The sequence below is a fragment of the Variovorax frigidus genome (genome assembly GCF_051216515.1).
Taxonomy (GTDB): domain Bacteria; phylum Pseudomonadota; class Gammaproteobacteria; order Burkholderiales; family Burkholderiaceae_C; genus Variovorax.
The window spans coordinates 55091-167143 of sequence record NZ_JBPJZF010000010.1 but is presented as its reverse complement, the minus strand read 5'-3'; the positions used below and the strand labels follow the sequence as shown (position 1 = coordinate 167143).

Here is a 112053-nt window from a genome sequence, read left to right as displayed (position 1 = left end):
GCCTGGGCCGCGGCGACTCCCTCTACTTCGACAGCCGCATCGGCCACGCCTATGTGAGCGTGAGCCGGCAGCTGGCGAAGATCCTGGGCATGACCTGGGGCGACAGCGTCTCGCTGCCGGCAGCGCCCGAGGCGGCGCCATGGAAGCCGGCCGCGAAGAAGCGCGCACCGCGCACGCCGCGCGCCTGAACGCTCAGGCCGCGTCGCGCGCCAGCTCCACCACGTTCACGCCTTCGGGGAACACCTCGCGCACCAGCGGCAGCAAGTGCGCATGGTGCGTGAGGAAGACCACCTGCGTGTGGGCCGACAGCGCGCGCAGCACGCGCAGGCCGGCCTGGGCCCGCGCATCGTCGAAGTTGACGAACAGGTCGTCGGCCACGAAGGGCAGCGGCGGCGCGCTCACCAGATGCAGCTCCAGCGCCGCGATGCGCAGCGCCAGGTAGAGCTGGTCGCGCGTGCCTTCGCTCAGGCCCGCGACCTCGACCACCGGCCCGCCGCGGCGCCTGGCGTAGAGCGCCGGCGTGTCCTTCTCGTAGTCGACGCCCAGCTTGACGAAATCGCCCAGCGTGAGTTCGGCGAACACCGTGCTCGCGCGCTGCAGCATCGGCCCCTGCTGGCGGTCGCGGTAGCGGTCGATGGCCCACTTGAGCAGCTTGCCGGCGGTCGCGACCTCGAGGTATTGCTCGGCCACGTCGCCCATCGCGGCCAGCGCCTCCTGCCGCTTGGCCTCGGCGATCGCGGCATTGGCCTGCCCTGCGATGGCAGCCAGCGCCTGCTCGGCGGTGACACGCTGGCGCACCAGTGCGGCGAGCCGCTCGGCCACGTCGGCGAGTTCGCCCTTGGCCTGCTCGCCGAGCCCGGCGACATCGGCCGGGTCCTGTGCGGCGACCTCGGCTTCGATCGCCGTGCGCTCGAGGCCGTCGCCGTCGCGGATCAAGGCTTCGCGTGCGTCGTCCAGGTCGCGGCGCAGCGCGCGGCGCCGGTCGGACTTTTCGACCAGCGGGATGGCCTCGGCCACCGAGGCCACGCCGGCCAGCGCCAGCAGCGGCTTCAGTTGCGCCCGCACCGTGTCGCGCTGCAGTTCGGCCGCGTCGCGTTCCGATTGCGCCTTGCGCAGCGCGTCCTCCGCCAGCGCGGCCTGCTGGGCGGCCGTGACCGTGTCGCGCAGCCGCTGCGCCAGGCGCCACGCCACCTCGGGCCCGTCGCCGAACGCCAGCGCCGGCCCCTGCGGCTCGACCGCCGCGCCGAGCCGACGCGCCTCGGCCTCGAGCCGGTCCAGATCGGCACGCATGGTGTCGATGCGCTCGCGCCGGATCTGGTCGGCCCGGTCCAGCCGCTCGGTGACCTGCTGGGCCAGCGCGACCGCACCCTCGGCCTCGGCGAAGGTGGCGGACGCGCCTTCGAGCCTGGCGCTGCGCAGCGCCGCGGCCCACTGCGCTTCCCATTGACGGTACTGGTCGGTGGCCGCGTCGGCATGGGCCTGCAGCGCATCGAGTGCGCGCTGGGCCTGCGTGCCTTGCTGCACCAGGCCGCTGCGGCGTGCCTGCGTGCCGTCGGCCTGGCTCACCTGCAGCCCGGCTTGCGCGCACAGCGCCGGCAGCGTGAGCGACGGCGGCACGTCGACACCCGCGTCCTGCAAGGGAGCGGCGAGCGCGGCCTGTGCATCGCGGCAGGCCGCGGCCTCCGCGTCGCGTTCGCGCTGCCGCAGGGCCGCTTCATCGTGGGCAGCCAATGCTTCGTCGCGCTGTGCCAGCCCTTGCGCCGCATCGTCGAGCGGCATGTCGGCCCAGCCCACGCTGCGGGCCAGCGCGGCCCAGTCGGCGTCGAGCGTCGCCAGGGCCGTCATGCGTTCGGCCAGCACCGTGTGCTGGCGCGCCCGCTCGGCCTCGGCCAGCGCCAGGTTCTGCCGCGTGCTCTGCAGGGTCGCGACCTCGGTGGCCGAGCCCAGCTGCGCATCGACCAGCTCGTCGGCGCGGCGGATCGCGGCGTCGAGCGGGGGTGCGCCTTCGTGCAACGCGATCTCGCCGCCCTTGACCGAGGCCCAGGCCGCATCGCGCCCCTCGCGCGCGGCGCGCACCTGCTCGGGCGTGACCACCGCATGGGCCTGTTCGAAATGCCGCAGCGCCAGCGCATGACGCTCGGCCTGCGCCTGCAGGTCGGCGTGCCTGTCGCGTGCATGCGCCACGGCCGACGCGGCATCGTGGCGCTGGCGTTGCAGCGCCGTGAGCCGCGCCAGCGAAGGCAGGGCCATGGCGCGCAGTGCATCGACCGGCACGCGCCAGGCCCCCAGCGCCGCCAGCGCCTGCGCGAGCCGGGCCTGCGCGGTGTCGACGGCCGCGGCCAAGGTCCGCTGCCGCGCCGGGCTGTTGCCGAGCGCGAGCGCATCGGCCAGTGCCTGGCGCAACGCGGGTGAGACTTCCGCCGATGGCAATGCCTGCAGTTCCTGCCGCAGGCCATCGCGTTCCAGCGTCTTCTGGCGCACGGCCTCGTGCGCGCCGCGCAGGGCCTGGTGCAGGCCGCCGCGGTCGCGCAGCAGGTTGCCCACGGCCTGCAGCGCCAATGCGCTCGGCCGGCCCGCGCGGATGTCGGACTCGCCCGCGGGCCAGCCCAGCTGCGCGGCGGCGGCGCGGGCCTCGTCGAGCAGCCGATCGACTTCGGCCTCGCGCAAGGGCAGGTCGCGAGGGTGGTTGGCGCACAGGCTGCGCATCCGGTCGAGCGCCTCGATGTCGGCGCGCAACGCGAGCACCGCCGGGTCGAAGGACACTTCGCCGCGCTCGCCGCGCCGGGCCTCGACGTCGCGTGCACGCGCCTGGCACAGCGCCTCGGCCGCCGACAGCGCCTGGCCGCCCGCCTGCAATTCGGCCAAGGCGGTCGCGGGGAAATCGATCACCTCGCCGGGCTCGGCCCAGGCGGTCTCGAGGCGGCGGATCTCGAGCAGCCTGGGCCCGAGCCGGCGCACGCGTTCGAGACGGGAACGCGAGGCTTCGAGCGCCAGGCGCCGCTGCTCCTCGGTGGCGATGTCGGCCAGCACCGTGTCGAGCGCGGCCTTGGCCTCGGTCCAGACCTTGGTCTTGACCTGCGCGCTCTTGAGCTCGGCCTGCGCCTCGTCGAAGCGCTGCGCCGCCAGCGCGTAGTCGCTGCTGCCCTTGCGCGGCGCCCAGAGATTGCCGGCCTGCTTTTCCAGCGCCTCGCGCACCGGCCCGAGGCTCGCGATGCCCGCGGCCGACTGGAACAGCACGCGGCCCACGTCCTTCGAACTGTCGAGGATGCTGCGGCCGCCCTCGACCAGTTGGTCGTGGTCCATGCAGAACATCTGCTCGAAGAAATCCTTGTCGGCCGTGCCGAGGAAGGGGGCGAGCTGCGTGTCGGGCATCACCGCGTCGGCCGGCGTGCGCAGCGGCGTGCGGCCGCGCGCGCGATGGAAGGCGAGTTCGCCGGGCACGCCCTGCAGCACGCCGCCGAGCCGCATCTCGGCCAGCGCATGCCGGAAGTCCAGCCGCGTGCGCAGCGGCATGCCGAACAGCAGCTCGGTGATGGCATTGCGCACGGTCGACTTGCCGGCTTCGTTGGGGCCGACCACCACATGGAAATCGCCTGCGGTGTTGGAGGGAAAGTCGAGGCTCGTGCCGTCGAACTTGCCGTACTTGAGCAGTTGCAGTTGCCGGATGCGCATGCCTTATTTCTCCCCATCCATCAGGCTGGCCAGCAGCGCCGGCGAGACCTGCTGCAGCAAGTGGCCGAAGTCGCCCTCGCGCGCCATGGCGAGCAGGGGCACGTCCTCCTTCACGTCGGCCGGCACCTTGGCGAAGAAGGGCTGCAGCTCGGTGCGCAGCTTCTGCAGGAACTCGGGGTCGGCGCTGGCCTCTTCCAGGATCTCCTGCAGGTCGGCGATCGCGTCCCTGCGCGCGCCGATGTCGACCCGGTCGACCACGGGCTCGGTCGCGAGCCGGACCTTCTCGAGCCAGAGCCGCTCGTTGCCGATCGCGGCGATCTGCCCCAGCACTTCGGCGCGCAGTTCATGCGCCTTGCCGAACAGCGCGCCATGCGCGGGCGTGCGACCGCGCAGCGTGACACGCACCGCGCGCGGCACCTGGGCATCGACCGCCAGCAGCGCGTGGAGCTGCTGGCCGACCTGGCGCGCCACGTCGCCCATCGACAGGCACGCCGACGCGTCGACCACCACGCTCTCCCAGCGCAGCACGTCGAGGTACAGCCGCTCGACCTGGGTCTGCCCGTCCTCCACCGTGACCAGCACCGCACCGCGGCGGCCGGTCTCGCGGATGTGGCGGCCCTGCAGGTTGCCGGGAAACACGATGTGCGAGGCCTCGGGCCAGTGCTGGAACTCGTGCACATGGCCCAGCGCCCAGTAGTCGTAGCCACGCGCATGCAGCTCGGCGCGCGAGCACGGTGCGTAGTTGGCATGCGCCGCGCTGCCTTCGAGCGCTGTGTGCAGCACGCCGATGTTGTAGTAGCCGGGCACGGGCGCGGGATAGCCCAGCGCGAGGTTGTCGGTGATGGCCTTGTCGCGAAAGCTCTGGCCGTGCAGCGCGACCTTCAGGCCGTCGAGCCGGTGCACCTCGGGCTTGCGCGCCGAGAAGGTCTTCACGTTGTCGGGCAGCGTGAGCTTCTTGGTCATCTCGCTCTCGGCATCGTGGTTGCCGAACAGCAGGAACACCGGAATGCCCGCGCGCTGCAGCCGCCCCATCTCCTTGCTGAAGAAGATGCCGGTGTTGTGGTCGCGCCAGTCGCCGTCGTACAAGTCGCCGGCGATCACCACGAAGGCCACGTTCTCTTCGATGGCCCGCTCGACCAGTTGCGAGAAGGCCTCGCGCGAGGCGTTGCGCAACTGCGCGGCCGGCGCGTCGGGGTACGCGCTCAGGCCGTGCAGGGGGCTGTCGAGATGGATGTCTGCGGCATGAATGAATTTCATGCGTCCTCGCTGATGGGGTCGGCTGATGATGATGTTTCCGGCAGCCTGCCCAAACCATCGCAGGGCCGCCGGTCCAGCCCGCGGGCCGCGATCGAACGGCCTCAGTATGACCGCTGCGAACGCGCGACGCGCCTCAGTCGGCGCGAACACGCAGCCCTTGCTGCGCACCCGCCGATGGACGCCGAGGGGCGAATGGACCGCGAAGCGCGAGCGCGCGGTGCCGGACCGTGCAGGCGGGCGGGCCCCGCGGCCGGCGCGCAGGCCTGCGCCTTCACTTTCGGCTGAGGCCCGGGGTGCGGAACTCGGGCGTCGGCAGGTCGGCCTGGGCCACGATGCGCTCGAGGATGGCTGGCAACTCGAACACCGCGCGGTTGTCCAGGCGCTGGGTGGCGGCGTGGTAGCGCGGCAGTTCGCGCACCAGCTGCGCCACCGCGGTGTCGATCTTGGCGAAGCTGGGCAGCACCAGCCCCACCCCGTGCTCGCGCACCCACTGCGTGTTGTAGCGCTCCTGCGGCAGGGTCCAGCGGTTGCGCACCACGATCACCGGCAGCCGCATCTGCACCGCCTCGCTGAGGCTGCCGGGGCCGGGCTTGCCGATGAAGAAATCGGCCAGGTGCATGGTGCGCGCGACCTCTGGCGTGAAGCCCAGCACCAGCCGCGGCGCACGCGCGGGCAGCGCGGCGAGCGCCTTGGCCAGCGCGGCATTGTGGCCGCAGGCCAGGATCAGCTGCGTGTCCGGCAGCCGCTTGGCAATGGCCAGCATGGCCTTCGCGCCCTGGCCGCCGAACAGCACGATGCCGGTCGGCCGGTCCGGGTCGAGCCCCAGGCGCGCACGCTCGGCCGCGCGGTCGGCCGGCGGCGGCGCGTAGAAATCGTCGCGCAGCAACATGCCCGAGCTGGCATGGATGTGCGTCGCAGGCAGGCCGGCGTCGCGCGCCTGCTGAAGCGCATGGGCCGAGCCGCAGACCACGTGCTGGTCCAGCCCCTTGTCGATCCAGAAGCGCGGCGGATGGTCGGCCAGGTCGGTCAGCACCGTCGCGAAGGGCACGCCGGGCAAGGCCGAGGCCAGCGACTCGCGCAGGCCGCGGTTGAAGTTGGGGATCATCGACACGACCAGGTCGGGCTCGGTGGCCAGCCAGTGCTGCTGCATCAGCCGCACGGTCGGCCCGTGCCACCAGCGGATCATGGCCTGCAGCAGCTTGAGCTCCTGTGCGAGCCCGGCGGTCCAGCCGCGCGCGATGCGCTTGTTGTAGTAGTCCTCGGGCTCCATGCCCGTCATGCGGCGGAACTTCTGCGTCGGGTCGAGCACCTCGCGCAGGTTGAGCAGGCGCACGGTCCAGGGCAGGCCCGCGCGCGCGATCGCGGCCCGCAGCGCCAGCGCCGAGGCGCGGTGGCCGCCGCCGGCATCGAGATAGACCAGGTCGACCGTGCGCGCGCGCAGCATGTCGACCATCAGGCCGACACCGGCTGCCGCTTGGGCGCGGCCCGGCCCGCGCGCGCGACCACCGGCATGTGCTCGCCCCAGCGCAGGATCTCCAGCGTGCCGTCGGCCTGCTCGGCCAGCGCCGTGAGGCTCTCGACCCAGTCGCCGTCGTTGCAGTAGAGGATGCCGTCGATGTCGCGCATCTCGGCATGGTGGATGTGGCCGCAGACCACGCCCTGCACGCCGCGCCGGCGCGCCTCGCGGGCCACCGCGTTCTCGAAGTCGCCCACGTAGCTGACCGCGCGCTTGACCTTGAGCTTGAGGTACTGCGACAGCGACCAGTAGGGCAGGCCCATGCGCGCGCGCAGCGAGTTGAGGTGGCGGTTGAGCCGCAGCGTGAATTCGTAGAGCGAGTCGCCCACGTGCGCGAGCCACTTGGCGCACTGGATCACGCCGTCGAACAGGTCGCCGTGCATCACCCACAGCGTGCGGCCGTCGGCCGTCTCGTGCACCCAGTCCTCGACCACCTCGATGCCGCCGAAGTCGTGGTTGACGTACTTGCGCGCGAACTCGTCGTGGTTGCCCGGCACGAAGATCACGCGCGTGCCCTTGCGTGCCTTGCGCAGCAGTTTCTGGATCACGTCGTTGTGCGCCTGCGGCCAGTACCACTGCCGCCGCAGTTGCCAGCCGTCGATGATGTCGCCGACCAGGTAGAGCGTCTCGCACTCGGTGTGCTTGAGGAAATCGAGCAGCGCATGCGCCTGGCAGCCCGGCGTGCCGAGGTGCAGATCGGAGATCCACAGCGTGCGGTAACGCAGCGGCGGCCGCGTCGGTGGATCATCGGCCGTCTCGGGAGAGGGGGCCGCAGTGTCGCGCCATGCGCGAAGGAAGGCATCGTCGCGTTGCATGGGACTGCAGCCTCGGCCCTGCGCATGTCCGCCGCGCGGCGGTGGCGTGAAACTTCAGTGACAGGGGCTGTGGATGTCGCTGCAGCGCTGCACTTCGACCGTCGAATGCACGATCTCCTCGTGCATGGAGAACTGCGCGCGCACCTCGTCGGCGCTGAGCGTGGGCGAATGCGTGACCACGCTGAGTGCGCACGCATAGGCGTTGCGGCCCACGCGCCAGACATGCAGGTCGGCCACGCGGGTGTGCGAGTCGGCCAGGCCTTGCTCGACGCCCGCGCGGATCTCCTCGACCACCGGGTGGTCCATCTCGCGGTCGAGCAGCACGCGGCCGGTCTGCAGCAGCAGGCCCTTGGCCCAGACCGCCACCAGCACCGCGCCGACAATGCCCATCACCGGGTCGAGCCAGGCCCAACCGTAGAGCCAGCCGCCGACCAGCGCCGCAATCGCGAGCACCGAGGTGGCGGCGTCGGCCAACACGTGCAGGTAGGCGGACTGCAGGTTGAGGTCCTTGCCATGATCGTGCGCGTGGCCGTGCCCATCGCCGTGACCGTGGTGGTCGTCGTGCACGTGATCGGCATGGTGCGCGCCACCCAGCAGCCGTGCGCAGACCAGGTTCACCAGCAGGCCGAGCACCGCCACCACGACGGCCTCGCGGTAGTGGATGGGCTCGGGCGACCACAGCCGCTGCAACGAGCCCAGCACCATCAGGACCGCGATCCCCACCAGCAGCAACGCGCTCGCGAAGCCCGCGAGCACTTCGATCTTCCAGGTGCCGAAGGCGAAGCGCGGATCGGCCGCATAGCGCCGCACCGCCGCATAGGCGAAGGCGCTGAGTCCGAGCGCGAAGGCGTGCGAGCTCATGTGCCAGCCGTCGGCCAGCAGCGCCATCGAGTTGAACCACCAGCCCGCGCCGATCTCTCCCAGCATCGTGGCGACGGTGATCCACATCACGAGGCGGGTACTGCGCTCGGCCTGGCGGCTGTCGGTGTCGAAGCGGTGGCTGTGCTGCCAGGCGCTGAGGTCATGGGCGTGCATGGAATTCCTTTGGCGCGCACTATGCCAGCGACCCCTTGCCCGATACGGCAGAAGGGCCAGGGACACCTTGGCTCCGGCTTTGCCGGGCCAACGGTGTCGCCCCCTTGAGGGGGAAGGCGCAGCCACACGAAGTGGGCAAGCCTTCGGGGGTGGGCCTTGTTCAGCTGCCGAACATGTCGCCGTCCCGCGTCGGCGGTGCCACGCCCAGGTGCCGGTACGCCGCCAGCGTCGCGATGCGCCCGCGCGGCGTGCGCTGCAGGTAACCCTGCTGGATCAGGTAGGGCTCGATCACGTCCTCGATGGTGTCGCGCTCCTCGCCGATGCTGGCCGCGATGTTGTCCAGGCCGACCGGGCCGCCGTCGAAGCGGTGGATCACGGCCTCGAGCAGCTTGCGGTCCATCAGGTCGAAGCCTTGCGGGTCGACGTCGAGCATCGCCAGCGCCTTGTGCGCGATGTCTTCGGTGATCCGGCCCTCGCCCTTGACCTGCGCGTAGTCGCGCACGCGGCGCAGCAGCCGGTTGGCGATGCGCGGCGTGCCGCGCGAACGGCGCGCGATCTCGAAGCCGCCGGTCGGGTCCATCGGCACCTTGAGCAGGCCGGCGCTGCGCGTGACGATGCGCGCCAGCTCCTCGGGCGTGTAGAACTCCAGCCGCGAGACGATGCCGAAGCGGTCGCGCAGCGGGTTCGTCAGCATGCCGGCGCGCGTGGTGGCGCCGACCAGCGTGAAGGGCTGCAGGTCGAGCTTGATGCTGCGCGCGGCCGGGCCCTCGCCGATCATGATGTCGATCTGGTAGTCCTCGAGCGCGGGGTAGAGGATTTCCTCGACCACCGGGCTGAGCCGGTGGATCTCGTCGATGAAGAGCACGTCGTTGCGCTCGAGGTTGGTCAGCAGCGCGGCCAGGTCCTTGGGCTTCTCGAGCACCGGGCCCGAGGTCTGGCGCAGGTTCACGCCCAGTTCGGCCGCGATGATGTGGCTCAGCGTGGTCTTGCCCAGGCCGGGCGGGCCGAACAGCAGCACATGGTCGAGCGCCTCGCCGCGCTGGCGGGCCGCACCGATGAAGATCTCGAGCTGCTCCCGCACCTTGGCCTGGCCCACGTACTCGTCGAGCAGCTTGGGCCGCAGCGCGCGTTCGATCGCCTCCTCGTTGGGCGAGGCGGGGGCGGCCGACACCACGCGGGGCGGTGCGGGGGCGAAATCGTCGGTCTGAATGGTCATGATTCGGGTATTTGTCGGACAGTTTAGTCGGCCGCCCGACGGCAGAATGATGCGTCCAACAAAGAGGGGGAGCCCGTGTCCATCTATGAGCTGAAGCCCCGGTTCCAGGCCTTGTTGAGGCCGCTCGTGGCGCGCCTGCACGCAGCGGGCGTGACGGCCAACCAGGTCACGCTGGCCGCCTGCGCGATTTCCGTCGCGCTGGGCCTCTGGCTCTTCTTCGCGGCGCCGCGCGCCGGTTTCTTCGCCCTGATCCCGCTCTGGATGTTCCTGCGCATGGCCTTCAACGCCATCGACGGCATGCTGGCGCGCGAGCACGGCCAGCAGAGCGCGCTGGGCGCCTTCCTCAACGAACTGACCGACGTGCTGTCCGACGCGGCGCTGTACCTGCCTTTCGCGCTGGTCGCGCCCTTCAGTCCCTTCTGGGTCGGCACGGTGATCGTGCTGGCCGGCCTGAGCGAATTCGCCGGGGCCCTCGGCCCCACGGTCGGTGCCTCGCGCCGCTACGACGGGCCGCTGGGCAAGAGCGACCGCGCCTTCGTGTTCGGCGCGCTCGGCCTCTATGTCGCGCTGGGCTGGCCGCTGCCGGCCGCCGCCGCCTGGCTGATGCCGCTGCTTGCCGCGCTGGTGGCCTGGACCATCGTCAATCGCATCCGCCGCGCGCTGGCCGAGGCGACGACGCAGCCCTGAACAGTCCCAAACCAACAAGACCAACCCGCACAAAAAAATCACAGGGATTCCATGACCGACAAGATCACTTCACGCGTCTTCACAGAACAGCACTTCAACACGCATGACGGCGTCTCGCTGTTCTACCGCCACTGGCCGGCCACCGGGGCCGTGCGCCGCGGCGCGATCGTCCTGTTCCATCGTGGCCACGAGCACGGCGCGCGCATGGCGCACCTGGTCGACGAACTCGACCTGCCCGACTTCGACTTCTTCGCCTGGGACGCCCGCGGCCACGGCCACTCGCCCGGCCCGCGCGGCCACAGCCCCAGCTTCGCGACCTCGGTGCGCGACGTGCAGACCTTCGTCGAGCACATCGGCACGGCGCATGGCGTGCCGGAGCGCGACCTGCACGTGATCGCCCAAAGCGTGGGTGCGGTGCTGATCTCGACCTGGGCCCACGACTACGCGCCCAAGGTGCGCGGCCTCACGCTCGCCTCGCCGGCCTTCAAGGTCAAGCTCTACGTGCCCTTCGCACGCGCCGGCCTGGGGCTGATGCACAAGCTGCGTGGCCTGTTCTTCGTCAACAGCTACGTGAAGGCCAAGTTCCTCACGCACGACCCGCAGCGCATCGCCAGCTACGAGAGCGACCCGCTGATCTCGCGCCCGATCGCGGTCAACATCCTGCTCGACCTGTACGCCGCGGCCGACCGCGTGGTGGCCGACGCCAACGCGATCACGCTGCCGGTGCAATTGCTGATCTCCGGTTCCGACTGGGTGGTGCACCACGCGCCGCAGCACCGCTTCTTCGAGCGGCTGGGCAGCGCGGTCAAGACCAAGCTGGAACTGCCCGGCTTCTTCCACGACACCTTGGGCGAACGCGATCGCGCGCCGGCGGTGGCCGCGGTCCGCGGCTTCATCCTCGAACGATTCGACGCGCCCGTGCCCGCGGTCGATCTGCGCGAGGCGCATCTCCACGGCGCGACCGCCGACGAATCGCGCGCCCTGGCCGAGCCCCTGTCGCCGTGGTCGCCGCGCGGTGCCTACTGGGCGCTCACGCGCGCCGGGCTGCGCTTCGGCGGGATGTTCTCGCGCGGCGTGAAGCTCGGGCACGACACCGGCTTCGACTCTGGCAGCACGCTCGACTACGTCTACCGCAACGCGCCCGACGGCAAGGGCGCACTGGGCCGCTCCATCGACAAGACCTACCTCAGCTCCATCGGCTGGCGCGGCATCCGCCAGCGCAAGGTGCACGTCGAGGAACTGATCCGCGAGGCCATGGAGCGCCTGGCCGGGCAGCACCGCGAAGTGCGCGTGATGGACATCGCCGCGGGCCACGGCCGCTACGTGCTCGACGCGGTGGCCGCCAGCCCGGTCAAGGCCAGCTCGATCCTGCTGCGCGACTACAGCGACATCAACGTGCGCGACGGCACGGCGCTGATCGCCGAGAAGGAGCTGCAGGACATCGCGAAGTTCGTGCAGGCCGATGCCTTCGACCGCATCAGCCTGGCCAGCGTGATGCCACGGCCCACGCTGGCCGTGGTGTCGGGGCTCTACGAACTCTTCCCCGACAACGAGATGGTGCGCCGCTCGCTGGCCGGCGTGGGCGACGCGGTGGAAGACCGCGGCTACCTGGTCTACACCGGCCAGCCCTGGCATCCGCAGCTGGAGATGATCGCGCGCGCGCTCACCAGCCACCGCCAGGGCGAAGCCTGGGTGATGCGCCGTCGCACGCAGGCCGAGATGGACCAGCTGGTCGAGGAGGCGGGCTTCCGCAAGATCGCGCAGCGCGTGGACGAGTGGGGAATCTTTACCGTTTCGCTGGCCATCCGCACCGGCCACTGAGATGGGCTCTCCCCCAGGCTTCGCGCACTGCGTGTCGCTTCTCCCTCCCCCTCTCCGGGGGCGACACCGGCGGCCCGGCAAAGCCGGTTCCGCGGTGTCCCGCGCTGAACACCGAAACAGAGGGTTCCGATGAAGCTGTGGCTCGCCAAGGGCTTGTGGAAACGCGCCGTCGCCTGGCTCGTGCTGCTCGGGCCGCTGTTCTATTCGACCTACGGCCTCGCCAACGGGTGGGCCGCCTCGCGCGCCGTGGTGCCGACGCTGGCCTTCGACTGGGAACATGGCATCCCCTTCTGGCCCTGGACCATCTTTCCCTACTGGACCATCAACGTCTTCTACGCGCTGTCGCTGTTCCTCGCGCGCGACAGGCACACGATGGACCGGCATGCGCTGCGGCTGGTCACGGCCACGGTCATCGCGGTGAGCTGCTTCCTGGTCTGGCCGCTGCGCTTCAGCTTCGGCCAGCCCGCGGTCAGCGGTGCGCCGGCCTTTCTGTTCGATGCGCTGCGCGGCTTCGACCAGCCCTTCAACCAGGCACCCTCGCTGCACATCGCGCTGGCGGTGATCCTCTGGGACTGGTACCGGCAGTTCATCCGTCCGCTGTGGGCACGGCTCGTGCTGCACCTCTGGGCTTTCGCGATCTGCGCCTCGGTGCTCACGACCTGGCAGCACCACTTCATCGACATCCCGACCGGCGCTCTGCTCGGGCTGGTCTGCGTGTGGCTCTGGCCGCTGGAACGCGTGGCCTCGCTGCGCCAGGGTTGGCGGCTGGCGCGCGATCCGCAGCGCTGGAAGCTCGCGGCGCTGTACGGTGTCGGCGCGCTGATCTTTCTCGGTGCCGCGCTGGCGACCGGCGGGCTGGGCCTGTGGCTCGCGTGGCCGGCCGCCTCGCTGGCGCTGGTGGCGCTCAACTACGCAGGGCTGGGCGCGCGCGGCTTCCAGATGGACCGGCGCGGCCGCATGCGCTGGGCCGCGCGCTGGCTTTTCGCGCCCTACCGGCTGGGCGCGGCGGTCAATGCATGGGCCTGGACACGGCGCCTGCCGGCCTCGGTCGAGGTCGCACCGGGCCTGCGGCTCGGGCGCATCCCGAGCCCCGCCGAATGGCAGGCCGCGGGCCGACCGCAGCTCGTGAGCCTGTGCGCCGAGCTGCAGCTGCCACGCGTCGAGGGCACGCACTGCCTGCCGATGCTCGACCTGGTGGTGCCGCCGCCCGACCGGCTGCGCCGCGCGGCCCAGGTCATCGAGGCCCGTCGCCGGGCGGGCCACGCCGTCTGGGTCTGCTGCGCGCTGGGTTTCTCGCGCAGTGCGGCGGCGACGATCGCCTGGCTGCGGCTGCACGACGGCACGCTCGACGCCGAAGCGCAGGTGCGCCGCGCCCGGCCGCAGATCGTGCTGCGCAGTGCCTGGACGCGCGCGCTCGACCTCGCGACACGGCACACTCGCACGCCATGACCGATCACGAACGTTCGCTGTGCGCCGCCACCGCGCGCCTGCTGCAGGCCGCCGGTGCCATTGCCGCCTGGGGCTTCGGCCTGAGCCTGGTCGCGATCTCGGTGCTCGCATTGACCGGACGCTCGCTGTCGCTGCTGTCGTGCATGGGCTTCGGCGCCGTGGCCGTGATCGGTGTGCTCGAACGCTACCTGGCGCTGCGCATCCGCCTCGACGTCGGCCTGTTCCAGGACCTGGCCAGCGGCGCCATCGCCTCGCTGGGCACGCTCGACCTCGCGCTGCAGAAGCTGGGCCTGCGCTTCGCGTCCGACACGCCGCGCGACCTGAACGCGCGGGCATCGGGCGCGCGCCAGCTGATGCAGCGCCACGCCATCACCGTGGCCTGCCAGAGCGTGATGTTCCTTCTCGCGCTGCTGACGCAGGACCTGCGGTGAACACCGCCCTCTTCTTCCCTTGGACACCATGAACCCTTCTCCTCGCAGCGGCCTGCGCAAGGCCGCCGCCGTCGTCTCGTCGTGGCTGATCGTGGGGGCGGCCAAGCTGCTGACCGGCGTGCGCGGCCTCTGGTCGGGCACCGGGCCCAAGGCCGAGCAGACGCTCTACTTCGCCAACCACACGAGCCACGGCGACTTCGTGCTGCTGTGGGCCACGCTGCCGCCCGACCTGCGCGCGCTCACGCGGCCGGTCGCGGGCCAGGACTACTGGGAGGCCTCGGCGCTGCGCCGCTTCATCGGCGAGGACGTGTTCAATGCGCTGATGATCCGGCGCGATGGCGCCGCTTCGATGGGTGCGGCCGGCGCGCCCAACCCGGTCGAGCAGATGACGCAGGCGCTGCAATCGGGCGACTCGCTGATCATGTTCCCCGAAGGCACGCGCAACACCGGCGACGAAACGCTGCTGCCGCTCAAGAGCGGCCTGTTCCACCTGGCGCGCGCCTGCCCCAACGTGCGGCTGGTGCCGGTGTGGATCGAGAACCTCAAGCGCGTACTGCCCAAGGGCATGCTGGTGCCGATCCCGCTGGCCTGCACGGTGCGCTACGGTGCGCCGCTGGTGCTGGCCGAGGGCGAAGACAAGACCGCCTTCATCGCACGCGCGCGCGCCGCGATGCTCGAATTGCGCCCCGAATACGACAAGGCGGAGGACTGAGCCATGAACATCTCCGCTTCGACCCAGACCACGCTGATGCTCTTCGGCGGCGTGTTCGGCGTGCTGGTGCTGGCCTCGGCCATCGGCGCGCTGCTCAAGTGGCGCGTGGCGCACGGCCAGCCGCATTCGGTGATCGACAACCTCAATTCGCGCGTCAATGCCTGGTGGGTGATGGTGGCCGTGATCGGCCTGGCCTTCGCCTTCGGCAAGGGTGGCGTGATCGTGCTGTTCTACCTGATCTCCTTCTACGCGCTGCGCGAGTTCATGAGCCTGGCCTACACCCGGCGTGGCGACCACCATGCGATCGCGGTGGCCTTCTTCATCGCGCTGCCGGTGCAGTACTTCCTGATCTGGATCGACTGGTACGGGCTCTACGCGATCTTCATCCCGGTCTATGCCTTCCTGGTGCTGCCGATCCTGGCGGCCGTGGGCGGCGACACGCAGCGCTTTCTCGAGCGCACGTCAAAGATCCAGTGGGGCCTGATGGTCTGCGTGTTCTGCATCAGCCACGTGCCGGCCCTGCTCACGCTGCAGATCCCCGGCTTCGAGGGCCGCAACCTGCTGCTGATCGCCTTCCTGGTGATCGTGGTGCAGGGCAGCGACGTGCTGCAGTACGTCTGGGGCAAGCTGTTCGGCCGGCACAAGGTCGCGCCCGAACTCTCGCCCTCGAAGACCTGGGAAGGCCTGATCGGCGGCGTGGCGAGCGCCACCGCGCTGGGCGCGGCGCTGTCCTGGGCCACGCCCTTCACGCCCTGGCAGGCCGCGCTCATGGCGCTGACCATTTGCCTCATGGGCTTCTTCGGCGGGCTCGTGATGTCGGCCATCAAGCGCGACCGCGGCGTCAAGGACTGGGGCACGATGATCGAAGGCCATGGCGGCATGCTCGACCGGCTCGATTCGGTGGTGTTCGCGGCGCCGGTGTTCTTCCACGCGCTGCGCTATTGGTGGACGCCCTGAACACCCGCCGGCCGAAGGCGGGCTTCGCGATGGAAGAAGAGATGGGGCTGCAGAGCGAGTGAGGGCACGGGCCACGGCGCCTGCCGCGCGTATTTCATAGTGGCGTGCGCGAACATCGGTTGACGCGGCAGTGGGGCACCGATCAGATCGTCCCCTTGCCATCATGCCCCTGCGGGGCCACCGATCCATGAACACCGGAAGTTTCTCGCTGGCCATCGCCACGCCCACGCACTACGGCGCCATGGCGTCGCCCTATGTCGTCGGGCTGTGCGAACTGCAGGCCCATTGCTTCAAGCATGGCATCGGCTTCGAACTGCTGCTGCAGGAAGGCGTCAGCGCCATCGACCACGCGCGCAACTTCCTGGCGAACCGGTTCCTGAAGGAATCCAGCGCCAGCCACCTGCTGTTCATCGACGACGACATGGGCTTCAACGTCGAGGAGCTGGCGGCGATGTTCGAATGGCGGCACCGCGAGGTCGTGGCGGCGATGTGCCCGAAGCGGCGCATCGACTGGACCCGGATCAAGGCCATCGTCCAGGCCCATCCCGACATCGACCCGTCGGCGCTGGCCAACCTCGCCGGCGACTACACCGGCATGTTCAAGCTCTCGGGCGACGCGCAGACCATGAAGATCGGCGCCCAGCCGCTGCGCGTCGATGCCATCGGCACCGGCATCATGCTGATCGCGCGCGACTGTCTTCTGCACCTGATCGATGCGGCCACGCTGTCGGCGTCATCCGATGACGCTGCCGACTACCCGATCTACTCGTTCTTTCGCTCGACGGCCGTGGGAGGCCGGCTGCAAGGCGAGGACCACCATTTCTGCGATCTGGTCAACCACCATGGCGGCACGGTCTGGGGCTGCCCCTGGCTGACCGTGACCCACAGCGGCACGCACCGCTTCGTCGGCGATCTCAAGGGCATCGCGCGCTACGCCGCCTGAGACTTTGCGACGTCAGTCGTTGTCGTCGAGGACGCCCCCACGCGCGATCAGGAAGGCGATCAGCAGGCCGACGCTGGCGCAGCCGATCGCCACCCACAGGCTGAGGAAGGTGTAGGCGTTGTGCCGCCCCGGGTCGCCCGCGAGCGCGAACACCAGGTCGGCATCGCGCAGCCCGCCGAGCCGGCGCGCCGCCGCGAAGTCGTAGGCGGCCGAACCCAGATGCGCCAGCGCCACGAACAACGGCACGATCAGCGCGAGCGGCAGCCACGCGTGGCGCACCTTGCGCCAGGCCAGGAACTGCGTGAAGAAGAACAGCCCGATGCCGATGACGACCAGCCCGAGCACGAAATCGTCGCGCGCAAAAGGCAGCAGCCACGACCACACCGAGGGCAGCGGCCACAGCAGCCATTCGGCGCGCGGCGCCAGCGCGATCACCGGCCGGGCGAAGGCATCGAGGCCCAGCGCCAGCAGGCCGCGCCCCACCAGCGCCGACGCGCAGGCGATCGCCGCGACGATGAAGCCCGCAGCGCGCAGCCGCCGGGTGGGCGCCGGGGGCGGCGGCACCGGCGGCAGCGCGGTCCTGAGCGCGACCTGTCGCAGGGGACGGCCGGGGGCCAGCCAGATCGTGTGCGTGGTGGTGATGGTGGTGGTGGTGCTGCGCGGCGGCGGTGCCGAGGGCCCGGGCCTGTCGCCGGCCACGAGCACGTCGATCACGGCCACGGCCAGCGCCAGACTCGCCGTGGCCGTGAGCCAGGCGCAGGCGCCCGGCATGTCGATGAAACCACCGGGCGTGAGCAGGGCCAGGTGGCCATAGAGCAGTCCGGCGCTGCCGTAAGCGATCAGGAGCGGCACGCAGCAGATCAGCGCGAGCCGGCCCAGCATCGCATCGCCCTCGGGCGATTCCTGGCGCGGATCGAGCCGCTGCCAGAGCGCCACCCAGCCCGGGGCTTCGCCGCGCGGGTAGACCGTGCGGGCCTTGGCGGCGGTACGTTGCCACCCGCCGCGCCAGCTCATTTCGCCAGCGCCCTCAGGGCCAGCTTGATGCCGTCGCTCACGCCCACGTCATTGGGCAGGGCCTTGAGCGACGCGGCCGCTTCCTTGTCGCTGTAGCCCAGCGCGACCAGCGCCTGCAGGATGTCGGTCTGCGAATCCGACACGTCGTGGTGCGGCAGCGCGATGTCGGCGCCGAGCTTGCCCTTGAGCTCGAGCAGCAGGCGTTCGGCGGTCTTCTTTCCGATGCCCGGGATCTTCACCAGCCGGCCCGCGTCCTGCAGCGTGACGACCTGCGCCAGTTCGGCCACGCTCAGGCCCGAGAGCACGCCCAGCGCCATGCGCGGGCCGACGCCCGAGATCTTGATCAGCTGGCGGAAGGCGGTGCGTTCGGCCGGGGTGCCGAAGCCGTAGAGAATCTGCGCATCCTCGCGCACCACGAAGTGCGTGAGCAGCGACACGCGCTCGCCGGTGTGCGGCAGGTTGTAGAAGGTGCTCATCGGCACGTCGACCTCGTAGCCGACCCCGTTGCAGTCGACCACCACCTGCGGTGGGTTGCGTTCGGCCAGCGTGCCGGTCAATTTGCCTATCATGGGTGCCCTTCTCAAGAGCCGGAATTATCCTTTGATCGTTCGCCACACCTTCAAGCCCCTCAACAACGTGCGCCTCGGCCACTTGTGCGGCCCCCTCGACGAGCACCTGCGCCGCATCGAGGACACGCTGGGCGTGACGATCGCGCACCGCCACGAGCAGTTCAAGATCGAGGGCCCCAAGGCCATCGCCGACCAGGCGCTCGAGGTGCTGCAGGCGCTCTACGAGATCGCCGAGCGGCCGATCGACCCCGCCGTGGTGCAGCTCACGCTGGCCAGCGACTCGGGCATGACCGCCGACGGCGAGGCCGGCCCGATGCTGGTCACGCGCCGTGCCGATCTGCGCGCGCGCACGCCGACGCAGGCGAGCTATCTCGAGAACATCGCGACCCACGACATCACCTTCGGCATCGGTCCGGCCGGCACCGGCAAGACCTACCTGGCCGTGGCCTGCGCGGTCGATGCGCTGGAACGCAGCGCGGTGCAGCGCATCGTGCTCACGCGGCCCGCGGTCGAGGCCGGCGAGCGGCTGGGCTTCCTGCCCGGCGACCTGTCGCAGAAGGTCGACCCCTACCTGCGCCCGCTGTACGACGCGCTGCACGACCTGATGGGCTACGACAAGGTGCAAAAGGCTTTTGAACGCAATGCGCTGGAGATCGCGCCGCTGGCCTTCATGCGCGGGCGCACGCTGAACAACGCCTTCGTGATCCTCGACGAGGCGCAGAACACCACGCCCGAGCAGATGAAGATGTTCCTGACCCGCATCGGCTTCGGCGCCAAGGCGGTGGTCACCGGTGACGTGAGCCAGATCGACCTGCCCAAGACGCAGCTCAGCGGCCTGATCGACGCCGAGCATGTGCTCAAGCGGGTCAAGGGCATCGCGACCACGCGCTTCACCAGCGCCGACGTGGTGCGCCATCCGCTGGTGGCGCGCATCGTCGACGCCTACGACGGCCAGCGCAAGCGCGCGGGAACGAGTTGATGGCCCTGCCCGCGCTCTCCCTCTCGTTGCAGTTCGCGCGCTTCGAGGACGCCGAGCGCCACCGCCTCGCGCTGCCGCGCCACAGCGTCACGCGCTGGCTGCGCCATGCGCTCGCGGTCGATGGCGAATTCACCGTGCGCATCGTCGATGCCGAGGAGGGCCAACAGCTCAACCGCGCGTACCGCGGCAAGGACTACGCGACCAACGTGCTGACCTTCGACTATGCGCAGGAACCGGTGGTGATGGCCGACCTGGTGCTGTGCGCGCCCGTGGTGGCCCGCGAGGCCAGGGAACAGCGCAAGACGCTGGCCGCGCACTACGCGCACCTGCTGGTGCACGGCGCGCTGCATGCGCAGGGCTGGGACCACGAGACCAGCGAGGCCGATGCCGAGGAGATGGAGGCCTACGAGACCGAGATCCTGGCGGAACTCGGAATCGCCAACCCCTACTAGCTCATCTGCAGCGGAATGGTCACCGGCCCGTCGTTGACCAGGTGCACCTGCATGTCGGCCGCGAACACGCCGGTGGCGACCACCGGGTGCGCGGCGCGGGCCTGCACCACGAAGCGGTCGTAGAGGCGCCGGCCCTCGTCGGGCGCCGCGGCGCCGGTGAAGCTCGGGCGGTTGCCTCCGCTCACGTCGGCCGCCAGCGTGAACTGGCTCACCAGCAGCAGGCCGCCGCCGATGTCCTGCAGGCTGCGGTTCATCTTGCCGGCCTCGTCGGAAAAGATGCGCAGCTTGAGGACCTTGGCGAGCAGCCGGTCGCCCACGGCGTCGCTGTCGCCGCGCTCGGCGCACAGCAGCACCAGCAGGCCCGGGCCGATCGCGCCCACGGTCTGGCCGTCGATGTCGACGCGGGCTTCGCGCACGCGCTGCAGCACGGCCTTCATTCGTGGGCCGCCATCTGCACGGCGCGCGCTTCCATGTCCAGCGGCAGCAGCTGGATGGTCACGCGCAGGCCCGGCACCGCGTCCATCAGCGACTGCTCCACCGCATCGCGCAGTGCGGCGGCGCGTTGCAGCGACCAGTCGCCCGGCACGTGCATGTGCAGGTCGGCGAAGCGGCGCTGGCCGGCGCTGCGCGTCGCGAGGTCGTCGAAACGCAGTTGCGGGCCGTCGGGCTGCAGGGCGGCGAAGCGCGCCAATGCCGCCTGCAGCGCGGCCAGCGAATCGGCATCGAGCGCCTGGTCCATCAGGCCCTGCGACGAGCGCCACACCAGCTTGGCGCCCTCGCGAACGATGTTGAGCGCCACGCCGATGGCCAGCAGCGGATCGAGCCACAGCCAGCCGGTGAAGTGCACCGCGACGATGCCGACCACCACCGCGGCCGAGGTCCAGACGTCGGTCACCAGGTGGCGGCCGTCGGCCTCGAGCGCGATGGAGCGGTGCTCGCGCGCGGCGCGGAACAGCATCACGGCCAGACCGGCATTGAAGGCCGAGCTGACGACCGACAGCGCCAGCCCCCAGCCCAGCTGCTCCAGCGGCTGCGGCGACAGCAGCCGCACCACCGAGACCCAGCCGATCGCCAGGGCCGCGCCGATGATCAGAATGCCTTCGAAGCCGGACGAGAAGTACTCGGCCTTGTGGTGGCCGTAGGGGTGGTCCTCGTCGGCCGGGCGGGCGGCGATGGTCACCATCGCGAGGGCGAACATCGCGCTGGCGAGGTTGACGAAGGACTCCATCGCGTCCGAAATCAGGCCCATCGAGTTGGTGATGTAGCCCGCGCCGCCCTTGAGCACGATGGTGAGCAGCGCCACGCCGATCGACAGCCGCAGCAGCGCCGAAGGCCCCCAACGGGGCTTGCGAGAAGAGTCAGCGGGAGTTGGAACCACGGTCGATCGGTACTGCCACACGGTTGAGGCGTGAATTATCGCGGTGCGAGGAATCCCGCCGGCCGGTCGCTTACCATGACGGGCCAACCCTGCCCCCCACCATGAAAAACCGATACCTGCCCTTTCTTTGCGCCTTGACCGTGCTCGGCAGCACAGCGTTCGCGCAGAGCGCCGCGCCCTCCGAACAGCAAGCCGGAACGGTCAAGTCCGTGCGTGGCGACGTGCAGCTGCTCGGTTCCAGCGGCGCGGCGCGGCCGGCCACGCCGGGCGATGCGCTGTCGCCCATCGACCGCATCGTGACCGGACCGGACTCGGCCGCCAGCGTGGTGCTGCGCGACGGAACCACCATGGTGCTCGGTCCCTCGTCGCGGCTGGACGTGAAGGAATTCCATTTCAATGCCACCACCCACGACGGCGGCCTGCTGGTCTCGCTGCTGCGCGGCTCGATGCGCATGATCACCGGCCTGATCGGCAAGTCCCACCCCGACGCCATCCGCGTCGAAACCCAGACCGCGACCATCGGCATTCGCGGCACCGACTTCATCGTGCAGGCAGATTCCCAACCGTGATTTCTTCTCGTCTCCTTGCCGCGCTCGCGCTGAGTCTTCTGCTCGCCGCCTGCACCGCGCCCGCCACCCGCGTCGTGCTGCTCCCACAGGACGACGGCTCGGCGTCAGCGGTCATCGTCAGCGCCAACGGCGGCCAGGAAACGCTCAACAGACCCTATGCACGGGCCACCGCGGCCCGCGGCGCCACCGGCGCGCCGGTCGTCGACCAGGCCGACCCGGCCAAGGTCGCCGCCGAGAACCGCAGCCTGTTCGAGCTCAGGCCGCCGAGCCCGCAGCGCTACACGGTGTTCTTCGACCTGGGCGGGACGGCCCTGGCCGGCGACTCCCAGTCCACACTGACCGAGGCGCTGGCCGCGGCTCTGACCCGCAGCGGCGGCGAGATCGTGGTCACGGGCCACACCGACACCGTCGGCTCGATCGAGCAGAACGACGACCTGTCGCGCCGGCGCGCCCAACAGGTGCGCCAGATGCTGGCAGACCGCGGCTTTCCGATCGCCCGAATCCTGGCCATCGGCCGCGGTGAACGCGAACTGTCGGTGCAGACCTCCGACGAGACCGTGGAACCGCGCAACCGGCGCGTGACGATCGAAGTGCGCTGAGGAAGAAGAAGAAGAAGAAGAAGAAGAAGCGCGCCGCGCTTCCTGCTCAGCCCAGCAGCACGCGCGCGAACTTGCGCTTGCCGACCTGCACCACGTAGCTGCCGGCCTCGAGCTTGAGGCCCTTGTCGGCGATCACCACCGAATCGACGCGCACGCCGCCCCCGTCGATCAGCCGATTGCCCTCGGAGGTCGACGCCGCGAGCCCGGCCTGCTTGAGCAACTGGGCGATGCCCAACGGCGCCCCCGACAGGCTCAGCTCCGGAATCTCGTCCGGCACGCCGCCCTTGCTGCGGTTCACGAAATCCTGCTCGGCCGCATCGGCGGCGGCCGCGTCATGGAAGCGCGCGGTGATTTCCTTGGCCAGCGCGACCTTGGCGTCCTTGGGGTTGCGTCCGCCGGCGATCTCGGCCTTGAGCGCCTCGATCTCGGCCAGCGAGCGGAAACTCAGCAGCGTGTACCAGCGCCACATCAGGTCGTCGGAAATCGACAGCACCTTGGCGAACATGCTGTTGGCCGGCTCGGTCAGTCCGATGTAGTTGTTCTTGCTCTTGGACATCTTCTCGACGCCGTCGAGCCCTTCGAGGAGCGGCATAGTGAGTATGCACTGCGGCTCCTGGCCGTATTCCTGTTGGAGATGACGCCCGACCAGCAAGTTGAACTTCTGGTCGGTTCCGCCCAGCTCGAGGTCGCTCTTGAGCGCCACCGAATCGTAGCCCTGCATCAGCGGGTAGAGGAATTCGTGCACCGAGATGGACTGGCCGGCTTTGAAACGCTTGGTAAAGTCGTCGCGTTCCATCATCCGGGCCACCGTGTACTTGGCGGCCAGCTGGATCATGCCGCGCGCGCCCAGCGGGTCGCTCCACTCGGAGTTGTAGCGGATCTCGGTCTTCGACGGGTCCAGCACCAGGCTGGCCTGGCGGTAGTAGGTCTGGGCGTTGGCCTCGATCTGCTCGCGGGTCAGCGGCGGCCGGGTGCTGTTGCGGCCGGAAGGGTCGCCGATGGTGGTGGTGAAGTCGCCGATCAGGAAGATGACCGTGTGGCCCAGATCCTGCAACTGACGCATCTTGTTCAGGACCACCGTATGACCGATGTGAATGTCCGGCGCCGTCGGATCCAGCCCCAATTTGATGCGCAGCGGCGTTCCGGTCGCTTCGGCACGCTGCAGTTTGCGCACCCATTCGTCCTGGGGCAGAAGCTCATCGACGCCGCGCAGCGACACTTCGAGCGCGCGTCTTACAGCATCGGAAAGGGGTTGGGTTGTAACAAGCTCGGGCTTCATTGGGACTTTTTGGCAGTTTGGCGCATCGCCGAAGCTATACTCAGCCCGACTTTCCACAAGCGTCGGATTCTAAGCGGCGCTTTCTTCGGCACCGTCCTACAGACGTGTACTGCAAGCGGTGCACCGAGGACCTGCCGAACCGACACAGGGCTCTAGACGTTGATCCACGCCATTCTCGCCGCCGAGGAGTTGCTCGCTTCCCGCGTGGCCCATACGTTTCGCACGTACCCCAAACAGATCGCCGGCGCCATCGGTGCGCTGCTGCTGTGCGCGGGTGGCGGTGCTTTCGCCGTGGCCTCGCTCGGTCCCGACGTGGCCGACCTGCCTGTTCAACAGGTCCTCGAAGCCGTCAAGCCGCTGGCTGCCGACGACCAGGTCGAGGCGCTCGACAGCCACGACTTCACCCTCTTCCGCACCGAACTCACGCGTTCGAGCGACACCATCGAGGCGCTGCTCAAGCGCCTGGGCATCGCCGACCCGGCGGCTGCGGCCTTCGTGCGCGGCAATGCGGAGGCGCGCGCCGCGCTGCTCAACCGCACCGGCCGCACCGTCACCGCCGAAGCGGCCCGTGACAACACGCTGCAGCGCCTGAGCGCCCGCTGGATCCCCGACGGCGACGGCGCCTTCAAGCGGCTGGTGGTCGTGCGCGGTGCCAAGGGCTTCAGCGTGCGCACCGAGGTCGACCAACTGACGGCCGCGAGCCGCCTGGCCAGCGGCGTGGTGCGCAGCTCGCTGTTCGCCGCCACCGACGAGGCCCGCATCCCCGATGCCGTGGCCAGCCAGCTGGCCGACATCTTCTCGAACGACATCGACTTCCGCTCGCTGCGCAAGGGCGACCGTTTCGCCGTGGTGTACGAAACCTTCGAGGCCGACGGCCAGTCGCTGCGCAGCGGCCGGGTCCTGTCGGCGGAATTCGAGAACAACGGCAAGACCCACCAGGCGCTCTGGTTCCAGGAACCCGGCAAGAAGGGCGGCTACTACCGCCCCAACGGCGACAGCCTGGTGCGCTCCTACCTGGCCTCGCCGGTCGAGTTCTCGCGCATCTCCAGCGGTTTCGCGATGCGCATGCACCCGATCATGAACAGCTGGCGCCAGCACAACGGCATCGACTTCGCCGCGCCCACGGGCACGGCGGTGCGCGCCGTCGGCGACGGCACGGTGGAATTCGCCGGCCGCCAGAACGGCTACGGCAACATCATCATCCTCAAGCACCGAAACAACCAGCAGACGGTCTACGCCCATCTGAGCCGCATCGACGTCAAGGTCGGCCAAAGCGTGAACCAGAGCCAGTTCATCGGCGCGGTCGGCTCGACCGGCTGGGCCACCGGCCCGCACCTGCACTTCGAATTCCGCGTCAACGGCCAGTACACCAACCCGGCCAACATCGCGCAGCAGGACGGCGGCACGCCGGTCACCGCCTCGGCACGCCCGGCCTTCAACCGGCTGGCGATCGCCACGCGCATGGAGCTGTCCGCGGCCTTCTCGGTTGTGCAGGCCAGCGCCGAATAAGGCCCGCCATACTCGGCATCGGGCATGGCTGAACGCTTCATCGGCCTGATGTCGGGCACCTCGCTCGACGGGGTCGACGGCGTGCTGGCCGCGTTCTCAAAAGCAGGCCAGGTCACGGTCGTCGGCCACGCCACGGCCGATTTCCCGCCCGCGCTGCGCGCGGAGCTGCTGGCCCTCAACACCGCCGGCGACAACGAGCTTCATCGCGCCGCGCTGGCAGCGAACGGCCTGGTCGGCGTCTATGCCGGGGTGGTCCGTCAACTGCTGGCGGACACGGGCCTTGTGGCCGTAGACATCACCGCCATCGGCGCCCACGGCCAGACCGTGCGCCACCGGCCCGGCGAGTTCGACGGCCTCGGCTACACACTGCAACTCGACAATCCCGCGCTGCTGGCCGAGCTGAGCGGCATCGACGTGGTGGCCGACTTCCGCCGCCGCGACGTCGCGGCCGGCGGCCAGGGCGCGCCGCTGGTGCCGGCCTTCCACCGCGCGGTCTTCGGCCGCGACGACCGGGCCGTCGGCGTGCTCAACCTCGGCGGCATCGCCAATCTGAGTGTGCTGCCCGCCGCGGAGGCGCACGGCACGGTGCTGGGCTTCGATTGCGGCCCCGGCAACGCGCTGATGGACCATTGGTGCCTGGCCCACACGGGCCAGCCTTTCGACGCGAGCGGCCGCTGGGCCGCGAGCGGCCAGGTGCTGCCGACGCTGCTGGCCAGGCTGCGCGCCGATCCCTTCTTCGCCACGGTGCCGCCCAAGAGCACGGGCCGCGACCTGTTCCACCCGGCCTGGCTGGCGGCGCGGCTCGGCGACGACGCCGACGCACCGGCCGACGTGCAGGCCACGCTTGCCGAACTCACGGCCAGCGCCTGCGCCGACGACTTACGTCGCTACGGCACCGATGCCCGCGAACTGGTGGTCTGCGGCGGCGGCGCGCTCAACACGCATCTGATGGCACGGTTGGCAGCCTTGCTGCCGGGTGTGGAAGTGGTGTCGTCGGCCGAACGCGGGCTGCCGCCGCAGCAGGTCGAGGCCGCGGCCTTCGCCTGGCTGGCACGGGCCATGGTGCACCGCGCGCCTGGCAACCTGTCCAGCGCGACCGGCGCGCGGGGCGAACGCGTGCTGGGCGCGCTCTACCCGGCCTGATCGATCAGCCCTGGCCCGAGACCTCGGGCTGCGCCGGCTGCACCGCTCGCGCTTCGGGCGGAAGATGCCAGAAGATCATGGCCGAAGCCAGCGTGATGAGCCCCATGGTGGCGAATGTCGCCTGAAAGGCGTGCAATGTCGCCACCGGGGCCTGGGTGCCGAACATGCCGGTGTAGCCGCCGAGCACCGAACTCGCGGCCGCCACGCCCAGGCTCATCGCCAGCATCTGCACCATCGACAGCAGGCTGTTGCCGCTGCTGGCCATGCTGCCGTCGAGGTCGCGCAGCGTCACCGTGTTCATTGCGGTGAACTGCAGCGAATTGACCGCGCCGAAAAACAGCAGCTGCAACACGTGCACCACCAGCGGCTGCCCCGGCGCGGCGAAGCCGAAGGTGGCCATCGCGACGCCGACCAGGGCGGTGTTCACGACCAGCACGCGGCGGTAGCCGAAATGCGTGATCAGCGGCGTGGTGAAGCGCTTCATCGCCATCCCGGCCAGCGCGATGGGCAGCATCATCAGACCCGCCTGCAGCGGCGAGTAGCCCATCGACACCTGCAGCAGAAGCGGCAGCAGGAAGGGCATGCAACTGCTGCCCAGGCGCGAGAACAGGTTGCCCAGCAACCCGATGCTCAGCGTGGGCACCTTGAACAGCGAGGGGGAGAACAGCGGCGCCGGCTCGCGCGCGGCGCGCAGCCAGTAGGCCGTGAGGCTGGCGAAGCCGAACACCAGCAGCACGAAGACGCTGACCTGGCGCAGGCCGAGTTCGGCCACGCCGTCGAGAGCCAGCGAGATGCTCACCATGCCCAGCGCCAGCATCGCGTAGCCCGCCGCATCGAAGCGCTGCAGCACCGCGCCGCGCAGGTCCGGCATGTAACGCAGCGTGGCGATGCAGCCCAGCAGGCCGACCGGCACGTTGATCAGGAAGATCCAGTGCCAGGAGGCGTACTGCACCAGCCATCCGCCCAGCGTCGGACCCAGCAGCGGCCCGATCAGGCCCGGGATCGCGACGAAGCTCATGGCCTGCAGGAACTCGCTGCGCGGCACGGTGCGCAGCAGCGACAGCCGCCCCACGGGCAGCAGCAACGCGCCGCCCAGGCCCTGCACCACGCGCGACGCCACCAGCTGCCCCAGGCTCTGCGACAGCGCGCAGGCCACCGAGCCCAGCACGAACAGCACGATGGCCGAGAAGAAGATCCGGCGTGTGCCGAAACGGTCGGCGATCCAGCCCGAGGCCGGGATCAGCATCGCCATCGTCAGCGAATAAGCCACCACCACCGACTGCATGCGCAACGGGCTCTCGCCCAGGCTCGCGGCCATGGCCGGCAGGGCCGTGTTGATGATGGTCGCGTCCAGCGTCTGCATGAAGAAGCCGACCGCGACCAGCCACAGGAGGCTCTTGCGAGCCGAGATCTCAGAAGCCATGGAAAAGAAGGAGGGGGCAACGACAGGCAACAAAAAACCGCCCTGAGGCGGTTTGTCGGGAGATCGGGGAAGTCAGACGCAAGGCCGGCTCCCTCGTGATCGCAGGTTCAGGCCGAGAAGCTCGAGCCGCAGCCGCAGGTGCTGGTGGCGTTCGGGTTCTTGATCACGAACTGGGCACCCTGGAGGTCTTCCTTGTAGTCGATCTCGGCGCCGACCAGGTACTGGTAGCTCATGGCATCGATCAACAGCGACACGCCGTTCTTGGTCATGGTCGTGTCGTCTTCGTTGGTGATCTCGTCGAAGGTGAAGCCGTACTGGAAGCCGGAGCAGCCGCCGCCTTGCACGAACACCCGCAGCTTGAGTTCGGGATTGCCTTCCTCGGCGATCAGATCGGCCACCTTGGCTGCCGCGCTGTCGGTGAAGACGATCGGCTCGGGCATCTGGGTGGGGGTCTGGATGGTTTCGGCAACAGCGCTCATGTGCGGGACTCCTGTGGGGGGTGGGCCGAACGTGCGGCCAATGAGGGGATGCTACTGCAAGCAGCAAAAAGCCGCCCAGAGGGCGGCTTTCGCAATGTGCCAAGTGCGGATATTCGCGTCGCGAGCCGCTGCAGGGCAAGGCGCAAACCGGAGCCGGACTCGCGTCCGGTGAGGATTTGCAACGCCGCCCTGCAGTGGCGCAGCAGCGAAGATCAGCGCTTGGAGAATTGCTTGCGGCGACGGGCGGAGTGCAGACCGACCTTCTTACGCTCGACTTCACGCGCATCGCGCGTCACGAAGCCAGCCTGGCTCAACACCGGCTTGAGCGTCGCGTCGTAGTCGATCAGGGCACGGGTGATGCCGTGGCGCGCAGCGCCGGCTTGACCCGATTCGCCGCCACCGGCCACGTTGATCATGATGTCGAAAGCTTCGACGTTGTTCGTCAGGAACAGCGGCTGCTTCGCGATCATGATGGACGTTTCGCGGCCGAAGTAGGCCTGGATGTCCTTGCCATTGACCGTGATCTTGCCGGTGCCTTTTTTCATGAACACACGGGCGACGCTGGATTTGCGACGGCCGGTTCCATTGTTCCATTCACCAATCATCTCAAGGCTCCTTAGAGTTCCAGCACTTTAGGCTGTTGGGCGGTATGCGGGTGCTCAGCGCCACCGTACACCTTGAGTTTCTTGATCATCGCGTAGCCAAGCGGACCCTTGGGCAGCATGCCCTTGACGGCCTTTTCCAGGGCACGGCCCGGGAACTTGGATTGCATGTCGCGGAAGTTGGTGGCACTGATGCCGCCCGGGTAGCCCGAGTGACGGTAGTACACCTTGTCGATCGACTTGGCGCCAGTGACGCGCAGTTGCGCGGCATTGATGATGACGATGTAGTCACCGGTATCGACGTGAGGCGTGTAAATGGCCTTGTGTTTGCCGCGCAAACGGAGAGCAACTTCGCTGGCTACTCGTCCGAGGACCTTGTCGGTCGCGTCAATCACAAACCACTCGTGCGTCACGTCAGCGGGCTTGGCGCTGAACGTTTTGGTCATGAGTTTTTCTCTTCAAAAGAGGGTTTGGCGAGCCCTTTTCCACGGTCGGCGTTCCTCTGATGGGAATCTCTTAGGTGGCTTGCACGCCCGCAAATCGGAAGATGCGCGGGGAATATGCCTTCGCCGCGGGGCTACAAAAACGCTGCGAAGCCCTCGATTATACGAAGAATCAAGGACTTGGAGCAACCTTGGCCCCGGGTGCGGGTACGATCGACCCCTATGTTCAGTTACCGCCACGCCTTCCACGCCGGCAACCACGCCGACGTGCTCAAGCACACGGTGCTGATTGCCACGCTCGACCACATGCTGGAAAAAGACGCGGCACTCACCGTTGTCGACACCCACGCCGGCGCCGGCCTGTACCGCCTCGACGGCGACTACGCCGACACCAGCGGCGAAGCCAGCCAGGGCGTGCTGCGCCTGCTGGCGCCACCGCCGCCCGCGGCCCCGCCGAAAAAGGGCGCCCCGCCCAAGGTCGATGCACCGTTGGCCGGCGCGATCGCGCGCTACCTCGAGGTGATCAGCGACTTCAACCCCAAGGGCGGCGCCAAGATCTACCCGGGCTCGCCGTTCATCACGCAGCACCTGATGCGCGACCACGACCGGCTCAAGCTGTTCGAACTGCACCCGACCGACGGCCGCACGCTCGCGGCCAACATCGCCCAGCTCGATGCCGGGCGCCAGATCACCGTGCTGAACGAAGACGGTTTCGGCAGCGCCACCAAGTTCCTGCCGCCGCCTTCACGCCGCGCGCTGGTGCTGTGCGACCCGAGCTACGAGATCAAGAGCGACTACGCCCGCGTGCTCGACTTCGTCGACGGCGCGCTCAAGCGCTTCGCGACCGGCACCTACGCGGTCTGGTACCCGATCATCCCGCGGCCCGAGGCGCACGACCTGCCGCGCCGGCTCAAGACGATGGCGACCAAGGCCGGCAAGTCGTGGCTGCACGCCACGCTGACGGTCAAGTCGAGCAAGATCACGACGACGCCCGCAGGCGAGACGCGCCGCCCGGGCCTGCCGGCGAGCGGCATGTTCCTGATCAACCCGCCCTACACGCTCAAGGCGCAGATGACGGCCGCATTGCCGCAGCTGGTGGAGCGCCTGGGCCAGGACCGCAACGCGGCCTTCACGCTCGACGCCGGCGGCTGATCGCCAACTGAATCGCGCCTAGCGGCGGCGCCGCACCGGCACCTTGCGGGTGGCGCGGGCCACGGGCGCAGCCGCCTGCACCTCCGGCGCCGACTGCCGCAACGCCGTCACGTCGGCGACTTCGCCATTGCAGCGCATGCCCGGCTGGTCGACCACATGCAGCGCCACCTGCTTGATGCCCATGCTCAGCATGTCGAGCGTATCGGCCGCGGCACGGCTCAGGTCGATGATGCGGCCCGGCCCGAAGGGCCCGCGGTCGTTGATGCGCACCAGCACCTCGCGACCGTTGACCAGGCTGCGCACGCACACCACGGTGCCGAAGGGCAGCGTGCGATGCGCGGCGGTCATCGCGCCCATGTCGAAGCGCTCGCCGTTGGCGGTCCTGCGCATGTGGAAGCCGATGCCATACCAGGAAGCGCCACCGCGCTGGAAGATCGTGCGCGGGCCCTCGTCGCCCGGCACGCCGTCGTCGGGCATGAGTTCGTCCTGGCCCGAGACGGCCAGGTCGTAGCGCACCGACGGCACGTCCGAGCGAGGCGCCACGCCGGGCGGCACGGCCAATCCGGTGGGAAGCGGCTGCAGAGCGGCGTCGGGCGCCGTCTCGCCGACCGCAGGCTCGGCAGGTGCATCGGCGGGCGGCGGCACGGCGCAGGCCGTCACCATCAGCCCGGCCGCCAGGCTCAGCAGCGCCGCGCGCCAGGACCCGTGGCGCGCGCCGACACTCATGCGTCGAGCCCCAGCCCCAGTCGCTCCAGCAGGGCGAGCGTGGCCGTGGCCTGGTTCATCGTGTAGAAGTGCAATGCCGGCGCGCCCCCTGCGCAGAGGCGTTCGCACAGCTGCGCCACCGCATCGAGGCCGAAGGCCTTGATCGAGGCCGTGTCGTCGCCGTAGCTCTGCAGCCGCAGCCGGATCCAGCGCGGGATCTCGGCGCCGCAGGCATCCGAGAAGCGCATCAGCTGGGTCGAGCTGGTGATGGGCATCACGCCGGGCACGATCGGCGTGTCGATGCCCATGCGCCGTGCGTCATCGACGAAACGGAAATACGCATCGGCGTTGAAGAAGTACTGCGTGATGGCCGAATCGGCACCGGCCCTGGCCTTGGCGGCGAAAGCCTGCAGATCGGCCTCGGGCGAGCGGGCCTGCGGATGCACCTCGGGGTAGCAGGCCACCTCGATGTGGAAGTCGCGGCCCGTCTCCTCGCGGATGAAACCGACCAGGTCGCTCGCGTAGTGAAACTCGCCGCCTACGCCGTAGCCGCTGGGCAGGTCGCCGCGCAGGGCCACCAGCCGCTTCACGCCCATCGCCTTGAGTTCGGCCAGCTGCGTGCGCACCGTCGCCCGGGTCGCGCCGATGCAGGAGAAATGACTGGCCGCGTCCACGCCCTCGGCCAGGATCTCGCCCACCGCGGCGAAGGTGCCCGCGTGGGTCGAACCGCCTGCGCCGTAGGTCACGGAGCAGAACTCGGGCTGCATCGCATAGAGCTGCTGGCGCACGGCGCGCAGCTTGACCGCGCCCTCGGGCGTCTTGGTCGGGAAGAACTCAAAGCTCAGCGGAAGGCCCACGTGCGGCTCCTGGGTCGCCGTCCGCATGGACGGCATGAATGAAGAATTCGCGGTTGCCGTCGCCGCCGGCGATCGGGCTGTCGATCCAGCGCAGCACGCGCAGGCCGAGCGCGGCGCAGCTCTCGCGCAGCCGCTGCTCGACGATGGGGTACATCGTGTCGTCGCGCACGATGCCGCCCTTGCCCACCTGGCCCGGCTGCAGCTCGAACTGCGGCTTGACCAGCAGCAGCAGCTCGCCTTCGGCCGCTAGGAAAGGCACGACCGCGGGCAGCACCAGCGTGAGCGAGATGAAGGACAGGTCGGCGACGATCAGGTCGAAGTCCGTGCGTGCGACCTCTTCCGCCAGGTCGTCGACGACCAGCGCACGCGCATTGACCTTCTCGATGGCCGTCACGCGCTCGTCCTCTCGGATGCGCGCATGCAGCTGGCCATGGCCGACGTCGATGCCCACGACCTGCGCAGCGCCATGCTGCAGCAGGCAGTCGGTGAAACCGCCGGTCGACTGACCGACGTCGAGGCAATGCTTGCCCGTGGGATCGACGCCGGTGGCGCGCAACGCGCCTTCCAGCTTGAGCCCGCCGCGCGAGACATAGCGCGACTCCGCGGCATCGGCGAGCTCGAGCTCGGCCGATGCGGGGATTTCGTCGCGGTTCTTGCCCACGGTGCGCCATTCGGCGCCACTGCCGGCATCGCGCCAGCGCAACCCGCCCGCGATCAGGCGGACGGCCTGTGAACGCGAGGCCGCGAGGCCCCGCTCCACCAACAATTGATCAGCGCGCAAAACGTGGGTGCGCCATCAATAACGGTAGGTGTCCGCCTTGTACGGACCCGCCTTGTCGACGCCGATGTAGGCGGCCTGGGCGTCGGTCAGCTCGGTCAGCATGGCGCCGACCTTCTTCAGGTGCAGGCGCGCGACCTTCTCGTCGAGGTGCTTGGGCAGCACGTAGACCTTGCCGGCTTCGTACGCGTCGGGCTTGGTGAACAGCTCGATCTGGGCGATGGTCTGGTTGGCGAACGACGAGGACATCACGAAGCTCGGGTGGCCCGTGCCGCAGCCCAGGTTCACCAGCCGGCCCTTGGCCAGCAGGATGATCTTCTTGCCGTCGGGGAAGGTGATGTGGTCGACCTGCGGCTTGATCTCTTCCCATTCGTACTTCTCGATCGACGCGACGTCGATCTCGTTGTCGAAGTGGCCGATGTTGCAGACGATGGCCTGGTCCTTCATGGCGGCCATGGTGTCGTGCGTGATGACGTCCTTGTTGCCGGTGGTGGTCACGAAGATGTCGGCCTTGTCGGCGGCATATTCCATGGTCACGACCTTGTAGCCTTCCATCGCGGCCTGCAGCGCGTTGATGGGGTCGATTTCCGTGACCCACACCTGGGCGCTCAGTGCGCGCAAGGCCTGGGCCGAGCCCTTGCCCACGTCGCCGTAGCCGGCCACGCAGGCCACCTTGCCGGCGATCATCACGTCGGTCGCGCGCTTGATGCCGTCGACCAGCGATTCGCGGCAGCCGTACAGGTTGTCGAACTTGCTCTTGGTGACCGAGTCGTTGACGTTGATCGCGCGGAACTGCAGCGTGCCCTTGGCGGACATCTCGTTCAGGCGGTGCACGCCGGTGGTCGTTTCCTCGGTCACGCCGATGATTTCGGCGGCCTTGCGGGTGTACCAGGTCGAATCGGTCGCGATCTTGGCCTTGATGGCCGCGTAGAGGATGCGCTCTTCCTCGCTGGTCGGGTTGGCCAGCACCGACAGGTCCTTCTCGGCACGCTGGCCCAGGTGCATCAGCAGCGTGGCGTCGCCGCCGTCGTCGAGGATCATGTTCGGACCTTCGCCGGCCGAGCCCTTGGGGCCGAACTCGAAGATGGCGTGGGTGTAGTCCCAGTAGTCCTTGAGCGACTCGCCCTTGACGGCGAACACCGGCGTGCCGGCGGCCGCGATGGCGGCGGCCGCATGGTCCTGCGTCGAGAAGATGTTGCAGGACGCCCAACGCACCGAGGCGCCCAGCGCCTGAAGGGTCTCGATCAGGACCGCGGTCTGGATCGTCATGTGGATCGAGCCGGTGATGCGCGCGCCCTTGAGCGGCTGGGCCGCCTTGAACTCCTCGCGGATGGCCATCAGGCCGGGCATCTCGGTTTCGGCGATGCGGGTTTCCTTGCGGCCCCAGGCGGCAAGGGAGATGTCGGCGATCGCCTGGTCGGCGGTGAAGACGGGGGTGGGCTTGAGAACAGCGCTCATGGAAACTCCAAAACTTGTTTGAACGAGGCCACTGTGTTCGACGGGGGAACTCACCGCGCGAGAACAGCGGATGAGCGTGGTTGCGATGGGTCCGAGCCTCACGCCTGACGGCGCTGCAACGCTCCTCGGAACGCGGATTTTAGCCCACCGCGCCGTTCCCCGACATCGCGTGAAGAGACCCTCCTCACGCCCGTCGCCCTCGCCCCTCGCGGGGCGGCTCGCTAAAATCGACGGCTTTGCGTAGCCGCCGCGCCGTGAGCGCCTCGCGCTTACCGTTCTTCGCGCGCCCCGCGTTCACGCCATGACCTTCGAATCCGAAACCCGCCGCCGTCGCACCTTCGCGATCATTTCCCACCCCGACGCGGGCAAGACCACGCTGACCGAGAAGCTGCTGCTGTTCTCGGGCGCAATCCAGATCGCCGGCTCGGTCAAGGCGCGGAAAGCGACGCGACATGCGACCTCCGACTGGATGGAGATCGAAAAGCAGCGCGGCATCTCGGTGGCCTCCTCGGTCATGCAGATGCTGTACCGCGACCACGTGATCAACCTGCTCGACACGCCCGGCCACAAGGACTTCTCGGAAGACACCTACCGCGTGCTCACGGCCGTGGACTCGGCGCTGATGGTGATCGACGCGGCCAACGGCGTCGAGGCGCAGACGCGCCGGCTGATCGAGGTCTGCCGCCAGCGCGACACGCCCATCATCACCTTCGTCAACAAGATGGACCGCGAAGTGCGCGAGCCGCTGGACATCCTCGACGAGATCGAGCGCGAGCTGGGCATGCCCTGCGTGCCGATGACCTGGCCCGTGGGCCAGGGCAAGAGCTTCGGCGGCATCATGAACCTGCGCACGCAGACCATGACGGTGTTCGACTCGGGCAAGGAGCGGCTGCCGCAGGAGTTCGAGACCATCGCACTGGACAACCGCACCGAGCTGATCAAGCGCTTCGGCGCCGAGTTCGAGAACGCCGAGCAGAGCATGGAACTCGCCGCCGGCGCCTCGCCCACCTGGGACCGCGAGGCCTTCCTGGCCGGCAAGCAGACCCCGGTGTTCTTCGGCTCGGGCGTGAACAACTTCGGCGTGATGGAAGTGCTCGATGCGCTGGTCGACCTGGCGCCGGCGCCGCAGTCGCGCACCAGCACCACGATCGTCAACCGCCAGCCGGTGGTCAAGGAGATCCAGCCCGCGGACAAGGACTTCGCCGGCGTGGTGTTCAAGGTGCAGGCCAACATGGACCCCTCGCACCGCGACCGCATCGCCTTCGTGCGCATGGCCTCGGGCAAGTACACGCCGGGCATGAAGCTCAAGGTGCAGCGCACCTCGAAGGAACTGCGCCCCACCAGCGTCGTGACCTTCATGAGCCAGCGCCGCGAGGCCGTGGAAGAAGCCTACGCCGGCGACATCGTGGGCTTCACCACGCACGGCGGCGTGCAGCTGGGCGATACCATCACCGACGGCGCGAGCCTGATGTTCACCGGCCTGCCCTTCTTCGCGCCCGAGCTCTTCATGACCGTGATCCTGAAGAACCCGCTGCGCACCAAGCAGCTGCAGCAGGGCCTGGCGCAGCTGGGCGAGGAAGGCGCGATCCAGGTCTTCCGGCCCGAGGTCGGCGGCCCGATGCTGCTGGGCGCGGTGGGCCAGTTGCAGTTCGAAGTGGTTCAGCACCGCCTCAAGGGCGAGTACGACTGCGACGTGCGGCTCGAGAGTTGCCAGTACACGGGCGCGCGCTGGATCACGGCCGACACCCCGGCCGAGCTGCGCGAGTTCGTCAACGCCTACCCGGTGCGCATGGCCAAGGACGCGGCCGACACGCTGGCCTTCCTGTGCACCTCGCCGTACGACGTGCGGCTGGCGCAGGAGCGCTTCCCGAAGATCCACTTCCATCCGCTGCGCGAGCACGCGGGCCTGGCCCTGCAGACGGCCAGCTGATGCAGTCGCTTGCCACCTGGCCGCTCGAGGCCCGCCGCGGCGTTGCCGGCGTCTTCACCGACATCGACGACACGCTGACCACCGACGGCGCGATCACCGCCGACGCGCTGGCCGCGCTCGGCGCATTGCGCACGGCCGGCCTGCCGACAGTGGCCATCACCGGCCGCCCCGTCGGCTGGAGCGTGCCCTTCGTCACGGCCTGGCCGGTCGATGCCATCGTGGCGGAGAACGGCGCCGTGGCCCTGCTGCCCCTGGCCGATGGGCGCATCGAGAAGCGCTACCTGCAGGACGCCGCGACACGCGCCGCCAACTTCGAGCGCATGCAGGGCGTGCTGCAACGCATCGAGCGCGAAATTCCGGGCGCGGTGCGCGCCACCGACTCGACAGGTCGCGAGACCGACATCGCGATCGACCACAGCGAGTTCCAGCATCTGAGCGAGGCGCAGATCGCGGCCGTCGTGGCGCTGATGCAGCGCGAAGGCATGCGTGCGACCGTGAGCAGCATCCACATCAACGGCTGGTACGGCGACCACAACAAGCTGGTGGGCGCGCGCTGGATCGTGCGCGAACTCTGGGGCCGCAACCTCGACGAGGAGTTGGACCGCTGGGCCTACGTCGGCGATTCGACCAACGACCAGCTGATGTTCAAGACCTTCGCCCACAGCATCGGCGTGGCCAACGTGGCGCGCTTCGTGCCGCAGCTCGCCGACCTGCCGCGCTATGTGACCGCGGGCGAGCGCGGCGCGGGCTTCGCCGAGGCCGCGGTCGCGATCCTCAGCGCGCGCTGAGCACTTGCGGGCGCGGTGCGCGCCATTGCGTCCAGGCGCCGACCAGCGCCATCGCGATCAGGACGGCCGCATAGGCCTCGACCGCGGTGCGCAGCCCCAGCGAGGCGATCAGCAGCCCGGCGCCCATCGCCGGCACGCTGAACGCCAGGTAGCTCACGAAGAAGATCGCCGCGAACAGCTCGGCACGTTCGTGCGGCTGGGCCAGCGGCGCCAGGGCCTGCACCTGGGCCGAGAACGACGAGCCGAAGCCCATGCCGGCCACCGCGGTGCCGACGAAGAACAGCGTCGCCGAACGGGTCGCGAACGCAGCGATCAGCAACGCCGAACCGGCCGCGATGCACAGCATGCCCAGCACGGGCACGCGGGCGCCGAAGCGGCTCATGAGCGTCGGCGAGGCCGCACCCACGCCGAACAGCACCGCGATCGCCAGCCCGTTGACGATGCCGCTGTCGATGCCGAACACCTGGCGCAGCAGCGAGGGCACGAGCGACAGGAACAATCCGCCCAGCGCCCAGCTGGTCACCAGCACCGGCAGGCTGCGCATGAAGACGGCGCGCGCCGCACACGGCACCGCCATGCGCGGCACCAGCGACGCCCAGGCGCCGGGACGCGGCGTCACGCTCTCGGGCAGGAAGAAGGCGGCCACGGCGGCCAACGCCAACAACCCGGCGAGCACGCCGAAGACCAGCGGCACCGGGTCGCGTGTCATCGACACCGTCAAGCCGGTCAGCAGCGCGCCCACGGCCAGGCCGGCCAGCGGCGAGACGCTGGTGATGAGCATGCCCATGCGCTTGCGCGCGGACGGGGCGGCCTCCACCACCGCCGCGCTGAGCGTGCCGCTGGCCACGCCCGTGGCCAACCCCTGCACGATGCGCGCGGCGACGATGCCGCCAATGCTGCGGGCCATCAGGAACATCACCATCGCCACGGCTTGCAGCACCAGCGCGACGACGATCACCGGGCGTCGCCCGACGTGGTCCGACAGCGAGCCGCCGACCAGCAGCGAGCCCAGCAGCGCCAGCGCATAGACCGCGAACGCGACCGTCAGCAGCGCCGACGAGAAGCCCCAGCGCTGCTGGAACAGCACGAACAAGGGCGACGGCGCCGCGGCGGCGAGGAAGAAGGTGAACAGCACGGCCGCCAGCAGCGCGAAGGCCGCGCCGGCCGGCAGTCGCCATGGGGGGACGGTGGCGGGCGGCGAACTCGAAGGAGAAGAGGTGGAAGAAGGCATGGGGCCCTTTAACGCAAACAAATTTGCTTTTGCGTATTGTAGGCAGGCCAGATTTTTAATGCAACGATCTTTGCGTTAAAGTGGGGGTATGGACTCCGCTCCCATCCTTCGCCGCCCCGGCGGCCGCAGCGCCCAGGTGCAGACCGTGGTGCGCAAGGCCCTGGAAGAACTGGTCGCCGAACAGGGCCGCGACAAGGTCACCGTGCCGGCCGTGGCCGAGCGCGCGGGCGTCAGCGCCTCCAGCATCTACCGCCGCTGGGGCGACCTGGCCGGCCTGCTGGCCGAGACCGCCACCCGGCGCCTCGACCCGAAACGACCGCTGCCCGATACCGGTGACCTGCACCGCGACATGACGGCCTGGGCCCAAGAGCTGATCGAGCACCTGAGCCAGCCGCATTCCACCTCGCTGCTGAAAGCCGCGGCCGCGCTGGCCAACGACGGCGACACCGATTGCCTGCGCAACCGCCGCGCCGAGGCCCAGACGCTGATCGATCAGGCGCTGGCCCGCGGCGATCGCGCGCCCGAGCTGCGCCAGGTGATCGACCATGTGATCGCGCCCATCGTGTACCGGCTGATCTTCGGCAAGGCGCCCCTGGAGCCGGCCACGGCCACGCGACTGGTCGATGAGCTTTTCGCCATCGTGGGCACTCCGGCCCGCTGAACAGAACCGACGCGCGGGTGGCGTAGCATCGTGCGTTCGGCCCCGCGCCGATGACCGCGACGACGGGGCCCCACCCCGGCCCCGTCCACCCCCATCCCTCCATCTGTTGTCCGACGAAAGACGCCTCATGACCACTTCCTATCCCTCGACCCAGTTGCTGATCGCCAACGAATGGGTCGACGCCGTGAGCGGCAAGACCCTCGACGTGCGCAACCCCGCCAACGGCCAGGTGATCGGTCAGGTCGCGCACGCCGGCATCGCCGACCTCGACCGTGCGCTGGCCGCCGCGCAGAAGGGCTTCGAAGCCTGGCGCGACGTGCCGGCCAACGAGCGCGCCGCGATCATGCGCCGCGCCGCCGGCCTGGTGCGCGAGCGCGCCGACGAGATCGCACGCGTGCTCACGCAGGAACAGGGCAAGCCGCTGGCCGAGGCCAAGGGCGAGACGCTGGCGTCCGCCGACATCATCGAATGGTTCGCCGACGAAGGCCGCCGCGTCTACGGCCGCATCGTGCCCTCGCGCAACCTGGCCGCACAGCAGCTGGTGATGAAGGAGCCCGTCGGCCCGGTCGCCGCCTTCACGCCGTGGAACTTCCCCATCAACCAGGTGGTGCGCAAGCTCGGCGCCGCGCTGGCCGCCGGCTGCTCCTTCCTGGTCAAGGCACCGGAAGAAACGCCCGCGGCACCCGCCGCGCTGATCAAGGCTTTCGTCGACGCGGGCATTCCGGCCGGCACCGTGGGCCTGGTGTTCGGCGACCCGGCCGAGATCTCGAACTACCTGATCCCGCACCCGATCATCCGCAAGATCACGTTCACCGGCTCCACGCCCGTGGGCAAGCAGTTGGCCGCGCTGGCCGGCGCCCACATGAAGCGCGCGACGATGGAACTGGGCGGCCACGCGCCGGTGATCGTGGCCGAGGACGCCGACGTGGCGCTGGCCGTCAAGGCCGCCGGTGCCGCCAAGTTCCGCAACGCCGGCCAGGTCTGCATCTCGCCGACCCGCTTCCTGGTGCACAACAGCCTGAAGGCCGAGTTCGCGCAATTGATGGTCAAGCATGCCCAGAGCCTCAAGCTGGGTGATGGCCTGGCCGAAGGCACGACCCTCGGCCCGCTCGCCAACGACCGCCGCCTGAGCGCGATGGCCAAGGTGGTCGCCGATGCGCAGGCCACGGGCGCCAAGGTCGCGACCGGCGGCGAGCGCGTGGGCAGCAGCGGCAACTTCTTCGCGCCGACCGTGCTGACCGACGTGTCGCTCGACTCCGACGTGTTCAACAACGAACCCTTCGGCCCGATCGCCGCCATCCGCGGTTTCGACACGATCGAGGAAGCCATCGCCGAATCGAACCGCCTGCCCTTCGGCCTGGCCGGCTACGCCTTCACCGCGTCGATCCGCAACGCGCAACTGCTGGCGCGCCGCGTCGAGGTCGGCATGCTGTGGATCAACCAGCCCGCCACGCCCTCGCCGGAAATGCCTTTCGGCGGCGTGAAGGATTCGGGCTACGGCTCGGAAGGCGGACCGGAAGCGGTCGAGGCTTATCTGAACACCAAGGCGGTGTCGATCATGGCCGGGTGATTGAGTTCGCCCCCGAGGGCGGCGCGCACTGCGTGTCGCTTCGCCTTCCCCCTCCGGGGGCAACACCGGTGGGCCGGCGGAGCCGGACCCACGGTGTTTCACGAACAGAGGGGCGACGCAACGCTCCTCTCTCAAAGCCGCTACCGGCTACCGGTGGCGGCTTTTTCGTTGGGGCTCATTCGCTCAGCAGATCGATGTAGGCACGGTAGGCGTAGTTGCGGTTCTTCTTCTGCCCGGTCAGTTCGGTCACGATGCCCAGGTCTTCCAGCAGCTTCACGGCCGCCGTGGCCGTCGGGAAGGTGGTGCCCAACTGCTGGCGGACCCGCTCGATGGTGAAGCGGGGCATGGTCGGCAGCAACTCGAAGAGGCGGTAGCTCGCCGGCCCGGCCTTGGGCGACTCGAGCAGGCGGCGGCGGTCCGCGGTGACCAGGCTTGCCAAGGCGACGATGGCGCGCTCGGCCTGCTGCGCGGCCCGTTCGACACCCTCGAGGAAGAAAGCCACCCAGCCCTCCCAATCGCCTTCCGTTCGCACCGCCGCCAGACGGTGGTAGTACTCGGCCTGATGCTGCTTGAGGTAGGCACTGAGGTACATCAGCGGCTGGGGCAAGAGCCCCCATGCCTCCAGCAACGCGGCGATCAGCAGCCGGCCGATGCGGCCATTGCCGTCGAGGAAGGGATGGATCGTCTCGAACTGCACATGGACCAAGGCCACGCGCACCAGCGACGGCAGCGCGGACGCGTCGTCGTGGATGAAATGTTCCAACGTGCCCAGCAGGGCGGGCACCTCGTTGGCAGGCGGCGGCACGAACATGGCATTGCCCGGCCGCGTCCCGCCGATCCAGTTCTGTGACTTGCGCAATTGGCCCGGTTGTTTGCCTGCGCCACGCACACCGTCGAGCAGCAGCTGATGCGCCTCGCACAGAAGGCGCACGCTGATCGGCAAACCCTTGGGGTCGTGCAGCGCCTCGCGCACATGGCGGAAGGCGCGCAGGTAGTTGGTGACTTCCTCCACGTCGTCCGCGTTGCTCACCGCAATGCCGGCCTCTTCATCGAACAGGTCGACCAGCGTGGCCTGCGTGCCTTCGATCTGGGACGTGAGCAGCGCCTCCTTGCGAACGGCGCTATAGAGCAGCCAATCGACTGACGGCACCAACCCTGCCACGCCGGTGAGCCGGGCCAGCGCCAGCTCGGCAGCGCGGTTCGCCTCGACGAAGGATTCGGGCGCAAGCGGCGGCTTGGCCGGTGGCAGCGCACGCGGCACGAACACGCGCACCGCTTCGCCGAGCGTGGTGGTGGTGACGTAGGTGCCGGTGCTGCGGGCCATATGAAAGATTGCTTGGATGAACGAGATTCATATTAAAGCAATCTTTAATTTAAAGGCAAGCTGTGAAAGTAGCCTTTGCCTCCTCGTCCTACTGCCCCTTCGCCAGCCCCAGCTTCTCGATCACCACCTTCTCCTTCACCACCGTGTCCTGCGCGAACTTGGTGTAAGTGGCCGAGCTCATGTAGTTCGGCAGCATGTCGTAGCGCCCGAGCGAGGCCACGTAGCTGGGCTCTTCCATCGCCTGCTTGAACGCATCGTGCAGCTTCTTCACCACTTCGGGCGGCGTGCCCTTGGGGGCGCCGATGCCGAAGGGCGAGTTCTGCACGATGTCGTAGCCCAGCTCCTTCAAGGTCGGCGCGTCGGGGAACTTGGCCAGGCGCTTGTCGCCCCAGGTGTTGAGCACGCGCAGCTTGCCCGCTTCGACCTGTGGCGCGAAACCGGTGCTGTCGGCGGCGGCCATCAGCTGGCCGCTGACCACCGCGAGCATCAGGTCGGCGCTGCCCTTGTAGGGCACGTGCTGCAGCTGAATGCCGGCTTTCTGCGCGACGATCTCGGTCGTCAGGTGCGGGCTGGTCAGGTTGCCGGTGGAACCGTAGGTGAGCTTGCCGGGGTTGGCCTTGGCGTAGGCGACGAAGTCGGCCCAGGTCTTGAACGGGCTGTCGGCCGGCACCACGATGCCGAAGGCATAGCCGGTGACGTTCAGGACATAGGTGATGTCCTTGAGCGGGTCCCAGTTCATCTTGGTGGTGTAGCCCAGGCGGAACACGCCGAGCGGGATCTGCGCGACCGTGTAGCCGTCGGGCTGCGAGGTCTGCAGCGCCTGCGCGGGCAGCGTGCCGCCGGCGCCGGGCTTGTTGTCGATGATGACGGGCTGACCGAGGATCTTGCCGGCGTTCTCGGCCAGCTGACGCATCGTGATGTCGGTCGGGCCACCGGCCGGGAAAGCAATGACCAGCTTGACCGGTTTCTGCGGGAAGCCCTGCGCCAGGGCCGTCAGGGGGGACACCAGCACGGCGGCAGCCATCGCGATGGCGCAGCGTGAAAAGGAACGGCGGAACATGGTCTCTCCTGAAATCGAAGTAAGACCTGCATTGGACCCACCGCCCTCACACCCGGCAATCGGGGCTCACCCCCGGTGCTGTCGCGCAGGCGATCGCTGCGGGCCGCATGGCCCGCGCTCGAACGTTCAGCAGCCCGTGGGGCGGCTGCCGCGCATCGGCACCAGGCCCGTCAAGCGAAGGGTGGCGCCGCTGTTGTCGGTGGCGGTCAGCTTCTTGCCGCTGAACTGGATGCGATCGCGGCCGCGCTGCACTTCGGTGTCGGCGCCTTCCTCGCTGCTGAATTCACGCCCGTTGACGGTGACGAACGTGCGATAGAGCACGTTGGAATCGGGCTGATAGCGCAGGTCGCCGAAAGCCGTGCCTTCGCCGAGCACGCGGTTGGCCCCGTCGAACTTGAAGCTGCAGACCTGCGGGCTGGAGCCGATCGGATTGATCTTGTCGACATCGGTCAGGTTGAGCGATCCGTTGCCGTACACGCCGTCGAGGCCGTTCACGCTGGCCTCGGTGATCGTCAGCACGCCCGTGCGGTCGCTGGGGCTCGGATCGTCGTCATTGCCACCGCCGCAAGCGGACAGCAGCGCGGCGGCTGCAAAGGTGACGGCACAGGTCTTGAGCAGAGTGTTCATGAGCGGGTTTCCAGAAGGATGAAAGAAAGAAGATGGCGGTCCGCTGGACCGTGGCGCCATCATCAAAAGTTCCCCGTGACCACGCGTGGGTGTTTCTAGCCGTTGCCGGTAGGAGCAGGCCGACGATCGCCCATGCCGATGCGCCGACGCAAACGGCAAGCTGACGGTGCCGCCGGGACGGCAGAGGCAAGGCAGCGCCTAGGGTTGCGCCCGGTCGACGCCCGATGCCTGCTGCGGCAGGATCGCCCGTTCATCCGCGCAACGAAAGCCTTTCCATGACCCCCGCGTTCACCGAAGTCCTGTCGGGCTTCAGCTTTCTCGAAGGTCCACGCTGGCACGACGGCCGGCTGTGGCTCTCGGATTTCTACACGCACCGCGTGGTCTCCATCGATGCCCAAGGCCAGGCGACGACCGAGGCCGAAGTGCCGCAGCAGCCCTCGGGGCTGGGCTGGCTGCCCGATGGTCGCCTGCTCGTCAGCTCGATGCGCGATCGCCGTGTGATGCGCCGCGAAGCCGATGGCACGCTGGCCGTGCACGCCGACCTGTCGGACATCGCGGGCGGCCACCTGAACGACATGGTGGTCGACGCGCAAGGTCGCGCCTATGTGGGCAACTTCGGTTTCGACCTGATGGGCGGCGGCGCCGCATCGACTGCGAAGCTGGCGTGCGTCGAGCCCGACGGCAGCACCCGCGTGGTGGCCGACGATCTGTACTTTCCCAACGGCTCGATGATCACGCCCGACGGCAAGACGCTGATCGTGGTCGAGACCATGGGCAACCGGATCTCGGCCTTCGATATTCGCGCCGACGGCGACCTGGGTCCGCGCCGCGACTGGGCCGTGTTCGGCCCCACGCCCACGAGCACCGACGTCGGCGAGATCATCGGCAGCGTGGCCGTGGCGCCCGACGGCGCCGTGCTCGATGCCGAGGGCGCGGTGTGGCTGGCCGATGCCACGCACAACCGCGCACTGCGCGTGGCCGAGGGCGGCCGCGTGCTGCAGGAAATCTCGACCGGCGCGCTGGGCACCTTCGCCTGCACGCTGGGCGGCCCGGACCGCCGCACGCTCTACCTGTGCGTCGCGCCGGACTTCCTGGAGCACCATCGCACGGCCGCGCGCGAGGCCCAATTGCTGGCCGTCCCGGTGACGGTGCCGGGCGCGGGCTGGCCCTGCTGACCCGCAGCCCCCGACCTCAGCGCGCCAGCACGCCGGCCAACGCCACGCCGGTGTGCGTGCCCAGCCGCACCACTTCTTCCGGCGGCGCGGTCGCGACGATGCGGCCACCGCCGTTGCCGCCTTCGGGGCCGAGGTCGATGATCCAGTCGGCCTCGGCGATCACGTCGAGGTCGTGCTCGATCACCACCACGCTGTGGCCGCCGTTCACCAGCCGGTGCAGCACGTGGATCAGCTTCTCGACGTCGGCCATGTGCAGGCCCACCGTCGGTTCGTCGAGCACGTACAGCGTGTGCGGCGCCTTCTGCCCGCGGCGCGTGATGTCGTCGCGCACCTTGCTCAGTTCGGTCACCAGCTTGATGCGCTGCGCCTCGCCGCCCGACAGCGTGGGCGAGGGCTGGCCCAGCGTGAGGTAGCCCAGGCCCACGTCCTTGAGCAGCTGCAGCGGATGGCCGATGTTGGGCATGGCGGCGAAGAAGTCGACCGCCTCGTCGACCTCCATCTGCAGCACGTCGCCGATGCTCTTGCCGCGCCAGGTCACGGCCTGCGTCTCGGGGTTGAAGCGCGTGCCGTGGCAAACCTCGCACGGCACCTTCACGTCGGGCAGGAAGCTCATGCCGATGGTGCGCACGCCCGCGCCATCGCAGGCCGGGCAGCGGCCCTCGCCGGTGTTGAAGCTGAAGCGCGCCGGGCCGTAGCCGCGCGCCTTGGCTTCCAGCGTGTCGGCGAAGAGCTTGCGGATGGTGTCCCAGAAACCGATGTAGGTCGCGGGACAGCTGCGCGGCGTCTTGCCGATGGGCGTCTGGTCGACCTCGAGCACGCGGTCGATGGTCTCGTAGCCGTCGACCGATCGGCAGCCCGACCACGCGGGCCGCTTGCCGGCCGCATCGTTGTCGCGGCCGGCCTTGGTCATGCGCTGGACCACGATGGCCTGCACGTTGGTCAGCAGCACGTCGCGCGCCAGCGTCGATTTGCCGGAACCGCTCACGCCGGTGATGGCGACCAGTCGGTGCAGGGGCACGGTCGAGGTCAGGTCCTGCAGGTTGTGCAGGTCGGCCCCATGGACCGTGAGCCAGTCGGGCGCGCCCGGCTCGGGCAGTGGCACCGGTCGGCGCGCCGCCAGCGGATGCTTGATCGCATCGCGCAGGTAGCGCCCGGTCTGCGAATCGCCCGCGGCCTCGATGTCGGCCACCGAGCCTTCGGCCACCAGCCGGCCACCGCGCTTGCCCGCGCTCGGACCGATGTCGATGATATGGTCGGCGCGTCGGATGGTGTCCTCGTCGTGCTCGACCACCACCAGCGTGTTGCCCTTGTCGCCCAGCTTGTGCAGCGCGTTCAGCAGGATCTGGTTGTCGCGCGCATGCAGGCCGATGGTCGGCTCGTCGAGCACGTAGCACACGCCCTGCAGGTTGCTGCCCAGCTGCGCCGCCAGGCGGATGCGCTGCGCCTCGCCGCCGGAGAGCGTCGGTGCGCCGCGGTCGAGCGTGAGGTAGCCCAGGCCCACCTCTTCGAGGAACTCGAGCCGGCTCCTGATCTCGGGCACCAGGTCGCGCGCGATCTCCGCTTCGCGACCGCCGAGCACCAGGCTCTCGAACCACTTCCGGATGTCGGTCACGCTCATGCGCGCGATCTCGGTGATGCCGATGCTGGCCACGCCGAAGCTCACGGCACGCGCCGTCGCGTTCAGTCGCCGGCCTTCGCAGGTCGGGCAGGCGGTCTCGCCCACGTCCTCGGCCTCGGGTTCGGCGAAGGTCTGTTCGCGGCCCTTCTGGTCGTCGGCCAGCACCGAGTCGTCGTAGACCTTGCGTTGGTCCTTGGTCAGCTTGACGCCCGTGCCCACGCAATCGGGGCACCAGCCGTGCTTGCTGTTGTAGCTGAACAGCCGCGGATCGAGTTCGGCATAGCTGGTGCTGCAGACCGGGCAGGCGCGCAGCGTGGAGAACACGTGCGTGCGGCCGATGCCCGCGGTCGGTGCGCCGGCCATCATCGCGGCGCGCAGGCCGTCGAGTTCGCTCATCACATGGACCACGCCCTTGCCGTGCTCCAGCGCCTTGGTCAGCAGCGCGCGCAGCGCGGCCTCGTTCTGCGGCAGCACGTCGAGGCTGCCCACGGGCAGCTCGATGCTGTGCTCCTTGAAGCGGTCGAGCCGCGGGAACGGATTCGTCGGCAGGAAGCCCCCGTCCACGCGCAGGTGCGTGTAGCCGCGCGGCCGCGCCCAGTCGGCCAGCTCGGTGTAGACGCCCTTGCGGTTGCTCACCAGCGGCGCCAGCAGGCCGATGTGCTGGCCCTTGAAGTTCTTCAGCAGCTGCGCGGCGATGCTGTCCGGCGTCTGCGGCTGCACCGCCGTGCCGTCGTGGATGCAGTGCTGCGTGCCGAGCTTGACGTAGAGCAGGCGCAGGAAATGCCACACCTCGGTCGTCGTGCCCACCGTGCTCTTGCGGCCGCCGCGCGACAGGCGCTGCTCGATGGCCACGGTCGGCGGGATGCCGTAGACCGCGTCGACCTCGGGCCGGCCCGCGGGCTGCACGATGCTGCGCGCATAGGCGTTGAGGGATTCGAGGTAACGCCGCTGTCCTTCGTTGAACAGGATGTCGAAGGCCAGCGTCGACTTGCCCGAGCCGCTCACCCCCGTGACCACGCTGAACTTGCCGCGCGGGATGTCGACGCTCAGGTTCTTCAGGTTGTGCTCGCGCGCATTGACGATCTGGATCGCGTCGCGCCCGAAGGCCGGCAGCGCGCGCGGCGCGAGGACCGCACCGCCGGCTTCGCGCACCGCGAGGCGCGACGGGCCGAGCGCGAGCTCGTAGTCGCGCAGCGCCTCGCCGGTCGCGGTGCCGGTCATCTCGCGCACATGCTCGGGCGTGCCGACCGCCACGATCTGGCCGCCGCCGTCGCCGCCCTCGGGGCCCAGGTCGATCAGCCAGTCGCTGGCGCGGATCACGTCGAGGTTGTGCTCGATCACGATCAGCGAATGGCCGGCGTCGAGCAGCTTGCGCAGCGCGCGCATGAGGCGCGCGATGTCGTCGAAGTGCAGGCCGGTGGTCGGTTCGTCGAACAGGAACAGCGTGCCCTTGCGCGCCACGGCCTGCCGGCTCGCGGTGCCGCTTTTCGCGGCCTCGGCCAGGAAGCCCGCGAGCTTGAGCCGCTGTGCCTCGCCGCCCGACAGCGTGGGCACGGGCTGGCCGAGCTTCACGTAGTCCAGGCCCACGTCGGAGATCGGCTGCAGCGTGCGCAGCACCTCGCGGTCGACGGCGAACAGCGCGGCCGCCTCGGCCACGGTGAGGTCGAGCACGTCGGCCACGTTGAGCTGTCGGCCGCCGCGCTCGATCCTCACCTCGAGGATCTCGGGCCGGTAGCGCTTGCCGTCGCAGTCGGGGCAGCGCAGGTACACGTCCGACAGGAACTGCATCTCCACATGCTCGAAGCCCGAGCCGCCGCAGGTCGGGCAGCGCCCGTCGCCACTGTTGAAGCTGAACTTGCTCGCGGTGTAGCCGCGCTGGCGCGACAGCGCTGCGGTGGCGAAGATCTCGCGCACCGCGTCCCACGCGCCGACGTAGCTCGCGGGGTTGGAGCGCGCGGTCTTGCCGATGGGCGACTGGTCGACGAACACGACCTCGCTCAGGTGGTCGGCGCCCAGCAGGCGGTCGTGCGCGCCCGGCGTCTCGGTCGCCTTGCCGAAGTGGCGCATCAGCGCCGGTGCCAGCACGTCCTGCACCAGCGTCGATTTGCCCGAACCGCTGACACCGGTGACGACCACCAGCCGCTGCAGCGGGAAGTCGACGGTGATGTTCTGCAGGTTGTGCTCGCGCGCGCCTTCGAGGATCAGCCGCGGCGTGCTGTCGGTCACCGCGCGCTTGAAGCCCATGCCGATCTGCTTGCGGCCGCCGAGGTAGTCGCCGGTCAGCGTGGGGGCGTTGCGCAGTGCGTCGGTGGTGCCGTCGAACACGATCTGGCCGCCGCGGATGCCCGGGCCCGGGCCCATGTCGATCACGCGGTCGGCCGCCAGCATCACGGCCGGGTCGTGTTCGACCACCACCAGCGTGTTGCCCGCATCGCGCAGGCGCAGCATGGCCTCGGTGATACGGTTCATGTCGCGCGGATGCAGGCCGATGCTGGGCTCGTCGAGCACGAACAGCGTGTTGACCAGCGAGGTGCCGAGCGCGGTCGTGAGGTTGATCCGCTGCACCTCGCCGCCCGACAAGGTGCGGCTCTGGCGGTCGAGCGTGAGGTAGCCGATGCCCACGTCGTGCAGGTAGCGCAGGCGGGTGGTGATTTCCTCGAACAGCAGCTTGAGGGCCTGCACGTCGCCTTCGTTGGCGGTCGAGCTGTTGCCGTGGCTTTCGATGCCGTCGAAGAAGCGTCGCAGCCGCTCGATGGGCAGCAGCATCAGGTCGTGCAGGCACAGGCCCGGCAGCGCTTCGAGCTGTTCGCGCGACCACTTCACGCCGATCGGCATGAAGCGCCTGGCCGGCGCGAGCACCGCGTCGGCATCCTGCTTGCTGCCGATGCGCCACAGCAGGCTGTCGAGCTTGAGCCGCGCGCCGGCGCAGGTGGGGCACGGCGTGTAGCTGCGGTACTTCGACAGCAGCACGCGGATGTGCATCTTGTAGGCCTTGCTCTCCAGGTAGCCGAAGAAGCGCTTGATGCCGAACCACTGCTGGTTCCACTTGCCGTTCCAGTTCGGCGAGCCGTCGATGACCCAGTCCTTCTGCGCCTGCGTGAGCTTGGCCCAGGGCGTGTCGCGCGGGATGCCGGCGTCTTCGGCGTGGCGCATGAGGTCGTCCTGCGCTTCCTTCCACGCGGGTGTCTGCATCGGCTTGACCGCGCCCGCGCGCAGCGTGAGCTTGTCGTTGGGGATGACCAGCCCGAAGTCGACGCCGATCACGCGGCCGAAGCCGCGGCAGGTGTCGCAGGCGCCCACCGCCGAGTTGAAGGAGAACATCGACGGGATCGGGTCGCCGTAGCGGATGTCGCTTTCCGGGCAATGCAGTCCCGTGGAGAACTTCCAGATCAATGTAGCCCCCACGCTCCCCGCTGCGCGTGGTTCGCTGCCCCCCGAGGGGGCTGCCCCGCCTTGGGGCGGCCCGGCGGCGGGGCGCTCAGCACCTTCATCCGCAGGCACCGCATACACCGTGAGCCGCCCCACGCCGCGCTTGAGCCCGGTCTCGATGGCCTCGAGCACGCGGGCGCGCTCGGCCGCGGCCAGCCGGAAGCGGTCGGCCACCACGTCGAGCACCTTGCGCGGGCCCGTGGGCGTGGCGATTTCGCGCTCGGCCTGCACGCGCGTGAAGCCGCTGGCGGACAGCCACTGCGTGACTTCGTCGGGCGTGGTGCTGGCCGGCAGTTCGACCGGGAAGGTCACAACGATGCGCGGGTCGCCCGCGGCGGCCGCGCGCTCGAACATCGCCGCGTAGATGGTGTCGGGCGTGTCGTGCCGCACCGGCAGTGCCGTGTCGCGGTCGAACAGCTGCGACGCGCGCGCGAACAGCAGCTTCAGGTGGTCGTTGAGCTCGGTCATCGTGCCGACCGTGGAGCGCGACGAGCGCACCGGGTTGGTCTGGTCGATGGCGATGGCGGGCGGCACGCCCTCCACCTTGTCGACCGCCGGCTTGTCCATGCGGTCGAGGAACTGGCGGGCGTAGGCCGAGAAGGTCTCGACATAGCGGCGCTGGCCTTCGGCATAGAGCGTGTCGAACACCAGGCTCGACTTGCCCGAGCCGCTGGGGCCGGTGACCACGGTCATCTCGCCGGTGCGGATGTCGAGGTCGAGGTTCTGGAGGTTGTGCTGGCGTGCGCCGCGAATCCGGATCGAGCCCTGTGTCATGAATGCCTTGGGGGGTGGGGCAGACATTCTAGGAAGCGCCGGTGAAGGCATCGGACGCCCGCCCACATGGCGCACGGGATGCAAGGGTTTCCACGCTGGAACACTTGAGACAATTGGTAACAAATGCGGTCAGCACCGAGGACCCTGGTCCTCCCCCTTGTCCTCACCGGAACACACACCGCATGAAGTCCCTACGCCTGCTTTGCACGGCCGGCCTGCTGACGCTGAGCGCGCTCCAGGTCGCGGCGCAGATCGTGATCGGCCAGACGGCCGGCACCACCGGCCCGGTCGCCGCCGGCGTGAACGAGACCATCGCGGGCGCACAGCTGGTGATCGACAGCGTGAATGCGCAAGGCGGCGTGAACGGCGAGCGCATCGAGATCCTGCGCCTGGACGACGGCTTCGCCCCCCAGCGCGCGGGCGAGAACGCACGCGTGCTGATCGAGGAGCGCAAGGTGGTCGCGCTGTTCCTGAGCCGCGGCACGCCGCACACGCAGGCCATCGTGCCCTGGCTCGACAAGCACGGCGTGGCGCTGGTCGGCCCCTCGACGGGCGCGATGGTGCTGCACAAGCCGCTGCAGAGGCATGTGTTCAACGTGCGCTCGACCTACCAGCGCGAGGCCGAGAAGGCCGTTGCGCACCTGCACACCGTGGGCATCGACCGGATCGCGGTGGTGCATGCCGCCGATTCCTTCGGCAAGGACGGACTCGAGGGCGCGACCGCCGGCTTCGCCAAGGCCAGGCTCACGCCGGTGGCCGTGATCCCGGCCGACCGCGAGAAGCCCGACTACGCCACCATCCTGCCCGCGCTGGCCAAGGCCGATCCGCAGGCGGTGCTCTGGATCGCATCGGGCGATGCGGTGGTCGACGGCGTGAAGGGCCTGCGTGCCGCGGGCTCGGCGGCCCAGGTCGTGACGCTGTCGAACAACGCCTCCAGCGGCTTCATCAAGCAGTTGGGCACGGTCAGCGCGGGCGTGATCGTGACGCAGGTCTTTCCTTCGGAACGCGCCAGCGGGCAGCCGATGGTGAAGGAGGCGATGGTGCTGGCCAAGGCCCAGGGCCAGGAAGCCCTGTCGCCGCAGATGCTCGAAGGCTTCGCGGCGGCCAAGGTGCTGGTCGAGGCGCTGCGCCGCGCCGGCCCCAAGCCCACGCGGCCGCGCGTGCTTGCGGCGCTCGAGAGCATCCGCGGCTTCGACCTGGGCGGCGGCCTGGACGTCAGCTACTCGCCGACCGACCACACGGGCATCGACTTCGCCGATCTGTCGATCATCAGCGAAGGCCGGTTCAAGCGCTGAGGCCGGCCTACTTCGGCGCGCTGGCCGCCGACGCGGCGGGCGTGGGCGCGTGCATCACGTCGCCGCTGTGCTTCTCGCCCGACATGTCGACCTTGTCTCCGGCCTGGCTGATGATGTAGAGCGCGATGGCGGCGAAGATGACGAAGCCGACGACGATTTTCCACATGGGTTGAGTCTCCTTTTTTGAAGAGCGACGGTGCTCAGAAAAAAAGCTTCATGCAGCCGGCTGGCCCGCATGAAGCCTCTGTGCTGAACAGCCTCGCCGCGCATTCGCGGTCGAGGCCTGTGTCGTTCAATCAGTCATTGGCGTAGATGTCGACGTCCTTCGTTTCCTTGACGAAGAGCGTGCCGATGACCAGCGTGATGCCCGCGATGATGATCGGGTACCAGAGGCCGTTGTACATGTTGCCGGTGCTGGCCACGATGGCGAAGGCGGTGGTGGGCAGCAGGCCGCCGAACCAGCCGTTGCCGATGTGGTACGGCAGGCTCATCGAGGTATAGCGAATGCGCGTCGGGAACATCTCCACCAGCATCGCGGCGATGGGGCCGTAGACCATGGTCACCAGCAGCACCAGCCAGAACAGCAGCGCGACGGTCAGCACCTTGTTCATCTTCGCCGGGTCGGCCTTGGCCGGGTAGCCGGCGAGCTTCAGGTCGTCGCCGACTTCCTTCTTGAAAGCGGCGATCGACTTGACCGAAGCTTCGTCGAACTTCAGGTTGACCACGTTGCCCACGGGCGCCGACACGGTCTTCTCACCGATCTTCACCACCGCGGGCGAACCGGCCGCGCCGGCCACGTTCTCGTAGCTCACCGAGTTCTGCACCAGGTAGCGCTTGGCGATGTCGCAGGAGCTCTTGAAGTCGATCTCGCGGGCCACCGGGTTGCCCTGGAAGGAGCAGGTCGCGGGGTCGGCCGTCACCGTCACGCCGGCCGTGGCTTGCGCCTTGGCCAGGTCGGGGTTGGCGGCTTCGGTCAGCATCTTGAAGACCGGGAAGTAGGTGAGCACGGCCAGCAGGCAGCCGGCCATGATGATCGGCTTGCGGCCGATCTTGTCGGACAGCGTGCCGAAGATCACGAAGAAGGGCGTGCCCAGCAGCAGCGCGGCAGCGATCATCAGGTTGGCCGCGGTCGCATCGACCTTGAGCTGGGCCGTCAGGAAGAACAGCGCGTAGAACTGGCCCGAGTACCAGACCACGGCCTGGCCGGCGGTCAGGCCGACCAGCGCCAGGATCACGATCTTGAGGTTCTTCCATTGGCCGAAGGATTCGGCCAGCGGCGCCTTCGAGGTCTTGCCCTCGGCCTTCATCTTCTGGAAGGCGGGCGACTCGGACAGTGTCAGGCGGATCCACACCGAGATGGCCAGCAGCAGGATCGAGACCAGGAAGGGAATGCGCCAGCCCCAGTCGGCAAAGGCCGCTTCGCCCACGCCCAGCCGCACGCCCAGAATGACGATCAGGCTCAGGAACAGGCCCAGCGTGGCCGTGGTCTGGATCCAGGAGGTGTAGGCACCGCGCTTGCCGTGCGGTGCGTGCTCGGCCACGTAGGTGGCGGCACCGCCGTACTCGCCGCCGAGCGCGAGGCCCTGCAGCATGCGCAGCGCGATCAGGATCACTGGCGCCGCGACGCCGATGGTCGCGTAGCTGGGCAGCAGGCCGACGATGAAGGTCGACAGGCCCATGATCAGGATCGTGACCAGGAAGGTGTACTTGCGGCCGATCATGTCGCCCAGGCGGCCGAACACGATGGCGCCGAAGGGGCGCACCAGGAAGCCGGCCGCGAAGGCCAGCAGCGCGAAGATGAAGGCCGCGCCCGCATCCAGGCCGCTGAAGAACTGCTTGGCGATGATGGCCGCCAGCGATCCGTAGAGGTAGAAGTCGTACCACTCGAACACGGTCCCGAGCGAGGAAGCGAAGATGACCTTCTTCTCCTCCGGGGACATGGGCCGGGGGGCCGGATGCGGCACTCCCTTCGAATCTAGTGTGGCTGCCATGGCTGTCGTCTCCTGTTGTGTAGCTGCGATCCTTTTCCTGGACCGTGCCGCATTCTTGGAGTCGCGACTGACCCGAGCCTTTCGCCAAACTGAACCGTTGCTTACGATTTAAGGTGAAACCCGCGCCTCGGGTTTCGGGATGCAGGAAAGTCAGGGTTTGCTCGGGCGTTGCAAACCCGGACGCTGGTCCGCAGCGATCCAGCCCGGGCCCTCGAACCATGGATCGCCCTGCACCGCGGCGCGCAGCATCGGCAGGCTGTCGAAGCCCCAGAGCATGCGGCCGTCGACCTCGAAGGCCGGCGTGCCGAAAGCGCCCTGCGCCAGCGCCGCGTCGGTGTTGGTGCGCAGCGCGGCCTTGGCCGCATCGCCCGCGCCGTCGCGCACGATCGTGAGTTGCGCGGCAAGCGCCGTGCGCCGCGCGTCATCGCCGGCTTCGGCACCGCTGCGCCAGATGTCGCGGAACACGGTCTCGGCCACGTGGCGGCTGATCGTGCCGTCGTGCGTGGTCGAGAGCGCCAGCCGCAGGTGCGGCAGCGGGTTGTAGGGATGCGTGGCCGGCATCTCGATCGGAATGCCGTGCGCATGGCCCAGCCACAGCACGTGGCGGTAGGTCCAGGCGCGCTTGCTCGGCACCTCGGCCGGGCCCACCAGGCCGTGGTGCTTGAGCATCGCGCCCAGCAGCACGGGCTTGTAGCTCACGCTGTAGCTCAGGCCCTCGAGCGCTTCGGGCAGTTGCTCGAAGGCCAGGTAGGCGAAGGGCGAGATGAAGTCCAGGTAGAAATCGATGTGCTTCATGGGGCCCACTCCTGCGGCACGTCGTCGGCCGGCGCAGGCAAGGCCTGCAGCCGCAGCGCGATCGCGCCCCAGATCGCGCGCTTGCCCGCGCCGTCCATGCGGCTCCAGCCGGCGATCTCGGGGATGGTGCGCAGGCAGCCCACGCAGAACTCGCGGTGGTCGTCCATGCGGCAGACCGAGACGCAGGGCGATGGCATCTCGGCATCGGGCGTGGCGGCGATGCCGGCGGCGCGCTCGATCAGCCGCACGGTGGCTTCGCGGTCGAGGGCGGCCGTCATACGACCTCCGCCACCGGCGCGCCGGTAAGGCGCTCCAGGTCCTGCGGCTGCAACCTGACCACCGCATGCGGATGGCCGGCCGCGGCCCACACCTCGTCGAAGCGGAACAGCTCGCGGTCGATCAGCATCACCAGTTCGGTCGCATGCGCGAAGGGCGACACGCCACCGATCGAGAAGCCGGTCTTGGCCTTGACGAATTCGGCATCGGCGCGGCCCGTCCTGCCGACGATGGCATCGACCTTCTTCTCGTCGACGCGCTTGTCGCCCGAGGTCACGACCAGCACCGCGACGTCGTCGCTCTTGCGCCGGAACACGATGCTCTTGGCGATCTGGCCGACCGCGATGCCCAGGGCATCGGCCGCCTGTTGCGCGGTGCGCGCGGCGTCGTCGAGCATGCGCGGCGCATGCGGATGGCCGGCCTCCTGCAGCAGGCGGGCGACGCGCTGGACGCCGTCGGGAAGGGAGTGGAGTTCGGAGCCGCACATGGCTGGATTCTTTGTGGAGGAAGGGACGCCTTCGAGGCGGGTCAGGGCCGAGCATACGAAAAAGCCGGGCCCTCGGCATGCACCAATGCGGACATCCATGCGCCACGGTGGCGCATGACCCGTCGCACCGCGCCGCGAATCGCGCGAGATGCGCACCCGAAGGGTCGCTGGAAGGCGGCACGCATATTGCATGAGAGCTGTCACTGTTCCGCTGGCAGCGTTGCCGCGGATTTTTCGACAGTGCCTCCGCTAATGACGGCGGGATCCGAGCGAACCGACAGCGACCCCGCTGACGGTTCGTCTGTTCCAACCCGATTCGCAACCCATGCCACGCGGAGGCGCCACGGTCTGTCCACCCGACCCGTGCCCGCCCCTTCATGGGACCGGTTGCCCGCAGGACACGACATGAAAATCGCAGTGATTGGCCACGGCATGGTAGGCCACAAGTTCCTCGAGCAGCTCCACGCGCTGGGGCTTGAAGACACCGAAGTCACGGTGCTGTGCGAAGAACCGCGCGCGGCCTACGACCGGGTCCACCTCTCCGAATTCTTCGCCGGCAAGAGCGCCGACGACCTCTCGCTGGTCGAGCCCGGCTTCTTCGCGCAGAGCGGCTTCAACCTGCGCCTGGCCGCACGTGCCGTGGCCATCGAGCGCCGAGACCGCACGCTCACCACGGCCGACGGCGAAGTGCTGCACTACGACAAGCTGGTGCTGGCCACCGGCTCCTCGCCCTTCGTGCCGCCATTGCCCGGCCGCGACCGGCCGAACTGCTTCGTCTACCGGACCATCGAGGATCTCGAGGCCATGAAGGCATGCGGCGCGCGCTCGAAGAGCGGCGTGGTCGTGGGCGGCGGGCTGCTGGGCCTGGAATGCGCGAAGGCGCTGCGCGACATGGGCCTGGAAACGCACGTGGTCGAGTTCGCGCCGCGGCTGATGGCGGTGCAGGTCGACGAGGGCGGCGGGCGCGCGCTGCGCCACGGCATCGAGGCGCTGGGCCTGCATGTGCACACCAGCCGCAGCACGGTCGAGATCGTCGACGGCGCGACCGCGCGGCACCGCATGGTGTTCGCCGACGGCACCTGGCTCGAGACCGACATGATCGTGTTCTCGGCCGGCATCCGCCCGCGCGACGAGCTCGCGCGCCAGTGCGTGCTGGCGCTGGGCGCGCGTGGCGGCGTGGCGGTCGACGACCACTGCCGCACCAGCGACCGCGACATCTACGCGATCGGTGAATGCGCGGCCTGGAACGACCAGACCTTCGGCCTGGTCGCGCCCGGCTACGACATGGCCCGCGTGGCGGCCCGGCACATCGCCGGCCAGCAGGACGCAGCCTTCACCGGCGCCGACATGAGCACCAAGCTCAAGCTGATGGGCGTGGACGTGGCGAGCATCGGCGACGCGCACGGCAAGACGCCGCAGTCGCGCGCCTACCAGTACGTCAACGAGCACAAGCAGATCTACAAGAAGATCGTGGTCAGCGAAGACGGCAAGCAACTGCTGGGCGCGGTGCTGGTCGGCGATGCGGCCGAGTACGGCACGCTGCTGCAGCTGGCGCTCAACGGCATCCCGCTGCCGGCCGACCCCGAGTTCCTGATCCTGCCTTCGAGCGACGGCGTGGCCCGGCCCGGCCTGGGCGTCGAAGCCCTGCCCGACAGCGCGCAGATCTGCTCGTGCAACAACGTGAGCAAGGGTGCGATCTGCGCGGCCGTGGGCGAAGGCGTCTGCACCATTGCCGACATGAAGGCCTGCAACAAGGCCGGCGCCTCCTGCGGCGGCTGCGTGCCGCTGGTCACGCAGGTGATGAAGATGGCCATGGCCCAACACGGCATGGCGGTGAACAACCACCTGTGCGAGCACTTCCCCTACGCGCGCCAAGAGCTCTACCATCTGGTGCGCGTGGGCGAGATCAGGTCTTTCGCCGACCTGCTCGCCCGACACGGCCACGGCCTGGGCTGCGACATCTGCAAGCCCACCGCGGCCAGCATCTTCGCCTCGTGCTGGAACGACTTCGTGCTGAAGAAGGACCTGGCGAGCCTGCAGGACAGCAACGACTACTTCCTGGGCAACATCCAGAAGGACGGCTCCTATTCGGTGGTGCCGCGCATGCCCGGCGGCGAGGTCACGGCCGACGGCCTGATCGCCGTCGGCCAGGTGGCGAAGAAGTACGGCCTGTACACCAAGATCACCGGCGGCGCGCGGGTCGACCTGTTCGGTGCGCGCGTCGAACAGTTGCCACCGATCTGGGAAGAACTGATCGCGGCCGGCTTCGAGTCGGGCCATGCCTACGGCAAGTCGCTGCGCACGGTGAAGAGCTGCGTGGGCTCGACCTGGTGCCGCTACGGCGTGGACGACAGCATGGCGCTCGCGATCGAACTCGAGAACCGCTACAAGGGCCTGCGCACGCCGCACAAGATCAAGTTCGGCGTCTCGGGCTGCACGCGCGAATGCGCCGAGGCGCAGGGCAAGGACGTCGGCATCATCGCCACCGAGAAGGGCTGGAACCTCTACGTGTGCGGCAACGGCGGCATGAAGCCGCGCCACGCCGAGTTGATCGCATCGGACCTGGGCAAGGACGAACTCGTCCGGCTCATCGACCGCTTCCTGATGTTCTACGTGCACACGGCCGACCGGCTGCAGCGCACCAGCACCTGGCGCGACAACCTCGAAGGCGGCCTCGACTACCTCAAGGGCGTGCTGCTGCAGGACACGCTGGGCCTGGGCGCCACGCTCGAGGCCCAGATGCAGCACGTGGTCGACACCTACCAGTGCGAGTGGAAGACCGCGGTCAACGACCCGGTCACGCGCCAGCGCTTCCGCTCCTTCGTCAACAGCGAGAAGCCCGACGAGCACATCGTGTTCGTCGAGGAGCGCGGCCAGATCCGGCCCGCGCGCGCCGAGGAACGCGATGAAGCCACAGCCTGAAACCACCATGAACCACCCGGACACCCTCCACTGGACCGCCGTCTGCGCCGCCAGCGACATCCTGCCCGACACCGGCGTGTGCGCGCTGGTCGACGGCGTGCACGTCGCGATCTTCCATGTCGGCGCGGCGCAGCAGTTCTTCGCCATCGACAACGTCGACCCCAAGTCGCGGGCCAGCGTGCTGTCGCGCGGCCTGGTCGGCAGCATCGGCGAACGCATCGTCGTCGCCTCGCCGCTCTACAAGAACCACTTCGACCTGCAGAGCGGCGAATGCATCGAGTTTCCCGAGCACTCAGTGCGCGCCCATGCGGTGCGCGTCGAAGCCGGCCACGTGCAGGTCGCACTGAACTGACATCCCTCTTTCTCGTTTTCTCCAAGGATCTTTCATGGCCTATCTCGCCCCCGCCGAATTCGTGACCAAGATGGTCGACGCCGGTGAATCGAAGCTGCTGATGTCGACCCGCGACACGCTGATCCGTTCCTACATGGCCGGCGCCATCCTCGCGCTGGCCGCGGCCTTCGCCGTGACCGTCACCGTCAACACCGGCAATGCGCTGGTCGGTGCGATGCTGTTCCCGGTCGGTTTCATCATGCTGTACCTGATGGGCTTCGACCTGCTGACGGGCGTGTTCACGCTCGCGCCGCTGGCCGTGTTCGACAAGCGCCCCGGCGCCACCTGGGCCGGCGTGATGCGCAACTGGAGCCTGGTGTTCTGCGGCAATTTCGCCGGTGCGCTGACCGTCGCGGTGTTCATGGCGATCATCTTCACCTTCGGCTTCAGCGAGGCGCCCAACGCGGTCGGCGAGCGTCTCGGCCACATCGGCGAAGGCCGCACGCTGGGCTATTCGGCGCATGGCGCGGCGGGCATGCTGACGCTGTTCATCCGCGGCGTGATGTGCAACTGGATGGTCTCGACCGGCGTGGTCGCGGCCATGATGTCGACCACCGTGTCCGGCAAGGCCATCGGCATGTGGATGCCGGTGATGATCTTCTTCTACATGGGCTTCGAACACTCCATCGTCAACATGTTCCTGTTTCCCACCGGCCTGCTGCTGGGTGGCAATTTCACGCTGATGGACTACCTGATCTGGAACGAGATCCCGACCGTGCTGGGCAACCTGGTCGGTGGCCTGAGCTTCGTCGGTCTCACGCTCTACGCGACGCACTACAAGACCGCGCCCAAGCGCGTGGTGAACTGAGGCGCCCTTGCGCCCCGCGCTGCGCGTGACGCTGGGCCAGCATTCGCTGGCCGGCGCCCACGCGGTCAACCAGGACTTCCACGGCGCGATGCTGCCGCAGGGCACGCTGCTGGCCGCCAAGGGCATCGCGGTGGCGATCGCCGACGGCATCGGCTCCAGCCGCGTGAGCCAGGTCGCCAGCGCGGCCGCGGTGCGCGGCTTTCTCGACGACTACTACGCGACCTCCGATGCCTGGTCGGTGCGTCGCGCGGCGCAACGCGTGCTTGCCGCCACCAATGGCTGGCTGCATGCGCAGACGATGCGCAGCGACGCGCGCTTCGACAAGGACAGCGGCTACGTCTGCACCTTCAGCGCGCTGATCCTCAAGGGCCGCGAACTGCACCTGCTGCACGTGGGCGATGCACGCGTCTACCGGCTGCATGCACAGGCGCTGGAACAACTCACCGACGACCACCGCGTGCACCTGTCCTCGGCCGAGTCCTACCTCGGGCGCGCGCTGGGCGCGGGTCCGAACGTGGAGATCGACTACCGCCACTGGAATGCCGAGGTCGGCGAAATCTACCTGCTGGCCACCGACGGGGCCTACGGTGCGCTCGATGCCGCTTCCGTTCACCGCGCACTCGCGCAGTGCGGCGACGACTTCGACGCGGCCGCAGGCCTGCTCGCGCGGGCGGCCCACGAATGCGGCGGCACGGACGACAGCACCGTGCAACTGCTGCGCGTCGACGCACTGCCCGACGCGGGCATGGCCCAATTGCAGTCGCAGCGCGAAGGCCTGGCGATCGCCGCGCCGCTGACGCCGCGCGACCGCTTCGAGGGCTTCACGCTGGTGCGCGAACTGCACGTGAGCGCGCGCAGCCATGTGCACCTCGCTACCGACGATGCGACCGGTCGGGCTGTGGTGCTCAAGCTGCCCTCGGTCGACCTGCGCGAGGACACCGCACACCTCGACAGCTTCGTGCGCGAGGAGTGGGTGGCGCGGCGCATCGACAGCCCGCACGTGCTCAAGGCCGCCCGCATCGAACGGCCGCGTAGCCACCTGTTCGTGACGATGGAATACGTCGAAGGCCAGACGCTCGCGCAATGGATGATCGACCACCCTCGCCCGTCGCTGGACAGCGTGCGCGGCATCGTCGCGCAACTCGCGCGCGGCCTGCAGGCGCTGCACGGCCGCGAGATGCTGCACCAGGACCTGCGACCCGAGAACGTGATGATCGATCGCAGCGGCACCGTGAAGATCATCGACCTGGCCTCGGCCCATGTCGCGGGGCTGGCCGACAGCGCCGAGGAACGGCGCGCGTTCGCCATCGCGGGCACGCTGCAATACACCGCGCCCGAGTACTTCACCGGCCAGGGCGGCAGCGCGCGTTCGGACATCTTCTCGCTCGCGGTGATCGCCTACCGGATGCTCAGCGGCGAGCTGCCCTACGGCCTGCAGGCCTCGCGCGTGCGTTCGGCCGCCGATGCCAACCGGCTGCGCTACACGCCGGTACGCCACTTCCGGCCCGAGCTGCCGGCGTGGGTCGATGCGGTGCTGCAGAAGGCGCTGCACCCGAACCCGGCCAGGCGGCAGCAGGCCGCATCCGAGCTGGCGCACGACCTGCGGTCCCCGGGCGCGGAGTTTCTGCGCACACGCACGCCGCCGTTGATCGAGCGCAACCCGGTGGGCTTCTGGCAGGGCCTGGCGGTGCTGTTGGGCCTGGCCGTTGTGGGCCTGCTCGCGCTGCGCGTCCTGGGGCCTTGAGCTTTAACCCGCGCGCTTGGTGCGGATCGCTTTCGACACGCGCGAGCTCGGCTCGCGGCCCAGCGCATCGCTGATGTAGACGCCCGCGTCGATCAGCGCATCGAGGTCGATGCCGGTCTCGATGCCCATGCCGTGCAGCATGTAGACCACGTCCTCGGTCGCGACGTTGCCCGTCGCGCCCTTGGCGTAGGGGCAACCGCCCAGGCCGGCCGACGAGGTGTCGTACTGCCACACACCCATCTCCAGGCTGGCCAGCGTGTTGGAAAGCGCCTGGCCGTAGGTGTCGTGGAAGTGGCTCGACACGTCGTCGATGCCGTAGTGCTTGAGCGTGGCCTCGAGCGCGCGCCGCACCTTGTTCGGGGTGCCCACGCCGATGGTGTCGGCCACGCCCACGTGCTGCACGCCGATGCCCTTCATCAGCCCGGCCAGCATGTCGACGCGCGACGGGTCGATCTCGCCTTCGTAGGGACAGCCGACCGTGCACGACATCGCGCCGCGCACATGGATGCCGTGCGCACGCGCGGCCGCCACCACGGGCGCGAAGCGCTCGATGCTCTCGGCGATGGAGCAGTTGATGTTCTTCTGGCTGAAGGCCTCGCTCGCGGCGCCGAACACCACGATCTCGTCGGGCCACTGCTCGCGCGGCGCGGCAATGGCGGCCTCGAAGCCCTTCATGTTGGGCGTGAGCACCGAGTAGGTCACGCGCGGATTGCGCCGCAGCCCGGCCATGACCTCGGCGTTGTCGGCCATCTGCGGCACCCACTTGGGGCTGACGAAGCTCGTGACCTCGATCGCGCTCAGGCCGGCGTCCTGCAGCCGGTGCACGAGTTCGATCTTGACCGCGGCGGGCACGGGCTGCTTCTCGTTCTGCAGGCCGTCGCGGGGGCCGACGTCGACGATCTTGACTTTGGGGGGGAACTTCATGGCGTTGTCTCTTCTGGAATGGAAACGGCAGAACCCCGATTGTCCCCTCCCCGCAGCCCCCATGCACCGACCAGGGCTTCGGATGTCGCGGTGTCGGCCGAACGGGATCAGTACGACTTCGGCAGGCCCAGCGCCTTCTCGGCGATGAAGTTCAGGATCATCTGCGGGCTGACCGGTGCGATGCGCGGGATGTAGCTCTCGCGCAGCAGCCGTTCGACGTGGTATTCCTTCGCATAGCCCATGCCGCCGAGCGTGAGCACCGCGTTCTGGCAGGCATCGTGCGCCGCCTCGGCCGCGAGGTACTTGGCGGCGTTGGCCTCGATGCCGCAGGGTTCGCCCGCGTCGTACAGCGTGGCGGCCTTGAACACCATCAGGTCGGCCGCCTCGAGGTTGGCCCAGGCGCGCGCCAGCGGATGCGCCACACCCTGGTTCTGGCCGATGGGGCGGCCGAAGACCACGCGCTCCTGCGCGTACTGCGAGGCGATGCGCAATGCGGCGCGGCCGATGCCGATGGCTTCGGCGGCGATGAGGATGCGCTCGGGGTTGAGCCCGTGCAGGATGTACTCGAAGCCCCGCCCTTCCTCGCCGATGCGGTCTTCCTCGGGCACTGCGAGCCCGTCGATGAAGAGCATGTTCGAGTCGACCGCCGCGCGGCCCAGCTTGTGGATCTCGCGCACCTCGACCTTGCTGCGATCCAGCGGCGTGTAGAAAAGCGTAAGGCCCTGCGTGGGCTTCTTCACCTGGTCGATGGGCGTGGTGCGCGTGAGGATCAGCATGCGATCGGCCACCTGCGCGGTCGAGATCCAGATCTTGCAGCCGTGCAGCAGGTAGCTGCCGCCCGGCTGGCGCACCGCCTGCGTCTTGAGACTGGTGGTGTCGAGCCCCGCGTCGGGCTCTGTCACGGCGAAGCAGGCCTTTTCGGTGCCCGCGATCAGCGGCGGCAGGAAGCGCTGGCGCTGCGCTTCGGTGCCGAACACCACCACCGGGTTGAGGCCGAAGATGTTCATGTGCACCGACGACGCGCCCGACATGCCCGCGCCCGAGGCACTGATGGCGCGCATCATCAACGCCGCCTCGGTGATGCCCAGCCCCGCACCGCCCTGCGCCTCGGGCATCGCGATGCCCAGCCAGCCGCTCTCGGCCACGGCGCGATGGAACGCGTGCGGGAACACGGCGCGGTCGTCGTGGTCGCGCCAGTAGTCGGCGGGGAAGTCTTCGCAGAGGCGCTCGATGGCCGCGACCAGCGAGCGCTGGTCTTCGTCGAGAGAGAAATTCATTCGTTGTCGTCCTTGGAGGGGTTCGGTGCCGGCTGCAGCGTGACGCCGCGCGCGAGCATCGCGGCGATCGCTTCATCGCCGTAGCCCGCTTCGCGCAGCAGTTCCACGCTCTGCTCGCCGATGCGCGGCGTGGGCCGGCGAATGGCCGCGGGCGTGGCGCTGTAGCGCCCGACCGGCGCGAGCGTGCGGATGCGGCCCTCGCTCGGGTGATCGAATTCGGGAAAGAAATCGACAGCGCGCAGGTGCGGGTCGTCGAGCAGGCTCTCGGTGCTGTGCAGGCGAGCGACCGGGATGTCGGCCGCTTCCAGGGCGGCCATCCACGCATCGCTGCTGCGCGTGGCCATCACTTCGGCCACGAAGGCATAGACCGCGCCGATGTTCGCGGCGCGCGCCGTGTGCGTGCCGAACATCGGCGAACTGCGCAGCTCGGGCCGGCCGATCACGTCGAAGAAGGCCTGCCAGTGCTTGTCGTTGTAGATGAGCACGCTGAGGTAGCCGTCGGACGTCGCATAGGGCTTGCGGTGCGGCGCGAGCAGCCGCGCATAGCCGGTGGGCCCGAGCGGCGGCTCGAAGCTGTGGCCGCCGAGATGGTCGCCCATCACGAACTGCGAAAGCGCCTCGAACATCGGCACCTCGACCGCCTGGCCGCGGCCGGTGCGCTGCGCATGCAGCACCGCGGCGAGCAGGGCGATGGCGGCCTGCAGCCCCACGGCGCGGTCGGCCAGCGTGACGGGCGCATAGCGCGGCGCATCGCCGCTTTGCTGTGCGAACAGCGAAGCGATGCCCGCTGCCCCCTGGATCAGGTCGTCGTACGCGGGCTTGCCGGCGTACGGCCCCTCTTCGCCGTAACCGAACGCGCCGAGGTAGACGATCTTCGGATTGGCCGCGGCCACCGCCGCGTAGTCGAGCCCCAGGCGCGCCATCGCCTGCGGGCGCGTGTTGTAGATGAGCGCGTCGCAGCCCGCCGCGAGCCGCAGGCAGGCCTCGCGGCCTTCGGGCTGCTTGAGGTCGAGCACGATGGAGCGCTTGTTGCGGTTCAGGTGCATCGCCATCGCGCCCATGCCTGCATGGCGCATCGGCCCGACGGCGCGCAGGTTGTCTCCCGACGGTGGCTCGACCTTGATGACGTCGGCACCGAGATCGCCGAGCGTCTGCGTGGCGTAGGGGCCCATCACCACGGCCGTGAGGTCGAGGATGCGGATGCCTTCCAGCGGGCCGAGAGAACCGGTCGCGCTCATTCCGGTTGAATGCCCGCAGCCTGGATCAGCTTCTTCCACTTCGCCAGCTCCGACACCGTGAACGCCCCCAGTTCCTCGGGCGTGCTGCCGAACGCATCGAACCCCAGCTTGCTCACCCGCTCGCGAAAGACCGCCCCGTTCGCCATCTCGGCGAGCGCCTTGTTGAGCTTCAGCACGATGTCGCGCGGCGTACCGGCCGGCGCGAACACGCCGTTCCACGAGGTGATGTCGAAGCCCTTGAGCTCGGGCGTGTCCGCCAGCGGCGGCAGCTCGGGAAAGAGCTTGGTGCGCTCCTGCGTGGTGACCGCGATCGCGCGCATCTTGCCGGCCTTGACCGTCGCAAGCCCCGCGGCCAGGTCGACCACCATCATCGACACCTGTCCGCCGATGAGGTCGGCAATCGCCGGCGGCGTGCTCTTGTAGGGCACGTGCAGCATCGGGATGCCGCTCATGCGCGACAGCGTGGCGCCGCTCACGATGCCGGTGCTGTTGCCGCTCGCATAGGTCAGCTTGCCCGGATTGGCGCGGCCCCAAGCCAGCAACTCGGCCACGCTTTTCACCGGCAGGTCGTTGTTGACCACCAGCATGAACGGCAGGTTGCCCATGCGGCTCACCGGTGCGAAGTCCTTCACCGGGTCGTAGGGCAGGTGCTTCATCAGGCTCGGGTTGGCCGAGTGCGTGGTGTTGGTGGTCATGAAGAGCGTGTAGCCGTCGGGCGGCGCCTTGGCCACGGCCTCCGCGCCGATCACGCCGTTGGCGCCCGCCTTGTTGTCCACGATGACCGAGCCCTTGAGCGCCTCGCCCAGCATCTGGCCCGTGATGCGCGCCACCGCATCGGTGCCGCTGCCGGCCGCGAAGGGCACGACCAGACGGACCGGCTGCTTCGGGTAGCCGCCCTCCTGCGCAAAGGTCCACGGCGCGGCGCTTGCGAGCCCTGCCGCAGCGCCGATGGAAATGAAGCGGCGGCGGCTCGCCACCGCGACTGTTTCTGTCGCGTTCTTCGTCTGCATGGTGTCTTGTCTCCGGGGGTTGTTGTCGTTCAGGGCCGGATCACGCGCTCCGGCGATTCCTCGTACGGCGGGCTGTAGATCACCAGCACGCGCACCGGCTCGTCGCTCACCACCGTGAAGGTGTGCATGGCGTCGGCCGGAAAAAAGCAGCTGTCGCCAGGGTGCAGCTCCTGCCGCTGGCCGCCCACCTCGGCGACCGCGCGGCCTTCGAGCATGTAGCAGACCTGCTCGATGCCCGGGTGCGCATGCGGCAGCGCCCCCTTGCCCTTCTGGATGTGGCCCACCAGCACTTCGAGCTGCTTCGCGCCCACGGTCTCGGGGCCGATCAGGCGCTTGTTCAGCGTGCCGGTGTGGTTGGCGGGGTGGTAGCCGGCAATGTCGGCTTCGCGGACGAAGTAGCGGGGTTCGGTGGCAGTGGTCATCGGGGGTTCTCTGTCTTGGGTTCGATCGCCAGGCAGGCCGAGCGCAGCATCGCGGCGATGTCTTCGATGCGCGCCTCCATGCGGTAGCGCGGTCCGGCGACCGAAATCGCGTAGGCCTCGCCGCCGATGCGCAGCGGCCAGGCCAGGCCGATCAGGTCGGGAATGCTCTCGCCGAGATTGCCGTACCAGCCACGCATGGCGGAGCGCTGCAGTTCGGCCTCGATGGCGTCGGCGGTGGTGAGCGTGGCGTCGGTCAGCGGCGCGAGCGTCATGCCGTCGAGCAGCTTCCGGCGCGCGTCGGGGGAGAGCGTGGACAGCAGCGCACGACCCAGCGAGTTGGCGTGAACCGGGCGCGTCTCGCCCGATTCGGCCGTGTAGCGGATGCTTTGCGGCGCGCTCAGCACGTCGAGGTAGACAACTTGAGTCGCGTCGCGGAACTTGCCGAACACCACGGTCTCGCGCGCGGCGTCGCGCAGTTCTTCCAGCGTGGCCTTCACCCGGTCGAGCACCGGATCGTGCGCGGCGATGACCTGCGCCATCGCCAGCAACCGGCCCGTCGGGTAGTAGCCCTGGCGGCGGCCGGTTTCGTACATGTAGCCCTGCTCTTCGAGCGTGCGGATCAGGCCCAGGCAGCTGGACACCGGCATCTCGAGCAGGCGCGCCATTTCAGACAGCGCCAGGGGCTGCTTCTCCCGAGCGAAGAGCTCGACGATCTCGATCACGCGAAACGCTGTTTTCACAACCATGAATAGATTTTCATGTATGTGAAAAACAAAAACGTCAGGGTTTCCCCTTCACCCGCCTCTTTTCAGCGGGATCGCCGGTGGTGCGAGGCGTCAGTAGCCTCTGGCCGGATCCACGATGCCGGCGACCGGCAACCCCTGCGCCATCGCGCGGATCTTTCCGGCGATCTGGGTGATGGACTCCCTGCGCAGCGTGCGCGCCGAACCGTGCGGCGTCACCGTGATCCTGGGGTGGCGCCAGAAGGCGTGGTCGGCCGGCAGCGGCTCGACCTGGAACACATCGAGCGTCGCGCCCGCGAGTTCACCCGCGTCGAGCATGGGGATCAGGTCGGCTTCGACAAGGTGGCCGCCGCGCGCGATGTTGATGAGATAGCCCTCGGGCTTCAGTTTGCCGAGCGTCTTGCGATTCAGGATGCCGCGCGTGGCCTCGGTCAACGGCAACAGATTGACCAGCACGCGCGTGGACGAGAGGAACTCGTCGAACTGCGCCTCGCCGTTGAACACCTGCACGCCGTCGATGGCCTTGGGCGAACGGCTCCATCCCAGCACCGGAAACTCGAACTGCGCGACGGCCTTCGCCACGCGCTGGCCCAGCACGCCCAGGCCCATCACGCCGACCGGGAAGTCCTGCCGGACGTTCGGCTTGCGGTAGCTCCAGCGGCCCTCGCGCGCATCGGCCGCGTAGCCGTCGAAGTCGCGGAAGTGGCGGATCAGCGCATGGCAGACGTACTCGGCCATCTGCACCGACATGCCCGCATCGTCGAGCCGCACGATGCGGGCCTCGGGCGGCAGTCTGAGTTTCGTCAGCGCATCGACGCCGGCGCCGATGTTGAAGATGCCGCGCAGCCTCGGCTGCTGGTCCAAAAAGGCTTGTGGCGGCGACCAGACCACGGCGTGGTCGGCGGGCGGCGCGTCGGATGTCCAGGCCGAGACCTCGGCATCGGGCAAGGCGGCGCGCAGGCCCTCGATCCAAGGTTCGGGGCGGGTGTCGGTGAGGCAGACGGTGATTCGCATGACCCGGATCTTAGTCAGGCCGATTTGGCGCGACGACGGCGCCACAGCACGCGCACCAGCCAGCCCACGGGCAGCACCACCAGCAGCACCCACGGCAGCACCGCCGCCACGAAGGTGATGAGCGCGCCCACGCTCTCCGCAAGGACGGTGCCCGCGTTGCGCAGTGCCTTCATCATCGGGCTGTAGCTCTCGCCGCCGCGCACCAGCGCGCGGGTCGGCGTGAACTGGATCTGTATGTGCTGCTTGCTGGTTTCCTGCCCCAGCACCTTGCGTTGCGTGGCCATGGCGTCGAGCTCGGCCTGCGTGTCCGACAGCGTGCGCTGGATCGCGAGCAGGTCGGCCATGGTGCGCTTGGTCACGGTGTCGCGCAGCATCACGCGCAGGCTGTCGCGGAACTCGGTGCGATTGCGGATGCGCGCCTCGACGTCGATCACCTCGGCGGTCTTGTCCTCGCTGGTGGTGGTGTGCGAGACCACCTTGCCCACGTTGGCGAGCCCGCTCAGCAACTTGTCGGCATCGGCCGGCAGCACGCGCATCTCGAGCTGCGCGTTGCCCGGCTGCTGCGGCGTCTCGCGCAGCAGCGAGGACGACAGCAGCTCGCATTGCAAGCTGCCGCACAGGTCGCGCATCTTGGCCCAGGCATCGGCCAGCTGTTCGGGCGGCACCTCGACGTTGAGGTCCTGGCGCACCGCGAGGAAGCGCTGCAGCGGCGAGGCTTCGGCCGGGTCCGCCGACGCGACTTCCTGCTGCACGCGCGCCCGCTTCTCCGCGCCGCCGCCGAAGCCCGGCGCAGCCATCAGCGGCGCAGGCGGTGCGGCGGCGGGCTCGCCCACCGCCTCGTTCCTGCGACCGCAGGCCGTGAGTGCGAGGGCTGCGACCAGGGGCAGCAAGACCGCGCGGGCGAAGAACAGAGGTTGGCGATGCGTCATGGCATTCCTGAAAAAAAGTGATCGATGACCGTGATACGGCCGAACGCCCCGATCGGGGTTAAACCATCACAACCAGGGCGGCAGCCCACCGCCCCGCTCACCCCCCCGCCCCGCTTTGGCCGACGGCGCGCGCGCCGCTCGGAGAGGTCTTCATCACGCGGTCGATCTCCACCGTCTGTGCGGGCGCACCGACGGCTGCGATGCGCACCGAATGCGCCGGCAGTTCCCCGCCCTCGAGCCTGCGGGCGCGTCCATCGAAATTGACGGTGACCGTCGTGCCGTCCGCAAACCGGCTGCGCTGCAGCAAGCGGTCGGTCGACAGCACGCGCCAATCGGTCATGGCCTGGGTGTAGAGCCTTTCGTGCCACGGTCGGAATGCGCGGTCGTAGGCGGCGATCAAGGGCAGGTCGCGCGCCAGTACCGACTCGTTCAGGTGGTACAGCGGCGGCACCATGTAGAGCCACTGCACCAGCGCCGTGGTCACACTCGCGTTGGAGAACTTCAATGACCCGTACTCCCAATGGTGGGTGATCACGACGCTGTCGTGCAGCACCGTCTCGTAGAGCGGCAGCCGAAACTCGGGCGCCATCAGCACGTGCACCAGCGCGGGCTTCAACGGCACCGGGTTGAAGTACAGCGTCGGCGTCTCGGGCGGCCAGTAGCCGCCGCGGTACCAGCGCGACGTCTTGTCCTTGATGTCGGGGTCCATCCAGGCGAAGGGCTGGGTCGTGATGCCGTGCGCGAAGGCGACCTGCGGCACGAACATGGCCACCACCCCTTCGGTGCCGGTGACCAGGCCCAGCGCCTCGCCGGGGTAGACCAGGCGGCGCTGGCGCCAGACCGTGTCCTGGGCCTCGCTGGTTTCGCGGCCGGGGGTGTAGTCGGCGAACTGCGGTCCGGCACCATCGACGTCGAGGAAATAGCTGTTGAGCCCGGCCGCCTCGGCGATCGCCTTCATGCGGCGCCTCGCATAGGCCTCGGTCGCTCCGGCGTGGACGTAGACGCCGCGGCCCGCGAAGCCAGTGCGCAGTTGTCCCGCCGCGTCGCGGTAGCCGGCCTTTGCCAGTTCGTCGCCCATCTGCGCGGTGGCCCAGGTGTCGGGCAGCTTGCTCGAATGGGCGCTGCCGTAGCTGTCGTAGACCCCGACCAGGTAGCCGGCCGCTTTCGCCGCGGCCACGGCTTCGGGGTGCCAGAGCGCATCGCGCCAGTCGTCGGAACCGAGCCATGCGCGCGTCAGGCCGGCGGCCTGAAGTGCAGCCACGGTATCGCTCGACAGTCCCCCGCCCCAGCGGCTCGCCGGCGCCAGCAGCGGCCCGTAGGCCGCGGCCAGTTCGGCGCGTATCGCCTGCCCCCACAGCACTTCAGCGGAGGGGTCGTGCCCACCCGGCAAGGGCGCGACCACCGGCCGCGGATGCGCCTCGCGCAATGCCGCATTCAGCGCGCGCGTCAGCCCGGCACGGCGCCAGGCGGCCACGAAGCCCGCCTCACCCGCAGCCTCCTGGAAAGCCGCCTCGAAACGGGCCCGCGCCTCGGCGTCGAAGGCCCGCCACAACCGACCCGAGAGGCTGCCGGCGTCGTCTTTCTGCTGCTGCAAGCGGCGCAGGAAGGCCCGCCACTGCAGCACGTCGCCCGGCTTCAGCGGGCCGGCGCCCCAGAGGTAGATGTGCGCAGCGCCGCCCAGCCGGGCCACGTCGGGCAGCGCGGCGATCTTGTCGGTGAGCGCACGGAACTGCCCGTTCGACTGCAGCCAGCGGCGATAGCGTCGGGCACCGTCCAAGGCGTCGGGCGGACCGCTCACGATACGAACGGTGTAAGGCGCATCGGGCGCGAGCCGATGGAAGTCGTGACGCAGGAAAGGCTGCGGGCGACGCTCGACAGCCTGGATGCCGAAGTCGGTGTCGAGCGGCGTTTCCACGGTCCAGGTGATCGAACGATCGCCGCGCAGCTCGGTCCAAAAGGGCATCGACAGTGTGCCGACCAGCGGGCTCGGCGCGTAGCGCCGCACCAGCCAATCGAGCCAGACCGGATCGTCGGCCGGCACGTAGCTGCCTTCGCCGATGGGGAGCGCGTAGGCCACGATCGCGCGGGACGCCGTCGTCTGCGGCCAAGCCAAGGTCGCCGGGTGGTCCGAGCGCACTGAGATCTGGAGTGCCCCCTCGTCGATGAGCGCACTGACACGGAATGAATCGCTTCCCGACACCACGTGCCACGGTTGTTGCGAGGGATCGCCCTGCACCGTGCCGCGCAGGGCCGGAGCGGCCAGGGCGATGACCGCGCCACCCGGCGGCTTGAGCGAGACCGCCAACGTGGCGGGGTCGATCAGGAACTCGCCGGCTGTCGCCTGCAAATGCACCAGTGGAGGCGCGGGCTCCGGCGCGGGCGCCGCCGACGTGCAGCAAAGCCACATCGTCGAGGCCACGCCAAAGAGGACAGGGGCGCAACGCGGAGCCCATCTCGTCATTGAAGTCGGTGTCATTTTTTTCTCCCTCAGCAATCCGACCGGGATGGCGGCCTGCCGTTCAGCAGACCCCAGCATGCACCTCCAAGGCGGGATTGGCAAAGACCCCGCCCCGCAACGCCCGCGAACTTTGCGCGCGCGCCGTTCAGACCGCGATGCGCAGCAACTCCGACCCCTCGGTCACCTGGTCGCCCGGCGCGTAGAGCAGTTCTTCGACCGTGCCGTCGGCCGGCGCGGCGATGGTGTGCTCCATCTTCATGGCCTCCATCACCGCCAGCGGCTGGCCGCGCTTGACCTTGTCGCCGGCCTTGACCGCGAAGGACACGACCTTGCCGGGCATGGGTGCGGTCAGCCGGCCGCCTTCGGCCTGGGTGTCGCCCGCATGCGCGAGGCGGTCGATGGCCGTGATCTTCGTCGCGCCCTTCGCCGCGAACACGTGGGTCGTGGCCTGGCGTTCGTAGACGTCGAGCGTGTGGCGTTCGCCGTTGAACGACAGCTCGATCTGGCCGTCGGGCAGGCGGCCGATGACCAGCAGGCCCGACACGCCGCCCGCGTCCAGCGTCAGCGCGCCGTCGTGCAGGTAGCGCAGCGTGGCGGTCTGCGGCTCGCCGCGGAACTCGAAGGCGAAGACGCGGGCCGTGGTGCCCAGCGACCGCCAGCCGTCGCGCTGGCTGAAGGGGTCGGGCGTGCCGGTCGCGCGCTCGTCGAGCAAGGTGCGCGCGACCGAGGCGGCGGCCGCCAGCGGCAGGCCCAGCGGCTCACGGTCGAACAGCACGGCGCGCTCGCGCTCGATCAGCGCGGTGTCGAGGTTGGCCTTCGAGAACGATTCCGTCGCCAGGATGCCGCGCAGGAACTGCACGTTGGTCTGGACGCCGACGATGTGCACCTGCGCCAGCGCGGTGTCGAGCCGGGCCAGTGCCTCGTCGCGCGTCGCGCCGTGCACGATCAGCTTGGCGATCATCGAGTCGTAGAAGGGCGAGATCTCGCCGCCCTCGCGCACGCCGTCGTCGATGCGCACGCGGCTGCGCTGGAAGGCAGTGGCTTGCGGCTTGCGGTAGACCTGCAGCGTGCCGGTGGCCGGCAGGAAGTTGTTGTCGGGGTTCTCGGCGCAGATGCGCGCCTCGATGGCGTGGCCATGAATCTTGAGTTCACTCTGCTTCAGCGGCAGCGCTTCGCCCGAGGCCACGCGCAGTTGCCACTCGACCAGGTCGAGGCCGGTGATGGCTTCGGTCACGGGATGCTCGACCTGCAGGCGGGTGTTCATCTCCATGAAAAAGAAGTTCATTTCACCGCCATCGCGCTGCTCGACGATGAATTCGACGGTGCCCGCACCGACGTAGTTCACCGCCTTGGCCGCCGCCACGGCCGCCGCGCCCATCTGCGCGCGCATCGCCTCGGTCATGCCGGGCGCGGGCGCTTCTTCGAGCACCTTCTGGTGGCGGCGCTGCACCGAGCAGTCGCGTTCGAACAGGTAGACGCAGTCGCCGTGCGTGTCGCCGAAGACCTGGATCTCGATGTGGCGCGGGCGCTGCACGTACTTTTCGATCAGCACCGCGTCGTCGCCGAAGCTGTTGATGGCTTCGCGCTGGCAGGAGGCGAGCGCGGCTGCGAAGTCTTCCGACTTCTCGACCGCGCGCATGCCCTTGCCGCCACCGCCCGCGCTGGCCTTGATCAGCACCGGGTAGCCGATGCGGTCGGCCTCGCGCTGCAGCAGCGCCGGGTCCTGGTCGTGGCCGTGGTAGCCGGGCACCAGCGGCACGCCGGCCTTTTCCATGAGTTGCTTCGACTCGGCCTTGAGGCCCATGTCCTTGATGGCCGAGGGCGGCGGGCCGATGAAGACCAGGCCCGCGTCGGCGCAGGCCTGCGCGAACTCCTCGTTTTCGCTCAGGAAGCCGTAGCCCGGGTGGATGGCTTCCGCCCCCGTGGCCTTGGCGGCCTCGAGGATGCGTTCCCAGCGCAGGTAGCTGTCCTTGGGCGCGCTGCCGCCGATGTACACCGACTCGTCGCAGGCGCGCACGTGGTTGGCATGGGCGTCGGCATCGGAATACACGGCGACCGTGCGGATGGCCATGCGGCGGGCAGTCGCGGCCACTCGGCAGGCGATTTCACCGCGATTGGCGATAAGGATTTTTTTAAACATGAGAGGCCTTCGCGGTGGAATCGCCTGCGCACGCTGCGCGTGCCAAGCAATTTGGCTTCGCCGCTGCGCCGCTTTGCGGCTGGTCACCGCGATGGGCGATAAGGATTTTTCTAAACATTCGGCGGATCTCCGGGGACGTTCTTGGTCTTGAATTGGAAGGCAGGCACGACACCTGGATCAGGCTTGCCGCTGAAGATGCGGGTGACGCGGCTCACCAGCCCGCGCAGAAAGCGCCAGCTCTTGCGAATCAGCCATACGCTGAGGATCAGCACGGCGATGAACAGCACGGCGAACACCAGCGGATGCGCGAGCGCCAACCAAAGTCCGGCCGGCACCATGCTGTCTTCGACCAGCGAAGCGCCGACATTGCTGAAAGGCTCGGGCGAGGTGTTGATGGCCGCACGCGTGGTGGCCTTGGCTGCATGCGCCGTGGCCGCGAAGCCGCCGCCCAGCAGCGCGGCGACCAGCGCCATCAGTGCGTGGTCGGCGCCGAACACGCCGGCGGCCAGTGCGGCGCCCGCGGGAATGCGGATCACCGTGTGGACCATGTCCCAGAGCGAATCGAGCCCGGGGATCTTGTCGGCAAAGAACTCGACGAACACCATGAAGCCGCTGACCGCCAGCACCACGGGATGCGCCAGCAGGTGCAGACCGCTGGGCAGCGGCACCCAGTCCATGTAGCCGACCAGGCCGGTCAGCAGCACCACCAGATACAGGCGGATGCCGCTGGCCCAGCCGATGGCCGCGGCCAGCGCAAGCAGTTGGGGCAGGTCGAGTGCAGGCATCACGGCGTCCTTGTCTCTTCGCGGGACATCGGGGAACTGGCTCTGCCAGGCCGCTGATGTCGCCCCCTGGAGGGGGAGGCACCGAAGGTGCTTCGGGGGTGGGTCATGTGAGCCAATTGGGTTTGCGCTTCTGCAGGAAGGCCTGCACGCCCTCGCGGCCTTCGTCGCTCGCGCGGATGTCGGCGATGCCCTCGACCGTCTTCGCGATCAGCGCGTCGTCGATGTCCCGGCCGGTGACGTCGGCCAGCAGCGTCTTGCAGGCGCGCACGGCCGCGGGGCTGGCACCGGTCAGCGCCTTCTGCAGTTCGTCGACCTTGGCATCGAGCGCATCGGCGGCCACCACTTCATGCACAAAGCCGATGCGATGCGCCTCGGCCGCGCCGAAGCGCTCGGCCGTGAGGAAGTAGCGCTGCGATGCACGCGCGCCCATGGCGCGAATCACGTAGGGGCTGATGGTCGCGGGGATCAGGCCGATCTTGACTTCGCTCAGGCAGTACCAGGCCGTGTCCACGCTCACCGCCATGTCGCAGGCCGCGACCAGGCCCATGCCACCCGCGTACACATCGCCCTGCACGCGCGCGATGGTGGGCTTGGGGCACTCGGCGATGGTGCGCAGCATGTCGGCCAGCTTGCCCGCGTCGGCGAGGTTCTCGTCGCGCGTGTAGTCGGCCATGCGGCGCATCCAGTTCAGGTTCGCACCCGCGCAGAAGGCCGGGCCGTGGGCGCCCAGCACGATGGCCTTGACCTGCGACGCGGCACCGGCTTCGAGGAAAGCCTGCGTGAGCTCAGCGATCACGACGTCGTCGAAGGCGTTGCGGGTGTCGGGCTGGTCGAGCCAGATGCGCGCAACCGGGCCTTCGAGGGTGAGTTTCAGCTTGGTGAAGTCGCTCATGCCCTGCCCCTTACATTCGGAAGATGCCGAACTTCGGCTCGGGGATCGGCGCATTGCGCGATGCCGCGAGGCCCAGCGCCAGCACGCGGCGCGTGTCGGCCGGGTCGATGATGCCGTCGTCCCACAGCCGCGCGGTGGCGTAGTAGGGGTGGCCCTGGTCTTCGTACTGCTGGCGGATCGGGGCCTTGAAGGCTTCCTCTTCCTCGGCGCTCCACTGGCCGCCCTTGCCTTCGATGCCGTCGCGCTTGACGGTGGCCAGCACGCTCGCGGCCTGCTCGCCGCCCATCACGCTGATGCGCGCGTTGGGCCACATCCAGAGGAAGCGCGGGCTGTACGCGCGGCCGCACATGCCGTAGTTGCCGGCGCCGAAGCTGCCGCCGATGATGATCGTGAACTTGGGCACGTTGGCCGTGGCCACGGCCGTCACCATCTTGGCGCCGTGGCGCGCGATGCCTTCGTTCTCGTACTTGCGGCCGACCATGAAGCCGGTGATGTTCTGCAGGAACACCAGCGGGATCTTGCGCTGGCAGCACAGCTCGATGAAGTGCGCGCCCTTCTGGGCCGACTCGGAGAACAGGATGCCGTTGTTGGCCACGATTCCCACGGGCATGCCCTCGATCTCGGCGAAGCCGCAGACCAGCGTGGCGCCGAAGCGCGCCTTGAACTCGTGGAACTCGCTGCCGTCGACGATGCGCGCGATGATCTCGCGCACGTCGAAGGGCTTGCGAGTGTCGGTGGGGATCACGCCGTACAGCTCTTCGCGCGGGAAGGCGGGGGCCACTACCGTTCGCACTGAGCTTGGCCTGTCCTGAGCTTGACGAAGGGTCGAAGTGCCCGCGGCGCTGGGCGAACCGGCTTCGACAGGCTCAGCCCGAACGGTGGGTGGCGTGGCGGGTCGGTGGTTGAGGTTCGCCACCGCCGAGCGCGCGAGCGACAGCGCGTGCAGATCGTTCTGCGCCAGATGGTCGGCCACGCCCGACAAACGCGTGTGCACGTCGCCGCCGCCCAGGTCCTCGGCCGTCACGACCTCGCCGGTCGCGGCCTTCACCAGCGGCGGGCCGCCCAGGAAGATGGTGCCCTGGTTCTTCACGATGATCGATTCGTCGCTCATCGCCGGCACGTAGGCGCCGCCTGCCGTGCACGAGCCCATGACCACCGCGATCTGCGCGATGCCCTGCGCGCTCATGTTGGCCTGGTTGTAGAAGATGCGGCCGAAGTGGTCGCGGTCGGGGAAGACCTCGTCCTGGTTCGGCAGATTGGCGCCGCCGGAGTCGACCAGGTAGATGCAGGGCAGGCGGTTCTGCTCGGCGATCTCCTGCGCGCGCAGGTGCTTCTTCACCGTGAGCGGGTAGTAGGTGCCGCCTTTCACGGTGGCGTCGTTGCACACGATCATGCAGTCGACACCGCTCACGCGGCCGATGCCGGCGATCAGGCCCGCGCCCGGCGCGGACTCCCCGCCCTTGGCGTCGAGGTACATGCCGTAGGCCGCGAGCGGCGCGATCTCGAGGAAGGGCGTGCCCGGGTCCAGCAGCTCGGCCACGCGATCGCGCGGCAGCAGCTTGCCACGTGCGACATGCTTGGCGCGCGCGGCCTCGCCGCCACCGGCCTCGACCTTGGCGAACTGCGCATGCAGGTCATCGACCAATGCGCGCATCGCGGCGGCGTTGGATTGGAAGTCTGCCGAACGTGCATTCAGCTTGGTCTCTAGTTTGCTCATCGGTTCTCTGTTTTCTCCCTCTCCCGTTGGGAGAGGGTGGGGGTGAGGGCGGCAGCGGTGGTGGAGGCGTGGCGTTTGTGGAAGCTCGGAGCCCTCACCCTAGCCCGCTCCCGGAGGGAGAAGGAATGGGACGGGGACGACGCGGCTCATGCGGTCTTTTCTTCGTCGAGCCCGAGCCGCTCTTTCATCGCGTCACGGATCTTGAACTTCTGAATCTTGCCGGTCACCGTCATCGGGAACTCGGTCACGAACTGGATGTACTTCGGCACCTTGTAGTGCGCGATCTGGCCCTTGCAGAAATCGCGGACCTCGTCCTCGGTGGCCGTCTGGCCGGGCTTGACGATGATCCAGGCGCAGAGCTCCTCGCCGTAGCGCTTGTCGGGCAGGCCGACCACCTGCACGTCCTGCACCTTGGGGTGGCGGTAGAGGAACTCCTCGATCTCGCGCGGGTAGATGTTCTCGCCGCCGCGGATCACCAGGTCCTTGATGCGGCCGACGATGTTGACGTAGCCCTCGGCGTCCATCACCGCCAGGTCGCCGGTGTGCATCCATCCCTCGGCGTCGATGGCCTCGCGGGTCTTCTCCTCGTCCTGCCAGTAGCCGTGCATCACCGAGTAGCCGCGCGTGAGGAACTCGCCCGACTGGCCGCGCGCCACCGTGGCGCCGGTCTCGGGGTCGACGATCTTGATTTCGAGGTGCGGCTGCACCGTGCCGACGGTCGACACGCGCTTGTCCTGCGGCGTGTCGGTGCTGCTCTGGCAGCTCACCGGCGAGGTCTCGGTCATGCCGTAGGCGATGGTGATCTCGCGCAGGTGCATCTGGTCGACCACGCGCTTCATCACCTCGGTCGGGCACGGCGAGCCGGCCATGATGCCGGTGCGCAGCGTCGAGAGATCGAACGCCTTGAAGCGCGGATGGTCGAGCTCGGCGATGAACATCGTGGGCACGCCGTGCAGCCCGGTGCAGCGCTCGGCCTGCACCGTCTCGAGCACGGTCAGCGGATCGAAGCCGTCGTTGGGGTAGACGATGGTGGCGCCGTGCGTGAGCACCGCCAGGTTGCCCAGCACCATGCCGAAGCAGTGGTAGAGCGGCACCGGGATGCACAGCCGGTCCTCGGGCGTGAGCTTCATGCACTCGCCGATGAAGAAGCCGTTGTTCAGGATGTTGCGGTGGGTCAGCGTGGCGCCCTTGGGAAAGCCCGTGGTGCCGCTGGTGAACTGCAGATTGATCGGGTCGGTGGCCTGGAGCGTGGCGCCGATCTGCGCGATGCGCGCGTCCAGCGGGTCGCCGCTCGCGAGCAAGGCCGAGAAGCGTTGCATGCCGGCCTGGTCCGCATCACCTTCCTTGTCGATCCACACCGTGTGCTGCAGCAGCGGCAGGCGCTTCGGGCCGAGCTCGCGCAGCATGCCCAGGTAGTCGCTGGTCTTGAACTGCGCCATGGTCACGAGCGCCTTGGCTCCGACCTTGTTGAGCGCGTACTCGAGTTCCGAGGTGCGGTAGGCCGGGTTGATGTTGACCAGGATCAGGCCGACCTTGGCGGTCGCGATCTGCAGCAGCACCCAGGGCACGTTGTTGTGCGACCAGATGCCCACGCGGTCGCCGGGCACCAGGCCTAGATTGAGCAGCGCGCTCGCGAGCCGGTTCGATGCGGTCTGCAGTTCGCGGTACGTGAAGCGCTGTCGTTCGTGGCGACTGACCAGGGCCTCGCGCTCGGGCTGCTTCGCGACCATCTCGTCGAAGAAGGCGCCGATGGGTTGTTCGATGAGGGGGACGTCGGTGGCGCCTCGGGCCTCGCTGAGCATCAGTGGCATGGTCTTGTCTCCTGGACTTTCTCCCTCTCCCTTGGGGAGAGGGTGGGGGTGAGGGCAACCGGCCTCCGATCAGGCGCGGTGCTCGACACGATCGCTGCAGCCCTCACCCCAGCCCTCTCCCAGCGGGAGAGGGAGGAAGAGAAAGCCGCCCGCTTCATGCTGCCTTGTGCCGCTATTTCTACAGCCTTACGCCGTTTCCGAAAACAGCTCGCGCCCGATCAGCATGCGCCGGATCTCGCTGGTGCCCGCGCCGATCTCGTAGAGCTTGGCGTCGCGCCACAGGCGCTCGACCGGGAAGTCCTTGGTGTAGCCCACGCCGCCCAGCGCCTGGATCGCCTCGCCGGCCATCCACGTCGCCTTCTCGGCCGAGTACAGGATGGCGCCGGCCGCGTCCTTGCGGAAGGTGCGTGCGTGGTCGTTGCGGTCGCAGGCCTTGCCCACGGCGTACACGTAGGCCCGCGTGGCCTGCCAGGTCGAGTACATGTCGGCGATCTTGCCTTGCATGAGCTGGAACTCGCCGATGCTCTGGCCGAACTGCTTGCGCTCGTGCACGAAGGGGATCACCGCGTCCATGCAGGCGGCCATGATGCCCAGCGGGCCGCCCGACAGCACGGCGCGTTCGTAGTCGAGGCCGCTCATCAGCACCTTGGCGCCCATGCCTTCGCCGCCCAGCACGTTCTCTTCGGGCACTTCGCAGTTGTCGAAGAACAGCGGGAAGGTGTTGCTGCCACGCATGCCCAGCTTGTCGAGCTTGGTGCCGGCCGAGAAGCCCTTGAAGTCCTTCTCGACGATGAAGGCCGTCATGCCGCGCGCGCCCATCTCGGGTTCGGTCTTGGCGTAGATCACCAGCGTGTCGGCGTCGCCGCCGTTGGTGATCCACATCTTGCTGCCGTTGAGCACGTAGCGGTCGCCCTTCTTCTCGGCGCGCAGCTTCATGCTGACCACGTCGGAGCCGGCATTGGGTTCGCTCATCGCGAGCGCGCCCACGTGCTCGCCGCTCACCAGCTTGGGCAGGTACTTCTTCTTCTGCGCTTCGCTGCCGTTGCGGTGGATCTGGTTCACGCACAGGTTGGAGTGCGCGCCGTACGACAGGCCCACCGAGGCCGAGGCGCGCGAGACTTCTTCCATCGCGACCATGTGCGCAAGGTAGCCGAGCTCGGTGCCGCCGTATTCCTCTTTCACCGTCATGCCGTGCAGGCCGAGGTCGCCCAGCTTCTTCCACAGGTCGTGCGGGAACAGGTTGTCGCTGTCGATCTGGGCCGCGCGGGGTGTGATCTCGTGGTGCGCGAAGTCGGCGATCGCGTCGCGCAGCGCGTCGACGGTGTCGCCGAGGTCGAAGTTCAGGCCGGGAAGGGTCGGGGCGGGCATGGGGCTTGTCTCCTCTGAAGGGTGCACGGTGCGCTCGCAGGCACAGACACGGAACAGCTGCGCGCGCAAAAGCCGCAGCTTACGCCCGCCGGCTTCGCATTTGCCGCCACAATGGTTGCAAATTACGCCACGCCTTTTCGTCTCGCGATGCCCTCCCCCGCCTTTCTCAGACCCGGCCGCGCGGCCACGCCGATGGCCTTCGTGCGAGCGATCGTTCAGGGCTATGCGCACTATGGCCGGGACCCGGCCGCAGCCCTCGACCAGGCACAGATCGCGCCGCAGGACCTCGTCCACGAAGACGCGCGCGTGACGGCCGCCCAGTTCGAGGCGCTCAACGCCCACGCGATGCAGGAACTGGACGACGAGGCCCTGGGCTGGTTCTCGCGCCGGCTGCCCTGGGGCAGCCACGGCATGCTGTGCCGCGCCTCGCTGACCTCGCCCGACCTGGGCGTGGCCATCAAGCGGTGGTGCCGGCACCACCGGCTGCTGACCGAAGACATCACGCTCGACCTGCGCGTGGCCGACGGCATCGCGACCGTGGCGGTCACCGAGCACCGCGCGCTCGATGCGGCGTTCCGCGAGTTCTGCCTGGTCTCGACACTGCGCTTCCTGCACGGCTACGCCTGCTGGGCCATCGACTCGCGCATCTCGCTGCGCACGGCGAGCTTTCCCTTCACGCCGCCGCCGCACTGCGACGCCTACCCGCTGATGTTCAATGGCGAACTGCATTTCGATGCCGAACGCGCGAGCTACAGCTTCGACGAGCGCTACCTCGCGCTACCGATGCAGCGCGACGAGGCCGCGCTGCGCACCATGCTCAAGCGCGCATTGCCGCTCACCGTGCTCCAGTACCGACGCGACCGGCTGCTGGGCCAGCGCGTGCGCGAACTGCTGAGCGCCCGCGCCGGTGGCCCGGGCACCGGCGAGGCGCTGGCCGCGCAGCTCCACCTGTCGAGCCGCACGCTGCACCGCCAACTCAGCGAGGAAGGCACCTCGCTGCAGGCGCTCAAGGACGAGGTGCGGCGCGAGCAGGCGGTCGACCAACTGCGGCGCACCACGCGGCCGATCAAGCAGATCGCACTGGCCGTGGGCTTTCGCAACGAGAAGAGCTTCTCACGCGCCTTCCGCGGCTGGACCGGGGCGTCCCCCGGCGACTTCCGCCGCGAGGGCCGCTGAAGGCCGGGCCGGCCCACCGGTCAGCGGCGGTACGGGTTGTTCGGACGGCGGTCGTAGCGGTTGGGCACGCCGTCGCGGTCGTTGTCCCGCCAGCCGCGGTGATGCCGCTCGTAGCGCGAGGGCTGGTAGTGACGGTCGTAGTGGCGACCGTGCCCGTGGCGTGCCACATGGCGCGGCGGCGGCTGCACCACCACCACGTGCGGCCGGGAGTGCGGCCGATAACCCGGATGCCCGTGAGAGGGCTGTGCATTGGCCGGCGCGCTCAAGACGGACAGCGCGAGCAGCGCAGCGGCACCGAATGCAAGGGACAATTTCTTCATCATCATGGCAACTCCTCGGGGCGTCTGGTTCAGAAGCCTTCATGCTGCGCGCCGAATGTGAAGCGCAGGTCAACCCGGGGCGAAGCTTGATGAACTTGTGCAACCTCAGCGCGCCGCCATGCGCACCAGCCGCGCGGCCTCCTCGGCGCGCGCGTCGTCGACCTCGCGCAACACGTTGCCCAGGTCCACCGGCCCGGTCGCATGCGCGAAGGTGCCGGTGAGCACGGTGCCCGGATCGAGCGCACCGCTTTCGTACAGCGCCCACATCTCGTCGCCGTAGTGCGTCTGCAGCAACTCGGGCGCGAACTGGCCGAAGAAGTTCTTCAGGTTGGCAACGTCGCGCAGCAGCATGCGCTTGGCGTGATTGTTGCCGGCCGCGTCCACCGCCTGCGGCAGGTCGATGATCACCGGCCCGTCGGCGGCCAGCAGCACGTTGAATTCCGACAGGTCGCCGTGCACCACGCCCGCACACAGCATGCGCACCACCTCGACCAGCAGGCTCGCGTGGTGGCGCAGCGCGTCCTCGGGCGTGAACACCACGTCGTTGAGGCGCGGGGCCGCGTCGCCCTCGGCATCGGTCACCAGCTCCATCAGCAGCACGCCATCGCAGAAGTTGTAGGGCACCGGCACGCGCACGCCGGCGGCGGCCAGCCGGTAGAGCGCGTCGACCTCGGCGCTCTGCCACGCGGCCTCGGTGGCCTGGCGGCCGAACTTGGTGCCCTTGGCCATGGCGCGCTGCAGCCGGGTGTTCTTGACCTTGCGGTTCTCGGTGTAGTCGACGGCCTGGCGGAAGCTGCGGTTGGTGGCTTCCTTGTAGATCTTGGCGCAGCGCGTCTCGTCGCCGCAGCGCACCACGTAGACCATGGCTTCCTTGCCACTCATCAGCTGTCGCACCACGGTGTCGATCAGACCTTCGTCGACCAGCGACTGCAATCGGGGGGGTGCTTTCATGCATCCATTTTGCGCTGTCGCGCGGCGGCTGCGTTTTCAGAGCGGCGCCAGCGGCAGCCAGACATGGAAGCCCGCGCCGCGCCCCTGCAGGCCCGTGCCGAGCCGGATCCGCCCGCCCATGCGCTCGACCGCCTGCCGCACGATCGCCAGCCCCAGCCCCGAGCCGGACACGGTGGGGTCCGCGCAGCGGTAGAAGCGCTCGAACACGCGCTCGCGCTCGGCCGGCGCGATGCCGGGTCCGTCGTCTTCCACCGCGAGCGTCAGCGCGTCTTCCTCGCGCACCAGGGTGACCGCGATGCGCGCCCCGTCGTGCACATAGCGCAGCGCGTTGTGCAGCAGGTTCTCGACGATCGACTGGAAGGCCGGCAGGTCGAGCCGCGCCGCCAGGTCGTCGGGCGCGTCCAGTGTGAGTTCGATGCCGCGCGCGATGGCCTGCGGCGCGGCCTGCGCCAGCGCCTGCCGCAGCCGCTGCGCCGCATCGACCGGCGCATTCGCCGGGCCCTGCGTCTCGTCGAGCGCGGCCAGCGCGAGCAGTTGCTGCGAAAGATGCGAGGCGCGCGCGATCGCCTGCTCGAGGTGCGCGCGCGCGCGCTGCCGATCGGCCGGGCTTTCGGCGCCCACCAACGCGTGCGCCTCGGCCGCGATCACCGCCATCGGCGTGCGCAGCTCGTGCGCCGCATCGTGCACGAAGGCGCGCTCGCGCTCGAGCCGGCCGCGCAACTGGCCCAGCATGCGTTCGAGCGCGCCCACCAGCGGCGTCAGCTCGGCGTAACGCGGATCGAAGCCGACCGGCGAGAGATCGGCGACGCTGCGCCGCGCGATGCGGTCGGCCAGCCGCTGCAGCGGCTTCAGGCCATGCCGGACCGCGAGCCAGACCAGCAGCAGCACGATCGGCAGCGCCAGCAACAGGTAGGGCAGCACCACGTGGGTGTTGTTGCGCAGCACGCGTCCCAGCGTGCGCTCGGGCTCGGCCGCATGCAGCGACCAGCGCGCCGACTCGCCGGTGTAGACCCAGTAGGGCTCGCCGTCGAAGGTGCGTTCGACCACCTGGCCGGGCAGGCCGTCGAGGATGCGGCTGCCCAGCGCCGGCGCGCTGTAGACCGTGCGGCCACTGCGGTCCGACAGCTGCAGCAGCACGGTGCCGGCCGGGTTGCCGCTGATGCGCAGCGTCTTGTAGAGCGTGTCGGTCGAGGCCATGATCGCGCGCGCCTGCGCGTCGTCGTCGATGCGCGCCAGTGCCTCGGTCAGCGCGCGACCCAGCCTGCTGAGCCCCTGGTCGACCGCGAGCGACTGGCGGAAGGCGACGTACATCCAGAGCTGGATCGCCAGCAGCACCAGCACGAAGGCGAACACCACGGCCAGGAACACGCGCCGCACGATGGTCGGGCGACCGGGGCGCCGCGTCATGACGCCACCAGCATGTAGCCGACGCCCCGCACGGTGTGCACGCGCGCCACGCCGATCTTGCGGCGCAGGTTCGACACGTGCACCTCGATGGCGGCGAAGTCCAGCGGCTCGCCCAGCGGCTCGAGCTTCTGGGCGAGCACACCCTTGGCGACCACCGCGCCGGGTTCGCGCGCCAGTTCGCGCAGCAGGCTGAACTCGCGTGGCGACAGATCGAGCGGCACGCCGTGCAACTGCGCACGGTGGCTGCGCGGCGCGATCGACAGCGCGCCGAAATGCCAGGTCTCGCTGGCCTGCCGGGCCGAGCGGCGCAGCACGGCGCGAATGCGCGAGATCAGCTCGACCGTGGCGAAGGGCTTGATCACGAAGTCGTCGGCACCGCCGTCCAGCCCGGCCAGGCGGTCTTCGACGGCCGAGCGCGCGGTGATCACGATCACCGGCAACATGCAGCCGGCCTCGCGCCAGCGCCGCAGCAGGTCGTAGCCGCTGCCGTCGGGCAGCGTGAGGTCGAGCAGCACGCAGTCGAAGGCGGCCGGGTCGAGCCGTTGCGGCGCATCGGCCGCGCGCCGCAGCCATTCGCTGCTCAGGCCGTCGACCTTGAGCGCGGCCTGAAGGGCGCGGCCGAGGTCGAGGTCGTCTTCGATCAGGAGGAGATGCACCGCGGCATTGTGCGGGCGCCAACCTTGGGGAAAGCCAAAGACGGCCGGCTGCATCGCACGCCGTCATTGGCTGCGACGGCTCCGCCCTCGATCTTCCGATGCCGCGCCGCGCGCGCGTGTCGGGTCGCCCCCCTTGCGAGCACGCACCGGCGCGCGTAGCGTGCAGGCGGTCGATCCCATCCGCCTTCCACAGGAGCACCCGCCATGATCCGTCGTTCTTCCCTGGTCGCCCTCTCCGCCTCCGCCCTGGCCCTGCTCGCCGCCTGCGGCGCCATGGGGCCGTCGACGCCGGCCTCCGGCATGAGCTTCTTCGTGACCAGCGCCAATCCCGGCAAGGGCGCGGACTTCGGCGGCCTGGCCGGTGCCGACCGCTACTGCCAGGCGCTGGGCACCAGCGCCGGCGCGGGCGGCCGCACCTGGCGCGCCTACCTGAGCGCGAGCGCGACGCCGGGAAGCCCGGCCGTCGATGCGCGCGACCGCATCGGCAGCGGGCCGTGGCGCAACGTGCGCGGCGACGTGATCGCCACCAGCGTGGCCGACCTGCACGGCGACAACAACAAGCTCAACAAGCAGACCGCACTGACCGAGAAGGGCGCCGGCATCAGCGGGCGCGGCGATCCGGTCAACCTGCACGACGTGCTGACCGGCTCCTCGCCCGACGGCCGCGCGGTCAACGACGGCAAGGACAACACCTGCGGCAACTGGACCCAAAGCGGCGAAGGCTCGGCGCTGGTCGGCCACCACGACCGCATGGGGCTGCGCGACGACGCGCCCTCGAAGTCGTGGAACTCGTCGCACCCCACCCAGGGCTGCAGCCTCGACGCGCTGAAGAAAACCGGCGGCGGCGGGCTGCTCTACTGCTTCGCGCAGAACTGAGCGGCGCGCCGCCCGCTCAGGCGGCGGCCAGCGGCAGGCGCCGCAAGCCGCCGACCGGCGATCCCAGGATCAGCAGCGCCTGCAGCACGAAGCCGGCCAGTGCGAGCCACAGGCAGGCCGCCTCGCCCCAGCCCGCACCGACCAGGCCGCCCAGCGCGGCACCGACCGGGCGGGCGCCGGTGTTGACCGTGAGGAACAGCGCGCCCACGCGCCCCAGCATCGCGGCAGGCGTGAGGCTCTGGCGCAGCGTGGTCGAGGTGATGGTCCACACGATCGGGCCGGCGCCGAACAGGAAGAAGGCCGAGGCGGCGAGCAGGCCGCTCGGCACGAAGAGCGTGGCGACCATGGTGGCGGCGGCCAGCACCGACACCACCGGGCCGAACTGGATCGCGCGACCGAAGGCCAGGGCGGCCACGACACGCGGCGCCAGCAGCGCGCCCACCACCATGCCGGCGCCGAAGGCCCCCAGCGTGATGCCGACGGCGCCCGCCCCCAGGCCCAGCACGCGGACGGCATAGGGCACGTACGCGGCCTGCAGCACGAACCAGGCGATGTTCCAGGCTGCGCCCGTCAGCAGCATCGGGCGCAGCAGCGGGTCGCGCCAGACGAAGGAGGCCCCATCCTGCACCTCGCGCAGCGGATGGCGCGGCGGGCGCGCGGGCCGTGCCGGCTCGACCAGCCGGACCAGCAGCGCCACGGCCGCCAGCGACAGCACCGCCGCCAGCACGAACGCCGCCGGCGCGCCGGCCCACGCCACCAAGGCGCCGCCCAGCGCAGGCCCGCCCGCGAAGGCCGCGCTGCGCGCCAGCTCGAGCCGTCCGTTGGCGTGCGCCAGGGCTTCGCGCGGCACCAGGGCGGGCAACAGCGCCGGTGCCGCGACGCTGAAGGCCACCGTGCCCATGGCCCCCAGAAAGCCCAGCAGCGCGAGGCCTTCGACCGACAGCCGATTCAGCAGCACGGCCGCGAGCAAGGCCAGCAGCGACAGCGTGCGCAGCACCTCGGCGGCCACCATGAGCCGCCGCCGCGGCATGCGGTCGGCCATCCAGCCCAGCGGCAGCGAGAGAAGCAGGAACGGCAAGGTCTGCAGCGCCGCCAGCAGCCCGATCTGGCCCGGACCGGCACCGAGCATCAGCACGGCCACCAAAGGCACCGCCGCCAGGCTCAGTTGCTCGGCCGATTGCGCCGCCAGGTTGGCGCCGGTCAGGGCGGCGAAGGAACGGGGCAACTGGGCATGCATGGCGGGGCGCAGGGGATGTCGAAGCGTCGAGGATCTGCGATGGCGCCTCGCAGCGCTGGCCGTTTGCGGACATGCGAGCGTGCGCCATCGTCACACGGGGCGACGCCGGCATCGTGCGCCGTCGGCCGCCTGGTCAGTGATCCTGTTCCTTCGGCAGCACCTGGCAGACCCTGTCGGAGGGCCGCAGCGCGCAGTAGTTGCGGTACACGGCCCAGTCGAGCGCCACGCCTTCGAGCAGCGGGTAGCGCGGATGTCCCGGCGCAAAGCGCGAGACCACGATGCGCACCCGGCCGCCCGGATAGAAGTGCGCCTGCAGGGTGCCGCGCGCGTAGCCGCGGTACGCCTCCACCGGCACTTGCAGGACCCTGGACGACGGCCAGGGCGGCGGGCCGTCCCCGAGCTCGACCGTCGCCGTGAGGCCGGGCCGCCATTCGATGGGCAGGTTCACGCAGCAGGCGACCTTGCCGGGCCCGTCGCCCGCGTCCGGCATCGCGCCGGTGACGCCATCGATTTTGAAATACTGGATCGGATCGTCGGCGTCGTCGTGCATGTAGCCGCGCACGCCCAACTGCACCGTCCTGCCGCCGCAACCGGCCATCAACGAGAGCAGCACCGCGCATGCGGCCCGCACACCGCGGCCGCGGGCCGCGCTCCACTGGATTTCGCTCATCATTCTTCTCTCCCTTTCGCGACGCTGCTGCCGGTGACACGGCACGTCGCTCGAGGCAGTCTAACGAGCCGGCGCAGCCCCGATCGGTATGCCGCTGCCGTCGGCGCGCCCGCCGATCCACAACCAGGCACTCAGCGCGCTCAGCAGCGCCAGCACCGCGCCCAGGCCCATCACCCAGCGGAAGCCCGCGACGAAAGCCTGCTGCACCGCCGCCGTGACCGCCTGCGCGCTCGCCGCGTCGAGGCCGGGCGGCGGTGCCGCGGCGGCGAGCCGGCTGCGCTGCCCGACGAGATGGGCGGAAAGTTCGGGCGAGGCCTGCATCTCGCGCAGCGCCGAGGCCAGGCTGGCATCGAAGGCCCAGGCCATCACCAGGCCGAACACCGCCACCGCCAGCACCGCGGCCGTGCGCGACACCGCGTTGTTCACGCCCGAGGCGATGCCCGCCTGCTCGGGCCCGACCGCGTTCATCACGGTGGTGGTCAGCGGCGCCACCGTGATCGTCATGCCGATGCCCAGCACCACCACCGCGGGGAAGAAGCCCGTCCAGTAGTTCGCGTGCGTGCCGGGCACGGTGAACAGCGCGAAGCCCAGGCCCGCGATCACCGGGCCGACCACCAGCGGCAGCCGCGGGCCGAAGCGGTCGACCAGTTGCCCGGCCTGGCGCGAGAACGCGAACATGATCAGGATGAAGGGCAGCAGCGCCGCGCCCGCCGCAGTGGCCGAGTAGCCCTGCACCTGGATCAGGTTGAGCGGGAAGAAGTAGAGGCTGCCGCCCAGTGCCGCGTAGAGCAGCAGCGTCAGCAGGTTGGCACCGCCGAAGTTGCGGCGCCTGAACAGCGCCAGCGGCAGCATCGGTTCGCGGGTGCGCGCTTCCACCACCACGAAGGCCGCGCTCGCCGCAAGGCCGAGCACCAGCGCCGCGACGACGGCAGGTGCGCGCCACTGCTGCACCGGCGCCTCGATGAATGCGTAGACGATGCCGCCGAGGCCGACCGTCGCGAGCACCGCACCCGCGATGTCGAGCCGGCCGGCCGCCGGGCTGCGGCTTTCGGGCACGCGGCGCCACACCACCCACAGCACCACCGCGGCCATCGGCACATTGATCAGGAAGGCCCAGGTCCAGGAATACTGGTCGACCAGCCAGCCGCCGAGCACCGGGCCGATGGCCGCGGTGATGCCGCTCGCACCCGACCAGGTGCCGATCGCCTTGCCACGCTCCCCTTCGGGGAAGGATGCGCTGATCAGCGCCAGGCTGCCCGGCACCAGCAAGGCGGCACCGATGCCCTGCAGCGCGCGCGCCGCGATCAGTTGCTGCACCGTGGCCGACAGCGCGCAGGCCGCCGAGGCGAGCGCGAACAACGCCACGCCGATGGCGAAGATGCGGCGCCGGCCGAAGCGGTCGCCCAGCGAGCCGCCCACCAGCAGCAGCGCCGCGAGAAACAACGCATACGACTCGACCACCCATTGCGCCTGGAAGGCATCGGCGTGCAGGTCGCGCTGGATCGCGGGCAGCGCCACGTTGACGACCGTGCCGTCGATGAAGGCCATGCTGGAGCCGAGGATGGCCGCGAGCAGGATGCCGCGCTTGGCCGCCGCGGAGCAGGGCGCGGCGACCGCGCCGCTGCGGATCGCGGCTTCATCGCACGGGGGTTTGCCGATCTGGGTCATGGCGTTCCTGGCGCGCCATGGACGGCGCCTGCGCACTGTGGGGCGAAAGCGCCTCGGGCGTCAATCGGCGCTGATGCAGAAGGCGCGTCAGCCCGTCGTGGCGGCCTGCGACGGCACACCCTGCAGCTCCGCCGCCCTAACCTGCGCGGCCAGGGCGCGCCCATACCCCTCGCGCTGCTGCAGCCGCTGCCAATAGGCCGCGACGTTGGCCGGAAAGCGTTCGACCAATGCGAGATGGCTGGCCAGCATCAGCGCATAACCCACCGACACATCGGCCGCGGTGAAGCGGTCGGCACACAGCCATTCGTGATCCGCCAGCGCGGCATCGATGCCGCGCAGCCGTGCGAGGAACCACTGGGTGTAGTCGTTCGCGGCCTGCGGCAGGCGGCGTTCGGCCGGCTCGAAGCGACCGTAGCGCAGCACCAGCGTCTGCGGAAAGGTCAGCGTGGCCTCGCCGTGGTGCAGCCAGTTGAGCCACATGCCGTAGGCCGGCTCGTCGCGTCGCACCGCCAGACCGGTGAGGCCCTGCGGATCGCAGCGCTCGGCCAGGTACTGGCACATCGCGGCCGACTCGGTCATGCGCGTGTCGCCTTCGACCAGCAGCGGCACGGTGCCCAGCGGGTTGAGTTCGAGAAAGGGACGGGCCAGCGCGCGCGGCGGGAAGGGCAGCATGCGCAATTCGTAGGACGCGCCCAATTCCTCGAGCATCCAGAGCGGACGGAAGGAACGGGCGCTGACGCAGTGGTGCAGAACGATCATGCCGCGAGCCTACCGAAGTGCGGCAAGCGCCGCCACGGGCGCATCCCCGTGGCCGCACGGCCGGCAGCCCTCAGTCCAACGTGATCTTCCCGAACGCCGCCACGCGCTTCCACTTGGCGATGTCGGCCGTGATCAGCGCGGTGAAGGCTTCGGGCGTGTCCTCGACCACCAGCGCGCCGGTGGCCGCATAACGGTCCTTCACGGACTGCGTGCGCAGCGCGCGGATCACCGCGCCGTGCAGCGTCTTGAGCACCTCGGGCGGCAGGCCGGCCGGGGCGAGCACGCCGTTCCAGAAGCCTTCGTTGAAGGTCTTGAGGCCGGTCTCGACGAAGGTCGGCACGTTGGGCAGTTCGCCGGCGCGCTGCGGCGCGGCCACGGCCATCGGGATCAAGGTGCCGGCCTTGATGTGCGGGTACGACGAGGCCAGCGTGTCGAAGATCATCTGGACCTGGCCGCCGACCACGTCGTTGAGCGCCGGGCCGGTGCCGCGGTAGGGCACGTGCACGATGCGCAGGCCGCTGAGCGACTTGTAGTATTCCATCGCCATGTGCGTGGCACCGCCGTTGCCTGACGACGCGTACGAGAACTTGCCCGGCGATTCCTTGGCCAGCTTGTAGAACTCGGCGTAGGTCTTGGCCGGGAAGCTCGATGTCACGCTCAGCACGCCGGGCACGGTGACGATGCGGGTGATGGGCGTGAAGCTCTGCACGCCGTCGAAAGGCAGGTTCTTGTAGACCGCCGAGTTGGTGCCGTTGGTGCTCGAGGTGCCGAGCAGCAGGGTGTAGCCGTCGGGCTTGGCGTCGGCCACGAAGCGCGCACCGATGGTGCCGCCCGCGCCGCCCTTGTTCTCCACCACCACCGGCTGGCCCAGTTCCTTGCCCAGCGCCTCGGCCAGGATGCGGCCCGTGATGTCCGAGGTGCCGCCCGGCGGGAAGGGCACGATGAGCTTCACGGGCTTGTCAGGGAAGCCGCCCTGGGCGAAGGCGGTGCCGCCGAGGCTCAGCAAGGCGGTGGCGAGGACGAGGACGAGGGGTTGGCGTCGGTTCATGGTTTGTCTCCTGGATATCTATGTTTGGAAGGCGTCAACGGCCGGCGCAACTCTTGCCGCCATCGATCGGCATGCAGACGCCGGTGATGTAGTTCGCTTCGTCCGACGCCAGGAACAGCGACGCATAGGCCACATCCCAGGCATCGCCCATGCGGCCCATGGGGCTGGCCGCGTTGCGCGTCTGGATCATTTCCTCGGTGCTCGCGAAGCGACCCGCGATCTGCGTGTGGATCAGCGGCGTGTTCATCACGCCCGGCAGCACCGCGTTGGCGCGGATGCCCTGCGCCGCGTACTGCACCGCGAGCGCGCGCGTCAGGTGGTTGAGCCCGGCCTTGGCCGCGTAGTACGGCATGTAGGGGTAGGTGTTGACCTGCATCGAGGCCAGCGAGGAGATGTTGACGATGGCGCCACGCTGCTGCGCGAGCATCAGCGGGATCACGTGCTTGCAGGTGAGGAACACGCCGGTGAGGTTGGTGTCGATCACCTGGCGCCAGTCTTCCTCGCTCATCTCGACCACGCTGCCCATGCGCGTGATGCCGACGTTGTTGTGCAGGATGTCGACCGTGCCGAAGCGCGATTGCACCTGCGCCACCACCGCGGCCACCTGGTCGGACACGGTGACGTCGGCCACGTAGGCCTCGCAGTCGAAGCCCTCGGCGCGGATCACGTCGCGCGTGGCCTCGGCGGCACCGCGGTCGATGTCGACCGCGGCTACGCGCGCGCCTTCGCGGGCATAGACCGCGGCCGCGGCCTTGCCGTTGCCCCAGCCCGGCCCGGAAGAGCCGGCGCCGAACACCAGCGCGACCTTGCCGGCGACGCGCTGGCGGCCGGCCGGCGGCGTGGCGCTGGCGTGGATGTCGTTGGGGGTCATGGAAGAGCCACTCATGGGATGGCACCGCACATCAGCACGGCGAAGTCGCGTGCGCGCATGCCGGCCCGCGCACCCAGCATCGTGGCCGTGCGGTTCACGTGGCTCAGCACGCCGGTGGCATAGGCCGAATGCGCGTCGCCGATGCGCGCGCTCATCGCGGCCACGGTCGCACCGGCGATGCCGCGTGCATCGAGCGCGGGCAGGCGCGACAGGCCGGCTTCGTCGACGCCGATGCCCGCATCGTTGTAGAGCGCGGCGAACACATCGACCTTGATCGCGGTCTCGGGCCGACCGCCCAGCAGGCCGCCGTGCGAGCCGGTGAAAGCCACGGCACCGGCGTCGCCAGGCAGGACCAGCGACACCGAATCGATCAGCACCAGCGGACGCAGCGCACCGGCCAGCGCGACGGTCTCGCGCGCCTCGGCCGGCAGCGGGCCGGGGAAGACCGGCGCCAGCGCCGCCGCATGCAGCCGTTCGGCCGCCTCGCGCGCCGGCATGCCCGGCTGCACACCGAGCCGCGTGGCCGCGGCGTTGGCGCGCGAGACCAGGCCGCGCGCCGCGTGGTCGGCGCCGTCGCCGATGCGCGCGCTGCGGTGGTCGACCACGGCGCAGGGCACGCCGAAGCGGTCGCAGTACGCCAGGCCACCAACGCCGGCCTGGTCGAGCCCCACGCCGGCGTCGTTGAGCAGCAGGCCGACGATGCCGCCGGCCAGCGCCATGTGGGCTGCGATGACGCCGCCGTGCGAGGCCGCGATCGCGACCGCACCGTGCGCCTCGGCGCCGAACTTCGTGACCGAGTCGAGCACGAGGATGCCGGGTCGAGCCATGGCGCCGCTCAAGGCCGGGCCTTGTTGTGACCTTCACCCTCGCCCTGGTACGGCACCGCGTGGTCGACCAGTTCCCAGATGAAGCGGCCCGTGGGCACGCGCTGCTCTTCGGCGATGTGCGCCACCAGGCCGGCGGCGCGCGAGATCACCGCGAAGCCGCGCATCAGCGCGGGCGGAATGCCGAGCTCGCCCAGCAGCGTGCCGACCGCGCCGGTGGCGTTGATCGTGATGTGCTTGCCGTAGGCGAGGTCGACCTCGGCCGACAGCGCGGCGATGGCCTGCAGGTAGTCGCCCTTGAATTCGGGATGTTCGCGGCCGATGGCCAGCAGCTTGGCGGCGCGCGGGTCGTCGGGCTTGTGCAGGTGCTGGCCGAAGCCGGGCAAGGGCTTGCGCTCGCGGTGGTGGCGCTGCGCCACCTCGCGCGCCGCGGCCGCGATGCCTTCGGGCGCGTCGATGATCTGCTTCAACAGCACCGCGCAGTTCTCGACCGTGCCGATGAACTGGCTCCCCACGGCCAGCAGGCCCGCGGCCACGCCGCTCTGGATGTTCTCGGGCGAACTCATGTAGACCAGCCGCGTGGCGATGGCGCTGGGTGTGAGGCCGTGCTCCATGATCGCGATCAACGCCGCATCGACCACCTTGAGGTCGTGCGCGCTGGCCTCGCGGCCCATGATCTGAGAGAACATGACTTCGGTGAAAGTCTTCTTGCCGAGGATGTCCTCGACCAGGTTCTCGTTGCGGTAGTGGATCGAGGTCAGGGAGTGCGTGCACAGCTCGGTGTGCGGCGCATTTTTCTCTTTCTGGGTCATGCGGTGGTCTCCTTGTTCAGCTTGCGGTGCACCTCGGCCTTGATCGTCACCTTGTGCACCTTGCCCGCCACGCTGCGCGGCAGGTCGTCGTAGAAATGGATGGCCTTGGGCGTCTTCACCGAACCGAGCTCGGGCTTGGCGAAGGCGATGAGTTCCTGCTCGGTCAGCACGGCGCCGCGCTTGAGCTGCACGGCCGCGTGCACCGCCTCGCCCCACTTGTCGTCCTCGATGCCGAACACGGCCGATTCGTGCACCGCGGGGTGCTGGTCGAGCACGCTCTCGACATCGATCGGGTAGACGTTGAAGCCGCCGGTGATCACCACCTCGCGCAGCCGGTCCTTGAGGTAGAGGTAGCCGCGCGCATCGACGTAGCCACGGTCGCCGGTGTGCAGCCAGCCGTCGACGATCGTCTCGGCGCTTTTCTCGGGCATCTTCCAGTAGCCGGCCATCACCAGGTCGCCACGCACCACGATCTCGCCGACCTCGCCCACGGGCAGCAGCGTGCCCTGCGGGTCCATGATGGCCATGTCGGTGAGCAGCCCCTGACGGCCGACCGAGCGCCAGTTGCGCTCGTCGGCGAAGTCCTCGGCGCGCATCACGCTCACCACCTGCGGCGCCTCGGTCTGGCCGTAGGTCGTTTCCAGCACCGGGCCGAAGAAGGCGCGCATGCGGCCGATCTTCTCGGGCGGCATCGGCGCGCCGCCGTAGATCAGGTGCTTGAGCGCGGGGAAGTGCTCGCTGCCCGTGCCGGCCTCGGCCGCCACCATGTAGAGCAGCGTCGGCGGCATGAAGGTGGTGGTGATGCCCCGCGTGCGAAAGCACTGCAGCAGCGTCGCGGCCTTGGCGTCGGCCGGCAGCACATGGCAGCCGCCCACCGCGAGGATCGGCAGCAGGTAGGTCGAGGTGCCGTGCGTCACCGGTGCGGCGACCAGGTAGCGCTCCTCGGCATCGAAGCCGAAGGCATGGATCTGGTTGACGATGGTCGTGACCCAGGCGCGGTAGGGCTGCATCACGCCCTTGGGCACGCCGGTCGAGCCGCCGGTGAACTTGATGGCCTGCACCTCGTCGCGCGAGCGGCCGTGCGGCTTCGGCACCTCGCCGCGGTGGCGGTAGAGCAGGTCCTGGAAACGCGCCTGGCCGGTGGCTGCATCGCCGAGCGCGATCACGGCCCCGACGGCCTCGAGCTTCAGGGTGCCCAGGTGCGCGGGCTCGGCGATCACGATCGAGGGTTCGGTGAAGGCCACGATGCGGTCCAGCTCGCCGGCCGGGTTGCGCCAGTTGAGCGGCACCCAGGTCTTGCCCGCGGCCAGCACCGCCAGCAGCGCGACGATGTGCTCGACGGTGTTGCCCGCGCAGATGCCCACGCGCGAACCGGGCGTGGGATCGAGCGACTGCAGCGCGGCAGCGACCGCGTCGACACGCACGCGCAGCTCGTCGTAGCGCAGGGCGGTGTCGCCGCTCTCCAGCGCGATGCGTTCGGGCATGAGGCGCGCGGTGCGGTAGAAGAAATCGATGGGGTACATGGCAGCCGGAAGGTTGATCCTGACAGTCCGCAATACGGACTATTGGCACGGCACAGAGAGATGTCGTCACCAATCTCCATGCGCTTCAAAAGCCGAAGTATCGCGATGGCCTTGGAAGGCGCCAACACGCAAAGTCCATAATCCGGATTTACATGCCGTTCCACGGGTAAACCATGAGTACTGTCCAGAGCCTGGACCGCGCGATCGAACTGCTGCGCCTGATCTCCGCCAACTACCGCGACGGCGAGCGCCTGTCGGACCTGGTGAAGGCCAGCAGCCTGGCCCAGCCCACGGTGCACCGGCTGCTCAAGCAGCTGGTCGAGGGCGGCCTGGTGATGCAGGACGCCGACCGGCGCTACCGCCTGGGCCATTTCGCCTACGAACTGGGCCTGGCCGCGGCCTCGCACTTCGGGCTGCGCCAGCAGTGCGCGCCCTTCCTCGCGCGCATCTCGCAGGACACCGGCGACTCGGCCTTCCTGGTGGTGCGCAGCGGCGCCGATTCCTTCTGCCTCGACCGGCAATCGGGTTCGTTCCCGATCCAGGTGCTGACGGTGGAGGTCGGCAAACGGCGCCCGCTCGGCATCGGCGGCGGCGGGCTCGCGCTGCTGGCCTTCATGCCCGAGGCCGAGCTGCCGGCCGTGCTGGCGCGCATCGAGCCGCAGCTCAAACCCTATGGCGGCCTGACGCGCGCGATCCTGCAGAAGCTGGTGGCGCAGGCGCGCCAGCGCGGCTATGCGGCGATCACCAACTATGCGGTGGCCGGCGTGACCAGCATCGGCGTGCCGATCCGCGACCGCACGGGCCAGGTGCTGGGCGCCGTCAGCGTGAGCGCGATCGCCTCGCGCATGGCCGAGCGCGAGGCGATGGTGGTGCGCACCATGCAGCGCGAGGTCGAGGCGCTGCAGCGCCTGTTGCAGCAGCCCGCGCCGGGCCGGCCGTCGGCGGGCTGAAGCGACTCAGCGGCGTGCCGCGCGCGCCACCAGCCGCTGGTCGCAGGCCAGTGCCCCGCCGGCCAGCGCGGCCAGGCCCACGCCCAGCGCGCAGGCCATGCCCCAGCCGCCGTGGCGCCAGGCCAGCGCACCCAGCGCGGAGCCGCCGGCGGCCCCCGCGAAATAGCTGGTCATGTAGACCGCGTTGATGCGCGAACGGGCCTCGGGCTCGAGCTTGTAGATCACGTTCTGGTTGCTGATGTGCACGCCGGGCAACGCGATGTCGACCACCAGCATGCCCAGCAGGAACCACCCCAGGCTGACGCCGCCGAGCCACAACAAGACCCAGCCCACCGCCAGCAGCAGCACCGACACGGCCGTGACCTGCTGCACCCAGCCGCGATCGCCCAGCCGGCCGGTCACGCTGGCCATCATCGCGCCCGCGACACCCACCAGACCCACCAGGCCGATCTGCACGTCGTTCATGCCGTGCTCCGGGCCCGAGAGCATCAGCGCCATGGTGGAGAACAGCACGCTGACCGAGGCGAAGGTCAGCGCCCCGATCAACGCGCGGCTGCGCAGCCGCGGATGCCGCTGCAGCAGCGTGCCGAGCGAGCGCAGCGTGCGCGCATAGCTCTGCGGCACGGGATTGCGCGAGGTGGGCAGCACGAACCACAGCACCGCCGCGACCGCCACCATGAGCACGCCCGCCACGCGGTAGACCGTGTTCCATCCGCCCACGGCCGACAGCAACCCGGCCACGCTGCGCGCCGCCAGGATGCCGGTGAGCAGCCCGCTCATCATCAGCCCCACCGCGCGGCCGCTGCGCTGCGGGTCGGACAGGGTGGCGGCCATCGGCACCAGCGTCTGCGCCGCGACCGAGAAGAGGCCGGTCATCACCGTGCCCGCGATCAACAGGCCCAGGCTGGTGGCGAAGCCGCTCATGAACAGGCCGATCGAGGCCAGCACCATGAGACCGACCGCGAGGCCGCGGCGCTCGAGCTTGTCGCCCAGCGGCACCAGCAGCAGCAAGCCGCAGGCATAGGCCACCTGCCCCAGCGTGACGGTGAGCGCGGCCGCGGCATCGCTGACCCGCAGGTTGACCGCGATCGAGTGCAGCAGCGGCTGGTTGAAATAGTTGCTGCCCGCACTCAGGCCGGCGGCGACGGCCATCAACAACAGGACGGGGAGGCTCAGTGGGGCGACGGGCGCGCGAGACGAGAGGGAAGCGGAAGACATCCCCTCAGTCTGCCAGGGTCGAGGCCGAGGGCGCAGCGAGGGCCTTGACCGCCGTGGCCTCGAACGCGCACAGCATGCCCTCGTGCGCCAGGCAGGGCACCGGCATCAGCGTGCAGGCCGGCGTCGGCAGTTCACCCCAGACGGCGGCCAGGGTCTGCGCGAGCAAGGCGAGCCGGGCCTCGGTGTGGCCGACCACCAGCACACGCAGGCGCACCACGTGCTGCAGGTCCGCGCCGGCGCCGGCCAGCGCCATGCGCAGATTGCGCAGGGCCTGCGCGATCTGCGCCTCGAAGTCCGGCGACAGCGCGCCGGTCGCGTCCTCGCCGCCCTGCGCCGCGAGGTAGATGAAGCGCGCGGGTGCGGTGGCGACCGCCACATGCGAGCCGCCATCGGCGCGCCGGCCGGCCAGCCGCGGCGGGTTGATGAACAGCGGCAAGGCGGCCGGCACATGCGGGGAGAGCGTGAAGAAGGACATGCGGGGCAGGGGGGATGGAGGAAGGCGCTAGTATCGGATCTCAACTTAACTTGAGGTCAAGCGTTTCGCTCGATCGACCCTCGGAGCCCCATGGCCAATACCCCCTCTCCCGCACCGGACCCGGCCGCCCCCTCGCCCGAACTCGGCGTCGGCGAACTGGCCGCGCGCAGTGGCGTCGCCGTGTCGGCGTTGCATTTCTATGAATCGCGCGGGTTGATCCATGCCGAGCGCAGCGCCGGCAATCAGCGGCGCTATCCGCGCGCGGTGCTGCGGCGCGTGGCCTTCATCAAGGTGGCGCAGCGCGTGGGCATCCCGCTCGGTACCATCGCCGACGCGTTGCAGGCCCTGCCGGCCGGGCGCACGCCCAACGGGGCCGACTGGCGCCGGCTGTCGAGCGAGTGGCGCGACGAACTCGACGAACGCATCCGCACGCTCACGCAGATGCGCAACCAGCTCGACGGCTGCATCGGCTGCGGCTGCCTGTCGCTCAAGGTCTGCCCGCTGCGCAATCCGCTGGACACGCTGGCGCAGTTGGGGCCGGGGCCGCACTTCGATGCGGCGCAATCCGAAGTCCCTTAGTCAGACCTCAAGGCTCGACGTGGCGCGCCCCCAGCGAACGGCGCAGCGCCTCGATCAGGCCGTCGACCTCGGCATCGGGCGGGAACACGTCGCTGCCGCCGCGCCGAGCAGAAGGGGCCGGCTGCGGGCGCTCATGGCTCAGGCCTGCGTTGCGCGCCAGGCGGCCAGCACGGTCGGCAGTTGCGCCATGTCGGTGAAGATCTGCACCGCACCCGCGGCGCGCAATGCCTCCGCCCCGCTGTGGCCCAGGCCGCCCGGGCTGTAGCCGAACACCGTGGCGCCGGCCGCGACGCCGGCCGTGGCGCCGGTCACGGTGTCTTCCACCACCGCGCAGCGCGCCGGGTCGACGTCGAGCGCGGCGGCCGCCGCGAGGTAGACGTCGGGCGCGGGCTTGGAGCGTGGCATCTCGTGGCCGCTGAACACACGGCCCGCGAACAGCTCGGCCAGGCCGACCATGCGCAGTTGCATCTCGACCTTGAGACGGTCGGCACCTGAAGCGCAGGCGATGCGGCCGTCGAGCGTGGCATGCAGTTCACGCACCGCCGCGGGGGCGCCGGGAATCTCGACCAGCTCGTTCGCCAAGCGTTCGTTGCGGCGCGCCCAGAAGCTCTGGAGCCACTCGGGGGTGACCGGACTGCCGGTGTTCGCCTCGATCAAAGCGGCCTCGTCCTTGACGGCCTTGCCGACGAAGATGCGCATGCACTCGTCGCTGGTGAGCGTCCAGCCGCGCTCTTCGAGCATGTCGCGCAGGACGCCGTTGGTGATGGGTTCGGAGTCGACGAGGACGCCGTCGCAGTCGAAGAGGACGGCGGAGAAGGGGAAAGAAGTCATGGTGTTTGGCTTTGTGCGGGGACTGCCCTTGGATGGTATCAACCGGCATTGGAATGTTCGGTCTGGGGCCGGGTCTCGCCCCGGCGGGCGACTCACTTTCTTTTGCTTCGCCAAAAGAAAGTAAGCAAAGAAAAGGCGACCCTGCTGTCTGCGTCCCTCCGCTTCGCTGCGGGCAACCTGCGGTGCTCGCGGTTCGCGGGGTCTCGCTCGAACTCGCTTCGCTCAGACAATCGCGAGCCCTGATCCGCGAACCGCTGCGCTCCTCGGCGCAGACAGAAGGGATTTGGGAGCGGGAACCGAACGGGCCATCGCTTCGCTCGGCCCGAGAGGGCCGCAACACTCACTGCGACAGCAGCGGCACCCGCAAGCATGACCCAATGATCCAGCACCGCAGGCGCAAAGCGCCTGTGGTGCGTGGAGGCCGAGCGAAGCAAAGGCCCGATTGCTCTTCAAGCCCCTCTGGATGCGCTGAGGAGCGGAGCGTTTCGCGGATCAGGGCTCGCTCATGTTTGAGCGAAGCGAGTTCGAGCGAGACCCCGCGAAACGTGAGCACCGCAGGGTGCCCCGGAGCGAAGCGCAGGGGTCGCAGCCAGTGGGGTCGCCTTTCTTTTGCTTACTTTTCTTTGGCGAAGCAAAGAAAAGTGAGTCGCCCGCCGGGGCGAGACCCGGCCCCAGCCTCCAATCACCCGACAGATCGAATAGGGATATAGATCTCTCCCCCTCCAGCAGCAAACTCCTCAGACTTTTCCAACATCCCCTCACTCAAAGCCTGCGCTTCAGCAACCCCCTTCGCTGCCGCGTACTCCCTCACCTCCTGCGTGATCTTCATCGAGCAGAACTTGGGCCCGCACATCGAGCAGAAGTGCGCCACCTTGCTCGAGTCCTTCGGCAGCGTCTCGTCATGGAATTCGCGCGCCGTATCGGGATCGAGACCGAGGTTGAACTGGTCCTGCCAGCGGAACTCGAAGCGCGCCTTGCTCAGCGCATCGTCACGCGAACGCGCCCCCGGATGCCCCTTGGCCACATCGGCGGCATGCGCCGCGATCTTGTACGCGATGATCCCCTGCTTCACGTCGTCGCGGTCCGGCAGGCCCAGGTGCTCCTTCGGCGTCACGTAGCAGAGCATCGCCGTCCCGGCCCAGCCGATCATCGCCGCGCCGATGGCGCTGGAGATGTGGTCGTAGCCCGGCGCGATGTCGATGGTCAGCGGGCCCAATGTGTAGAACGGGGCCTCGTGGCAGTGCTTGAGCTGCTCGTCCATGTTGGCCTGGATCATGTGCATCGGCACGTGGCCCGGGCCTTCGATCATGGTCTGCACGTCGTGCTTCCAGGCCACCTGCGTGAGCTCGCCCAGGGTGCGCAGCTCGGCGAACTGCGCCTCGTCGTTGGCGTCGGCGCCCGAGCCCGGCCGCAGGCCGTCGCCCAGCGAGAAGCTCACGTCGTAGGCTTTCATGATGTCGCAGATGTCCTCGAAGTGCTCGTACAGGAAGCTCTCCTTGTGGTGCGCGATGCACCACTTGGCCATGATCGATCCGCCGCGCGAGACGATGCCGGTCATGCGGTCCGCAGTCAGGTGAATGAAGGGCAGGCGCACGCCGGCGTGGATGGTGAAGTAGTCGATGCCCTGCTCGGCCTGCTCGATCAGCGTGTCGCGGAAGATCGCCCAGCTCAGGTCTTCGGCCACGCCGCCCACTTTCTCCAGCGCCTGGTAGATCGGCACGGTGCCGATGGGCACCGGGCTGTTGCGCACGATCCAGTCGCGCGTGGTGTGGATGTTCTTGCCGGTCGACAGGTCCATCACGTTGTCGGCGCCCCAGCGGATGGCCCACACCAGCTTCTCGACCTCTTCCTCGATGCTCGACGTGACGGCGGAGTTGCCGATGTTGGCGTTGATCTTGACCTTGAAGTTGCGCCCGATCGCCATCGGCTCGACCTCGGGGTGGTTGATGTTGGCCGGGATGATCGCGCGGCCGCGGGCCACCTCGTCGCGCACGAACTCGGGCGTGATGATGCGCGGAATGCTGGCACCCATCGGATTGCCGGCCACGCGCTTGGCGCGCTCCTCGTTGGCTAGGTATTCGGCCATCCACTCGCGCTTGCCGTTCTCGCGCAACGCCACGTACTCCATCTCGGGCGTGACGATGCCGCGGCGCGCGTAGTGCATCTGCGTGACGTTGGCGCCGCTTCTTGCACGACGGGGCGCGCGTTGCAGCGCGGCCGCGTCGGCGCGCAGCTGCGCGATGCGCTCGTTCTCTTCGTTCTTGCCGCCATCGTCCAGCGCGACGCGCGTGCGTCCTTCGTAGCCCTCGGTGTCGCCGCGCTCGGCGATCCATGCGCCGCGCAGGTCGGGCAGGCCGCGGCGCACGTCGATGTCGACCGAGGCGTCGGTATAGGGCCCCGAGGTGTCGTAGAGCGACACCACCTCGCCGTTGCTCAGGGCGACGTCGCGCACCGGCACGCGCAGGTCGGGCCGGCTGCCGGCGATGAAGGACTTGGTCGAAGCGGGAAAGGGCTCGCGTGTGAGCGTGAGCAGCGAGGCGAAATTGTCGATGGCGTTCATGGGGCACTCCTGGTTTGAATGGGTGCTCCGCAATCGCTCGACGGACCCATGGCCCCGTCAAGAAAACAGGGACCTGCGGGTCAGGGGAACTGCAGCTCTTCTTACGCCGGTACTAACCGGTTCAAGTTCGCGGGATCAGCGATAGGGATCGCCATCTCAGCACGTTGCACGTGCGCCCCGGAGCGGGGTGGATTCTAGGAGTGCATCGCCGCGACCGCAATGCCTTTGATGCATCCGCAACGGCGCGCGATGGCATCGCGGTGTCAATCGCCTGTCACGAACGGGGCAGAAGATTGAGGCGCAAATGGTAGTTGTGTATTTTGTTGCAACTCCACGGATGCGCCACAACGCCCGGTTCCCCACTCCTTCAATTTCAGGAAACCCTCGATGACTTCCACGCCCTCTTTCCTGCGTGTCCAGGCCCAGCGGCTGACGGCCGCTGCCGCGGTCGTGCTTCTGGCCGGCGTGCTCGCCGCCTGCGGCGGCGGCAGCGGCGGCAATGCGCCCACGACGCCGACCACGCCCACCCCACCGACGACCCCGACCACGCCGACGGACCCCGCCGTCAAGCCCGAGATGCGCTGCGCGCCCTGAACCCCTCGTCAAGAACACAAAGCACAACACCATCATGACTTCACGCCGCAACTTCCTGCGCAGCACCGCCACCACCGGCATGGCCGCGGCCACGCTGGCCGCCTTCCCGCCCAGCATCCGCCGCGCGCTCGCCATCGAGGCGAACAACGCCACCGGCACGATCATGGACGTCGAGCACGTCGTGATCCTGATGCAGGAGAACCGCTCCTTCGATCACTACTTCGGCACCTTGATGGGCGTGCGCGGCTTCGGCGACCGTTTCACCGTCCCGCTCGCCAAGGGCCTCAACGTCTGGCAGCAGAGCGATGCCAACGGCAAGCCCCTCCTGCCTTACCACCTCGACGGCACGCAGGGCAACGCCCAGCGCGTGAGCGGCACGCCGCACTCGTGGAGCGACGGCCAGGACGCCTGGGACGGTGGCCGCATGAGCCAGTGGCCGCGCTACAAGGAAACGCCCTCGATGGGCTACTTCAAGGAAGCCGAACTGCCCTTCCAGTTCTCGCTCGCCAATGCCTTCACGCTGTGCGACGCCTACCACTGCGCGATGCACACCGGCACCAACTCCAACCGCCTGTTCCTCTGGACTGGCACCAACGGCCCGACCGGCGCCAACGTGGCCGTGGTCAACAACGAGTGGGATGCGCTCGACTACCCGGTCACCGGCTACCAGTGGAAGACCTATCCGGAACGGCTGGAAGAAGCCAAGGTCAGCTGGATCGTCTACCAGAACATGCCGGACAACTACACCGACAACTCGCTGGCCGGCTTCCTGCAATACCGCCAGGCCAACATCGCCTCGGGCAAGCCGGTGAGCCCGCTCGGCAACGTGGTTTCGCCGGCCTACGACCCGGCCAGCGACAACGTGGGCAACCCGCTCTACAAGGGCATCGCCAACACCATGCCCGACGGCGGCTTCCTCGAGACCTTCCGCCAGGACATCAAGAACCGCAAACTGCCGCAGGTGTCATGGATCGTCGCACCCGAAACCTACTCCGAGCACCCCGGCCCTTCGAGCCCAGTGCAGGGCGCCTGGTACACACAGCAGGTGCTGGACGCACTCACCGCCGTGCCCGAGGTCTGGAGCAAGACCGTGCTGCTGATCAACTTCGACGAGAACGACGGTTACTTCGACCACGTGCCCTCGCCTGCAGCGCCCTCGCTCAACCCCGACGGCAGCGCCGCCGGCAAGACCACGTTGCCAGCGGCAGACATCGACTTCGAGCGCTTCATGCATTCCGCGCCGCCCGGCACCAAGAAGCAGCCGAAGCCCGACGGTCGCGTCTACGGTCCTGGCGTGCGCGTGCCGATGTACGTGGTCTCGCCCTGGAGCCGCGGCGGCTGGGTCAATTCGCAGGCATTCGACCACACCTCGGTGGTGCGCTTCCTCGAAGCGCGCTTCGGCGTCAAGGAACCCAACATCAGCGCCTTCCGCCGCGCGGTGTGCGGTGACCTGACCAGCGCCTTCAACTTCAAGACGCCCAACAGCGAAGTGCTGCCCACGCTCGCAGGCCGCAAGAGCAAGAGCGAGGCCGACACGCTGCGCATCGAGCAGGGGAAGCTATTGCAGATCGTGCCGCCGGCCAATGCGCAATTGCCACGCCAGGCACTGGGCACCAAGCCCTCGCGCGCCCTGCCCTACGAACTGCATGTGAGCGCGCGCGCCGACGCGCTGAGCGGCAACGCACGGCTGCTGTTCGCCAACACCGGCACGGCCGGCGCGGTGTTCCATGTCTACGACAAGCTGCACCTCGACCGGCTGCCGCGCCGCTACATGGTGGAAGCCGGCAAGACGCTGGACGATGCCTGGAGCACGGCGACCGACGACGGCCTCTACGACCTCTGGGTGCTGGGCCCCAACGGTTTCCATCGCCACTTCAAGGGCGACCTGAAGCAACTGCGCGACAGCAAGGCCGCCATCCCCGAAGTGCGTGTCTGCTACGACATCGCCAACGGCAACGTCTACCTGAGCATGAACAACACGGGCAAGAACGCGGTGAAGTTCACCCTTCAGGCCAAGGCCTATCGCGAGGACGGCCCCTGGACCGCGACGGTGGCCGGCGGTGCCACGGCCGAGCAGCACTGGGAGCTCGCGGGCAGCGGACGCTGGTACGACTTCGCCGTGACCTGCGATGCCGATCCGGCCTACTACCGGCGCTTCGCGGGCCGCGTGGAAACCGGCCAGCACTCGGTGAGCGACCCGGCGATGGGGCTGACCAGCCTCTGATCGTCACGCACTGAAGAAGAGAAGACGGCCCGCCCTGCGCGGGCCGTTGCCGTTTCAGGCGGTGGTGTCGGGCACGCCGGCCAGCAGCGCCAGGGCCTGTGCATGCAGCGTCGGCGTGGCGGCCGCCAGCACGCGGCCGTTCGAGCCGATGTGCAACGCGCGGCCCCGCCAATCGGTGATCACGCCACCCGCGCCCTCGACCACGCCGACCAGCGCCATGTAGTCGTAGGGCTGCAGCTGGCATTCGGCCACCAGGTCGACGTGACCGCCGGCGAGCTGTGCATAGCCGTAGCAGTCGCCACCGAAGCGGCGCATCGCGCAGGCCTTGCTGAGCGCATCGTAGGCGGCCCACTCGTCGGACGCGAAGGCATCGGGCGAGGTCGTGACGATGCGCGCCTGCGCCAGCGTGGTGCAACCGCTGGCGTGCACCGCGCGGTCGTTGCAGCAGGCACCGCGGCCGGCCTGGCCGATCCAGCGTTCGCCCAGCACCGGCATGTCGATCAGGCCGAGTTCGACGCGGCCGCCATGCACCAATGCGATCAGCGTGCCCCACAGCGGCGAGCCGGTGATGAAGCTCTTGGTGCCGTCGATGGGATCGAGCACCCAGACATGCGCGGCGTCGATGCGCTCGCGGCCATGCTCCTCGCCCAGGATGCCGTGCGTGGGCACCTGCGCGTTCAGCCATGCGCGCATGGCCGCTTCGGCCGCGCGGTCGGCCATGGTGACCGGGCTGGCATCGGCCTTGATGTCGACCGCCAGGGCGGTACGGAAAGTGCGTAGCGAATGCGCGGCCGCCAGGTCCGCCAACTGGCCGGCCAGCGCGGGGAAATCGATCGAATCGATCGGAAAAGCAGGGAGCTTGGAAGACATGAAGGGGTCTCGGCGGAGGGCTGAAGGGTGTCAAGGCGTTGTCATACGCATCGATCAATATCGTGGCATAGATGGTGCTTGTGGATATTGTTGCAAACAACCACTAAACACACAAATGCAATTATTTGCACAACGTTGGTGAAGCGCCTCGATCCGTCCCGCCCCATTTCCGATCACTGCACTCTGGAGTCCCCCATGTCCGCCATCGCTTCCTTCTCTTCCCGCTTCCGCACCACGGCCGTGCTCGCCGCCGCCCTGCTGGCCGCTGCCGCGCACGCCGGCACCATCACCGTCTACTCGGCGCTCGAGGAAGACGAGATCAAGGACTATGTCGCGGCCGCCAAGAAGGATATGCCCGACGTCGACGTGAAGGTGCTTCGCCTGTCGACCGGCGACCTGGGTGCACGCATCCTGGCCGAGTCGGCCAACCCGCAGCACGACGTGATCTGGGGCTGGGCGCTGACCAACATGCTCGACCCGCGCATCACCGCGCTGCTCGAGCCCTATGCGGCCAAGGGCAGCGAGAAGCTGGCGTCCGCCAACAAGGCCGCCGACGGCAAGTGGTTCACCACCACCGGCTACGTGGGCGCGTTCTGCGTCAACACCGAAGTGCTCAAGGCCAAGAACCTGCCCATGCCCACCAGCTGGAAGGACCTGAGCAACCCGATCTACAAGGGCGAGGTCGTGATGCCCAACCCCGTGTCCTCGGGCACCGGCTACCTGCAGATCGCGGCGCTGCTGCAGTCCAAGGGCAGCGACGAAGGCTGGAAGTTCCTGAAGACGCTCGACGGCAACGTGGCGCAGTACATCAAGTCGGGCTCGCGCCCGTGCAAGGCCGCGCGCGCCGGCGAGTTCGCGATCGGCACCTCGCTGGCCTTCGCGGCCATGCAGTCGGTCGAGGAAGGCTACCCGGTGAAGATGGTGATCCCGAGCGACGGCGCGGGCTACGAGCTCGAGGCCTCGGGCCTGATGGCCAAGGCCCGCAACAAGGCCGACGCGCAGCGCTTCCTCGACTGGACCCTGTCGCCCGGCGCCACCGCGCTCTACACCAAGTACAAGGAAATGGTCACGATCCCGGGCGCGCCGCAATCGAAGGCCGCCAAGGCCGCGGGCCTGCCGGCCGACCTGAGCACCGTGCTCTACAAGATGGACTTCGCGCAATCGGCCAAGGACCGCGACGCGATCCTCTCGGCCTGGACCAAGAACATCGGCCGCTGATCGCGCCCTCGCGACGACAGAACGAGCACACGAACAGGACGGCATCGCACGATGGCACTGCAGATCAGGAACCTCCACAAGAGCTTCGGCGGCCAGCCCGCGCTGGAGCGCATCGAACTCGACGTGGGGGGCGCCGAATTCGTCTGCCTGCTGGGCCCGAGCGGCTGCGGCAAGACCACGCTGCTGCGCATCATCGCGGGCCTGATGGCCGCCGACGGCGGCAGCGTGTCGCTCCACGGCCGCGACCTGGCGCAAATGCCGGCGCGCGAACGCGGTTTCGGCATCGTGTTCCAGTCCTATTCGCTGTTCCCGCACATGACGGTGGCGCAGAACGTGGGCTACGGCCTGCGCATCCGCGGCGAGAAAGCGGCCAGCATCGACCAGCGCGTGGCCGTGCTGCTCGACATGGTCAAGCTGCCGGGCTTCGGTGCGCGCTTCCCGGGCCAGCTCTCGGGCGGGCAGCAGCAGCGCGTGGCCATCGCGCGCGCGCTGGCCGTCAACCCGTCGCTGCTGCTGCTCGACGAACCGTTGTCGGCGCTCGATGCCCGCGTGCGCGCCGACCTGCGCGGCGAGCTGCGCGAGGTGCAGCGCAGCCTGGGCATCCCCACGCTGATGGTCACGCACGACCAAGAAGAGGCCATGTCGATGGCCGACACCATCGTCTGCATGAACCACGGGCACATCGAGCAACAGGGGGCGCCGCAGGACCTCTACCTGCGCCCGCGCACCCGCTTCGTGGCCGACTTCATGGGCCACAGCAACCTGCTGCCGCCCGCGCTCGCGCGCCAGTGGGTGCCCGCGCTGCCGCCGCTGCCCGCGGGCCTCTCCGAAGCCGACGCGCTGCTGTGCGTGCGGCCCGAGCGCATTCGGCTCGGCACCCCCTCGGAAGCGGTCGGCCAGGTCACGGGCATTTCCTTCCTCGGCAGCATCCAGCGCGTGCGGCTGCGCTGGAACGACCACGACCTGCTGGCCGAGACCTCGAGCGCGGTCCCGCTGCAGCCGGGCCAGAGCGTCTTCCTCGCGGTCGGGGCCGACGACTGCAGCTGGGTGCGCGCATGACGCCCTCGCTGCCCCTGCACGCCGCCGACCGCTGGCTGCTGCGCGCCTGCCTCTGGCTGCCGCTGGCCGGACTGCTGCTGTTCTTCGGCCTGCCGATGCTGGCGATCGCCTGGCGCAGCCTGATGCAGGACGGCGCGGGCGGCAGCATCGGCATCGGCAACTACGCGGCGCTGTGGGACACCCCCGGCGTCTGGCGCGCGCTCGGCAACAGCCTGCTGCTGGGCGGGGCGACCACGGTGGTCACGCTGCTGCTGGCCTTCGTCGTGGCCTTCGGCATCGAGCGCACCTGCATGCCCGGGCGCCACTTCACCGCCATCGGCATGTCGCTGCCGGTGCTCGCGCCCTCGCTGGTGCTGGGGCTGGGCCTGATCTTCCTGCTGGGGCGCAACGGCGTGGTGGGCAAGGCCTTCGGCGTGCGGCCCGAGATCTACGGCTTCTGGGGCCTGCTGATCGCCGATGTGCTCTACGCGCTGCCGCAGGCGGTGCTGATCCTGCGCACCGCGCTGCGCCATGGCGACGCGCGCCAGTACGACGCGGCCGAGGTGCTGGGCGCCACGCCCTGGCGGCAGTTCGTCGACATCACGTTGCCGGGTGTGCGTTACGGCGTGCTGAGCGCCGGCTTCGTGGTGTTCACGCTGACCATCACCGACTTCGGCAACGCGGTGGTCATCGGCGGCAACTTCCAGGTGCTGGCCACCGAGATCTACAACCAGGTCAGCGGCCAGATGAAGTTCGGCATGGGCGCGGTGATCGGCATCGTGCTGCTGGTGCCGGCCGCGCTGTCGGTGGCGATCGAACACCTGGCGGCGCAGCGGCAGGCCGGCCTGGGCGCCGAGTCGGCCCAGCCGCCGGTGCCCAAGCCCCGGCCGGCCCGCGACGGCGCCTTCTTCGCGGCCTCGCTGCTGATCGTGGGCGCGATCTACGCGGTGGTGCTGACGGTGGTGGTGGCAGGCTTCATCCGGCTCTGGCCCTACAAGCTCGACCTCACGCTCAAGCACTACGACATCCAGATCGCGGGCGGCTATGCCCCGCTGTGGACCTCGATCGGCGTCTCGCTGATCGCCGCGGGCGTGGGCACGGTGCTGCTGTTCCTGCTGGCCTTCGGCGTGCAGCGGCTGCCCGGGCGCACCGCCAACGCGGCGCGGCTGCTGAGCGCGCTGCCGGTGGCGGTGCCCGGCCTGGTGCTGGGCCTGGCCTACGTCTTCACCTTCAACTCGGCCGACATGCCCTGGGGCCTGCTCTACGGCAGCATGGTGCTGCTGGCGATGTGCAACTACTACCACCACCACACGCAGGGATTTGTGAGCATGATGACGGGCATGCGCACCGTCCCCGTCGCCCTCGAAGACGCCACCACGGTGCTGGGCGGCGGCGTGGCGCGCGTGCTGGCCGACGTCTACTGGCCCGCGCTGCGCACCACGCTGCTGGCCATCGCGGTGTTCCTGTTCATGCGCTCGATGGTCACGTTGTCGGCCGTGATCTTCCTCATCACGCCCTCGCTCACGATGAGCGCGGTCACGGTGATGCGGCTCGACGAAGCCGGCTTCACCTCGCAGGCCGCGGCCTTCTCCACCTGCATCATGGCGGTGGTCGGCGCGATGGCGCTGCTGCTGCACCTGATCACACGCCGCCCCTTGCCGGCGGCCCACTGAAACCCGTACCGTTTTGTCCACCATGCTTCAAGAAGAACGATTCCTGCGCATCCGCAACCTGCTGGCCACCTTCTCGCGCGTGAGCGTCGAGCGCATCGTGCAGGACCTCTCGGTCTCGCGCGAAACCGTGCGGCGCGACCTGCTCGAACTCGAAGGCACGGGCGAGCTGCGCCGCGTGCATGGCGGCGCCGTGGCCACCGGCCCCGAGCCCGAGCCACCGCTGGCCGTGCGGCTGGTGGCGCGCCAGAAGGAGAAACGCGCCATCGCCAAGGCCGCGGTCGGCCTGCTGCGCCCGGGCCAGACGCTGTTCCTCGACGCCGGCAGCACCACCGCGATCCTGGCCGAGGAAATCGCGATGCTCAGCGGCATGACGGTGATCACCAACTCGCTGAACATCGCGCTCAAGCTGGCCGGTGCCGACGAGGGCCGCAGCTCGCACAACGACGTGCGCCTGCTGGGCGGCGGCATCGACGTGGGCACGCAGGCCACGCACGGCGACGGCACGCTGGAGGACATCCGCCGCTTCCGGGTCGACGTGGCGCTGATGTCGCCCGTGAGCCTGCACCCCAAGCACGGCGCGATGAGCTTCGAACACCACGAGGCCGCGGTGGCACGCGCCATGGCCGAGCAGGCGCAGCAGCTCGTGATCCTGGCCGATCACACCAAGATCGGCCTGACCAGCCGCGTGACCTATGCGCGCTGCGCCGACATCGACGTCGTCGTGACCGACGCCAAGGCGCGCGGCGTGGCGGCCCTCGCCGCGTTGCGCAAGGCCTGCGAGCGCGTGATCGTCGCCTGAGCTCCGGAGCACCCACGCCATGCCCTACCGCCACACCCTCGGCACCGCCACCTGGGCCTTCGCCGACCTGCGCACGCTGATGGCCAAGGCCACGCCGGCGCGCTCGGGCGACGTGCTCGCGGGGCTGGCGGCGGGCAGTGCGGTCGAACGCATGGCGGCACGCATGTGCCTGGCCGAGGTGCCGCTGCGGCGCTTCCTCGAAGAGATGCTGGTGCCCTACGAAAGCGACGAGGTCACGCGGCTGATCGTCGACACGCACGATGCCGCGGCCTTCGCGCCGATCGCGCACCTCACGGTCGGCGACTTCCGCGACTGGCTGCTGTCCGATGCGGCCGACGGCGCGACGCTGGCGCGCGTGGCGCCCGGCATCACGCCCGAGATGGCGGCCGCGGTGAGCAAGCTGATGCGCCAGCAGGACCTGATCCTGGTCGCGCGCAAGTGCCGCGTGGTCACGCGCTTTCGCAACACCATCGGCCTGCCGGGCCACCTCGCGGTGCGGCTGCAGCCCAACCATCCGACCGACGACCTGCGCGGCATCGCGGCCTCGATGGTCGACGGCCTGCTCTACGGCGCGGGCGACGCGGTGATCGGCATCAATCCCGCGACCGACAGCCTGCCCGCGCTCACGCGGCTGGTGCACATGCTCGACGAGCTGATCGCCAAGCTCGCCATTCCCACGCAGTCCTGCGTGCTCACGCACGTGACCAACACCGTCCACATGATCGAACAGGGCGCACCGGTCGACCTGGTGTTCCAGTCGGTGGCCGGCACCGAGAAGGCCAACACCAGTTTCGGCATCGACCTGGCGCTGCTGCGCGAGGCGCACGAAGCCGCGCTGTCGCTGCGGCGCGGCCCGCTGGGCGACAACGTGATGTATTTCGAGACCGGCCAAGGCAGCGCGCTGTCGGCCGATGCGCACCACGGCGTCGACCAGCAGACCTGCGAGGCGCGCGCCTATGCGGTGGCGCGTGCGTTCCAGCCGCTGCTGGTGAACACCGTCGTCGGCTTCATCGGGCCCGAGTACCTCTACGACGGCAAGCAGATCGTCCGCGCCGGCCTCGAGGATCACTTCTGCGGCAAGCTCATGGGCCTGCCGCTGGGCTGCGACGTCTGCTACACCAACCATGCCGAGGCCGACTCCGACGACATGGACGCGCTGATGACGCTGCTGGGCACGGCCGGCCTGACCTTCCTGATGGGCGTGCCGGGTGCCGACGACATCATGCTCAACTACCAGAGCACCTCCTTCCACGACGCGCTCTACCTGCGCGAGGTGCTGGGCCTGAAGCGCGCGCCCGAGTTCGAGGCCTGGCTGCAGGCGATGCAGTTGAGCGACGCGCAGGGCCGCATGCTGCCGCTGACGGCGCATCACCCGGCGCTGCAGCAGATGCGCCAGCTGCGCATCGGCGACGGAGGCACCCCATGACCGACGCCGACCCCTGGGACGACCTGCGCGCCTACACCGCGGCCCGGCTGGCCCTGGGCCGCAGCGGTGCCAGCATGCCCACCGCCGAGCTGCTGCGCTTCGGCTGCGCGCATGCGCAGGCGCGCGACGCGGTGCATGCGGTGCTCGACGTCGACGCGCTCGCGCAAGCGCTGGCCGACGACGGCCTCGCCACGGTGCAGGTCCACAGCGCCGCGCCCGATCGCGCGGCCTACCTGCTGCGGCCCGACCTCGGCCGGCGCCTCGACGATGCGAGCGTGCAGGCACTGCGCGCGGCCGCGGGCCCGAGTCCCGTGGCCGGCTGCGACCTGCTGCTGGTGGTGGGCGACGGCCTCTCCTCGCTGGCCATCGGGCGCAATGCGCGTGCGCTGATCGCCGCCTTGCGCACGCACGCGCCCGCCGACTGGCGCCTCGGCCCGGTGGTGATCGCACGGCAGGCGCGCGTGGCCCTGGCCGACGAGGCCGGCGCGCTGCTCGGTGCGCAGCTGGTGGCGATGCTGATCGGCGAGCGCCCGGGCTTGAGCTCGCCCGACAGCCTGGGCCTGTACCTCACCTGGCAGCCCGCGGTCGGCCGCCACGACGCCGAGCGCAACTGCATCTCGAACATCCGGCCCGAAGGCCTGGACCCCGACACCGCCGCACGCCGCTTCTGGTGGCTGGCCCGCGAGGCGAAACGCCTGCAACTCACCGGCGTGCAGCTCAAGGACCGCAGCGACGACGCCGTGATCGCGGCCCCGCCCGCCTCGCCTTCGCTGCCCGACTGACTCACCGTTGTTCCCCAGCCTGCGCAGGAATCCGCCTGCGCAAGGCCTTGTCTCGTCGGTGGCCACAAGCCGCCGTGTTCTTGAAAATGGAGTTTTCCCAATGATCCGCACCCTCCGGCCCCTGGCCCTCGCCGTCGTCTTCGGTTCGTTCCTCACGGCCTGCAGCGCCCCCGGTCCGTCGGCGCCCGCCATCGACAACAGCGCCATCGGCCAGCCCGAATTCCGCGCCCACACCGCCACCTACGGCGTGGTCTACAAGTTGCCGAAGGAAGTGAACGACGTGCTCGACGCACGCGTGTACCCCGTGCTGCGACAGGACCTGGTGCGCCTAGGCCTGCAGCCCGAGGCGCAGAACTTCAACATCCCGCACGTGACCGTGGTGCACATCCACAGCGCCGACCCGGGCACGCCGCTGAAGATGCTCAAGGCGCTGCCCAAGCCGCCCGCACCGATCGCGCTGACGCTCAAGACCTTCTACACGACCGAGGCCGCCAA

Annotated in this window: 100 protein-coding genes and 2 riboswitches (2 of these 102 only partly in view); of the genes, 38 read left to right on the top strand and 62 right to left on the bottom strand. The window is 69.2% G+C overall.

The window, feature by feature from the left end; genetic code table 11:
- On the top strand, nt 1-188 hold the 3' portion of the coding sequence (locus ACSFBC_RS26725) for a helix-turn-helix domain-containing protein (RefSeq protein WP_435513358.1). 514 nt of this gene lie to the left of the window's left edge; only the last 188 of its 702 coding nucleotides appear in the window; its start codon lies beyond the left edge, outside the window; the stop codon is at nt 186-188.
- Between the two features lie 4 nt (nt 189-192).
- On the opposite strand, the gene ACSFBC_RS26720 is transcribed toward ACSFBC_RS26725, so the two are convergent.
- The 6 genes from ACSFBC_RS26720 to ruvB form a co-directional block, all read right to left on the bottom strand.
- Nucleotides 193-3672 carry an ATP-binding protein gene (locus tag ACSFBC_RS26720; protein WP_435513357.1) on the bottom strand — a complete coding sequence of 1160 codons (3480 nt, stop codon included), beginning with the start codon at nt 3670-3672 and terminating at the stop codon, nt 193-195.
- A gap of 3 nt (nt 3673-3675) precedes the next feature.
- Entirely contained in the window at nt 3676-4929 is a 1254-nt protein-coding gene (locus ACSFBC_RS26715; RefSeq protein WP_435513356.1) for a metallophosphoesterase family protein, read from the bottom strand.
- A gap of 271 nt (nt 4930-5200) precedes the next feature.
- Nucleotides 5201-6382 carry a glycosyltransferase gene (locus ACSFBC_RS26710; protein WP_435513355.1) on the bottom strand — a complete coding sequence of 394 codons (1182 nt, stop codon included), beginning with the start codon at nt 6380-6382 and terminating at the stop codon, nt 5201-5203.
- A complete protein-coding gene (locus ACSFBC_RS26705) occupies nt 6382-7260 on the bottom strand; it encodes a UDP-2,3-diacylglucosamine diphosphatase (protein WP_435513354.1) in 879 nt (292 codons plus the stop codon). The genes ACSFBC_RS26710 and ACSFBC_RS26705 overlap by 1 nt, the downstream gene beginning before the upstream one ends.
- Before the next feature lie 54 nt (nt 7261-7314).
- The gene (dmeF, locus tag ACSFBC_RS26700) at nt 7315-8295 is read right to left on the bottom strand and encodes a CDF family Co(II)/Ni(II) efflux transporter DmeF (protein WP_435513353.1); all 981 of its coding nucleotides are present in this window, start codon (nt 8293-8295) and stop codon (nt 7315-7317) included.
- A 160-nt stretch (nt 8296-8455) separates the two neighbouring features.
- Nucleotides 8456-9511: a Holliday junction branch migration DNA helicase RuvB gene (ruvB, locus tag ACSFBC_RS26695; protein ID WP_435513352.1), complete on the bottom strand. Its 1056-nt coding sequence runs from the start codon at nt 9509-9511 to the stop codon at nt 8456-8458.
- A 75-nt stretch (nt 9512-9586) separates the two neighbouring features.
- On the opposite strand from ruvB, the gene ACSFBC_RS26690 reads away from it, so the two are divergent.
- The 7 genes from ACSFBC_RS26690 (at nt 9587) to ACSFBC_RS26660 (ending at nt 16511) form a co-directional block, all read left to right on the top strand.
- The gene (locus tag ACSFBC_RS26690) at nt 9587-10198 is read left to right on the top strand and encodes a CDP-alcohol phosphatidyltransferase family protein (RefSeq protein WP_435513351.1); all 612 of its coding nucleotides are present in this window, start codon (nt 9587-9589) and stop codon (nt 10196-10198) included.
- 51 nt (nt 10199-10249) lie between these two features.
- Nucleotides 10250-12019 (top strand): bifunctional alpha/beta hydrolase/class I SAM-dependent methyltransferase, encoded by a 1770-nt coding sequence (locus tag ACSFBC_RS26685; protein ID WP_435513350.1) that lies wholly within the window; start codon nt 10250-10252, stop codon nt 12017-12019.
- A gap of 129 nt (nt 12020-12148) precedes the next feature.
- A complete protein-coding gene (locus tag ACSFBC_RS26680) occupies nt 12149-13468 on the top strand; it encodes a phosphatase PAP2/dual specificity phosphatase family protein (protein ID WP_435513349.1) in 1320 nt (439 codons plus the stop codon).
- Nucleotides 13465-13899, top strand: coding sequence for a hypothetical protein (locus ACSFBC_RS26675; RefSeq protein ID WP_435513348.1), 435 nt, complete (start codon nt 13465-13467; stop codon nt 13897-13899). Before ACSFBC_RS26680 ends, ACSFBC_RS26675 begins: the two co-directional genes overlap by 4 nt.
- A 28-nt stretch (nt 13900-13927) precedes the next feature.
- Nucleotides 13928-14611, top strand: coding sequence for a lysophospholipid acyltransferase family protein (locus ACSFBC_RS26670; protein ID WP_435513347.1), 684 nt, complete (start codon nt 13928-13930; stop codon nt 14609-14611).
- Between the two features lie 3 nt (nt 14612-14614).
- On the top strand, nt 14615-15568 hold the full coding sequence (locus ACSFBC_RS26665; protein ID WP_435513346.1) for a phosphatidate cytidylyltransferase: 954 nt from the start codon (nt 14615-14617) through the stop codon (nt 15566-15568).
- 187 nt (nt 15569-15755) lie between these two features.
- Nucleotides 15756-16511, top strand: coding sequence for a hypothetical protein (locus ACSFBC_RS26660; RefSeq protein WP_435513345.1), 756 nt, complete (start codon nt 15756-15758; stop codon nt 16509-16511).
- Nucleotides 16512-16523: 12 nt separating this feature from the next.
- Here the strand turns inward: ACSFBC_RS26660 and ACSFBC_RS26655 are convergent, their stop codons facing one another.
- Entirely contained in the window at nt 16524-17525 is a 1002-nt protein-coding gene (locus ACSFBC_RS26655; RefSeq protein ID WP_435513344.1) for a hypothetical protein, read from the bottom strand.
- Nucleotides 17522-18094 carry a Holliday junction branch migration protein RuvA gene (ruvA, locus tag ACSFBC_RS26650; RefSeq protein WP_435513343.1) on the bottom strand — a complete coding sequence of 191 codons (573 nt, stop codon included), beginning with the start codon at nt 18092-18094 and terminating at the stop codon, nt 17522-17524. The genes ACSFBC_RS26655 and ruvA overlap by 4 nt, the downstream gene beginning before the upstream one ends.
- Nucleotides 18095-18125: 31 nt before the next feature.
- Here ruvA and ACSFBC_RS26645 point away from each other — a divergent pair, with 31 nt between their 5' ends.
- Together ACSFBC_RS26645 and ybeY are read left to right on the top strand one after the other, a co-directional pair.
- Complete coding sequence (locus ACSFBC_RS26645) at nt 18126-19073, top strand: PhoH family protein (protein WP_435513342.1); 948 nt, start codon at nt 18126-18128, stop codon at nt 19071-19073.
- Nucleotides 19073-19525 carry an rRNA maturation RNase YbeY gene (gene ybeY, locus ACSFBC_RS26640; RefSeq protein ID WP_435513341.1) on the top strand — a complete coding sequence of 151 codons (453 nt, stop codon included), beginning with the start codon at nt 19073-19075 and terminating at the stop codon, nt 19523-19525. Before ACSFBC_RS26645 ends, ybeY begins: the two co-directional genes overlap by 1 nt.
- Here ybeY and dtd read toward each other — a convergent pair.
- Together dtd and ACSFBC_RS26630 are read right to left on the bottom strand one after the other, a co-directional pair.
- The gene (gene dtd / locus ACSFBC_RS26635; protein ID WP_435513340.1) at nt 19522-19962 is read right to left on the bottom strand and encodes a D-aminoacyl-tRNA deacylase; all 441 of its coding nucleotides are present in this window, start codon (nt 19960-19962) and stop codon (nt 19522-19524) included. The two genes, ybeY and dtd, sit on opposite strands and share 4 nt — an antisense overlap.
- Nucleotides 19959-20903 carry a cation diffusion facilitator family transporter gene (locus ACSFBC_RS26630; RefSeq protein ID WP_435513339.1) on the bottom strand — a complete coding sequence of 315 codons (945 nt, stop codon included), beginning with the start codon at nt 20901-20903 and terminating at the stop codon, nt 19959-19961. Before ACSFBC_RS26630 ends, dtd begins: the two co-directional genes overlap by 4 nt.
- Before the next feature lie 101 nt (nt 20904-21004).
- Between ACSFBC_RS26630 and ACSFBC_RS26625 the strand changes: the two genes are divergently transcribed.
- The gene (locus tag ACSFBC_RS26625; RefSeq protein ID WP_435513338.1) at nt 21005-21472 is read left to right on the top strand and encodes a FecR family protein; all 468 of its coding nucleotides are present in this window, start codon (nt 21005-21007) and stop codon (nt 21470-21472) included.
- The gene (locus ACSFBC_RS26620) at nt 21469-22071 is read left to right on the top strand and encodes an OmpA family protein (protein ID WP_435513337.1); all 603 of its coding nucleotides are present in this window, start codon (nt 21469-21471) and stop codon (nt 22069-22071) included. Before ACSFBC_RS26625 ends, ACSFBC_RS26620 begins: the two co-directional genes overlap by 4 nt.
- A 46-nt stretch (nt 22072-22117) precedes the next feature.
- Here the strand turns inward: ACSFBC_RS26620 and tyrS are convergent, their stop codons facing one another.
- Complete coding sequence (gene tyrS / locus ACSFBC_RS26615) at nt 22118-23350, bottom strand: tyrosine--tRNA ligase (protein ID WP_435513336.1); 1233 nt, start codon at nt 23348-23350, stop codon at nt 22118-22120.
- Nucleotides 23351-23509: 159 nt separating this feature from the next.
- Here tyrS and ACSFBC_RS26610 point away from each other — a divergent pair, with 159 nt between their 5' ends.
- Nucleotides 23510-24859, top strand: coding sequence for a peptidoglycan DD-metalloendopeptidase family protein (locus ACSFBC_RS26610; RefSeq protein ID WP_435513335.1), 1350 nt, complete (start codon nt 23510-23512; stop codon nt 24857-24859).
- A 24-nt stretch (nt 24860-24883) separates the two neighbouring features.
- A complete protein-coding gene (locus ACSFBC_RS26605; protein WP_435513334.1) occupies nt 24884-26002 on the top strand; it encodes an anhydro-N-acetylmuramic acid kinase in 1119 nt (372 codons plus the stop codon).
- A 4-nt stretch (nt 26003-26006) separates the two neighbouring features.
- Here ACSFBC_RS26605 and mdtD read toward each other — a convergent pair whose 3' ends face one another.
- The 4 genes from mdtD to rplM form a co-directional block, all read right to left on the bottom strand.
- Nucleotides 26007-27425 (bottom strand): multidrug transporter subunit MdtD, encoded by a 1419-nt coding sequence (gene mdtD, locus ACSFBC_RS26600; RefSeq protein WP_435513333.1) that lies wholly within the window; start codon nt 27423-27425, stop codon nt 26007-26009.
- A gap of 107 nt (nt 27426-27532) precedes the next feature.
- The gene (erpA, locus tag ACSFBC_RS26595) at nt 27533-27904 is read right to left on the bottom strand and encodes an iron-sulfur cluster insertion protein ErpA (RefSeq protein WP_183027375.1); all 372 of its coding nucleotides are present in this window, start codon (nt 27902-27904) and stop codon (nt 27533-27535) included.
- Nucleotides 27905-28116: 212 nt separating this feature from the next.
- A complete protein-coding gene (gene rpsI, locus ACSFBC_RS26590) occupies nt 28117-28509 on the bottom strand; it encodes a 30S ribosomal protein S9 (protein ID WP_162569459.1) in 393 nt (130 codons plus the stop codon).
- Nucleotides 28510-28520: 11 nt separating this feature from the next.
- Entirely contained in the window at nt 28521-28952 is a 432-nt protein-coding gene (rplM, locus tag ACSFBC_RS26585) for a 50S ribosomal protein L13 (protein WP_219213503.1), read from the bottom strand.
- Nucleotides 28953-29171: 219 nt separating this feature from the next.
- On the opposite strand from rplM, the gene ACSFBC_RS26580 reads away from it, so the two are divergent.
- On the top strand, nt 29172-30101 hold the full coding sequence (locus ACSFBC_RS26580) for a 23S rRNA (adenine(2030)-N(6))-methyltransferase RlmJ (protein ID WP_435513332.1): 930 nt from the start codon (nt 29172-29174) through the stop codon (nt 30099-30101).
- 18 nt (nt 30102-30119) lie between these two features.
- Here the strand turns inward: ACSFBC_RS26580 and ACSFBC_RS26575 are convergent, their stop codons facing one another.
- Genes ACSFBC_RS26575 through ahcY form a run of 4 tightly spaced genes read right to left on the bottom strand, consistent with a single transcriptional unit; the run spans nt 30120 to nt 33899 of the window.
- Nucleotides 30120-30827, bottom strand: a complete 708-nt coding sequence (locus ACSFBC_RS26575; protein WP_435513331.1) for a septal ring lytic transglycosylase RlpA family protein — start codon at nt 30825-30827, stop codon at nt 30120-30122.
- The gene (gene metF, locus ACSFBC_RS26570; protein WP_435513330.1) at nt 30824-31690 is read right to left on the bottom strand and encodes a methylenetetrahydrofolate reductase [NAD(P)H]; all 867 of its coding nucleotides are present in this window, start codon (nt 31688-31690) and stop codon (nt 30824-30826) included. Before metF ends, ACSFBC_RS26575 begins: the two co-directional genes overlap by 4 nt.
- Complete coding sequence (locus ACSFBC_RS26565) at nt 31641-32444, bottom strand: TlyA family RNA methyltransferase (RefSeq protein WP_435513329.1); 804 nt, start codon at nt 32442-32444, stop codon at nt 31641-31643. The genes metF and ACSFBC_RS26565 overlap by 50 nt, the downstream gene beginning before the upstream one ends.
- 15 nt (nt 32445-32459) lie before the next feature.
- On the bottom strand, nt 32460-33899 hold the full coding sequence (ahcY, locus tag ACSFBC_RS26560) for an adenosylhomocysteinase (RefSeq protein WP_435513328.1): 1440 nt from the start codon (nt 33897-33899) through the stop codon (nt 32460-32462).
- 65 nt (nt 33900-33964) lie between these two features.
- A riboswitch (S-adenosyl-L-homocysteine riboswitch) is annotated at nt 33965-34032 on the bottom strand.
- Nucleotides 34033-34200: 168 nt separating this feature from the next.
- Here ahcY and ACSFBC_RS26555 point away from each other — a divergent pair.
- Nucleotides 34201-35829: a peptide chain release factor 3 gene (locus ACSFBC_RS26555; protein WP_435513327.1), complete on the top strand. Its 1629-nt coding sequence runs from the start codon at nt 34201-34203 to the stop codon at nt 35827-35829.
- Nucleotides 35829-36617 (top strand): HAD-IIB family hydrolase, encoded by a 789-nt coding sequence (locus ACSFBC_RS26550; RefSeq protein WP_435513326.1) that lies wholly within the window; start codon nt 35829-35831, stop codon nt 36615-36617. Before ACSFBC_RS26555 ends, ACSFBC_RS26550 begins: the two co-directional genes overlap by 1 nt.
- Here ACSFBC_RS26550 and ACSFBC_RS26545 read toward each other — a convergent pair.
- Entirely contained in the window at nt 36604-37848 is a 1245-nt protein-coding gene (locus ACSFBC_RS26545) for an MFS transporter (protein ID WP_435513325.1), read from the bottom strand. The genes ACSFBC_RS26550 and ACSFBC_RS26545 overlap by 14 nt on opposite strands.
- 88 nt (nt 37849-37936) lie before the next feature.
- Between ACSFBC_RS26545 and ACSFBC_RS26540 the strand changes: the two genes are divergently transcribed.
- Both ACSFBC_RS26540 and ACSFBC_RS26535 read left to right on the top strand, forming a co-directional pair.
- On the top strand, nt 37937-38509 hold the full coding sequence (locus ACSFBC_RS26540) for a TetR/AcrR family transcriptional regulator (RefSeq protein WP_435513324.1): 573 nt from the start codon (nt 37937-37939) through the stop codon (nt 38507-38509).
- A 127-nt stretch (nt 38510-38636) separates the two neighbouring features.
- Nucleotides 38637-40079: an NAD-dependent succinate-semialdehyde dehydrogenase gene (locus tag ACSFBC_RS26535; RefSeq protein WP_435513323.1), complete on the top strand. Its 1443-nt coding sequence runs from the start codon at nt 38637-38639 to the stop codon at nt 40077-40079.
- Between the two features lie 175 nt (nt 40080-40254).
- Here the strand turns inward: ACSFBC_RS26535 and ACSFBC_RS26530 are convergent, their stop codons facing one another.
- The 3 genes from ACSFBC_RS26530 to ACSFBC_RS26520 all read right to left on the bottom strand — a co-directional run bounded on the left by ACSFBC_RS26530 (nt 40255) and on the right by ACSFBC_RS26520 (nt 43090).
- A complete protein-coding gene (locus tag ACSFBC_RS26530; protein WP_435513322.1) occupies nt 40255-41403 on the bottom strand; it encodes a Fic family protein in 1149 nt (382 codons plus the stop codon).
- Between the two features lie 88 nt (nt 41404-41491).
- Nucleotides 41492-42463, bottom strand: a complete 972-nt coding sequence (locus tag ACSFBC_RS26525; RefSeq protein WP_435513321.1) for a Bug family tripartite tricarboxylate transporter substrate binding protein — start codon at nt 42461-42463, stop codon at nt 41492-41494.
- A 126-nt stretch (nt 42464-42589) separates the two neighbouring features.
- Nucleotides 42590-43090, bottom strand: a complete 501-nt coding sequence (locus ACSFBC_RS26520) for a hypothetical protein (RefSeq protein ID WP_435513320.1) — start codon at nt 43088-43090, stop codon at nt 42590-42592.
- Nucleotides 43091-43365: 275 nt separating this feature from the next.
- Between ACSFBC_RS26520 and ACSFBC_RS26515 the strand changes: the two genes are divergently transcribed.
- Nucleotides 43366-44265: an SMP-30/gluconolactonase/LRE family protein gene (locus ACSFBC_RS26515; protein ID WP_435513319.1), complete on the top strand. Its 900-nt coding sequence runs from the start codon at nt 43366-43368 to the stop codon at nt 44263-44265.
- A 16-nt stretch (nt 44266-44281) separates the two neighbouring features.
- On the opposite strand, the gene uvrA is transcribed toward ACSFBC_RS26515, so the two are convergent.
- Nucleotides 44282-50086, bottom strand: a complete 5805-nt coding sequence (gene uvrA / locus ACSFBC_RS26510; protein ID WP_435513364.1) for an excinuclease ABC subunit UvrA — start codon at nt 50084-50086, stop codon at nt 44282-44284.
- A gap of 182 nt (nt 50087-50268) precedes the next feature.
- On the opposite strand from uvrA, the gene ACSFBC_RS26505 reads away from it, so the two are divergent.
- Complete coding sequence (locus tag ACSFBC_RS26505) at nt 50269-51381, top strand: ABC transporter substrate-binding protein (RefSeq protein WP_435513318.1); 1113 nt, start codon at nt 50269-50271, stop codon at nt 51379-51381.
- Nucleotides 51382-51388: 7 nt separating this feature from the next.
- Here ACSFBC_RS26505 and ACSFBC_RS26500 read toward each other — a convergent pair whose 3' ends face one another.
- The 5 genes from ACSFBC_RS26500 to ACSFBC_RS26480 all read right to left on the bottom strand — a co-directional run bounded on the left by ACSFBC_RS26500 (nt 51389) and on the right by ACSFBC_RS26480 (nt 54930).
- A complete protein-coding gene (locus tag ACSFBC_RS26500) occupies nt 51389-51547 on the bottom strand; it encodes a hypothetical protein (RefSeq protein WP_435513317.1) in 159 nt (52 codons plus the stop codon).
- 130 nt (nt 51548-51677) lie between these two features.
- The gene (locus ACSFBC_RS26495) at nt 51678-53372 is read right to left on the bottom strand and encodes an MFS transporter (protein WP_435513316.1); all 1695 of its coding nucleotides are present in this window, start codon (nt 53370-53372) and stop codon (nt 51678-51680) included.
- A 150-nt stretch (nt 53373-53522) separates the two neighbouring features.
- On the bottom strand, nt 53523-54167 hold the full coding sequence (locus ACSFBC_RS26490) for a 2-hydroxychromene-2-carboxylate isomerase (RefSeq protein ID WP_435513315.1): 645 nt from the start codon (nt 54165-54167) through the stop codon (nt 53523-53525).
- Nucleotides 54164-54445, bottom strand: coding sequence for a DUF1289 domain-containing protein (locus tag ACSFBC_RS26485; RefSeq protein ID WP_435513314.1), 282 nt, complete (start codon nt 54443-54445; stop codon nt 54164-54166). Before ACSFBC_RS26485 ends, ACSFBC_RS26490 begins: the two co-directional genes overlap by 4 nt.
- The gene (locus tag ACSFBC_RS26480; RefSeq protein ID WP_435513313.1) at nt 54442-54930 is read right to left on the bottom strand and encodes a YbaK/EbsC family protein; all 489 of its coding nucleotides are present in this window, start codon (nt 54928-54930) and stop codon (nt 54442-54444) included. The genes ACSFBC_RS26485 and ACSFBC_RS26480 overlap by 4 nt, the downstream gene beginning before the upstream one ends.
- Before the next feature lie 405 nt (nt 54931-55335).
- Between ACSFBC_RS26480 and nirB the strand changes: the two genes are divergently transcribed.
- The 4 genes from nirB to ACSFBC_RS26460 are packed head-to-tail and all read left to right on the top strand — an operon-like array spanning nt 55336 to nt 60795.
- A complete protein-coding gene (gene nirB / locus ACSFBC_RS26475) occupies nt 55336-57852 on the top strand; it encodes a nitrite reductase large subunit NirB (protein ID WP_435513312.1) in 2517 nt (838 codons plus the stop codon).
- A 7-nt stretch (nt 57853-57859) separates the two neighbouring features.
- Complete coding sequence (gene nirD, locus ACSFBC_RS26470; RefSeq protein ID WP_435513311.1) at nt 57860-58204, top strand: nitrite reductase small subunit NirD; 345 nt, start codon at nt 57860-57862, stop codon at nt 58202-58204.
- A gap of 34 nt (nt 58205-58238) precedes the next feature.
- The gene (locus tag ACSFBC_RS26465) at nt 58239-59051 is read left to right on the top strand and encodes a formate/nitrite transporter family protein (RefSeq protein ID WP_435513310.1); all 813 of its coding nucleotides are present in this window, start codon (nt 58239-58241) and stop codon (nt 59049-59051) included.
- Nucleotides 59052-59058: 7 nt separating this feature from the next.
- Nucleotides 59059-60795: a bifunctional protein-serine/threonine kinase/phosphatase gene (locus tag ACSFBC_RS26460; RefSeq protein ID WP_435513309.1), complete on the top strand. Its 1737-nt coding sequence runs from the start codon at nt 59059-59061 to the stop codon at nt 60793-60795.
- A 3-nt stretch (nt 60796-60798) separates the two neighbouring features.
- Here ACSFBC_RS26460 and ACSFBC_RS26455 read toward each other — a convergent pair whose 3' ends face one another.
- The 15 genes from ACSFBC_RS26455 to ACSFBC_RS26385 form a co-directional block, all read right to left on the bottom strand.
- Complete coding sequence (locus tag ACSFBC_RS26455; RefSeq protein ID WP_435513308.1) at nt 60799-61719, bottom strand: hydroxymethylglutaryl-CoA lyase; 921 nt, start codon at nt 61717-61719, stop codon at nt 60799-60801.
- 107 nt (nt 61720-61826) lie between these two features.
- Nucleotides 61827-62996 carry an acyl-CoA dehydrogenase family protein gene (locus tag ACSFBC_RS26450; protein WP_435513307.1) on the bottom strand — a complete coding sequence of 390 codons (1170 nt, stop codon included), beginning with the start codon at nt 62994-62996 and terminating at the stop codon, nt 61827-61829.
- The gene (locus tag ACSFBC_RS26445) at nt 62993-64234 is read right to left on the bottom strand and encodes a CaiB/BaiF CoA transferase family protein (RefSeq protein WP_435513306.1); all 1242 of its coding nucleotides are present in this window, start codon (nt 64232-64234) and stop codon (nt 62993-62995) included. Before ACSFBC_RS26445 ends, ACSFBC_RS26450 begins: the two co-directional genes overlap by 4 nt.
- The gene (locus ACSFBC_RS26440; protein WP_435513305.1) at nt 64231-65244 is read right to left on the bottom strand and encodes a Bug family tripartite tricarboxylate transporter substrate binding protein; all 1014 of its coding nucleotides are present in this window, start codon (nt 65242-65244) and stop codon (nt 64231-64233) included. Before ACSFBC_RS26440 ends, ACSFBC_RS26445 begins: the two co-directional genes overlap by 4 nt.
- A gap of 29 nt (nt 65245-65273) precedes the next feature.
- The gene (locus ACSFBC_RS26435) at nt 65274-65666 is read right to left on the bottom strand and encodes a cupin domain-containing protein (protein ID WP_435513304.1); all 393 of its coding nucleotides are present in this window, start codon (nt 65664-65666) and stop codon (nt 65274-65276) included.
- Nucleotides 65663-66412 carry an IclR family transcriptional regulator gene (locus ACSFBC_RS26430; protein ID WP_435513303.1) on the bottom strand — a complete coding sequence of 250 codons (750 nt, stop codon included), beginning with the start codon at nt 66410-66412 and terminating at the stop codon, nt 65663-65665. Before ACSFBC_RS26430 ends, ACSFBC_RS26435 begins: the two co-directional genes overlap by 4 nt.
- Nucleotides 66413-66502: 90 nt before the next feature.
- Nucleotides 66503-67423 carry a 2-hydroxyacid dehydrogenase gene (locus ACSFBC_RS26425; protein ID WP_435513302.1) on the bottom strand — a complete coding sequence of 307 codons (921 nt, stop codon included), beginning with the start codon at nt 67421-67423 and terminating at the stop codon, nt 66503-66505.
- A gap of 14 nt (nt 67424-67437) precedes the next feature.
- A complete protein-coding gene (locus ACSFBC_RS26420) occupies nt 67438-68352 on the bottom strand; it encodes a DUF4349 domain-containing protein (RefSeq protein ID WP_435513301.1) in 915 nt (304 codons plus the stop codon).
- 97 nt (nt 68353-68449) lie between these two features.
- Entirely contained in the window at nt 68450-70705 is a 2256-nt protein-coding gene (locus ACSFBC_RS26415; RefSeq protein WP_435513300.1) for a glycoside hydrolase, read from the bottom strand.
- Nucleotides 70706-70955: 250 nt separating this feature from the next.
- Nucleotides 70956-72950: an acetyl/propionyl/methylcrotonyl-CoA carboxylase subunit alpha gene (locus ACSFBC_RS26410; RefSeq protein ID WP_435513299.1), complete on the bottom strand. Its 1995-nt coding sequence runs from the start codon at nt 72948-72950 to the stop codon at nt 70956-70958.
- 110 nt (nt 72951-73060) lie between these two features.
- Nucleotides 73061-73735: a DUF4126 domain-containing protein gene (locus tag ACSFBC_RS26405; protein ID WP_435513298.1), complete on the bottom strand. Its 675-nt coding sequence runs from the start codon at nt 73733-73735 to the stop codon at nt 73061-73063.
- Nucleotides 73736-73838: 103 nt separating this feature from the next.
- A complete protein-coding gene (locus tag ACSFBC_RS26400; RefSeq protein ID WP_435513297.1) occupies nt 73839-74627 on the bottom strand; it encodes an enoyl-CoA hydratase/isomerase family protein in 789 nt (262 codons plus the stop codon).
- 10 nt (nt 74628-74637) lie between these two features.
- Nucleotides 74638-76344, bottom strand: a complete 1707-nt coding sequence (locus ACSFBC_RS26395; RefSeq protein WP_435513296.1) for a carboxyl transferase domain-containing protein — start codon at nt 76342-76344, stop codon at nt 74638-74640.
- Between the two features lie 146 nt (nt 76345-76490).
- Nucleotides 76491-78155 (bottom strand): AMP-binding protein, encoded by a 1665-nt coding sequence (locus ACSFBC_RS26390; RefSeq protein ID WP_435513295.1) that lies wholly within the window; start codon nt 78153-78155, stop codon nt 76491-76493.
- Between the two features lie 186 nt (nt 78156-78341).
- The gene (locus ACSFBC_RS26385) at nt 78342-79523 is read right to left on the bottom strand and encodes an isovaleryl-CoA dehydrogenase (RefSeq protein WP_435513294.1); all 1182 of its coding nucleotides are present in this window, start codon (nt 79521-79523) and stop codon (nt 78342-78344) included.
- A gap of 147 nt (nt 79524-79670) precedes the next feature.
- Here ACSFBC_RS26385 and ACSFBC_RS26380 point away from each other — a divergent pair, with 147 nt between their 5' ends.
- Nucleotides 79671-80699: an AraC family transcriptional regulator gene (locus ACSFBC_RS26380; RefSeq protein WP_435513293.1), complete on the top strand. Its 1029-nt coding sequence runs from the start codon at nt 79671-79673 to the stop codon at nt 80697-80699.
- Nucleotides 80700-80719: 20 nt separating this feature from the next.
- Here the strand turns inward: ACSFBC_RS26380 and ACSFBC_RS26375 are convergent, their stop codons facing one another.
- From ACSFBC_RS26375 to ACSFBC_RS26360, 4 genes are all read right to left on the bottom strand, one after another.
- On the bottom strand, nt 80720-81025 hold the full coding sequence (locus ACSFBC_RS26375) for a hypothetical protein (protein WP_435513292.1): 306 nt from the start codon (nt 81023-81025) through the stop codon (nt 80720-80722).
- A 99-nt stretch (nt 81026-81124) separates the two neighbouring features.
- The gene (locus ACSFBC_RS26370) at nt 81125-81970 is read right to left on the bottom strand and encodes a PA4780 family RIO1-like protein kinase (protein ID WP_435513291.1); all 846 of its coding nucleotides are present in this window, start codon (nt 81968-81970) and stop codon (nt 81125-81127) included.
- Nucleotides 81971-82006: 36 nt separating this feature from the next.
- On the bottom strand, nt 82007-83377 hold the full coding sequence (locus ACSFBC_RS26365) for a sensor histidine kinase (protein ID WP_435513290.1): 1371 nt from the start codon (nt 83375-83377) through the stop codon (nt 82007-82009).
- A complete protein-coding gene (locus ACSFBC_RS26360; protein ID WP_435513289.1) occupies nt 83374-84033 on the bottom strand; it encodes a response regulator in 660 nt (219 codons plus the stop codon). Before ACSFBC_RS26360 ends, ACSFBC_RS26365 begins: the two co-directional genes overlap by 4 nt.
- A gap of 204 nt (nt 84034-84237) precedes the next feature.
- Here ACSFBC_RS26360 and ACSFBC_RS26355 point away from each other — a divergent pair, with 204 nt between their 5' ends.
- A complete protein-coding gene (locus ACSFBC_RS26355) occupies nt 84238-84909 on the top strand; it encodes a hypothetical protein (RefSeq protein ID WP_435513288.1) in 672 nt (223 codons plus the stop codon).
- 16 nt (nt 84910-84925) lie between these two features.
- Here ACSFBC_RS26355 and ACSFBC_RS26350 read toward each other — a convergent pair whose 3' ends face one another.
- The 9 genes from ACSFBC_RS26350 to ACSFBC_RS26310 all read right to left on the bottom strand — a co-directional run bounded on the left by ACSFBC_RS26350 (nt 84926) and on the right by ACSFBC_RS26310 (nt 94321).
- On the bottom strand, nt 84926-86146 hold the full coding sequence (locus ACSFBC_RS26350; RefSeq protein ID WP_435513287.1) for an MFS transporter: 1221 nt from the start codon (nt 86144-86146) through the stop codon (nt 84926-84928).
- A 133-nt stretch (nt 86147-86279) separates the two neighbouring features.
- A complete protein-coding gene (locus ACSFBC_RS26345) occupies nt 86280-86816 on the bottom strand; it encodes a DUF3304 domain-containing protein (protein WP_435513286.1) in 537 nt (178 codons plus the stop codon).
- A 60-nt stretch (nt 86817-86876) separates the two neighbouring features.
- Nucleotides 86877-88484, bottom strand: a complete 1608-nt coding sequence (locus ACSFBC_RS26340) for an MFS transporter (RefSeq protein ID WP_435513285.1) — start codon at nt 88482-88484, stop codon at nt 86877-86879.
- 87 nt (nt 88485-88571) lie between these two features.
- The gene (locus tag ACSFBC_RS26335; RefSeq protein WP_435513284.1) at nt 88572-89243 is read right to left on the bottom strand and encodes a glutathione S-transferase family protein; all 672 of its coding nucleotides are present in this window, start codon (nt 89241-89243) and stop codon (nt 88572-88574) included.
- Between the two features lie 70 nt (nt 89244-89313).
- Nucleotides 89314-90291 (bottom strand): Bug family tripartite tricarboxylate transporter substrate binding protein, encoded by a 978-nt coding sequence (locus ACSFBC_RS26330; protein ID WP_435513283.1) that lies wholly within the window; start codon nt 90289-90291, stop codon nt 89314-89316.
- Between the two features lie 34 nt (nt 90292-90325).
- Entirely contained in the window at nt 90326-91162 is an 837-nt protein-coding gene (locus tag ACSFBC_RS26325) for an SDR family NAD(P)-dependent oxidoreductase (RefSeq protein WP_435513282.1), read from the bottom strand.
- Nucleotides 91163-91173: 11 nt separating this feature from the next.
- Nucleotides 91174-91989 (bottom strand): hypothetical protein, encoded by an 816-nt coding sequence (locus tag ACSFBC_RS26320; RefSeq protein ID WP_435513281.1) that lies wholly within the window; start codon nt 91987-91989, stop codon nt 91174-91176.
- Between the two features lie 8 nt (nt 91990-91997).
- Complete coding sequence (locus ACSFBC_RS26315) at nt 91998-92798, bottom strand: citryl-CoA lyase (RefSeq protein ID WP_435513280.1); 801 nt, start codon at nt 92796-92798, stop codon at nt 91998-92000.
- Nucleotides 92795-94321: a class I adenylate-forming enzyme family protein gene (locus ACSFBC_RS26310; RefSeq protein WP_435513279.1), complete on the bottom strand. Its 1527-nt coding sequence runs from the start codon at nt 94319-94321 to the stop codon at nt 92795-92797. Before ACSFBC_RS26310 ends, ACSFBC_RS26315 begins: the two co-directional genes overlap by 4 nt.
- Nucleotides 94322-94494: 173 nt before the next feature.
- Between ACSFBC_RS26310 and ACSFBC_RS26305 the strand changes: the two genes are divergently transcribed.
- Nucleotides 94495-95271, top strand: a complete 777-nt coding sequence (locus ACSFBC_RS26305) for an IclR family transcriptional regulator (RefSeq protein ID WP_435513278.1) — start codon at nt 94495-94497, stop codon at nt 95269-95271.
- Between the two features lie 6 nt (nt 95272-95277).
- On the opposite strand, the gene ACSFBC_RS26300 is transcribed toward ACSFBC_RS26305, so the two are convergent.
- Nucleotides 95278-96423 (bottom strand): MFS transporter, encoded by a 1146-nt coding sequence (locus ACSFBC_RS26300; RefSeq protein WP_435513277.1) that lies wholly within the window; start codon nt 96421-96423, stop codon nt 95278-95280.
- A 70-nt stretch (nt 96424-96493) separates the two neighbouring features.
- The gene (locus ACSFBC_RS26295) at nt 96494-96964 is read right to left on the bottom strand and encodes a RidA family protein (RefSeq protein WP_435513276.1); all 471 of its coding nucleotides are present in this window, start codon (nt 96962-96964) and stop codon (nt 96494-96496) included.
- A 90-nt stretch (nt 96965-97054) separates the two neighbouring features.
- Here ACSFBC_RS26295 and soxR point away from each other — a divergent pair, with 90 nt between their 5' ends.
- On the top strand, nt 97055-97543 hold the full coding sequence (gene soxR, locus ACSFBC_RS26290) for a redox-sensitive transcriptional activator SoxR (RefSeq protein ID WP_435513275.1): 489 nt from the start codon (nt 97055-97057) through the stop codon (nt 97541-97543).
- A gap of 138 nt (nt 97544-97681) precedes the next feature.
- Here soxR and ACSFBC_RS26285 read toward each other — a convergent pair whose 3' ends face one another.
- Nucleotides 97682-98374, bottom strand: a complete 693-nt coding sequence (locus ACSFBC_RS26285) for an HAD family hydrolase (RefSeq protein ID WP_435513274.1) — start codon at nt 98372-98374, stop codon at nt 97682-97684.
- Between the two features lie 682 nt (nt 98375-99056).
- Nucleotides 99057-100934 carry a phosphomethylpyrimidine synthase ThiC gene (gene thiC / locus ACSFBC_RS26280; RefSeq protein WP_435513273.1) on the bottom strand — a complete coding sequence of 626 codons (1878 nt, stop codon included), beginning with the start codon at nt 100932-100934 and terminating at the stop codon, nt 99057-99059.
- 81 nt (nt 100935-101015) lie between these two features.
- A riboswitch (TPP riboswitch) is annotated at nt 101016-101124 on the bottom strand.
- A 197-nt stretch (nt 101125-101321) separates the two neighbouring features.
- On the opposite strand from thiC, the gene ACSFBC_RS26275 reads away from it, so the two are divergent.
- On the top strand, nt 101322-101528 hold the full coding sequence (locus ACSFBC_RS26275) for a hypothetical protein (protein WP_435513272.1): 207 nt from the start codon (nt 101322-101324) through the stop codon (nt 101526-101528).
- Between the two features lie 34 nt (nt 101529-101562).
- The gene (locus tag ACSFBC_RS26270; protein ID WP_435513271.1) at nt 101563-103752 is read left to right on the top strand and encodes a phosphocholine-specific phospholipase C; all 2190 of its coding nucleotides are present in this window, start codon (nt 101563-101565) and stop codon (nt 103750-103752) included.
- A 54-nt stretch (nt 103753-103806) separates the two neighbouring features.
- Here the strand turns inward: ACSFBC_RS26270 and hisN are convergent, their stop codons facing one another.
- Entirely contained in the window at nt 103807-104622 is an 816-nt protein-coding gene (gene hisN / locus ACSFBC_RS26265) for a histidinol-phosphatase (protein WP_435513270.1), read from the bottom strand.
- 195 nt (nt 104623-104817) lie between these two features.
- Between hisN and ACSFBC_RS26260 the strand changes: the two genes are divergently transcribed.
- The 7 genes from ACSFBC_RS26260 to ACSFBC_RS26230 all read left to right on the top strand — a co-directional run.
- Nucleotides 104818-105840, top strand: coding sequence for an ABC transporter substrate-binding protein (locus tag ACSFBC_RS26260; protein WP_435513269.1), 1023 nt, complete (start codon nt 104818-104820; stop codon nt 105838-105840).
- A gap of 51 nt (nt 105841-105891) precedes the next feature.
- Nucleotides 105892-106899 carry an ABC transporter ATP-binding protein gene (locus ACSFBC_RS26255; RefSeq protein WP_435513268.1) on the top strand — a complete coding sequence of 336 codons (1008 nt, stop codon included), beginning with the start codon at nt 105892-105894 and terminating at the stop codon, nt 106897-106899.
- A complete protein-coding gene (locus ACSFBC_RS26250) occupies nt 106896-108551 on the top strand; it encodes an ABC transporter permease subunit (protein ID WP_435513267.1) in 1656 nt (551 codons plus the stop codon). The genes ACSFBC_RS26255 and ACSFBC_RS26250 overlap by 4 nt, the downstream gene beginning before the upstream one ends.
- 22 nt (nt 108552-108573) lie before the next feature.
- A complete protein-coding gene (locus ACSFBC_RS26245) occupies nt 108574-109350 on the top strand; it encodes a DeoR/GlpR family DNA-binding transcription regulator (protein WP_435513266.1) in 777 nt (258 codons plus the stop codon).
- 19 nt (nt 109351-109369) lie between these two features.
- Nucleotides 109370-110776, top strand: a complete 1407-nt coding sequence (locus tag ACSFBC_RS26240; RefSeq protein WP_435513265.1) for an ethanolamine ammonia-lyase subunit EutB — start codon at nt 109370-109372, stop codon at nt 110774-110776.
- The gene (gene eutC / locus ACSFBC_RS26235; protein ID WP_435513264.1) at nt 110773-111558 is read left to right on the top strand and encodes an ethanolamine ammonia-lyase subunit EutC; all 786 of its coding nucleotides are present in this window, start codon (nt 110773-110775) and stop codon (nt 111556-111558) included. Before ACSFBC_RS26240 ends, eutC begins: the two co-directional genes overlap by 4 nt.
- A gap of 100 nt (nt 111559-111658) precedes the next feature.
- On the top strand, nt 111659-112053 hold the 5' end (the start) of the coding sequence (locus tag ACSFBC_RS26230) for a hypothetical protein (protein ID WP_435513263.1). Its footprint extends 481 nt past the window's final position; only the first 395 of its 876 coding nucleotides appear in the window; it begins with the start codon at nt 111659-111661; its stop codon lies beyond the right edge, outside the window.

Coding starts and splice junctions, on each gene's coding strand:
- ACSFBC_RS26435 (WP_435513304.1), bottom strand. CDS start 65,666: ATGACCACTGCCACCGAACCCCGCTACTTCGTCCGCGAAGCCGACATT.
- ACSFBC_RS26665 (WP_435513346.1), top strand. CDS start 14,615: ATGAACATCTCCGCTTCGACCCAGACCACGCTGATGCTCTTCGGCGGC.
- ACSFBC_RS26495 (WP_435513316.1), bottom strand. CDS start 53,372: ATGGCAGCCACACTAGATTCGAAGGGAGTGCCGCATCCGGCCCCCCGG.
- ACSFBC_RS26310 (WP_435513279.1), bottom strand. CDS start 94,321: ATGTACCCCATCGATTTCTTCTACCGCACCGCGCGCCTCATGCCCGAA.
- ACSFBC_RS26355 (WP_435513288.1), top strand. CDS start 84,238: ATGATCCGTCGTTCTTCCCTGGTCGCCCTCTCCGCCTCCGCCCTGGCC.
- ACSFBC_RS26315 (WP_435513280.1), bottom strand. CDS start 92,798: ATGACCCAGAAAGAGAAAAATGCGCCGCACACCGAGCTGTGCACGCAC.
- ACSFBC_RS26655 (WP_435513344.1), bottom strand. CDS start 17,525: ATGAGCTGGCGCGGCGGGTGGCAACGTACCGCCGCCAAGGCCCGCACG.
- ACSFBC_RS26255 (WP_435513268.1), top strand. CDS start 105,892: ATGGCACTGCAGATCAGGAACCTCCACAAGAGCTTCGGCGGCCAGCCC.
- ACSFBC_RS26465 (WP_435513310.1), top strand. CDS start 58,239: ATGGCCTATCTCGCCCCCGCCGAATTCGTGACCAAGATGGTCGACGCC.
- ACSFBC_RS26365 (WP_435513290.1), bottom strand. CDS start 83,377: ATGACGCGGCGCCCCGGTCGCCCGACCATCGTGCGGCGCGTGTTCCTG.
- ahcY (WP_435513328.1), bottom strand. CDS start 33,899: ATGAGCGCTGTTCTCAAGCCCACCCCCGTCTTCACCGCCGACCAGGCG.
- ACSFBC_RS26430 (WP_435513303.1), bottom strand. CDS start 66,412: ATGGTTGTGAAAACAGCGTTTCGCGTGATCGAGATCGTCGAGCTCTTC.
- ACSFBC_RS26515 (WP_435513319.1), top strand. CDS start 43,366: ATGACCCCCGCGTTCACCGAAGTCCTGTCGGGCTTCAGCTTTCTCGAA.
- soxR (WP_435513275.1), top strand. CDS start 97,055: ATGGCCAATACCCCCTCTCCCGCACCGGACCCGGCCGCCCCCTCGCCC.
- ruvA (WP_435513343.1), bottom strand. CDS start 18,094: ATGATAGGCAAATTGACCGGCACGCTGGCCGAACGCAACCCACCGCAG.
- erpA (WP_183027375.1), bottom strand. CDS start 27,904: ATGAGCGCTGTTGCCGAAACCATCCAGACCCCCACCCAGATGCCCGAG.
- ACSFBC_RS26670 (WP_435513347.1), top strand. CDS start 13,928: ATGAACCCTTCTCCTCGCAGCGGCCTGCGCAAGGCCGCCGCCGTCGTC.
- ACSFBC_RS26240 (WP_435513265.1), top strand. CDS start 109,370: ATGCCCTACCGCCACACCCTCGGCACCGCCACCTGGGCCTTCGCCGAC.
- ACSFBC_RS26685 (WP_435513350.1), top strand. CDS start 10,250: ATGACCGACAAGATCACTTCACGCGTCTTCACAGAACAGCACTTCAAC.
- ACSFBC_RS26485 (WP_435513314.1), bottom strand. CDS start 54,445: ATGACGGCCGCCCTCGACCGCGAAGCCACCGTGCGGCTGATCGAGCGC.
- ACSFBC_RS26455 (WP_435513308.1), bottom strand. CDS start 61,719: ATGAAGTTCCCCCCCAAAGTCAAGATCGTCGACGTCGGCCCCCGCGAC.
- ACSFBC_RS26480 (WP_435513313.1), bottom strand. CDS start 54,930: ATGTGCGGCTCCGAACTCCACTCCCTTCCCGACGGCGTCCAGCGCGTC.
- rplM (WP_219213503.1), bottom strand. CDS start 28,952: ATGACCAAAACGTTCAGCGCCAAGCCCGCTGACGTGACGCACGAGTGG.
- ACSFBC_RS26345 (WP_435513286.1), bottom strand. CDS start 86,816: ATGAGCGAAATCCAGTGGAGCGCGGCCCGCGGCCGCGGTGTGCGGGCC.
- ACSFBC_RS26260 (WP_435513269.1), top strand. CDS start 104,818: ATGTCCGCCATCGCTTCCTTCTCTTCCCGCTTCCGCACCACGGCCGTG.
- ACSFBC_RS26520 (WP_435513320.1), bottom strand. CDS start 43,090: ATGAACACTCTGCTCAAGACCTGTGCCGTCACCTTTGCAGCCGCCGCG.
- metF (WP_435513330.1), bottom strand. CDS start 31,690: ATGCGGACGGCGACCCAGGAGCCGCACGTGGGCCTTCCGCTGAGCTTT.
- ACSFBC_RS26530 (WP_435513322.1), bottom strand. CDS start 41,403: ATGGCCCGCAGCACCGGCACCTACGTCACCACCACCACGCTCGGCGAA.
- ACSFBC_RS26450 (WP_435513307.1), bottom strand. CDS start 62,996: ATGAATTTCTCTCTCGACGAAGACCAGCGCTCGCTGGTCGCGGCCATC.
- ACSFBC_RS26325 (WP_435513282.1), bottom strand. CDS start 91,162: ATGACCCCCAACGACATCCACGCCAGCGCCACGCCGCCGGCCGGCCGC.
- ACSFBC_RS26545 (WP_435513325.1), bottom strand. CDS start 37,848: ATGCCTTCTTCCACCTCTTCTCCTTCGAGTTCGCCGCCCGCCACCGTC.
- ACSFBC_RS26250 (WP_435513267.1), top strand. CDS start 106,896: ATGACGCCCTCGCTGCCCCTGCACGCCGCCGACCGCTGGCTGCTGCGC.
- ACSFBC_RS26705 (WP_435513354.1), bottom strand. CDS start 7,260: ATGCAACGCGACGATGCCTTCCTTCGCGCATGGCGCGACACTGCGGCC.
- eutC (WP_435513264.1), top strand. CDS start 110,773: ATGACCGACGCCGACCCCTGGGACGACCTGCGCGCCTACACCGCGGCC.
- mdtD (WP_435513333.1), bottom strand. CDS start 27,425: ATGGCTTCTGAGATCTCGGCTCGCAAGAGCCTCCTGTGGCTGGTCGCG.
- ACSFBC_RS26490 (WP_435513315.1), bottom strand. CDS start 54,167: ATGAAGCACATCGATTTCTACCTGGACTTCATCTCGCCCTTCGCCTAC.
- ACSFBC_RS26710 (WP_435513355.1), bottom strand. CDS start 6,382: ATGGTCGACATGCTGCGCGCGCGCACGGTCGACCTGGTCTATCTCGAT.
- ACSFBC_RS26335 (WP_435513284.1), bottom strand. CDS start 89,243: ATGATCGTTCTGCACCACTGCGTCAGCGCCCGTTCCTTCCGTCCGCTC.
- dmeF (WP_435513353.1), bottom strand. CDS start 8,295: ATGCACGCCCATGACCTCAGCGCCTGGCAGCACAGCCACCGCTTCGAC.
- ACSFBC_RS26605 (WP_435513334.1), top strand. CDS start 24,884: ATGGCTGAACGCTTCATCGGCCTGATGTCGGGCACCTCGCTCGACGGG.
- ACSFBC_RS26395 (WP_435513296.1), bottom strand. CDS start 76,344: ATGAGCAAACTAGAGACCAAGCTGAATGCACGTTCGGCAGACTTCCAA.
- ACSFBC_RS26320 (WP_435513281.1), bottom strand. CDS start 91,989: ATGGCTCGACCCGGCATCCTCGTGCTCGACTCGGTCACGAAGTTCGGC.
- thiC (WP_435513273.1), bottom strand. CDS start 100,934: ATGAACGCCATCGACAATTTCGCCTCGCTGCTCACGCTCACACGCGAG.
- ACSFBC_RS26420 (WP_435513301.1), bottom strand. CDS start 68,352: ATGACGCATCGCCAACCTCTGTTCTTCGCCCGCGCGGTCTTGCTGCCC.
- ACSFBC_RS26305 (WP_435513278.1), top strand. CDS start 94,495: ATGAGTACTGTCCAGAGCCTGGACCGCGCGATCGAACTGCTGCGCCTG.
- ACSFBC_RS26525 (WP_435513321.1), bottom strand. CDS start 42,463: ATGTTCCGCCGTTCCTTTTCACGCTGCGCCATCGCGATGGCTGCCGCC.
- ACSFBC_RS26720 (WP_435513357.1), bottom strand. CDS start 3,672: ATGCGCATCCGGCAACTGCAACTGCTCAAGTACGGCAAGTTCGACGGC.
- hisN (WP_435513270.1), bottom strand. CDS start 104,622: ATGTCTTCCAAGCTCCCTGCTTTTCCGATCGATTCGATCGATTTCCCC.
- ACSFBC_RS26410 (WP_435513299.1), bottom strand. CDS start 72,950: ATGTTTAAAAAAATCCTTATCGCCAATCGCGGTGAAATCGCCTGCCGA.
- ACSFBC_RS26660 (WP_435513345.1), top strand. CDS start 15,756: ATGAACACCGGAAGTTTCTCGCTGGCCATCGCCACGCCCACGCACTAC.
- ACSFBC_RS26300 (WP_435513277.1), bottom strand. CDS start 96,423: ATGGCCGTCGCCGCCGGCCTGAGTGCGGGCAGCAACTATTTCAACCAG.
- ybeY (WP_435513341.1), top strand. CDS start 19,073: ATGGCCCTGCCCGCGCTCTCCCTCTCGTTGCAGTTCGCGCGCTTCGAG.
- ruvB (WP_435513352.1), bottom strand. CDS start 9,511: ATGACCATTCAGACCGACGATTTCGCCCCCGCACCGCCCCGCGTGGTG.
- ACSFBC_RS26340 (WP_435513285.1), bottom strand. CDS start 88,484: ATGACCCAGATCGGCAAACCCCCGTGCGATGAAGCCGCGATCCGCAGC.
- ACSFBC_RS26400 (WP_435513297.1), bottom strand. CDS start 74,627: ATGAGCGACTTCACCAAGCTGAAACTCACCCTCGAAGGCCCGGTTGCG.
- ACSFBC_RS26550 (WP_435513326.1), top strand. CDS start 35,829: ATGCAGTCGCTTGCCACCTGGCCGCTCGAGGCCCGCCGCGGCGTTGCC.
- ACSFBC_RS26540 (WP_435513324.1), top strand. CDS start 37,937: ATGGACTCCGCTCCCATCCTTCGCCGCCCCGGCGGCCGCAGCGCCCAG.
- ACSFBC_RS26575 (WP_435513331.1), bottom strand. CDS start 30,827: ATGAGTGTCGGCGCGCGCCACGGGTCCTGGCGCGCGGCGCTGCTGAGC.
- dtd (WP_435513340.1), bottom strand. CDS start 19,962: ATGAAGGCCGTGCTGCAGCGCGTGCGCGAAGCCCGCGTCGACATCGAC.
- ACSFBC_RS26380 (WP_435513293.1), top strand. CDS start 79,671: ATGCCCTCCCCCGCCTTTCTCAGACCCGGCCGCGCGGCCACGCCGATG.
- ACSFBC_RS26505 (WP_435513318.1), top strand. CDS start 50,269: ATGAAGTCCCTACGCCTGCTTTGCACGGCCGGCCTGCTGACGCTGAGC.
- ACSFBC_RS26425 (WP_435513302.1), bottom strand. CDS start 67,423: ATGCGAATCACCGTCTGCCTCACCGACACCCGCCCCGAACCTTGGATC.
- ACSFBC_RS26245 (WP_435513266.1), top strand. CDS start 108,574: ATGCTTCAAGAAGAACGATTCCTGCGCATCCGCAACCTGCTGGCCACC.
- ACSFBC_RS26715 (WP_435513356.1), bottom strand. CDS start 4,929: ATGAAATTCATTCATGCCGCAGACATCCATCTCGACAGCCCCCTGCAC.
- ACSFBC_RS26555 (WP_435513327.1), top strand. CDS start 34,201: ATGACCTTCGAATCCGAAACCCGCCGCCGTCGCACCTTCGCGATCATT.
- ACSFBC_RS26350 (WP_435513287.1), bottom strand. CDS start 86,146: ATGCATGCCCAGTTGCCCCGTTCCTTCGCCGCCCTGACCGGCGCCAAC.
- ACSFBC_RS26500 (WP_435513317.1), bottom strand. CDS start 51,547: ATGTGGAAAATCGTCGTCGGCTTCGTCATCTTCGCCGCCATCGCGCTC.
- ACSFBC_RS26390 (WP_435513295.1), bottom strand. CDS start 78,155: ATGCCACTGATGCTCAGCGAGGCCCGAGGCGCCACCGACGTCCCCCTC.
- ACSFBC_RS26625 (WP_435513338.1), top strand. CDS start 21,005: ATGAAAAACCGATACCTGCCCTTTCTTTGCGCCTTGACCGTGCTCGGC.
- ACSFBC_RS26580 (WP_435513332.1), top strand. CDS start 29,172: ATGTTCAGTTACCGCCACGCCTTCCACGCCGGCAACCACGCCGACGTG.
- ACSFBC_RS26445 (WP_435513306.1), bottom strand. CDS start 64,234: ATGAGCGCGACCGGTTCTCTCGGCCCGCTGGAAGGCATCCGCATCCTC.
- rpsI (WP_162569459.1), bottom strand. CDS start 28,509: ATGATTGGTGAATGGAACAATGGAACCGGCCGTCGCAAATCCAGCGTC.
- ACSFBC_RS26440 (WP_435513305.1), bottom strand. CDS start 65,244: ATGCAGACGAAGAACGCGACAGAAACAGTCGCGGTGGCGAGCCGCCGC.
- ACSFBC_RS26385 (WP_435513294.1), bottom strand. CDS start 79,523: ATGCCCGCCCCGACCCTTCCCGGCCTGAACTTCGACCTCGGCGACACC.
- nirD (WP_435513311.1), top strand. CDS start 57,860: ATGAACCACCCGGACACCCTCCACTGGACCGCCGTCTGCGCCGCCAGC.
- ACSFBC_RS26285 (WP_435513274.1), bottom strand. CDS start 98,374: ATGACTTCTTTCCCCTTCTCCGCCGTCCTCTTCGACTGCGACGGCGTC.
- ACSFBC_RS26295 (WP_435513276.1), bottom strand. CDS start 96,964: ATGTCCTTCTTCACGCTCTCCCCGCATGTGCCGGCCGCCTTGCCGCTG.
- ACSFBC_RS26370 (WP_435513291.1), bottom strand. CDS start 81,970: ATGAAAGCACCCCCCCGATTGCAGTCGCTGGTCGACGAAGGTCTGATC.
- tyrS (WP_435513336.1), bottom strand. CDS start 23,350: ATGAAGCCCGAGCTTGTTACAACCCAACCCCTTTCCGATGCTGTAAGA.
- ACSFBC_RS26270 (WP_435513271.1), top strand. CDS start 101,563: ATGACTTCACGCCGCAACTTCCTGCGCAGCACCGCCACCACCGGCATG.
- ACSFBC_RS26375 (WP_435513292.1), bottom strand. CDS start 81,025: ATGATGATGAAGAAATTGTCCCTTGCATTCGGTGCCGCTGCGCTGCTC.
- ACSFBC_RS26405 (WP_435513298.1), bottom strand. CDS start 73,735: ATGCCTGCACTCGACCTGCCCCAACTGCTTGCGCTGGCCGCGGCCATC.
- uvrA (WP_435513364.1), bottom strand. CDS start 50,086: ATGACACAGGGCTCGATCCGGATTCGCGGCGCACGCCAGCACAACCTC.
- ACSFBC_RS26535 (WP_435513323.1), top strand. CDS start 38,637: ATGACCACTTCCTATCCCTCGACCCAGTTGCTGATCGCCAACGAATGG.
- ACSFBC_RS26675 (WP_435513348.1), top strand. CDS start 13,465: ATGACCGATCACGAACGTTCGCTGTGCGCCGCCACCGCGCGCCTGCTG.
- ACSFBC_RS26680 (WP_435513349.1), top strand. CDS start 12,149: ATGAAGCTGTGGCTCGCCAAGGGCTTGTGGAAACGCGCCGTCGCCTGG.
- ACSFBC_RS26330 (WP_435513283.1), bottom strand. CDS start 90,291: ATGAACCGACGCCAACCCCTCGTCCTCGTCCTCGCCACCGCCTTGCTG.
- nirB (WP_435513312.1), top strand. CDS start 55,336: ATGAAAATCGCAGTGATTGGCCACGGCATGGTAGGCCACAAGTTCCTC.
- ACSFBC_RS26275 (WP_435513272.1), top strand. CDS start 101,322: ATGACTTCCACGCCCTCTTTCCTGCGTGTCCAGGCCCAGCGGCTGACG.